Raw genomic sequence first — 114,801 nt, 5'->3', positions numbered from 1 at the left:
TGCGTCGGCCTCCAGCGTCATCCCGCGCCAGCCGTAATACATGAGCTCGAGCGCCGCATCCAGATCGTGCAGCTTCGTGAGTGAGGCGCGGTGAAGTCCCGCGGCTTGAGGCGCCTTTGCCATGGCAGGAAGCTAGCCTCTCGCCCGCAGCTCGCGCCGCAGCACCTTGCCCGTCGCCGTCATCGGCAGCGTCTCGGCAAACTCGACGAAGCGCGGATATTCGTGGGCGGCGAGCTGCACCTTGACGAACTCCTGGATCTCGCGCGCGAGCGTGTCGCTGCCAGTAAAGCCCGGACGCAGCACGATCCAGGCCTTGATGGATTCGGTCCGGATCGGATCCGGAATGCCGACCACCGCCGCCATCGCCACCGACGGATGCTTCATCAGCGTGTGCTCGATCTCGGACGGGCCGACGCGATAGCCGGCGGTGGTTATCACGTCGTCCTCACGGCTGACGTACCAGAAATAGCCGTCCTCGTCCTGCACGCCGAGATCGCCGGTCAGCAGGAACTCGCCGGCATATTTCTTCGCCGTCGCCTCCGGATTGCGCCAATATTCGAGCATGGTGACGGGGCACGGCTGGCGCACGCCGATGGTGCCGCGCTGCCCGCGCGGCAATTCCTCGCCCTTGTCGTCGACGATGCGGACATCGAAGCCCGGCGTCGCCTTGCCCATCGAACCGGGGCGGATCGGAAACAGGTTCGAGTTGCTGCCGATCACGAGATTGCACTCGGTCTGGCCGAACACTTCATGCGCGTCGATGCCGAACGTCTCGCGCACCCAGCCGAGCAATTCGCCGCCCAGCGACTCGCCGCCCGTAAAGATGCTACGCAGCTTGACGCCGGAGTGCTTCACGCCGGCCTGCCGCATCAGCTTCAGCGCGGTCGGCGGCAGGAAGACGTTGCGCACGGAAAGATCGGCCATCATCTGCATCGCCGCCTGCGGCTCGAATTTGCGTGCGCGGTGACCGACGAGGGGGATGCCGTGGTACCAGAACGCGAACAGGCCGTTGATGAGCCCGCCGATCCAGGCCCAGTCCGCCGGCGTCCACATGAGATCGCCGGGGTGCGGCAGGAAGTTGTGACACATCTCCACGTTCGGCAGATGACCGAGCAGGACGCGGTGCGCATGCAGCGCCCCCTTCGGATTGCCCGTCGTGCCCGAGGTGTAGATGATCAGCGCGGGATCATCGCACGAGGTGTCGACCCGCGCGAAGTCGGCCGATGCGGCCTTCACCGCATCCCAGAACGACGTCGTTCCCACCGGCGCGCGCCCGCCGACCACATAGATCGTCTTCAGGTCGGGCAGACGATCGCGAATTTTTGCGAGCTTCTCCCAGCCACCCTCGTCGGTGACGATGGCTTTCGCCTCCGAATTCGACAGGCGGAATTCCAGCGCGTCCTCGCCGAACAGCGCGAACAGCGGGATCGAGATCATGCCGGAGCGGAACGCCGCCATATGCGCGATCGGCAACTCCCGGGACTGCGACAGAAACACCGCGACGCGGTCGCCACCGGAAAGCCCGTCCGCCTTCAGCACATTGGCGAAGCGGCGCGACATCTCGGCGATCTCGTCGAAGGAGGTGCGGCTGGTGGCGCCGTTCTCGTCGACATAGATCAGCGCAAGCCGCCCCGTGCCGTCAGCATGGCGATCGCAGCACGCTTCCGCAATGTTGAAGCGCGCGGGGATGTCCCAGCGAAAATTGCGATAGAGCTCGTCGTAGGTTGCGGCTTCGGTGAGCATGGGCTTGAATCGTTTCCCGGTATCTTGTTGTTCTCGTCAGTCTAGGGCTGCGAACGCACGGGACAAGCCCCGCGACGTCATTCCGGAGCGCCCGCAGGGCGAGCCCGGAATGACAGCGAGAGAGCTATCGCACCGTCGCGAAGAACTTCCTGACATCGCGTACGAACAGCTCCGGCTGCTCGAAGGCGGCGAAATGGCCGCCCTTCTCCATCTCGCTCCAGTGGGTGATGTCCGGGAAGTTCGGCTCCATCCAGCGCCGCACCGGCGTGATGATCTCCCTGGGAAACACGGCGACGCCCGTCGGCACCTGCACCACGGGCGTGGTGCGGCGCTTGCCAAAACTCTCCCAGTAGAGCCGCGCCGAGGAGGTCGCCGTCTGCGTTGCCCAATACAGCATGACGTTGTCGAGCAGCTCGTCCTTGCTGAAGATGTTCTCAGGATGCCCGTTGCAGTCGGTCCAGGCCCAGAATTTTTCCAGGATCCAGGCCGCCTGCCCGCTCGGTGAATCCGTGAGGCCATAGCCGAGCGTCTGCGGGCGCGTCGACTGCTGCTTGGAATAGCCGGAATCGAGATCGACATAATGCTTGAGGCCGGCGAGAGCGCGCTTCTCCTCCGCCGTCGGCTCGCCCTCGACCTTGGGCGCCGCATTGAAGGCGAGCGTGATGTGGATGCCGGCGCAATGCCCGGCGTCCTGTGCGCCGAGCGAGGTCGTCACCGCCGAACCCCAATCGCCGCCTTGCGCGCCGTAGCGCGCATAGCCGAGCCGATCCATCAGCTTTGCCCAGGCCGCCGCGATGCGGTCGACGCCCCAGCCGGTGGTCTTCGGCTTGGCGGAGAAGCCGAAGCCCGGCAGCGAAGGACAGATCACGTGGAAGGCATCGGCAGGATTGCCGCCATGCGCGGCGGGATCGGTGAGCGGCGCGATCACCTTCTGGAACTCGACGATCGAGCCCGGCCAGCCATGGGTGATGATCAGCGGCAGCGCGGACCGCTCCTTCGAGCGCGCATGGATGAAGTGGATGTCGAGCCCGTCGATCTCGGTGGTGAACTGCTCGAAGCGATTGAGTTTTGCCTCGCGAGCCCGCCAGTCGTAATCGTCGGCCCAGTAGGCGCAGATCTCCTGGATCCACTTCAGCGGAGCGCCCTGACTCCAGTCGTCGACGAGTTCAGCATCCGGCCAGCGCGTGCGGACGAGGCGTGACTTGAGATCGGAGAGGATGTCGTCGCTGATGTCGATGCGAAACGGCTTGATGGCGTTCATCGGTGCCTCCCTTGTTCTTCTTGTCATTCCGGGGCGCGCGTAGCGCGAGCCCGGAATCCATTAAGCAACGGACTCAGCAGCGCGATGGATTCCGGGCTCGCGCTACGCGTGCCCGGAATGACGACTTAGCCCGACAGCGCCGCCTTCACCAAGCCGCTGGCCTTGCCGAAATCCATCTGGCCGGCGTATTTCGCGCGCAGCGCGGCGATCACCTTGCCCATGTCCTTCATGCCGGCGGCGCCGGTCTCGGCGATCGCGTCCGCGATCGCCTTCTTCACGTCATCCTCTGACATCTGCTTCGGCAGGTAGGCCGAGATCACCGCGATCTCCTCGCGCTCCTGCGCGGCAAGCTCGGCGCGGCCGCCCTTGTCGTAGAGCTCGACCGCCTCCTGGCGCTGCTTGATCATCTTCTGCAGCACGGCGAGGATGTCGGCGTCCGACAGCGGCGGCTTGCCGTTGCCGCGGGCATCGATGTCGGCATTCTTGATGGTCGAGTTGACCATGCGTAGCGTGGACAGCTTGCGCTCGTCCTTGGCCTTCATGGCCTCCTTGACCGCATTGTTGATATCGTCGCGCAGCATGATCGTGACCCCTTCAAATATCCGACGCCTGATCTAGGCCGTTCGTGGCCTTCAGACAACCTCGGTTCCGAGCCATTCGGCGAGCGCCCGCACTGTCGCTTGCGGCTGTTCGGCTTGCGGCAGGTGCCCGCAGCGATCGAGGATCACGAGCCTGGCGCCGGCGATGCCCTCGGCCATCTCCTTGGAGAGCGCATTCGGGATGGTGTTGTCGGTATCGCCCGTCAGCACCAGAGTCGGACACTTGATGGCTGAAAGCGTCGGGCGCGAATCCACCCGTGCGATGATCGCGGTCTGCTGCCGCAGATAGCCTTCGACGCCGACGTCCTCGTCCTGCGCATGCACGAGCGCGAGAATATCGGCATCATCGCGCCGCGACGGATGCACGAGCTCCGGAAAACTCTCCTCGCGGACGGCGCGGAGCTCGCCGCGCCTGGCGCGCTCCATCTGGGCGTGCCGGCGCGCGGTCGCCTCCGGCGTGTCGGGCCGCGCCTGCGTGTTGATCAGCGCGAGCCTGGTCACGCGCTCACCCGCCTGGCGCATGATCTCGAAGGCGATGTAGCCGCCCATGGAATGGCCGGCGAGGACGAAGCGCGGCGGCGCCTCGGCGAGGATGCGGCGGGCGATCGCCGCGATGCTGTCGTCGCGGATGTGGTTGGCAATCATCACGGGGCCAAACCGCCATAGCGCCGGGATCACCGGGGCGTAGATCCGGGCCGAGGAGGCCAGCCCCGGAACCAGCAGAATCGGGGTGGTCTGGTCCATTATTGCCTCGCAAGCCCAGGAAAGTGCCGGAAATTGTGCCGCCGAGCTTAAGTGCCCGAGACGGGCTGTCAAATATGCAAAAACGCATGTGAATCGGCGGTTCTCCGCTTTGACGGCGGCGCCTGCGGGGACTATGAAGCGGGCTCATGACACAACATGACAACGATACCGCTTGGCCGGACCATAAACCGACCGCGCTCCTCGTGCTTGCCGACGGCACGGTGCTCGAGGGCTTCGGTCTCGGCGCCGAAGGCCACGCCGTCGGTGAAGTCTGCTTCAACACCGCGATGACCGGCTATGAAGAGATCCTCACCGATCCTTCCTATGCCGGACAGCTTATCACCTTCACCTTCCCGCATATCGGCAATGTCGGCACCAACGAGGACGACATCGAGACGGTGAACATGGCGGCGACGCCGGGCGCGCGCGGCGTGATCCTGCGCACCGCGATCACCGATCCCTCGAACTATCGCGCCACCAAGCATCTCGACGGCTGGCTGAAGGCGCGCGGCATCATCGGTCTCTCCGGCATCGACACCCGCGCGCTGACCGCGTTGATCCGCTCCAAGGGCATGCCCAACGCCGTGATCGCGCATTCCAGGACCGGCGAGTTCGACCTGCACGGCCTGAAGGAAGAAGCGCGCGAATGGCCGGGCCTCGAGGGCATGGACCTCGTGCCGCTGGTCACCTCCGGCCAGCGCTTCAGCTGGGACGAGACGCCGTGGCTGTGGGACAAAGGCTTCGGCCGGCAGGAGAAGCCGGAATTCAACGTCGTCGCCATCGACTACGGCATCAAGCGCAACATCTTGCGCCTGCTCGCCGGGGTCGGCTGCAAGGTGACGGTGGTGCCGGCGACGACCTCAGCCGAGGACATTCTGGCGATGAAGCCGGACGGCGTGTTCCTGTCCAACGGCCCTGGCGATCCGGCTGCGACCGGCAAATATGCCGTGCCCGTGATCCGGGACGTGATCAAGTCGGGCACGCCGACCTTCGGGATTTGCCTTGGCCACCAGATGCTGGGCCTCGCCGTCGGCGCCAAGACGAAGAAGATGCACCAGGGCCATCACGGCGCCAATCATCCCGTCAAGGACGAGACCACCGGGAAGGTCGAGATCACCTCGATGAACCACGGCTTTGCCGTCGACGAGACGACGCTGCCGAAGGGCGCGACGCAGACCCACATCTCGCTGTTCGACGGCTCCAATTGCGGCATCCAGCTCGACGGCAAGCCGGTGTTCTCGGTGCAGTACCACCCCGAGGCCTCGCCGGGCCCGCGCGACTCGCACTATCTGTTCAAGCGCTTTGCCGACCTGATGCGGCAGAGAAAGAGCGCGTAAGGCAACAAGACCGCCCGGCGGATCAGTCCGCCGAGGCCCGGCTCCGTCACGGACGCATGAACATGAAGTCCGTGTCGGGATCGCAGTTCTCGGCGATGAAGCGCAGTTCCGCCTGGATGTCGGCGACCGACCTCGTCTCCAGATATTTCGAAATCACCAAACCGAGCAACGCCCGGCAGACGGCTTCGTGCCCGAGGCCGGCCGTCTCCGCCTCGTTGACGGCCGCCGAAAAATGACGTTGCGCAACGTCGGATGCGTACATGGCGTTCCCCCTCCTTCGCTTCGATCTGCGTGCCCGCCATTGGCCGCCAGCGCCTTGATCTCGGTCAAGCCGGCGTATGGAGTGTCGTGAGGAACAAGAGGGCCTGCACCCTCTTGATTCCGGTCCGTTGCCAGTGGGAGCCCCCATGTCCGTCGTCCGCGACAATGCCGAGCCGCTCGCCATCGTGTTCGAAGACGATGGCCTCGTGCCGAACAACATCCTTCCGTTCCTGGTCTACCAGGGCGCGGTGAAGCTTGATCCGAAGCATCCGGAAGAGACCATCGAAGACCTGTTCGAGCGCAATGGCTGGGGCGGGACGTGGCGGAACGGCGTCTACGACTATCTGCATTATCACGCGACGGTGCACGAAGTGCTCGGCGTCGCGCGCGGCAGTGCAAGCGTCCGCTTCGGCGGCGATCATGGCAGGAGCTTCAAATCAAGGCCGGCGACGTCGCGATCCTGCCGGCCGGCACCGGGCATCAGTGCATCCAGGCGAGCGATGATTTCTGCGTGATCGGCGCTTACCCGCCGGGATCGAAGATGGAGATCACGCGGGCGACGCCCGAGAACCACGCCAGGGCGCTGAAGACGATTCCAAACGTGGCACTGCCGCCCGCCGATCCCGTGACAGGCAGGGACGGGGCGCTGATACGGCTGTGGCGGTAGCTGCGGGCGCGGTGCCGTAGGAAAGCGTAGTCCACCACTTCCATTCCGCCGAGACAGACGTGGTGGGTTACGCCGTCGGCTAACCCACCCTTGCAGCCTGTGGGAGCTATGGCGGAATCTGGGTGATGACGGTGTGAGGAAGGCGGCGTATCGAAGCGGGTGACGAGCCTGCCAGAACCTCTCGAGGAGAGCGATACGCCATGACCGAGACTACCAATGTTCTTGCTTTCCGTCAGCCGTCCGCGGTTGATGATCCACTGACCGATATCGTTCGTGCCGGCGCGCGGGACCTGCTTGCCAGGGCGATCGAGATCGAGGTTGGCGCGTTTCTGGCCAGCACGGCCAATCTGACGCTGCCCGACGGTCGAGCGCGCCTGGTCCGACATGGGCACGGTCCGGTGCGCGAGATTGCGACCGGCATCGGTCCGGTGGAGGTCGCTCGTCCCAAGGTCCGCGACCGCGGAGCGAGCGGGCCAGGCGACCGCCTCCGCTTCAGTTCGGCAATCCTGCCGCTATGGGCGCGGCGGACGAAGAGCCTGGATGCCTTGATCCCGGTCCTCTATTTGCGCGGCATCTCGACCGGCGACTTCCAGGAGGCGCTCTCGGCGCTGCTCGGCAAGGATGCGCCGAACCTGTCGCCTTCGGTGATCGCCGGCCTGAAGGCCGATTGGCAGGTCGAGTACGAACGCTGGCAGAGACGCGATCTGTCGGCGCGTCGCTATGTCTACATCTGGGCCGATGGCGTGTACCTGCAGGCCCGCATGGAAGATCACAGCGAATGCATGCTGGTGCTGATTGGCACCACGCCGGAAGGCAAGAAGGAGCTGATCGGCTTCCAGGTCGGCGTGCGCGAGAGCGCGCAGAGCTGGCGCGAACTCCTGATCGACCTGCGGCAACGCGGGTTACGGATTGCCCCGCAACTCGCCATCGGCGACGGCGCCCTCGGCTTCTGGAAGGCACTGGACGAGGCCTTTCCCGGCACGCGGCACCAACGATGCTGGTGCCATAAAGTGAGCAACGTACTCGACAAGGTCGCCAAATCCGTGCAGGGCCCCATGAAGAACGACCTGCGGAACATCTATCTGGCCCCACACCGGGCCGAAGCTGAAACCGCGATCGACGTCTTCGTCGAGAAATACCACGTCAAATACGGACGTGCGGTGGAGTGCCTGATCAAGGATCGCCATGCGCTGCTCGCCTTCTTCGACTTCCCTGCTGAGCACTGGATCCACCTACGCAGCTCGAACCCGATCGAGAGCGTCTTCGCCACGGTGCGCCACCGAACGGTGCGGACCAAGGGATCGCTGTCGCAACAAACTGCGAAGCTGATGGTGTTCAAGCTCATCGACGCCGCATCGAAGACCTGGCGGCGATTGAAGAGCACGAACCAGTTGCCGAAAGTCATCGCCGGTGTAAAGTTCATCGACGGAATCGAAGTCATTCCGAACACTGAAAGCCACGCCGCCTGATCAGGCCGCGTCACCCAAAATCAGCCATAGCTCAGCCTGTGGCCTTACGCTTCGTTCGCACCTTCCTGCCGGGTCGCCTCGAACAGGAACCAGGTGCGGCGCTCGGTCTCGTCGATGAAGTTTTCGAGGATGCTGGCGCTGGCGACGTCACCGGCCTCGTCGCAGACCTCGTGCGCCTTGCGCATCGCGGCGGCGACGTGCTTGTTGTCCTGCATCAGCTCGCGGAGCATCTCGCGCGGCGGGACGTAGTCCTCGTTGTTGTCCTTGATGGTCTGGAGCTTTGCGACCTGGCCGATCGACTTCAGCGTGGTACCGCCGATCTTGCGGACGCGTTCGGCGAGTTGGTCGGTGGTGGCGAAGATCTGGTCGGACTGTTCGTCGAGCAGCAGATGGTAGTCGCGGAAATGCCGGCCGCTGATGTGCCAGTGGAAATTCTTGGTTTTGAGGTAAAGCGCGAACGCGTCGGCCAAAAGCACGTTGAGCGCCTCCGAGACCTTCTTGACTCCGTCGGACGACAGATCAGTGGGGGTATCGAGATCGGGCGAGACCTTGCTGGTTTTGCTCACGGGAGACCTTCCTGTTAGGACGCGGACATTGACGGCGCGCCGTCGCACCCCTAACGCAAGGTGGGCAGCGCCGGTTCCTCCATCGGAACCGTTTGGCCGGGACCTTTGAATAGCATGGACGATTGGATCGATTATTACGACTCGACGCATACGATCTATGTCAGCAAGCTGCATCGCGACCTGCACTTCCAGATCATTGCGCGGGACATCATCGGCTACATCCCCTCGCCCGATGCGACGGTGCTGGACTATGCCTGTGGGGAAGCACTGTCGGCGAACGAGGTGGCGGCCGCCTGCGGCAAGCTGATCCTGGCCGAGCCCGCGCCGGGCGTGCGTGGGCGGCTGATCGCGCGGTTTGCCCCGAAAACCAAGATCCGCGTCCGCTCGCTCGACGATATCCGCAAGATGCAGGACCAGTCGATCGACCTCGTCGTGATGAACTCGGTCGCGCAATACATGACGCCGGAGGAGCTCGATGCCGCCCTCCTCAACATCCGCCGTATCCTGAAGCCCTCCGGCAAGCTGGTGCTCGGCGACATTCTCCAGCCCAATGTCGGCATGGGCAGGGACGTGATGGCGCTGCTCGGCTTCGGCCTGCGCCATGGCTTCCTGAAAGACGCGCTGATCGGGCTGATCAGCACCGCGCTGTCGGATTATCGCCAGCTGCGCTCGCGCATCGGGCTCCAGCGCTACAGCGAAGACGAGATCACCGCCAAGCTGAAGGCGGCCGGATTCGCGGTCCAGCGCGCCCACGGCAATATCGGCCACAATCGCTGGCGCATGACCTTCGTCGCGCGGCCGCCTCTGGTCCGTTAAGCATAAAAACCAGCCGTGGTAGCTTGGCGCACGCCGATCGGGAATAATCCGGATGGCCCGGTGGCGGAAGTGTCTACGCGGGGGCGGTGCATCGCTCTTCATCCTGGTTCAAATCCAGGCCGGGTCTCCACGCTTCGCCCTGCGGGGCTACGCGTGGCGCAGCCGCGCAAGACCTGCAGGGGCGAAGCGTGTCCGGCGCAGCTGGAGCGAAGCGGAAGCGTAGACGGACTGTATCCGCAGCTCAATCTTCCTCAATTCCTTCGCTCCCAGACAACAGCTGAAGCCGGTCCGCATCCCTGGCTGCGGAGCTGATCACCGCATCAAGCAGGCCCGGAAACCGCGCGTCCAGATCCTCGCGGCGCAGGCGCATGAACCGGTTGGTTCCGGCCAGGCGCGTCTGCATCAGCCCGCATTCGCGCAGCTTGGCGAAGTGATAGGCGAGGTTGGACTTCCCACCCAGCCCGCTGAAATCGCCGCAACAGAGCTCGTTGCTGACACGTTCTTGCTGGGCGAGCTGGTAGACGATGGCGAGCCGGATCGGATCGCTCAGACAATCCAGTACCATCGGCAGCTCGATCTGCTCGCGGGTCGGGTGAATTGGCGTGCGGCTCATGTTCAGATCATAGCGAAGCGGCCATTATGTTCAATAGTTCTTGAACCAATTGACTCCCGAGCCGGAGCATCGAATAGTTCAATAGACATTGAACAAGGGACTTTTCCGATGAGCGTGTTCTGGCTGGCCGTTGCGGCCTTTGCGATCGGCACTGAAGGCTTTGTCATCGCAGGACTTTTGCCGGCAATCGCCAGCGACCTTTCGATTTCGGTCTCGGCCGCGGGCCAATTGGTCACCGCCTACGCCCTCACCTATGCCGTGGGCTCGCCGATCCTCGCGGTGGCGCTGAACAACATCGACCGCCGCACCGTGTTGGCCCTGGCGCTGGCGACGTTCATCGCCGGCAACCTCGCGGCGATGGTCGCATCCAACTACGTCCTGCTGCTGGCCTCGCGGATGCTGATGGCATTGGGCTCGGGGCTTTGCATGCCGACGGCAATGGCTGTGTCCGTGGCGGTCGCCGCGCCCGAGCGCCGCGGCCGCGCGGTGGCGCTGGTCACCTCGGGGATGACGGTCGCGACCGTGATCGGCGTTCCCCTCGGCAATCTCGTCGGCAGCCTGCTCGGCTGGCGCGCGACCTTTGCCATGGTCGCCCTGATCGGCGCGGTCGCGCTCGCCGGCCTGCTGCTCGGCCTGCCCAAGGGCTTGCCCCGCAATACGGCCTCGCTCAGCGAACGGCTGGCGGTGGCGCGCCACAGCCACGTTCTGGTTGCGCTCCTGATCACCCTGTTGTGGGCGCTGGGTGGCTTCACTGTCTTCACCTATTTCGCGGTCCCGCTGCGCGGGCTCGGCTTCGATGCCTCGCAAGTCAGCCTCGCTCTGCTGGTGTTCGGCAGCGCGGCGGCGATCGGGAACATGCTTGGCGGCGTCCTGGCCGACCGGCTCGGCACGCTCGCCACCGCAGGCCTCGGGCTCGCCGGCATGGCGGGTGCCCTGATCCTGCATTCGCTGATCCTGAAGCTGATGCCGGGACAGGCGCATTACGCGGTGCTGGGCGCGATCTTCCTCTGGGGCCTCTCGGGTTGGGCGTTCTATCCGGCCCAGCTCGCGAGCATCATCCGGATCGAGCCACAGGCTCCGATGATTGCGCTCTCGCTCAACGCCTCGTCGATGTATCTCGGCTTCGCCATCGGCGGAGCGCTGGGCGGCGCGGTGCTGGCGACCCTCGCATCGACCGACCTCGGCTGGATCGGCGGAACGAGCGTTGCGGCCGCGCTCCTGGTGCACCTCGCCCGTGGCTGGCAGGCCCGGCCCAAACCCGTCAAAATTGCCGGTTGATGGGCATTTTTCGGGGTTTCGCCGCCTCTAAAACTGGTCTAAGACCCACCCGCGCGCGAGGGAGACCACCGCGCTCTCGGCCAAAGGGACGCGCAGCAGCGCGCCCTTTTTTTGTGCCAAAATTCCACTTCGGCGAGAGTTGATGCCCAAACGTACAGACATCACCACCATCCTGATCATCGGCGCCGGTCCCATCGTGATCGGCCAGGCCTGCGAGTTCGACTATTCGGGCACCCAGGCGGTGAAGACGCTGAAGGAAGAGGGCTACCGCATCGTCCTCGTCAATTCCAACCCGGCCACCATCATGACCGATCCGGAATTGGCCGATGCGACCTATATCGAGCCGATCACGCCCGAGATCGTCGCCAAGATCATCGAGAAGGAACGTCACGTCATTCCCGGCGGCTTCGCGCTGCTGCCGACCATGGGCGGACAGACCGCCCTGAACTGCGCGCTGTCGCTGCGCCGCCAGGGCACACTGGAGAAGTTCGACGTCGAGATGATCGGCGCCACCGCCGACGCGATCGACAAGGCCGAAGACCGCCAGCTGTTCCGCAATGCCATGGAGAAGATCGGGCTGCAGACGCCGAAGTCGCGGCTCGCCAACGCGTCCGAGCTGAAGAAGTCGTTCCGCGACAAATACCACGCCGAACGCGAGAAGCTGTCGGGCGCGGCGCTCGAAGAGCTCGACCGGCAATGGACTCTCGGCGAAGGCGACCGGCGCAAGCGCTATCAGGAATATGCGCTCGGACAGGCGATGATGGCACTGTCCGAGATCGGCCTGCCCGCGATCATCCGCCCCTCCTTCACCATGGGCGGCACCGGCGGCGGCATCGCCTACAACAAGGAAGAGTTCCTCGACATCATCGAACGCGGCCTCGATGCGTCTCCCACCAACGAAGTGCTGATCGAAGAATCCGTGCTCGGCTGGAAAGAGTACGAGATGGAGGTCGTGCGCGACAAGAACGACAATTGCATCATCGTCTGCTCGATCGAGAACCTCGATCCGATGGGCGTGCACACCGGCGATTCCATCACGGTGGCGCCTGCGCTGACGCTGACCGACAAGGAATACCAGATCATGCGCGACGCCTCGCTGGCGGTGCTGCGCGAGATCGGCGTCGAGACCGGCGGCTCCAACGTGCAGTTCGGCGTCAACCCCGAAGACGGCCGCATGGTCGTCATCGAGATGAATCCGCGCGTGTCGCGCTCCTCCGCGCTGGCCTCGAAGGCCACCGGTTTTCCGATCGCCAAGGTCGCCGCCAAGCTCGCCGTCGGCTACACCCTGGACGAGATCGCCAACGACATCACCGGCGGCGCCACGCCGGCCTCGTTCGAGCCGACCATCGACTACGTCGTCACCAAGGTGCCGCGCTTCGCCTTCGAGAAATTCCCGGGCGCCTCGACCACGCTGACCACGTCGATGAAGTCGGTCGGCGAAGTCATGGCGATCGGGCGCACCTTCCAGGAAAGCCTGCAAAAGGCGCTGCGCGGGCTCGAGACCGGATTGACCGGCCTCGACGAGATCGAGATCGAGGGCCTCGGCCGCGACGACGACAAGAACGCGATCCGCGCCGCGCTCGGCACGCCGACGCCGAACCGGCTGCTCCAGGTCGCCCAGGCCATGCGGCTCGGCTGGTCGAACGAGGACATCTTCAAGTCCTGCAAGATCGATCCGTGGTTCCTCGGCGAGATGCGCGGCATCGTCGACATGGAAGAGAGGGTCCGCAAGAACGGCCTGCCGGGCAACGCCTTCGGCATGCGCACGCTCAAGGCCATGGGCTTCTCCGATGCACGCCTCGCCGTGCTCGCCGAGACGACGGAAGCGGAGGTGACGGCAAAGCGGCACGCACTCGGCGTTCGCCCCGTCTACAAGCGCATCGACACCTGCGCGGCCGAGTTCGCCTCGCCGACCGCCTACATGTATTCGACCTATGAGGCGCCGTTTGCGGGCGCCCCGGCCGACGAGAGCACGCCGTCCGACAAGAAGAAGGTCATCATTCTCGGCGGCGGTCCCAACCGCATCGGCCAGGGCATCGAATTCGACTATTGCTGCTGTCATGCCTGCTTCGCCCTGCACGATGCCGGCTACGAATCCATCATGGTCAACTGCAATCCGGAGACGGTGTCGACCGATTACGACACCGCCGACCGGCTCTATTTCGAGCCGCTCACCGCCGAGGACGTGCTGGAGATCATCGCGAAGGAGCGCAGCAAGGGCACGCTGCACGGCGTGATCGTGCAGTTCGGCGGCCAGACGCCGCTGAAGCTGGCGCGTGCGCTGGAGGCCGCCGAAGTGCCGATCCTCGGCACCTCGCCGGACGCCATCGACCTCGCGGAGGACCGCGACCGCTTCAAGCGCGTGCTCGACAAGCTTCGTCTCAAGCAGCCGAAGAACGGCATCGCCTATTCGGTCGAACAGGCGAGGCTCGTCTCCGCCGACCTCGGCCTGCCGCTGGTGGTCCGCCCGTCCTACGTGCTCGGCGGCCGCGCCATGCAGATCATCCGCGAGGAGAACCAGCTCAACGACTATCTGCTCGGCACGCTGCCGGAGCTGGTGCCGGCCGACGTCAAGGCGCGCTATCCGAACGACAAGACCGGGCAGATCAACACGGTGCTCGGCAAGAACCCGCTGCTGTTCGACCGCTATCTGTCGGACGCGACCGAGATCGACGTCGACTGCCTCTCCGACGGCAAGGACACGTTCATCGTCGGTATCATGGAGCACATCGAGGAAGCCGGCATCCATTCCGGCGACAGCGCCTGCTCGCTGCCGCCGCACTCGCTCGAGCCTGAGATGATCGAGGAGCTGGAGCGCCAGACCCGCGAGCTCGCGCTCGGCCTCGACGTCATCGGCCTGATGAACGTGCAATATGCCATCAAGGACGGCGAGATCTACGTGCTCGAGGTCAATCCGCGCGCTTCACGCACGGTGCCGTTCGTCGCCAAGGTGGTCGGCACGCCGGTCGCCAAGATCGCCGCGCGCATCATGGCGGGCGAGAAGCTCGCCGATTTCAAGCTGAAGAAGGCCAGGCTCAAGCACGTCGGCGTCAAGGAATCGGTCTTCCCGTTCGCGCGCTTCCCCGGCGTCGACACCGTCCTCGGTCCCGAGATGCGCTCGACCGGCGAGGTCATGGGCATCGACCGTTCGTTTGCAGTGGCCTTCGCCAAGAGCCAGCTCGGCGGCGGCACGCGGGTGCCGCGCAAGGGCACGGTGTTCGTGTCGGTGCGCGAAAGCGACAAGACGCGCATCGCCGAGGCCGTTCGCGAATTGCACTCGCTCGGCTTCAAGGTGCTGGCGACCTCGGGCACCCAGCGCTTCCTGACCGACCAGGGCATCCCGACCGAAAAGGTGAACAAGGTGCTGGAGGGGCGGCCGCACATCGTCGACGCCATCACCAACGGGGACGTCCAGCTCGTCTTCAACACCACCGAAGGCCCGCAGGCCCTGGCCGACAGCCGTTCGCTGCGGCGCGCGGCCCTCTTGCATAAAGTGCCGTATTACACCACTCTTTCCGGGGCCGTGGCGGCCGCGCAGGGCATCCGCGCCTATTTGGGCGGGGACCTTGAGGTTCGTACCCTGCAGAGCTACTTTTCGGAAACCTGATCGCTAGCTCCGGCGAAGCCGCTGCTAAGTGATTGGCGATGAAGCCACAATGGCCGGAGGAACTGTCCGGCCAGGTGGTGGTCCGGCCAGGTGGTGGTTCTGTTCCGGCGCTAAAAGCCCATATCTGTCAACGTCCGGCAGTCCCTGCGTTGGGCTCCGGAAACACTGACGAATCAAGGTTGCGGCGCCCATCCGCGTTTGGGGCGCACGATCGAAGGACGAGAGAGACGATGGAAAAGGTTCCGATGACCCAGGCCGGCTTTGTCGCGCTCGGGGAAGAATTGAAGCAGCGCCAGTCCGTGGATCGTCCGCGGATCATCGAGCATATCGCGGAGGCGCGCTCGCACGGAGACCTGTCGGAAAACGCGGAATATCATGCCGCGAAGGAAGAGCAGTCCCACAATGAAGGCCGCATCGCCGAGCTCGAGGACAAGCTCGCGCGCGCCGACATCATCGACATTTCCAAGCTCTCCGGCGACACCATCAAGTTCGGCGCCACCGTGACGCTGGTCGACGAGGACACCGAGAAGAAGACGGTGTGGCAGATCGTCGGCGAGGTCGAGGCCGACGCCAAGAAGGGCCGCATCTCCATCACCTCGCCGCTCGCGCGCGCGTTGATCGGCAAGAAGAAGGGCGCCTCGGTCGAGGTCAACACGCCCGGCGGCGCCAAGGCCTATGAGATCACCAAGGTGGAGTGGCGGTAAGGATTTGCCGCCTGCGTGCGACGATGTCTTCAAAAGGCCGCGCGACGCGCGGCCTTTTTCGCGTCTGCGTGTCGCTCCCTATGACGGAGCGTGGAGCAGCAGCATCTCTCGTGTCCCGAAGCGCTGCGTCCGGGGCACGAGAACGGAATAACTACCTTCTTCCCTTCACATCCAGCGGCACGGCCGCCTCGTACTTCGAATTGTGCAGCACCAGCGAGGTCCGCACGTTGCGGACATGTGGCGCGGCAGTCAGGTGCGTGACGAAATCCTGGAAAGTCGCCATGTCGGGCGCGACGCATTTGAGGATGAAATCGACCTCGCCCGACAGCATCCAGCATTCCCGCACCAGGGGCTCGGCGCGGACGAAATCCTCGAAAGCGCGCAAATCCGCCTCGGCCTGGCTGGACAGGTGTACGGCCGCGAACACGGTGACGTCGAAGCCGAGTTTGCGGGCGTCGAGCAGGCCCCGATAGCCGTGGATGTAGCCCTCTTCCTCCAGCGCCCGGACACGGCGCAGGCAGGGGGGCGGCGAGATGCCGACGCGCTTGGCCAGCTCGACATTCGTGATTCGACCGTCGGCCTGAATCTCGGTGAGAATCTTCAGGTCGATCTCGTCTAGGTTCCGCGACACGTGATTGGAACTCCTGCCCTTTGCAGCGGTATTGGATGGTTTGTCGAAATCCTCATAGCCCAGCGGCACGAGCAGCGCAATTTTATTGCGCGTGCGACGCAATCGACTTTTGTTCCCTGTTGGAAAAATCCGCCGAGAGGGAATGCAATTCTTGCATAGCTCACCAGAAGGCTTAGATTAGCTCTGATATTTCAGCGCCTCCGCGAGGCCTCCCGGCACCTTCCGCGCCCGCGCTGCAAATCCCCCGTGAAAGGCGTCCATCGAAATGTCCGCTCCTGTTCATGCAAAGGTCGTCATTATCGGCTCCGGCCCTGCTGGCTACACGGCGGCGATCTATGCCGCGCGGGCGATGCTCGAGCCGATCCTGATCCAGGGCATCCAGCCCGGCGGGCAGCTCACCATCACCACCGACGTCGAGAATTATCCGGGCTTCGCCGACGTGATCCAGGGCCCCTGGCTGATGGAGCAGATGGAGAAGCAGGCGGTCCATGTCGGCACCAGGATCGTCACCGACCTGGTCACCAAGCTGGAGACGGCGCAGCGGCCGTTCCGCCTCATCTGCGACAGCGGCGACGTCTATCTCGCCGACACCGTGATCCTCGCCACAGGCGCGCAAGCGCGCTGGCTCGGGCTGCCGTCCGAAGCCAAGTTCCAGGGCGGCGGCGTATCGGCCTGCGCCACCTGCGACGGCTTCTTCTACCGGGGCAAGGACGTGATCGTGGTCGGCGGCGGCAACACCGCGGTCGAGGAAGCCCTGTACCTCACCAACCACGCCTCGCAGGTCACCATCGTGCATCGTCGCGATCACTTCCGCGCCGAGCGCATCCTGCAGGAACGCCTGTTCAACCACCCGAAGATCAAAGTGATCTGGGACTCGGCCGTGGACGAGATCTGCGGCACAGAGAACCCGAACAAGGTCACCCATGTCCGGCTCAAGAACGTCAAGACCGGCGCGCTCACGGACGTGAAGGCGGACGGCGTCTTCATCGCCATCGGCCACGCGCCGGCGACGGAGCTCGTCAAGGATCAGGTCAAGCTGAAACCGTCGGGCTATGTCGAGGTCGCCCCGAACTCGACCGCCACCTCGGTGCCCGGCCTGTTCGCCGCCGGCGACGTCGCCGACGAGACCTATCGCCAGGCCGTGACGGCCGCAGGCCTCGGCTGCATGGCCGCACTCGAAGCCGAACGTTTCTTGGCCCTTCGCGCCAGCGAGCGCGCGGCAGCGGAATAACATCATGCCTCGAACACGCGACGGATTTACGGATATGGATTGGGACAAGCTGAAGGTGTTTCACGCGGCGGCGGAAGCGGGCAGCTTCACGCATGCGGGCGAGCAGCTCGGCCTGTCGCAATCGGCGGTCTCGCGCCAGGTCTCGGCGCTGGAGCAGGAGCTCTCGGTCTCGCTGTTCCACCGCCACGCCCGCGGCCTGATCCTCACCGAGCAGGGCGACCTGCTCTTCCGCACCGCGCATGACGTGTTCATGCAGCTGCAGGCGGCGCGCGCCAAGCTGACCGACAGCCGCGAGCGGCCGAGCGGCGACCTCAAGATCACCACCACGCCCGGCGTCGGCATCAACTGGCTGATCCCGCGGCTCGGCGAGTTCACCGCGCTCTATCCGGAGATCCGCATCTCGCTGATCGTCACCGACGAGGAGCTCGATCTGTCGATGCGCGAGGCCGACGTCGCGATCCGCACCCGCAAGCCGACGCAGCCCGACCTGATCCAGCGCAAGCTGTTCGCGATGGGCTTCCACGCCTATTGCTCGCCGGAATACATCAAGCGCTTCGGCACGCCGCGCACGCTGGAGGAGCTCGACTCCCACCGCATCATCACGCTCAGCGATGGCAGCTTCGCGCCGCATCTTCAGAATCGCAATTGGCTGATCGAAGCCGGGCGCAACGGCTCCGGCCCGCGCGAAGCCTATTTCAAGGTCAACAACATCCTCGGTCTCGTGCGCGCCTGTCAGCAGGGCCTCGGCATCGCCGCGCTGCCGGACTATCTCGTCGAGGAACAGAACAAACTCGTGCAGCTGTTCGGCGAGTCGGATTCGATCCAGCTCGACACTTACTTCGTCTATCCCGAGGAGTTGAAGACGGTCGCGCGCGTGCAGGTGTTCCGCGACTTCGTGGTGAGCAAGGCGCAGCGCTGGCCGTCCTGATTTCCGCATGACTGACATGCGGCCTCGGCTGTTGCTGCATGACACTGGGCGAGCCCATAATGTTTGCACGCTGAGCCTTCGCGTTGCGCATTTGTCCCCCTCCTCCAGTGGCGCGGGAGTTCAGTAATCCCTCTTGGAAGGTGATTGTGTCGGCCTCACGTGGCCAATACCTAAGCCGGGCCTTCGGGTCCGGCTTTTTTTCGTCTGCATGAGCTTTCGCCCTCCGCGTGTATTGACAGTTCCAGGCACACCCCGCATCATTTGCAAATGATCACGAAGTCGTGCGCAGCCAATTCGAAAAAAGGCCCCCATTCGGGGACCTCGGATTTTTGCGCGCACTAGCTGACTTCGTCATCGCTGCAAATCCCGAAAACCCCGCCGCCTGGACGGGGTTTTTTCATGTGCCCTCCGTCTCAGGCTTTTCCCTGGAAGGAGATGGAACATGACCGGACTTGAAGATCACTTGCGCGGGCTGTGGCTGCCGCTGGTGACGCCGTTTCACGGCGGCGCGCTCGACGAGAGATCGCTGCGGCGGCTGACGCGGCACTACGGCGCGGGAGCCGTCGATGGCTTCATCCTGGGGGCGACCTCCGGTGAAGGCATGACGCTGCGCGAGGCCGAGCTCGAACGTCTCGTCGCCGTGGCGCGCGACGAGATGGCAGCCAGTGGCCACACCATGCCGATCTGCCTCGGGCTCTCGGGTGCCGACACCGCGCGGCTGAAGGAGCGCCTCGACGAAACCGCGGACTGGCCGATCGACGGTTACCTGATCGCGAGTCCCTATTACGTGCGGCCGTCGCAGCGCGGCTTGCTGGCGCATTTCGAAGCGCTCGCCGATCACGCGGCATGGCCGATTGTGCTCTACAACATCCCCTATCGCACCGCCGCGAACATCACCAACCAGACGCTGCTGCGGCTCGCCGAGCACAGGAACATCGTCGGGTTGAAGGATTGCGGCGCGAGCCGCGAGCAGTCGATCGCGCTGCTGCGCGACCGTCCGAAGGCATTCCGCGTGCTCACCGGCGAGGATGCCAATTATTTCGAGGCGCTCAGCGACGGCGCCGACGGCGGCATCGTGCTGTCGGCCCATGTCGAGACCGCGACGTTCGCGGCCGTCCATGCCGAGCTGAAGCGCGGCAATCATGATGCTGCGCTGGCGCGCTGGAACGAAGTCGCCGAGCTGACGCGGCTATCGTTCGCCGAGCCGAGCCCCGCGCCGGCGAAGTACTGGCTGTGGCGCAGCGGCCTGATCGACAGCCCCGAAGTGCGCCTGCCGATGGTTGAAGTGAGCAGCGAGCTCGCAGCGGCGATCGATCGCGAGATCGAGCGACGGACGAAGGTCGCGGCGTAGCGGCTTCGCTTACCCTCCCCCTCCAGGGGAGGGTAAGAGCACCGCCCCGTGGTTAACCGCTCCTCAATCGCCTTCGCTGCTGCCGCATGGCGCATCCACGGCTCGTTTACGCAATCGCGCCTATCCTCCGGGACCTACAGAGGGGGAATGACCATGGGACATCGCATCCGGCCGACGGCCGCGCGGCAATTCGCGCCCGCCGATCTCCTGCAGGGAATTCTGGTGGTGTCGTCGTTCGGGTTCTGGGCGGTGATGCTCGGCCTGATGCCGGTGCTGCTGTTTCGCCTCTGGCTGGTCGGCTGACGGACGCGCGGGATGGTTAACCCGCGGTAGCACCTGTGTTCAAAATGCCGGGGCAGCTGCGATCCGGATCTTAAAACATCCCCGCTAACACTGACGCCCATAAGCGAAGAAATCGCGGAGGCGTTTGTGAATAGTCAGAATGAAATGGCGTCGCATTACGACGCCGGACAGCAGGGCTTTACCACCGAGGACATTCTCTGGGCCGCAGGCATCTGGTCGGTGATCCTGACCCTGTCGCCGGTCATCGTGTTCTACATGCTGATGGTGGCGTAACTCGTCTTCACCGGTGCAGAAACGCAAAACGCGCGGCTTGTCCGCGCGTTTGTCGTCCGGGGAATGAACAATGAAAATTAAGCCGCCTGCTTGTGCATTGCGCCGGAAGCCGACGCCGTGCCGCGAATAGCCTTGACCGAACGCTCGATCGCCGCCCACAGCCTTGCAATCTCCTGGGCCGCACGGCTCTCGGCCTGATACTCGCGCGCACCTTCGCCGTGGCTCAGCGCCATCAGCAGGTCCGAACGATTGGTGATCTGGCCGCCCCACACCGGAGCACGGAATTTGGCCAGCGCTTCGCGGGCGATGGTGACGATCGGGCTCTCGGCATCGTCGCGGCGCGCCGGCGCACCGTTGAGCACGACCGCGTAGGGCTTGCGCGCGGCGCGGCACATCTGGATGGTCTCCTGCACTGCGTTGACGTCGAACACGCCGGGACGCGCCGGAATGATCACCATCGTCGCGTTGCGGATCGCGTCGTCGACGACGGCCGACAGGTTCGGCGGCGTGTCGATCAACACCCATTCATAGCCGTCGCGCTTGGCAGCGGAGACGATGCCGCTGACGGAGTTCACGGCAGACTTGATCGGCGGCTCGTTGGTGCCACGCAGCTTGTGCCACAGCGTGAGCGAGCCCTGCGGATCCGCATCCACGAGCATGACCTGCTTGCTCGCCTTGATCTGCGCGGCGAGATGTGCAGCCAGGGTACTCTTGCCCGAGCCGCCCTTACGCGATGCAAAAACAATAACGTTCATACCTTCGGCCTCCAGATTGACAGAGCTGGCCCCGCAAATTCGGACAGTAGCTTGAGTGGATTTTCTGCCTGACAGCGGCGAGGATTCTTGCTGCGAATCAGGAGCGAAGATGACGAAGAAGAGCCGCCGGACGCATTCTCCGGCATTCAAGGCGAAGGTTGCTTTGGCTGCGGTCAAAGGCGACAAGACACTGGCGGAGCTGGCGCAACTGTTTGATGTTCATCCGAACCAGATCACGATCTGGAAAAACCAGCTCCTGGAAGGCGCCGCCGGCGTGTTTGGGCATGACAAGACATCGGCCGAGACGCCGGTCGATTTGAAGGCGTTACATGCCAAGATCGGCGAGCTGGCGTTGGAAAACGATTTTTTGTCCGGCGCGCTCACCAAGGCGGGCCTGCTGAGCGCAAAGCGATGATCGACCGCGATCATGATCTTTCTATCGTGCGCCAGGCGAAGGTCCTGAAGCTGGCTCGCAGCACGGTCTACTATGAACCTCGGCCAGTTTCGGCCGAGGACCTTGCCTTGATGCGTCGGCTCGATGAGCTGCATCTCGATTATCCCTTCGCGGGAGCGCGTATGCTGCGATCGTTGCTGCGGCGGGAGGGCGTATACGCCGGTCGCCGCCACATCGCGACGCTGATGAAGCGCATGGGGATCGAGGCGGTCTATCGTCGCCCGAACACGAGCAAGCCGGCTCCGGGTCACAAGATCTACCCGTACCTGTTGCGCGGATTGAAGATCGAGCGGCCCGACCATGCGTGGGCAATGGACATCACCTACATTCCGATGCGGCGTGGCTTCGTCTATCTCGCGGCGGTCGTCGATGTGTTCAGCCGACGGGTCCTGGCCCATCGCGTCTCGATCACAATGGAGGCGGCCTTCTGCGTCGAAGCGGTCCAGGAGGCGTTGGCGAAGCACGGCAGGCCCGAGATTTTCAACACGGATCAGGGCAGCCAGTTCACCAGCCTCGAGTTCACCGATGTGCTGCTGGACGCGAAGATCGCCATCAGCATGGACGGCAAGGGCGCCTGGCGCGACAACGTGTTTGTCGAGCGGCTCTGGCGCACGGTCAAATACGAAGAAGTATATCTCCGCGCCTACGACAGCGTGTCCGAGGCGCGAGCGTCAATTGCCAAGTATCTGGCCTTCTACAATCAGGGACGCCCTCACTCGAGCCTTGACGGGCGCACGCCCGACGAGGCTTACTTCGGCACGCAAGCTATGGTGATGGCCGCATGACCGTCGCCGACGGTTTTGTCGTCGCTCTGGTCGGGCTACGCCCTCCCGACGCAACGACAAAACCGTAAAGCCCCGCGTTCAGCATAACCCGGCAGGAATCCACTTAAATCCAGCGGGGCGCTGTCCAAACAACCGGGGCCAGCTCTTTTATTGCTTCATTTGGCGCGGCCTCAATTACAATTTCCTGGTCTTCAGGAGGCGGCTTATCGAAATCCAGATCGAGCGTAATCATGCTCAGCAGGCTGTCCGTCCTATGCACCTCTTGGCTTAATTCTCTGTGGCTGGAAGGCGGACAATCATCGACGACAAGGACTACGCGGCGCCGGTTCTGAATGAAATCCCGAACCTGATGAATTAAGCTCGGTGAATACTTTCGCGCATAAGCCACGATGGGCGTTAGGCTACAATCGGTATCACCCGACCGAAGGGCCTCGAATGCAAGCCTCGACTTCCCAAGTCCAGCATGGCCGAGGAGGCGAACAACTTCGCGAGGTTTGAGCAAGGACTGCTGTATCGCATCCAATTGTCCAGTGAACGAAGGCCATGACACGAGTGAGTTCGAAAGGTCGCGGTAGTTCGACCAGTCGTCCATAGTTTGGAACGCGAAGTCGGCTGAGGCGAGACCGAGCAACTGCTTCATCCAGACAGCGACCATAGGATGCGTATTCACCCAACCGGCTATTTTGACGGGGCCGTAAACGTCGAGGTGAGCGTGGTCCACCCGCTCGTCGATTTTTCTGATGGCCGTGCGCAGCAAGTGCCGCACTTGCGTTAAGCGCGAGACCTTTGAACCTGGCTTGGGCGTCGTGAGATTGGTCTTGGAGGTTACGATGATGTACACGCCCTTTCGAGCCAAGACTTCGGCGACGGCAGGCTTCAATCGCTTCCCACTGGCTTCGACCGGCTCGCTGCGCAGTTTGGCGTCGCTGAGCTTTTCGGCCTTCATCTGGAAGACTGTGAAGTAATGGTGGGTGATGCGAGCTATGGCGGAATCTGGGTGATGACGGTGTGAGGAAGGCGGCGTATCAAGGCGGGTGACGAGCCTGCCAGAACCTCTCGAGGAGAGCGATACGCCATGACCGAGACTACCAATGTTCTTGCTTTCCGTCAGCCGTCCGCGGTTGATGATCCACTGACCGATATCGTTCGAGCCGGCGCGCGGGACCTGCTTGCCAGGGCGATCGAGATCGAGGTTGGCGCGTTTCTGGCCAGCACGGCCAATCTGACGCTGCCCGACGGTCGAGCGCGCCTGGTCCGACATGGGCACGGTCCGGTGCGCGAGATTGCGACCGGCATCGGTCCGGTGGAGGTCGCTCGTCCCAAGGTCCGCGACCGCGGAGCGAGCGGGCCAGGCGACCGCCTCCGCTTCAGTTCGGCAATCCTGCCGCTATGGGCGCGGCGGACGAAGAGCCTGGATGCCTTGATCCCGGTCCTCTATTTGCGCGGCATCTCGACCGGCGACTTCCAGGAGGCGCTCTCGGCGCTGCTCGGCAAGGATGCGCCGAACCTGTCGCCTTCGGTGATCGCCGGCCTGAAGGCCGATTGGCAGGTCGAGTACGAACGCTGGCAGAGACGCGATCTGTCGGCGCGTCGCTATGTCTACATCTGGGCCGATGGCGTGTACCTGCAGGCCCGCATGGAAGATCACAGCGAATGCATGCTGGTGCTGATTGGCACCACGCCGGAAGGCAAGAAGGAGCTGATCGGCTTCCAGGTCGGCGTGCGCGAGAGCGCGCAGAGCTGGCGCGAACTCCTGATCGACCTGCGGCAACGCGGGTTACGGATTGCCCCGCAACTCGCCATCGGCGACGGCGCCCTCGGCTTCTGGAAGGCACTGGACGAGGCCTTTCCCGGCACGCGGCACCAACGATGCTGGTGCCATAAAGTGAGCAACGTACTCGACAAGGTCGCCAAATCCGTGCAGGGCCCCATGAAGAACGACCTGCGGAACATCTATCTGGCCCCACACCGGGCCGAAGCTGAAACCGCGATCGACGTCTTCGTCGAGAAATACCACGTCAAATACGGACGTGCGGTGGAGTGCCTGATCAAGGATCGCCATGCGCTGCTCGCCTTCTTCGACTTCCCTGCTGAGCACTGGATCCACCTACGCAGCTCGAACCCGATCGAGAGCGTCTTCGCCACGGTGCGCCACCGAACGGTGCGGACCAAGGGATCGCTGTCGCAACAAACTGCGAAGCTGATGGTGTTCAAGCTCATCGACGCCGCATCGAAGACCTGGCGGCGATTGAAGAGCACGAACCAGTTGCCGAAAGTCATCGCCGGTGTAAAGTTCATCGACGGAATCGAAGTCATTCCGAACACTGAAAGCCACGCCGCCTGAGCAGGCCGCGTCACCCAAAATCAGCCATAGCTCCTGTCAGGCAGAAAATCCACTCAAGCTACTGTCCGAATTTGCGGGGCCAGCTCTCTTCCTCGAGACCTTCTCCCTTATCCTGCAGGATGAACTGGACCGTCGTCAGTCCCGTCTTATCGAGCGGCGATACCAGCAATCCGGGCTCGACGAAAAGCTGACGCTCGCCGAGTTCGACTGGTCCTTCAATCCCAAACTGCCACGTCAGACCTGCTTCCAGCTCCACACCCTGGCGTTCATTGCCGCTGGCGAGAACGCTCTGCTTGTTGGCAAACCTGGCACCGGGAAGTCGCACATCGCCAAGGCGATTGCCTATCAGGCGATCCTGCAAAGCCACAAGGTCCAGTATCTTGAGACCGACGACTTCTTCCACCGCTACGCCCTGAACTCTCCGGCACAACGCGAGGTCCGGCTGCGAACCATCATCGACTGCGATCTCCTCGTGCTGGACGATCTATTCCTCGCACGCGCCATCCCCGACGACGCCGGCACTTTGCTGCAGACCCTGATCCATCAGCGTTACAAACTGCGCCGCAGCGTCATCGTCACCTCCAATCGCGTCGTGCAGGATTGGGGGGCATACCTTGGGGACAACACTATGAGCACGACGATCCTCGATCGCCTTATGCATCATTGCCATCTGCTTGAGTTCGACGGACGCAGCTATCGGCTCAAAGAAGCCGCTGAAGCTCTTGCCCGGGAAACAAACTCAAACTAACAGTCCCTTGTCCTGCCTCGCGGGTGGAGGAATTTGACTGACCACACCCGGAGGAATTTGAAGTGACCCGCGGGGTGCGTTTTCGACTGTACGAGTACGCCACGGTTGATCTGGACGAATCAAGCCGGCCACACGCGCAATGGCGATGCTGTCGCGAAAACTAGGTGGTGTGGACACCTATCTCATCCATAAGACGATGAGATAGGTGTCCACACCACCTAGTGCTGGTAGGTGACATCCGGTACGTCTCGACGATAAAAGTTGGTGGCACATTGAGAGTTTGAGTCTCTCGCGAGCCAAGGTAGCCAACCCCAGTCTTTGAGGATGGGCTGGCTCCCGTCGCTTGCGATGCCACTGCACGGGGGGGCCTAAAGGCCAAGGAATGCACATACTCGAGCCGCATGTCGCATCGCTGCGGTCGCAAGCTCTTGTTGTGCTTGCAACCAATCAGGCTCGCGCGGCCGATCAGTCTCTAAGCTTAGTAGACCGCCAAGTCGCCACCCTTTATGCCGAGGAGGCTCAGGCAGTGTTAGGCATACTCGATAACTTGAAGCCCAACCTCGGCGCGGAGGAGGCACGGAAGATCACTGCGCGCATACGCGCGCTTCTAGAGTGGGAGTGAGCGGCAAGCCGGTTTGGGTAGGTGCCTGAGACGCCAACTATTCCTGGTAGTTGTGCGACTGATTGCCGAGACCGATATATAGACAGCCAGCTTCTTCCGCCGATAAGGCTGGCTGCGGTGAGGTTAGCGGCGCGTGGTAGGGACAGTGCTCGCCTGCAATCAGAGCTGGCCCCGCAAATTCGGACAGTAGCTTGAGTGGATTTTCTGCCTGACAGCGGCGAGGATTCTTGCTGCGAATCAGGAGCGAAGATGACGAAGAAGAGCCGCCGGACGCATTCTCCGGCATTCAAGGCGAAGGTTGCTTTGGCTGCGGTCAAAGGCGACAAGACACTGGCGGAGCTGGCGCAACTGTTTGATGTTCATCCGAACCAGATCACGATCTGGAAAAACCAGCTCCTGGAAGGCGCCGCCGGCGTGTTTGGGCATGACAAGACATCGGCCGAGACGCCGGTCGATTTGAAGGCGTTACATGCCAAGATCGGCGAGCTGGCGTTGGAAAACGATTTTTTGTCCGGCGCGCTCACCAAGGCGGGCCTGCTGAGCGCAAAGCGATGATCGACCGCGATCATGATCTTTCTATCGTGCGCCAGGCGAAGGTCCTGAAGCTGGCTCGCAGCACGGTCTACTATGAACCTCGGCCAGTTTCGGCCGAGGACCTTGCCTTGATGCGTCGGCTCGATGAGCTGCATCTCGATTATCCCTTCGCGGGAGCGCGTATGCTGCGATCGTTGCTGCGGCGGGAGGGCGTATACGCCGGTCGCCGCCACATCGCGACGCTGATGAAGCGCATGGGGATCGAGGCGGTCTATCGTCGCCCGAACACGAGCAAGCCGGCTCCGGGTCACAAGATCTACCCGTACCTGTTGCGCGGATTGAAGATCGAGCGGCCCGACCATGCGTGGGCAATGGACATCACCTACATTCCGATGCGGCGTGGCTTCGTCTATCTCGCGGCGGTCGTCGATGTGTTCAGCCGACGGGTCCTGGCCCATCGCGTCTCGATCACAATGGAGGCGGCCTTCTGCGTCGAAGCGGTCCAGGAGGCGTTGGCGAAGCACGGCAGGCCCGAGATTTTCAACACGGATCAGGGCAGCCAGTTCACCAGCCTCGAGTTCACCGATGTGCTGCTGGACGCGAAGATCGCCATCAGCATGGACGGCAAGGGCGCCTGGCGCGACAACGTGTTTGTCGAGCGGCTCTGGCGCACGGTCAAATACGAAGAAGTATATCTCCGCGCCTACGACAGCGTGTCCGAGGCGCGAGCGTCAATTGCCAAGTATCTGGCCTTCTACAATCAGGGACGCCCTCACTCGAGCCTTGACGGGCGCACGCCCGACGAGGCTTACTTCGGCACGCAAGCTATGGTGATGGCCGCATGACCGTCGCCGACGGTTTTGTCGTCGCTCTGGTCGGGCTACGCCCTCCCGACGCAACGACAAAACCGTAAAGCCCCGCGTTCAGCATAACCCGGCAGGAATCCACTTAAATCCAGCGGGGCGCTGTCCAAACAACCGGGGCCAGCTCTTTGCTGCGATCTGGCTCAACCTGCATATTCATTGTCACCATCATCAGTTGCGATAGCTCTCACGACCATCGACGCCTTTTGCTGTTTCGATCAGAAACTCAATTGCAAGCTTGGCGAAGCGGGCGGCTTTTGTTGCATCCAACTTGGAGACCACGTCCTCCGAAGTGTGAATGTATGGATTGGCCCCTTCGAGCGGAGCCTCGAACGGCCAGGCTGCGCGGATGCCATTTCTCATCCACGAGGCATGATCAGAGCATGCGTAGCAGCCCTTAGTTTCACCGTGCGTGATCGCATGAGCACCAGAATGGTTGTATTCCTTTAGGAGCTTAGTGAGAAAACCATTTAGTTCGGGGCTGGTGTAATCGTCCACCAGGTAGATGTCCCGGGGGCCCCGGTCGGCATTGAAGCCGATCATGTCAAACTGCAAGACCGCAATTACCTCTTGCCCTTCTTTGCTTTCGGCTGCGTATCTGGCCGCAATTTCTGCGGAACCTCGGAGCCCTACCTCTTCTGCCGAGTAGGCCATAAACGTAATGGTCCGCTGCGGTTTGAATCCCATTTCCATCAGCACACGAAGCGCCTCTGTGACGACCGCGACTCCGGATGCGTCGTCGTCAGCGCCAGGCGCGTTCTCTTTGGGGTTCTCTTTATTCTTCCGATTAATAGAGTCGATATGCGCGCCAATCACCACTACTTCCTCCGGCCGGGACGCGCCTCGGATTGTTCCGATAACCGAGTTCTGAACCCAGCCGTGCGAAAATAGCGCGACCGTGAAGTCTGGACGCTCCTGTCCCATGCTCTGCCATTCTCTACGAACAAACTCGGCCGCTTCTTGCCCTTTGGACGTTTCGAAGTGTCGCGTCCCGAAACCTTGGAGCATTGTGATCGTGCTGAGGATCTTATCGCCCTTAACCCGATCGAGGGCGCGGCTCACGGTACTCTGCTGATCAAGCGTCTCCGGAAGGGGAGCTAAGTAGCGAAATCCGGGCTTGTAAGCTGGGTTGTCCACCTCCTTGAGGGCTGCCTCGCGCGACGCGTGGACAGTGAAGCCGCCGCAGCGCGGGCATGCGCTGCGCATCCAATTAGAAAACCTGTCTAAGTCTTTCTCAGCGATGTCAGCAACGGACATGCCGTTGATCACTTGAAACGTGGGAGCAACGAGATCGTCCGCAACTGATTGGCGGCTCGCAAGAGACTGCTGCACGGCAGCTGCTACATTGTCGCCAGTGACAACCCAAAGCCTTGAGGATTGTGCATAAGTACAGGGACTGCCCACCAGCAACGTGGCTAAAGCAGTTAGAATTGTCTTTGAGAAACTCATTCTTTTCATGCCTACTCCTTTTCGCCGACGTGATGCAACCGCGCTACGCATGGTTACGGCAGCTGCCGGACAACCAGTCGTTCAGCGATGACCGCGGCCGGTCCGCTTGAAGTTGATGTCTCTTGCGAGAATTGCTGTGGTCGTGCGAACAGAGCAAGCGGCGTGCCAAATCGGAATTCCAACATTGCGCGTTCTCTTCGTAGCATCTGGGTGCGTCGTAGCTCGATATTGGGCTAACCTGACAATCGGCACGGCTAGTGACCGACATTCGTTGCAGCGTTAGCGACGAAATCGCGACTATTCAGAAACTGTGCAACCGGTGCCGCTGAGCGTACCGAATTGCAGGACCGGGAGCCGGTGGGGATCCGGCGTCATCCCCGCGGGTCACTTCAAATTCCTCCGGGTGTGGTCAGTCAAATTCCTCCACCCGCGAGGCAGGACAAGGGACTGTTAGTTTGAGTTTGTTTCCCGGGCAAGAGCTTCAGCGGCTTCTTTGAGCCGATAGCTGCGTCCGTCGAACTCAAGCAGATGGCAATGATGCATAAGGCGATCGAGGATCGTCGTGCTCATAGTGTTGTCCCCAAGGTATGCCCCCCAATCCTGCACGACGCGATTGGAGGTGACGATGACGCTGCGGCGCAGTTTGTAACGCTGATGGATCAGGGTCTGCAGCAAAGTGCCGGCGTCGTCGGGGATGGCGCGTGCGAGGAATAGATCGTCCAGCACGAGGAGATCGCAGTCGATGATGGTTCGCAGCCGGACCTCGCGTTGTGCCGGAGAGTTCAGGGCGTAGCGGTGGAAGAAGTCGTCGGTCTCAAGATACTGGACCTTGTGGCTTTGCAGGATCGCCTGATAGGCAATCGCCTTGGCGATGTGCGACTTCCCGGTGCCAGGTTTGCCAACAAGCAGAGCGTTCTCGCCAGCGGCAATGAACGCCAGGGTGTGGAGCTGGAAGCAGGTCTGACGTGGCAGTTTGGGATTGAAGGACCAGTCGAACTCGGCGAGCGTCAGCTTTTCGTCGAGCCCGGATTGCTGGTATCGCCGCTCGATAAGACGGGACTGACGACGGTCCAGTTCATCCTGCAGGATAAGGGAGAAGGTCTCGAGGAAGGGCTGGTTGGCGCCCTGCGCCTGGAGCACGCGCGTCTGCAGCGTGTCGCGGACACCCGACAGGCGCAGCTGTCGTAGGCAACGCTCAATTTCCGGCATGGTCATCATGTGGCTAGGTCTCCAGTTTAAGGTGAGAAGGTGCAGCGGGAGCGCTCGTGGCGCCGGAGTTGGCCGGGGTTGCGCAGGCGACACGAGCGCGGATTGCCGTGGCGTGATCGTCGTGAGCCTCGGCCTGCCGACCATTGTCGTCGGCGTCGCGCCGCACAGCGCGGCTGAAGAGGTCGCCGTATTCCGCGGGGGTACGGATCAGCGGATGATCCTGGGTGAGCGGCGATGCCGGCTGTGGCGTCACTCCAACCTGCTCGATCGCCTGTTCGAACAACCGCTCGACGGTCGCACGCACGTGCTTGTAGCGGTAGATGCGGTTGTCGATGGCGTGCGCGCAGGCCTGCTCGACCAGCCGCGCCGGATACTTCCGGCCCAGCCCGACAATGCCCCACATCGCGCGCTGTCCGGGGCGCCCTTCGGTGTCGAACACCTGCTGGCACAAGGCCCTGGTCTGCGGTCCGATGCGCTCGGCGCTCGCCAGCAGCACGGCGGTTTGCCGCGACGGGTTGAACGGCCGTTCGCTGGTCGGCAGGACGACAGAACCGGGGTGCGCCATCCGGGAATGAACACGCAGCAGCGCACGGGTGTGGCGATCACGGATCTCGATCGTGGTGGTGTAGATGCGCACGACGACCTGGCTGCCGATCGGCGCGGGCCGCGCGGCGTAATAGCTGTTGTCGACGCGTACGGTGGTGTCGTCGCAGACAGTCCGGACGACTTCGGTGAAGATGCGGAAGGGAGCGACAGGCAGCGGCCGCAGGTGCGGCTTCTCTTCCTGGAACATCGCCTCGACCTGACGGCGCGTGCTGCCGTGGATGCGTTTGGAAGCCCAGTTCTCCTCCCAGTGCCTCAAGAACTCGTTTTGCGCCTCCAGCGTCTCGAAGCGCCGTCCGGCCAGCGCAGTGCCCTGGGTATGTTGAATCGCATTCTCGACGCATCCTTTCCGATTTGGATCGGCCACGCGCGCGGGATCGGCGACCACGGCGTAATGAGCCAGCATCGCGCTGTAAATCGGGTTGAGCTGGGGCTCGTACAAATCCGGCTTGAGGACGCCTTCCTTCAGGTTGTCGAGCACGACATAGCTGGGGACCCCGCCAAAATACCGGAACGCCTCTTCGTGGAGCTGCGCCCAGACTTGTTGGCTGGACTTCCAGACTACCCGCCGGAAGCTGCGCCGCGAGTAGCGTAGCGTCATCACGAACAGGCGGGGACGACGGTACCGCCCGCTCTTCGGATCAACCGTCGGCGCGCCCTCGCCATAGTCGACCTGAGCTTCCTCGCCGGGGAGGAACTCAAGACGATCAAACTGCTCAGGATCAGCGTGCCGCAACCGGCGCACAAACCGCTTGACACTCTGGTAGCTGGACGGAAAGCCAAATTGATCAACCAGGTCCTGGTAAATCGCCTGCGCGTTCCGCTTCAGCCGGACCTGTTCTTCGATCCACGTCCGATGCGCTTCGCAAGCCGAACGGGCCAGGCTGCTGGTGACCGTCGCTTCCGATGTCCCAAAAGCCGGTGGTCGGGGTGGAGGAATTTGGCCGTCCGCGCTCACCGAGCCGGTGGTCACTTCCCCGGGGGAATTTGCCTCCGCACCGGCCCGCAGCGCCTGATAACGCCGGATCGTCTTGCGATCGACACCCGTCAGCCGGTGAATCTCGCGCTGGCTGGTGTTGCGATCAAGTAATGTAAGTACGGTGCTTTGCAGATGTCGCTTCAAGACGTTCAACTCCCCGGCCCCTTGCTGGCTAAAGGGGTCGAACATAAACGTCCTGCCTGACCGGCTACTGCTGTTCAGCGGCGCTGACGGCGATCATCAGGTGGGGGAGTTTCAAGTGACCATACCCGGGGGATTTTGACCGACCCACGGGGTCATCAAGTTCTGTCGAAATGGAGAACCAAGCTAGCCTTGGCGCCATTCTCAAGGTCCCGCAAGTAGGCAGCTTTGTGCTCGTGTTGGATCGTTCAGAACGAGCCGCGCTCACGGCGGGTTGCGCCAGCAGCAACTGAACGCCGGCGAGCGCTTTGTAATGGCCGGGCCGGCAGTTGTGGGAGGCCTTGTCCTGCTCAGCCGCACCGAATTGCTGCTACTAATTCAAACAGGACCGCTCGCATGAGAGCAGGCCTGATCAACAAATTACTCGAACTCGGACGGCCGATAGCGGTACGACGACCCCACCTCGTTTAGGTGGACGGGATGAGCGAGACTCGCGCGTGGATTTGACAACGCGAGGGACGCTCGTTCCATGCATCAAGACAGACATCAAGACGGGCATGATGCCGCCTCCTATCAGCGGATCGAGGTGATCACAGGGGAGAGGCGACGGCGCAGTTGGAGCGATGCGGAGAAGGCGCGGATCGTGGCCGAGAGTGCCGATCCGGAGACGAGCATTTCCGAGGTGGCTCGACGCAACGGGGTGAACCGGGGACTGCTCAGTGTGTGGCGGCGCCAGGCGCGGCTCGCGTCGAGCGAAGCGCCGCAGTTCGTGCAAGTCAGGCTCCAGGCCGCCGTCGAGGCGCAGCCGAACGCGATCGATAAGGCGCATGTTCTGACGGATCCGGCCGAGCGGATCGAGGTGATGATCGCGGGCGCGACGGTGCGCGTGCCCGTCGGCGTCGACGCCGCGACGCTGGAGCGCGTGCTGGCGGCGGTGAGCGGCGGAGATCGACGCGATGATCTCTTTCGGTCCAATGGTCCGTGTGTTCGTCGCGACGCAGCCGATTGACTTTCGTAAAGGCGTTCATGGCCTTGTCGCGCTGGTAGCGGAGGGATTAGGCGGCAAGCCCTACAGCGGTGACGTTTATGTCTTCCGATCGAAGCGATCGGATCGTTTGAAGCTACTGGTTTTTGACGGCTCGGGAATGGTTCTAGCGACGAAGTGGCTGGAGAATGGGGGCTTTGCCTGGCCACCTGTTCGCGAGGGTACGATGCCGGTGACGGGGGCGCAACTGGCGATGCTGATTGAAGGTCTTGCGGAGTGGTCGCGTGTGGTCCCGAAGGTGACGAAGCGGCCGACGAAGGTTGCCTGAAGCGTCTTGTTTTGCTGGCGATTGCGAGTGCGTTCGTGTAGCTCTGCGATATGGCGCTTCGCCCCGAAGATCTCCCCTCTGACCCTGCGGCTCTTGCCGAGATGGTGCTGGCTTTCGAAGGCGAGAACGATGATCTGCGCGCAGAGATCGCCACGTTGAAGAGCCTGATCTTCGGCGCACGATCGGAGCGCGCGGCGATCGTCTGCGCCGAACAGATCGCGTTTGATCTGGAACGGACCGCCGGCTCACAGCTCCCGGCCAATGACGACAAACCGGACGCGCCGCGGCCGGAGCGGCGCAAAGCGAAGCGCAACATCGGCGCGCTGCCGGCGCATCTGCCTCGGGTCGAGCGGGTGATCGAGCCGGCGTCCACGCTGTGCCCGTGCTGCACGGGTCAGATGCATCGGATCGGCGAGGAGAGCAGCGAAGCGCTCGATCGGGTTCCCGCGTGGCTGCGCGTGCTCCGCACGATCCGTCCAAAATACGCCTGCCGCTCCTGTGAGGGCCCGATTGTCCAGGCCCCGGCACCGGCGCGGCTCGTCGAGGGCGGCATGGCAACGACGGCGCTGATCGCGCATATCGCCGCGGCCAAATATGCCTGGCAATCGACGCTCTATCGCCAGACGCAGATCCTGGCGGGTCAGGGTGTCGTCGTCGACCGTCAGACGCTGGCGCGCTGGATGGGGAGCGCGGCGTGGCTGGTCAGGGGCCTCTACGATCTGCAACTGAAGACTATGCACGGCTTCGAGCGGCTGTTCTGCGACGAGACGCCGATGCCAGTGCTCGATCCGGGACGCGGCCGCACGAGGATCTGCCAGTTCTGGGCGCACGCGACGGACGATCGGGCGTGGAAGGGGCCGGCGCCGCCGGCGGTCGCCTACGTGTTCGCAGGTGGTCGCGGCAAAAAGGAGATCGTGGCGCAGTTAGCCGGCTTCGAAGGCGTGCTGCAAGTCGACGGCTATGCCGCCTACGCCTCGCGCGCTTGCTGATCCATTGCCCGAGCCGTTCGAACGACATGGCATAGTCCGCCATCGTCGTCTTGCGTGCTTTTCGCGTTCCCCGCCCTTGCTTCGGCTTCGTCATGCCACGGCCCGCTTTTCGGCTTCGCGTGCGGCCTTCCAGTTCCAGGCCAGAAGTTCGTGAAGCTGGTTGGTCTTCGTGGCGCCGCTCACCATGCGATCGAGAACGTCGACGAGATACGCCTCGGGGTCGAGGCCATTCAATTTCGCTGTGTTAAGAAGCGAAGCGAGTATCGCCCAGGTCTCGCCCCCGCCTTCGTCACCACTGAACAACGAGTTCTTTTTTCCGATCGCAATTGGCCTGATCGATCGTTCGACCGTGTTGGTGTCCGGCTCGAGCCGCCCGTCATCCAGGAACGTCGTCAGGCCCTGCCAGCGTTCGAGCATGTAGTCGATCGCCTTGATGAGCGTCGAGCGGCGGGAGATCCCGTCCTTCACCGCGATCAGACGGGCCCTCAACGCCTCCATCAGCGGCTTCGTCTCGGCCTGTCGCGTCGCGCGGCGTTCCCCAGCATCGAGACCGCGGATCCTCTCCTCGATCGCGTAGACGGCCGCAATGCGCTCGATGACCTCCGCGGCGAAGGGTGAGTTCGTCGTCTTGTGCACCCTCACGAAGTTGCGGCGCGCGTGAACGAGACAATACGCCAGCTGGATCTGGCCCGACATCATCGCATCGCCCGCCAGCGAGGCGTAGGCGGCATAGCCGTCGACTTGCAGCACGCCTTCGAAGCCGGCTAACTGCGCCACGATCTCCTTTTTGCCGCGACCACCTGCGAACACGTAGGCGACCGCCGGCGGCGCCGGCCCCTTCCACGCCCGATCGTCCGTCGCGTGCGCCCAGAACTGGCAGATCCTCGTGCGGCCGCGTCCCGGATCGAGCACTGGCATCGGCGTCTCGTCGCAGAACAGCCGCTCGAAGCCGTGCATAGTCTTCAGTTGCAGATCGTAGAGGAGAGCTGGCCCCGCAAATTCGGACAGTAGCTTGAGTGGATTTTCTGCCTGACAGCGGCGAGGATTCTTGCTGCGAATCAGGAGCGAAGATGACGAAGAAGAGCCGCCGGACGCATTCTCCGGCATTCAAGGCGAAGGTTGCTTTGGCTGCGGTCAAAGGCGACAAGACACTGGCGGAGCTGGCGCAACTGTTTGATGTTCATCCGAACCAGATCACGATCTGGAAAAACCAGCTCCTGGAAGGCGCCGCCGGCGTGTTTGGGCATGACAAGACATCGGCCGAGACGCCGGTCGATTTGAAGGCGTTACATGCCAAGATCGGCGAGCTGGCGTTGGAAAACGATTTTGTGTCCGGCGCGCTCACCAAGGCGGGCCTGCTGAGCGCAAAGCGATGATCGACCGCGATCATGATCTTTCTATCGTGCGCCAGGCGAAGGTCCTGAAGCTGGCTCGCAGCACGGTCTACTATGAACCTCGGCCAGTTTCGGCCGAGGACCTTGCCTTGATGCGTCGGCTCGATGAGCTGCATCTCGATTATCCCTTCGCGGGAGCGCGTATGCTGCGATCGTTGCTGCGGCGGGAGGGCGTATACGCCGGTCGCCGCCACATCGCGACGCTGATGAAGCGCATGGGGATCGAGGCGGTCTATCGTCGCCCGAACACGAGCAAGCCGGCTCCGGGTCACAAGATCTACCCGTACCTGTTGCGCGGATTGAAGATCGAGCGGCCCGACCATGCGTGGGCAATGGACATCACCTACATTCCGATGCGGCGTGGCTTCGTCTATCTCGCGGCGGTCGTCGATGTGTTCAGCCGACGGGTCCTGGCCCATCGCGTCTCGATCACAATGGAGGCGGCCTTCTGCGTCGAAGCGGTCCAGGAGGCGTTGGCGAAGCACGGCAGGCCCGAGATTTTCAACACGGATCAGGGCAGCCAGTTCACCAGCCTCGAGTTCACCGATGTGCTGCTGGACGCGAAGATCGCCATCAGCATGGACGGCAAGGGCGCCTGGCGCGACAACGTGTTTGTCGAGCGGCTCTGGCGCACGGTCAAATACGAAGAAGTATATCTCCGCGCCTACGACAGCGTGTCCGAGGCGCGAGCGTCAATTGCCAAGTATCTGGCCTTCTACAATCAGGGACGCCCTCACTCGAGCCTTGACGGGCGCACGCCCGACGAGGCTTACTTCGGCACGCAAGCTATGGTGATGGCCGCATGACCGTCGCCGACGGTTTTGTCGTCGCTCTGGTCGGGCTACGCCCTCCCGACGCAACGACAAAACCGTAAAGCCCCGCGTTCAGCATAACCCGGCAGGAATCCACTTAAATCCAGCGGGGCGCTGTCCAAACAACCGGGGCCAGCTCTGAGGCCCCTGACCAGCCACGCCGCGCTCCCCATCCAGCGCGCCAGCGTCTGACGGTCGACGACGACACCCTGACCCGCCAGGATCTGCGTCTGGCGATAGAGCGTCGATTGCCAGGCATATTTGGCCGCGGCGATATGCGCGATCAGCGCCGTCGTTGCCATGCCGCCCTCGACGAGCCGCGCCGGTGCCGGGGCCTGGACAATCGGGCCCTCACAGGAGCGGCAGGCGTATTTTGGACGGATCGTGCGGAGCACGCGCAGCCACGCGGGAACCCGATCGAGCGCTTCGCTGCTCTCCTCGCCGATCCGATGCATCTGACCCGTGCAGCACGGGCACAGCGTGGACGCCGGCTCGATCACCCGCTCGACCCGAGGCAGATGCGCCGGCAGCGCGCCGATGTTGCGCTTCGCTTTGCGCCGCTCCGGCCGCGGCGCGTCCGGTTTGTCGTCATTGGCCGGGAGCTGTGAGCCGGCGGTCCGTTCCAGATCAAACGCGATCTGTTCGGCGCAGACGATCGCCGCGCGCTCCGATCGTGCGCCGAAGATCAGGCTCTTCAACGTGGCGATCTCTGCGCGCAGATCATCGTTCTCGCCTTCGAAAGCCAGCACCATCTCGGCAAGAGCCGCAGGGTCAGAGGGGAGATCTTCGGGGCGAAGCGCCATATCGCAGAGCTACACGAACGCACTCGCAATCGCCAGCAAAACAAGACGCTTCAGGCAACCTTCGTCGGCCGCTTCGTCACCTTCGGGACCACACGCGACCACTCCGCAAGACCTTCAATCAGCATCGCCAGTTGCGCCCCCGTCACCGGCATCGTACCCTCGCGAACAGGTGGCCAGGCAAAGCCCCCATTCTCCAGCCACTTCGTCGCTAGAACCATTCCCGAGCCGTCAAAAACCAGTAGCTTCAAACGATCCGATCGCTTCGATCGGAAGACATAAACGTCACCGCTGTAGGGCTTGCCGCCTAATCCCTCCGCTACCAGCGCGACAAGGCCATGAACGCCTTTACGAAAGTCAATCGGCTGCGTCGCGACGAACACACGGACCATTGGACCGAAAGAGATCATCGCGTCGATCTCACCGCCGCCAGCACGCGCTCCAGCGTCGCGGCGTCGACGCCGACGGGCACGCGCACCGTCGCGCCCGCGATCATCACCTCGATCCGCTCGGCCGGATCCGTCAGAACATGCGCCTTATCGATCGCGTTCGGCTGCGCCTCGACGGCGGCCTGGAGCCTGACTTGCACGAACTGCGGCGCTTCGCTCGACGCGAGCCGCGCCTGGCGCCGCCACACACTGAGCAGTCCCCGGTTCACCCCGTTGCGTCGAGCCACCTCGGAAATGCTCGTCTCCGGATCGGCACTCTCGGCCACGATCCGCGCCTTCTCCGCATCGCTCCAACTGCGCCGTCGCCTCTCCCCTGTGATCACCTCGATCCGCTGATAGGAGGCGGCATCATGCCCGTCTTGATGTCTGTCTTGATGCATGGAACGAGCGTCCCTCGCGTTGTCAAATCCACGCGCGAGTCTCGCTCATCCCGTCCACCTAAACGAGGTGGGGTCGTCGTACCGCTATCGGACGGCCGCCAGCGTTGCCTTAGCGACGCGGATCATATTCTCACTGCGCCATATTCTGCGTGTGGCAGGGGCATCCACTCGAGACCTGGCGCCAGGGCCTCATTGTAAATGCGCGTACGTTCAATAGATGGTCCCCGCAGATCGGGCTGCCAGCGCTACATTCTCCAGACGCGCCGCTTGCGGGGAGGAGGATGAAAATTGCAATGCGGCGCTCCGAGGGCCTGGATCGCCGTTGTTGTCGAGGGGGACTCAATCAAGACGAAACTATTCCTTTCGGCCGCGGCCCCCGGGCCTGCAGAGCGATCGAGTGAATGTGTCGCTGATGTCGAATCCTCGTCGGGACTGCCCTTGTTCGGCCAAACCCGGGAGGCCGACCTGCGGTTAGCTGGCTTGTGTTGTGACGAAACCGCCACTCGCCCCCCGAGGCGAATGACGATCCAAAGAAGCTCGAAAAGGCGCGCCATGAGCGGGGATGAATGCGGGATGATTCCTTCGCTTGGGTTGCTGCTCGCAACGGCGCTACGCATTCCTACGCCGCTGCTGTGCGGGCGGTACCGTCACCCAGCCTGTGACCGTAAGGGTGCAAGCAGCGTCCCGCCTCAGTCATTGCATGCCGGTTGCGGCCCGGCTAAGCTCGTAGCGTGCCTATGTGCGTCGCAATTACATTCTCATGGCGTTCACCTTTAGGTTCTGCCGAACCGTGCGCGGGTGGCAACGCGCGCCGTCTGGCCACGCCGGCGCTCGGAAGCTGGATCGCCGCGGTGATCTTGGTGGCCCTCCCCCGCTCGCATTGTGAGCCGCCACTCCATGTCGTCCTCATGCCGCAGCCTTCATGACAGACTTGACTAACACGATTTGCTACACGCTGCTGCTGTTCGCGTGTGGCTGGCTGATCTGGACCGATCTCCGCCATGGCATCATCCCTGATTGGATCAACGGCTTGATCGCAGCGCTGGGACTTGCGAGGACGTTTGCGATGGAGGGGGCGATTGGTCCAGTGATCGCGGGCAGCCAAGGCTTGATAATCGCTGCCCTGCTCCTGCTGTTGAGAGAACTCTACTTCCGTTGGCGCAGCATACAAGGGCTCGGCCTTGGTGACGTCAAGTTCCTGGCCGCCGCTACGCTTTGGACTGGACTATTCGACTTCCCGATTCTGTTGCTTGTCGCAAGCGTCGCGGCGCTGTTCGTCGTGCTCTGCCTCCATGTTGTCGGGCAAGGCGCCACCGCACGAACGTCGATCCCGTTCGGACCATTTCTGGTCGTTGGCCTACTCGTCGTGCTTGCTGTGCAGACAAGCGCTGCAAGTATGTCTTTCCAGACCATCAATTTACTGGAGGGTTTGTGGGCGCCAGCCAGAATACTGCCGGACATTCACGGCGCCACAATAACGCGCCGTGCTGCCTCGCCTATGCAACCGCTCTGACGCAAGAGAGTTCACATAATGACGAAAATTGATGTCAACGGCGATTGCGGCATTCATTCGGATATGAAGGTGTTTTAGGGATCCGGAGCAACAACATGCTCACGACTAGCTCTTGGACCTTCACGAATTAGCGCGTTTACCAAAAATCCGATCGAGAACCTCATCACGCGCACAGGCGAGTCGAACTCGCTGGGCGCTCCGGCATTGAATCCATGCAGCGGAGAAGCGTGCAAAGGCAACGCGCAATTCATTGCGCGACTTCGTAGATTGATAGTAAGACGGAACACAGGCGTTGTCTGGAGGACCGGATGTTGGATCGGACCACTACTGCAGTTGTCGAGGTCCCAGCTCCTGTTCGGCGGTCGTCGAGTTCAAGGGTGATAGATGGCCTCTCCCTCACTTCCTTTTCCAGGCTGGGGCATAGACATGATCGCCTTCTTGGAGGGGTTTTCCAACATTACCTCGCGAGCTCGCACCTGGCGTAGCACCCAGCCATCATGCTGTTCGCCGACCCTCATCCGAACCGACAGCTTGCTGGACTGATCGATGAATATCCCGAAGCTCTCGAGGCCTCCCACAACGGTTCCAACCAGCGCGAGCGCCGGCTTCTCCGGTCTCTTGGAAGACAGCGGAGGCTCGGGCACAGCGGCAATGGGCGTCGACACGGGAACCAGCGCCCGTCGTGAGGGCGAGAAGATGGGACGATCGCGGGTAGCGGCTAGCCGGGTCAACGGAATCCCCCACAGGGGATTGGCACTGGATGCGGGCTCTTTCGGCGCCGACACCGAGTTGACGGTCAATGACGAGGGCTCAGGCTTGTCGATTCGCGCCCCACCCTCCCGCTGCCCTATCGAACGAGTGTCCGTCACTTCCTCGCTTTTCACAGCCGCTATGGCCGCGCAGACCGACAGGTTTGTTATGGCTAGTACGACGGCGGCCAAACGGATCATTGCGATAGGACGCATCATTTGCGTTCCTGCCATTGGCCCGACACCGTCAGCGAAACGCGCAGCTTTCCTGGCGGAGTGGTCGTGTCGGTCAAGAACGCCTCGACCAAGAGCTGCTCCACAAAGAGGAATGGAAGACCGGCTTCCAGATCATAGAGCAGTTGCTGTAAGGCTGGTTGTTCGATCTCGCAACTCGTCACTACACTAATGAAGCCTGCTTTCGAATGGTTACCCTGCAGTTCGACCTCGGTCGACAGAACGTCGCCCCCAGCTTTTGTGACGGCGCCGACCACCCTTTGCACCAGTGCAGCGCCTGCAATGGTCACAGTCTTTCCTTCGATAAAGGCCAAGCCTCCAGGCGCGGTCAGATTAGGCCCGCCGCGGCGATCAGGCCGAACCGCTCCTCCCTCGAACTGAGGCAATAGCTCTCCAGCCTCCTGGAGCTGGTCATATCGCGCAAGTAGATCGGTGATGGCGCTTGCGATTACCCAGAGGAAAGCGAGAACTACGATAGCATAGCCTGACGCGGCTGCGGCAGGTGATGACCGAAATGCCACCCGAAAAAGAGCGGATCCCATCAGGTGCTTCCCCTGAAATAGGCATTCACATGAACCTCTATGTGAAATCGCTCGCCGGGCTCGTTCGATGATCTGGTGGTCGGTGCGAAAAATGCGGCTCGGCTGAACTGCGGTGACTGCTCGATCAGCTGGATCAGCGTCGGCGCATCCTCAGTCAGACCAACCAGTTGCAGCCGATCGCCCTCGACACGTAGCTTGGTGACATAGGTACCATCGGGCAGGATGCTCGAAAGACGATCCAGAACCAATACCGTCGCTGGCGTAGTCTGCTTGCGCCGAGCGAGCAGCGCGTCGGCAGTTGATGCAGCGGAGTTCGGATCGCCCTCGACTGCTGCCTGCTGACGCGCGATCGTGCTGCGCAGTTCTTGCAATGCTCCGTCTGCTTTGGTGCTGAGCACCATGGTTGCTATGAGCACCAATGCAGTCGCAGTCCCAGCGCCGAGCAGAAAAAACTTCAGGAGTTTCGCGAGGTCTCGGCGACCGGAGATTGCCGAACGAAGACCTGCGCTGAAAAGCGTAATCGGATGCAGGGACAACTCGCTGTGTGTATGGATCGCGACTTTGGCAGCTCCGACATGATCCGCGAACTGGACCAGCGGCTCTACCCTGGCACGCGACACCGCCGCTAAAATAAGGCCGATGCGCTCCTTGGGTGCCGACTGAGGCTCACTAAAACCAAAAAGCGCCTTTTCGGCACTCCAGGGCGTTAGTCGATCGATCTGTGAACGGATCATTCCGTTTAGAAATGGTTCTGCCTGCTTTGGAAAGTCGAGCTGCCGAACAAGAACTTGGTTTGGGGCGAGGTAAATGTCCATTACGCACCCGCGCAGTACCCCAATCCAGTTGCTTGGCAGGGTATGGTCGCCGGCCAGCCGAACTTGGGCATACTCTGGCTGCAGCTTGCGTGTGGAGCGCTGCAGTAGCTGTAGCGTCAGCCCGTCCCCTCCGTCGTGGCAAGCGCTTACCCGCCGGCGCCGGTGGACACGGTTCGCGATCGCTTCAAGAGCGCTAGCCACCGCGGCACACCACGCGGTAAGCGCCATTTCGATGTCACTTGCCATCTTCATGCCCCACCCCGCGCGTTGTGTGTTTGCGCGCCCTCGTCCTCGTGCGACAGAACTCGATAAGGCAATTTCCCTTCGCCTAATTCAATTACAACCACCGACGACCGCCGCCGACCATCGGCTGGATGTAATGACACGCGCAACCTCCACGCGTTGCTCTTGCCAGCGATGACCCTGGCACTTGCGGGTACCTGCGCAATAGCAGCCGGGCCGGCGGATAACGCGTCTCGTGAGGCGAGGAAATCCTTCAGGATCAGCGGCGTCATTCCCGGAACTGAAGCGACCACCTCCGCCGGGGCGGCCAAGATGTCTATCCCAGGCGAGCCGCTGAAAACGGTGACAAACGGCATCACTCGGTCAAGCAGCCAGGACGGCGGCCCCAGCACTAGAGGTAGCTCGTCGACATGGACGAAGGGGGCCAGCCTCGGACCATATTTACGTCCCGCCGCTGCATAAAGCGCCTCTTCCGATCGCGCAGCCGCCTTATCCACCGGTTTGGTACGCCACGATACCACCCTATCGGCATGATCCTGCGCCGCTTCGGCGTCTGCGCCAAGGATATTGAAGAGATTGGCGATCATCTCCTTCGGCGCGGCATTGAGATCGACTCGGGCGGCCTCGGTTAGGAACGAGACCGCCACAACGTCACCGCCGATCCGGATGCTGAATCCACCGCGCCTGGGCCGCTCCTCATTTTTCGCCATGAGCAACTGATAAGCCGCTAGCTCAACGCCGGCAGCGACCAACGCTTCTGCTTGCAGGGCGTCATCATCAATCCGCAAGACTCGCGCCGAGTTCGAAAGGTAGTGTGAGAATACCACGATGAGCGCAGCCAAGGCTGCTAGAAACCACAGCACCGCCACCAGGATGAAGCCATCCCGAGGGCCAGCCTTGCGTGACGATTGTCCTTTCGATTGCAACATTAATCGCTCCGCGCGCCACCGAAAGCGGCCTTCGGGCCCTGCTGCGGCTCGTCCAGCCTCGAGCTAACGCAGTCCCTCTCGCCTTCAATACATCCCGCACCCGGAGCATCGACATGAATCCGGGCCACCCTCGACATTATGGCTAATCCGCCCCGACTACGATCGAGAATAGTCAAGCGAACGGCAGTAGGAAGCCGACCCGCCTCATGCCAGTCCGGCCACCAAGCGAGGCTCGCATCCGCATAGGCAAAGGACAGTCGGAAGGGAGGAGTAAGCAGCACCACTCGATCGACGAAATCCAGAGTTTCGGAAAGTGAAACTCCGACGGGCAGAGGTGTGAAAGGGGTTCGCGAGCGCACGAGCGCAACATCGGGTCCGTTGGCAGTTTCGCCAATCTGGACGATGTCAAGGCCAGGCCCGACATTCGGTCCAATCGCCTTGCGAACAAACGTCACCCCCAGCTCTCCCCCTTCAAACAGCGGCTGCGTCTCGTCGCGATTGGACGGGACAAACTCCGCTGCAGAAAGATCGTTGGCTATTCGGCGCAGCGCCAAACTGAGCATCTCCGCACGTTGAACACGACTGACCCCGCGATTCCACGCCGGAAACCATTGCGACGTCATCGTCGCGAGCACCGACATCACGAGCCCCGCGACAGCAAGCGCAGCCAGGGCCTCGATCAGGGTGAAACCGGCTCGCTCCTCACGATGTTCTGATGCCGCACACATCAGCCTGCAGTCCGCGCCAGTCGCACTGTGCGCACATCGACGACGGCGCCCGATGCCGAACGGACACGCAGCTCCACCATGCGAGGAATCCAGCCCGCCTGACCGGCGGCGACGTCCCAACCCGTCCCGATCGGCGCAACCAGAACAGTCCACTCGCCGGAGGCGGACGCACCGCGCAATGTACCGGGTAGCAACCGATCACGGCCTGGAATCGCGGTGACAAGAGCCGCGCTCGCCTCTTGGATGACTGCGACCCTCTCCTCGATCTTACGAACGGCACGCATATTGGTTGATACGACCGTGCCAATTAACCCAAGTGACAGGCTGAGCACCCCGAGCGCGACTAGCATCTCTATTAGAGTGAAGCCAGCGTCACTCTCTTCAGCCATTGATGAGGGAACGAGAGACAACCTCAATCCTCCCAGTCAGCCAGTCGATCCTGATCTCGAGACGCAGGTCAGCCCGCCAGAGTGCAATCGCACCACCGCAGGACAGGCCATCGGGAAAGAAACTGATCGTCGATAAGACCGGACGTTGGTTGCAGCTGCGTGGCAATATCGCCTCGAATTCGACGTCGTCCGGCACCTGGACAGCAGCGGAGCTGGCCCCCGAACGAATCGCCCGGCCTGGCGGATCAACCAGAGTATCCACCCTGACGCCACCGCCGACCGACATCGCCCGGTCAGCTTTCAGGATCGAGGCGGCCGCAAGAGCATAGGCCTGCAGCCCTGCCTTGGAGGTCTGCCGCGGCACGAACGGCAATAGCACGGCCGCGATCATTCCGGTGATTGCGAGCGTGCAAACCACCTCCAGCAATGTGAAGCCGCGTTGACCATCACTCATTGCGTGCACTCGTCTGCGCACCGAGCACAATGTCGGCAGCCGTACCGCTGCCTCCCTCCTGACCGTTGGCGCCATAGGATATGATCTCGTATGGGCCACGCTCGCCGGGGGTGCGATAAACATAAGGCGTATTCCAGGGATCGGCGGGGATCGCGCCGCCTCTCAGGTACGGGCCGTTCCAGGCCGGAATGCCGGCGGGCCGGCTCGCCAAGGCTCGTAACCCTTCTGATGCCGTGGGATAACGACCCGCGTCCAGATAAAAGAGGTCCAGTGCGCTCGCGAAGCTCTGCAACTGGATCTTGGCTGCCTTGACCTTGGACTCCACGAGATAATTGAGGACCCTTGGCCCGATCAGCCCCATGATCAGGCCTATGATGGTGATCACAACCAGCATCTCGGCCAATGTAAATCCGCGCTCGCCTTCGGGGGCCTCCACTGGAATACGCCATATAAGTCCCGATTGGTATGCACGACGTTCCGCGACCGGCTGGCATTCTGTTGTCATGCTGATCTCCTCTGCGCTTCGTCAGTCGACGAGCTGCGTGACGGAAAGCAGCGCCGTCATGACCGAAACGATCAGGCCTCCGACGACAATACTGATTGTCAGTATTGCGGCTGGCCCGACCATTCCCAAGACACGATCAAGGCTGCGCTGGAGTTTCGCTTCATAAAATTCCGCGATGCGGCCGGCCAGCACCGGCAATTCGCCGGTCTCCTCGCCCAGCCGTAGCATGCGAACCGCCATGGGCGGGAGCACGTTGGACTCTGCCAGCGCTTGCGACAGCTTGCCGCCGTACCGAACGCGATCAGCCGCTTCGATCCACGGGGCAGGAGACGAGGTCACGGACATCACGTCGACGAGAATGCGCTGCGTTGCGGTGAGATTAACGCCACACCCCAACAACAGTCCCAAGTTCCGACAGAACAGGCTCGTGCGGTGGAAGACGAAGATTCTGCCAATTCCAGGCAGCGTTGCAAGCGCAGCGACGATCGAAGCACGCACCTTGGTCTGCCGCATGAGCCACCAGCCCCCGGCCAGGACGAACGCGCCTGAGATCAGCAGCAAAGCGCGGTTAGCTCGCATCAGATCAGAGGCTTCCATGAAAAAGCCAAGTGCCGGGTCAGCGCGGCCGCCGAAATCGCGCAGCACTGAGGAAAATTGCGGCAACACAGCCAGAATGAAGAACAGCATAACGCAGCCCGCTGCAAGCAAAACGAAGATCGGATAATGCATGGCATCACTGAGCTTCCGCCGAGTTGCCTCGGTCCGATCACGCTCCGCGGCCAGAACCTCAAGGACTTGGCTGAGCGTACCAGAGGCTTCACCAACCTTCATGAGTGCGCCATACATTGACGGAAACAGATCAGGTTGCGCGGAAACTGCATCGGTAAAGCTTTCGCCGCCAAGCACGGCCAACCTCAATCGTCTAATCACCGGCCGCAGCCGGCCAACATCGCGATCGCCTGACAGCAGATCAAGAGCGTCATCAAGGCGCGCTCCTGCCTTCAGAAGCAGCGCAAGGTCGCGCGTGAAACTCGTGACCTCCGCGTATGAAGGGCGGTTAGGCCAGAATCCGCGGCGAAATACCGACGCGGAACGGGCCTCCTCCACGGCTTCAATCGGTAGCAGATGCAGAGATGAAATCCGGCGCTCGGCCTCTGCTTGCGTCGATGCGACCAACGAGCCGGCAACGATCTCTCCGAACTGGGTCAACGCTCGATAGCGGAAACTTGGCATAATCCTGATTCAGCGTTCAGCAACAACACGAAGAATTTCAGCCGGCGCTGTGATTGCAGCTCGGCATTTAGCAATCCCATCGTCCAGCATCGTCGTCATCCCCCCGCCGATCGCCGCGTGGTCGATTGCCAGCCCATCGGCATTATCGGCGATCAGCTCACGCAAACTGCTGCTGAGTTCGAGGAGTTCAAATACTCCGATCCGACCGCGATAACCGCTGTGGCTGCAGCGTGCGCAGCCCCGCGGCTGCCACATGATTTCCCCTGCAGATAGTCCGAGGCGGCTCACTCCGGTGTCCTGGCTCTGTTCATCCTCGCCGAACGGTGTCGGCGCCTTGCAGTGCTCGCAGAGTTGTCGCACCAGCCGCTGTGCGATGACGCCACGCAAAGTCGATCGCAAAAGATAGCCTTCCACACCGAGATCAAGGAGTCGCGGCACGGCCGCCACGGCCGTTTCGGCGTGCAGCGTCGTGAGCACAAGATGTCCCGTGAGCGCGGCATGGACGGCAACATTCGCCGTTTCCGGATCCCGGACTTCACCGACCATGATCACGTCGGGATCCTGACGAAGGAAGGAGCGGAGTGCACTCGCGAAAGTAAGCCCGATGGCAGGCTTGATTTGCGACTGATTGATTCCGGGGATGTCGTATTCCACGGGGTCCTCGACCGTCAGGATTTTCCGTTCTGGCACATTGAGCATGGACATTATGGTTGCGAGAGTTGTCGTTTTGCCGCTGCCAGTCGGCCCTGTGACCACAATCATGCCGTGCGGAGCCGTGATCAGCCTGCGCAGAACAGCCTCATCGCGCTCGGAAAGGCCGAGACGGTCTACTGCAAGCTGGGAGCGGTCCTTCGGCAGAAGGCGCAGAACCGCGGACTCGCCATACTGCGTCGGCATGATAGCAACACGCACGTCGATCTCGCGACCGACCCGAATTCGCGCAGCTCCATCTTGCGGCAGACGTCGCTCCGCGATGTTCAATCCAGCAATGATCTTGATGCGAGAGATGACTGCCTGGGGCAGCACACCCGCTGGCGGCTGAATGGCACGAAGCAGCCCATCGATTCGCAGCCGAACCGTAAGGCCCGTTGAGAACGGCTCGACATGAATGTCACTAGCGCGCATTTCGAGGGCTTTTTCGATCAGATCATTGACCGCGCGCACGACGGGCGCGCCGCTTGCTAGGTCGCGCAGACTTTCGATGTCGTCATCGCGTAGCTGCTGAACGGCGGACTGCCCCCTCTCTTCCGCAGCCCCGAGCTTCTGATCGAGAAGGATAGTAATGTCCTCTATCGAAGCTACCTTAAATGAGGTCGGCACCCCGAACACCAGCTCCGCGGCTCTACGCGAGGGCTGGTCGGTGGGATCCGCCATGGCAAAGACGGGTGTGCCGTCCGAAAGGCGGTGAGGAAACGCGACCACTTCGCGAAGAAAGGCTGGCGAAAACTGGTCGATTGCAGGAGCGGCCGCCATCATTTCCCGCAGCGCAATACGCTCGAGACCAGAAAAGCGGGCGGCTTCGTCGGCAAATGACTCTGCCGACAAGTCAAACATCTCCCAAGTTCTCGTCGGCCGATCACCGGGTTGCGCGTCGCCCTCCAGGTGTGCCGGACACATCCGCCGGAGATGCTCGATGAATTGCGTTGACGATGTGCCGCACATAACATGATCCGCTCGCGCCCAGGGGTCGGCATCGGACCCGACTCGACTCGTCAAACACCTCTGGCAAGTCACATGCCAAATTGTGAGAGACGCCGACATCGGCTCGCAGTGTTGTTTAGGCAGATCGTCCGCCGGGGAGCCGCGCGCTTCGTCGGCTCGAATGCGCTAGTGTTCGACTCCGAACAAGGAGGGGAACGAAGCCTACAATCCGCCAGCTCCGTCGCGAACGCGACATATCAGATAGGCGCCATGTCGCCCCTGCAGATTGGTACAGTCCTTGCTGAAGACTTAAAGCTGGAGCGGCCCTGAGACGCTGACCGGTTGGCCAATTTGACTTAGGCCGCTCCGCCGAAAGCTACAGAGGGGAGAATGACCCAGAGCACGAGACGAAAGATTGATGCGGCACTGAATACGAACATCGCGCTGATGGGGCTGCAGAGGCATGCGACAGAGGGCAATCTGACGCAGCGCTATCAGCTGCACCCGGGGTAACGAAAGCAGCAACTTCTGGAGCCGGTGGCCCGCACATTCGACAGCGGCAGCGCCAAGTACGGCGCAGCAATCATGGAAAGCCGCCCGTCGCAGGCACTGCCAGTTGCTCCGTCTTGTCCGCTCAAGCGCCTATGGGCGGCCACCCGCCGCTAACCAGGCGAGGATCCGGCGCTGATGCGGCGGATCGATGAACGTTCACGAGTTGCCACGATTACTCCTGCACGACGTCCGTGGCGCTGGCGCTGAGCCTTGAACGATCCCGGTGACCGCGGCCGGCGAGTGAGGCGCGTGGTCAAACCAGCCCAAACATGAAACGCTATCCGCACGAGGCCCGTCGTTTGAAGAGACGTTGAGCTTCACCAACCCGCCGGTGGCGAGCGCCAACGACACTCTTCCTATAGCGGCACCTGGATACGTGGGCCTATGACGCTTGGCCACTCAAACGGTACGAGATAATGACTGCGACGAACTACACCGCAAACTGGGCACTCGCCGCAACGTTGAGCTCTTCTTGCCATTGCGCCTCTTCAGGGTCGCGATCCGGCTCTTCAGTAGCGTCGATGTGGGCGGAGCGACTTCAAGCGCATCAAATACTGCAACGGGCAAACAAGTCATCCATTCCACCGCACTTCGAAGAAGATGTGGGCGGGCAACCGATAACAGGATGAGTCGGCTGGACATAAGCGATCGAACTCGTGCTTCGGCAAGATAAACTTGGTGGCCAGATCACCGTCCTCCGCGGAATGGGCTTCAACTTCAAACGATTGGCTATCGACATGGAAGTGGTTAATCGCGGCGGATCGGCGCACCCTCGTTGCTGGCTTTCGTGCGCGGGACGGTAAATCTGCCGCGGAGCTCCAAGCCACATCCATCACTAGCCTAAGTGGATCGCAATCCAGTGAGTCTTCCAGTAAGTCGAAGTCAGTGCGGTGGAGTCGCGCGCAACATGCTGCTTGTCGCGGCAATGCTTCTGTTCGCCTCATGTAGCATCGTCACGAACGGCACACCTACGACAGCACCCGCTGATTTGGACGTCCTCGACAAGGTCCGATCGCTCGACATCCTTCCGCGCGGCGAACAGCCGATCGCGTCTTTCCAAGCGTCGCCTAACTCACAAGGTGTAGCAAGCAGCACCTATTCGGGTTCTGAGGTCTTCGAAGCCACGGAGGCGCGGCCGCAGCAGACCCCAAATGGTCCCGGCTACGATCTGAACTTCGAGAACGCACCTGTCGCCACCGTGCTAAAGGTGATGCTCGGGGACACTCTCGGTCTCGGCTATACCATCGATCCACGCGAGCAGGCCACAGTCAGCCTGGTGTCCGCGCGACCGGTGCCCAGATCTGACATCGTTTTCGTGCTCGAGAGCGCGCTGCGACTTTCCGGCCTTGCGCTGGTACGCGATACGGGCGGATACAAAGTCACTCCCCTCGGCAATGCCACTGGAGCCGGCCACGTCGATGCCGGTGCTGGTCATTCCGAAGCCGGCTATGGTGTGTCAGTGGTACCGCTGCAATATGTTGCAGCGAAAACCATCCTCAAGTTGATGGACAGCTTTGCAACCCGCACTGGTAGCGTACGTGCGGACCCCACGCGAAACCTTCTTCTGATCCAGGGGACCGGACCCGAGCGGCGAACGGCCGTCGAAACCGCCCTGAGCTTTGATGTCGACTGGATGAAAGGCCAATCGGTAGGCATTTATCCCATTCACAATTCCGCGCCAGAGCCTCTGATCGCAGAGCTCGAGAGTATCCTGGATTCCGGCGACAACGGGCTCAGTCATGACCTTGTGAAGCTTCAAGTCGTCTCCAGGTTGAACGCCATCATGGTCGTAACGCGCAAGCCGCCGTTGCTCCAGACCGTAGCGACTTGGATCCATCGGCTCGATCGGGCAGACTCGGCTCAAACCGGCGTTCGTGTCTATCGTGTCCGCTATAGTGACGCCCGCCACTTGGCCAAGGTGCTGAACCAGATGTTCGTCGGCAGCGCCTCGACGTCGATCGACATCGGCGATAAGGAGGTCGCTCGCCCGAATTCGGCTGCCGAACGGCTGTCTGCGAATACGTCCGCGCCGTCCCCCAGCCTGTCCCCCCCCGCGTCGGGCGGCAACGGCGTAAGTAACCCCTTCCCATCAGGCTTGAATTCGTCGAACGGAACGGATGCCAGCGGTGGACTTGACACACTAAGCGGTGGTGGACCGCCGGTCATGCCCAACGTACGGATCACCCCTGATATCGTGAGTAACTCTGTCTTAATCTATGCCAGTCGCGAAAACTATCGGATCATCAGTTCCACCTTAAAGCAGCTCGATCAACCCGTGCTGCCAGGTCGGCATCGAGGCGACGATCGCGGAGGTAAAGCTCACCAACGAGCTGAGTTACGGTGTCCAGAGCTATCTGACCAGCAAGCAGCTTGGATTGAAGACCGACCAGGGTTCTATTCTTACCGCAGCGAACGCGCTGCTGAATCGCGCAATTCCGGGATTCAACTTCCTGATCGGATCGGAGTCACAGCCGGCCATTATCCTCGATGCGCTACACGGGGTGACCAGCGTCAATGTGTTGTCCAATCCTTCACTCGTTGTCACCAACAACCAGGCCGCAACCCTTCAGGTCGGCGATGTCGTTCCGGTCCAGACTAGCAAAACGAGTTATCCATCGCAAAACGGCACTGTGGTTAATACTATCGACTACCGCAACACCGGCATTATTCTTCGCGTTGTGCCGCGTATCACCACAAGTGGACACGTCAGTCTCGAGATCGAACAGGAGATCAGCCAGGTATCCTCGGCCGGCTCATCCGAGCTTACGCCGACCGTGTCCCAGCGCAGGGTGAAGAGCGCGGTCTCTGTGACAAACGGCCAAACCGTGGTGCTGGCCGGACTGATCAGTGAAGACCACAAGGGAGGCCGCAGCGGCATTCTGCTACTTGACGAGATTCCCGGTCTTGGCGATGTGTTTTCACACCAGAGCAAAAAGGGGCAGCGGACGGAGTTGATCATCTTCATTCGACCCCAGATCATCCAGACCGGCAGCGATGCGCACCAGCTGGCAGAGGAGCTACGTTCGAAGCTTCGCGGTGCAGTCGGCGCGAGCATTACAGATGACTTGCGTGTTCGCAATGTCCGCTGATCATTGTCATATCCCGCTGCTGGCTCGACGCGACATCATCTGGTTCGTGCTGGCGCAAATGATGGCTCTGCTTGTCGCGTTGGCGCCAGCACGCGCAGACGCCATCGCATCGGCAAGGAGCGCCTATGCACATGGGGACTATCAGAAAGCAGTCCGCCAGCTCACCCCACTTGCCTTACGCGGCGACGCGCAAGCACAGGCGATGCTTGGTTTCATGTACGAAAACGGCTTCGGCGCACCAAAAGTCTACGATGCTGCAGTCGACCTATATATTCAGGCCGCAAATGCCGGAATTCCATTTGCCCAGGCGATGCTCGGCCTGATGTATGACAAAGGTCATGGCGTTCCGCAGGATGTCGTTCTCGCCTACAAATGGATGAATATTGCGGCAGCTCAGGCCCGCAGCTCTCAAAGGGATTATTGCCTCCGCTTGCGCAACGCGATTGCTTCCAAAATGTCGATGAATCAGATCGCGCAGGGGCAAGCATACGCGCGATCGTGGACGCTGGCCCATGTTCAGGCCGGACGCGCAGCTCCCCGTTGCAGTTCTCGCAGGGCGAAGCGGCGCGCCGGGCTATTCGATCAAGAGGCGCTCGCGGTGGGGGGTGGCCGGCGATGATAGCCTTGGGGTCATTCGGACCTTTAATTGCGGTTTGTTGTCAAGCTTTCCTTTTGATCTCGCCAATGGCACAACGGTAGCGCTCGTGCCGTCGGAGCCGGTCAGGGTTGCGGAGACGGCGCGAGCGCGGCTGAGGTATGATGGTTAGAGCTGGCCCCGGTTGTTTGGACAGCGCCCCGCTGGATTTAAGTGGATTCCTGCCGGGTTATGCTGAACGCGGGGCTTTACGGTTTTGTCGTTGCGTCGGGAGGGCGTAGCCCGACCAGAGCGACGACAAAACCGTCGGCGACGGTCATGGAGCTATGCGGGAAACTGGGTGATGACGGAATGAGATAGGCGGCGTATCGAGGCGGGTGTCGAGCCTGCCAGAACCTCAAGGAGAGCGATACGCCATGAACGAGCATAGCAACATTGTCCCACTGCGTCAGCCCGATGAGATCGACGATCCACTGACGAATATTTTGCGATCTGGAGCTCGGCAGCTGCTTGCGCAGGCTGTCGAGATGGAAGCCGAGGCGTTTCTCGCCGCGATGAAGGGCTTGAAGCTTCCCGATGGCCGCGACCGCCTCGTGCGACACGGCCATGGTCCAGTGCGGACGATCCAGACGGGGATCGGCGCCGTCGAAGTCGCCCGGGTAAAGATTCGCGATCGCGCGGTGACCAGCGATGGCGAGCGGATCCGCTTCACCTCGGCGATCCTGCCGTTGTGGGCACGGCGCACGAAGAGCTTGGATGCACTTTTGCCGGTTCTGTACCTGCGAGGCATCTCGACGGGCGACTTCCAGGAGGCGCTGGCGGCGCTCTTGGGCAAGGATGCGCCGAATCTTTCTCCGGCGGTGGTTTCCAGACTGACGACGGAGTGGCAGCTCGAGTACGAGCGTTGGCAGAAGCGCGATCTGTCGGCGCGCCGGTACGTATACGTGTGGGCGGACGGCGTCTTCCTGCAGGCTCGCATGGAAGACCACAGCGAATGCATGCTGGTGCTGATCGGCGCGACGCCGGAAGGCAAGAAGGAACTCATCGGCTTCCAGGTCGGCGTGCGCGAGAGCACGCAGAGCTGGCACGAACTGCTCGTCGAGGCGAAAACCCGAGGGCTGAAGATCGCCCCGGAAATCGCCGTCGGTGACGGCGCGCTCGGCTTCTGGAAGGCGCTCGACGAGGTCTTTCCCGCCACGCGACATCAGCGGTGCTGGGTGCACAAAACCGCGAATATCTTGAACAAAGTCGCAGTGTCGGTACAGGCCAGCATGAAGAAGGATCTGCGCGAGGTCTATTTGGCGTCCAACCGAGCTTCGGCCGAAGTGGCGATCGATGTCTTTGCCGAGAAATACGGAGCGAAGTACGACAAGGCGGTCGAGTGCCTGACGAAAGATCGCGACGCAATGCTTGCGTTCTACGAATTCCCCGCCGAGCATTGGGACCACTTGCGGACGACGAATCCCATCGAAAGCGTGTTCGCGACGGTCCGGCACAGAACGGTGCGCACGAAAGGTTCGTTATCGTCAACGACTGCCAAGTTGATGGTGTTCAAGCTGCTCTGCGCCGCATCAAAGACCTGGCGGCGGCTGAAAGGCACAAATCAGTTGCCGAAGGTCAGCGCAGGTGTCAGATTCGAAAACGGCATCGAGGTCATCCAAGTGCCGGAAAACCACGCCGCCTGATCGCCTCGTCACCCAAAATCCCGCATAGCTCCGGTCATGCGGCCATCACCATAGCTTGCGTGCCGAAGTAAGCCTCGTCGGGCGTGCGCCCGTCAAGGCTCGAGTGAGGGCGTCCCTGATTGTAGAAGGCCAGATACTTGGCAATTGACGCTCGCGCCTCGGACACGCTGTCGTAGGCGCGGAGATATACTTCTTCGTATTTGACCGTGCGCCAGAGCCGCTCGACAAACACGTTGTCGCGCCAGGCGCCCTTGCCGTCCATGCTGATGGCGATCTTCGCGTCCAGCAGCACATCGGTGAACTCGAGGCTGGTGAACTGGCTGCCCTGATCCGTGTTGAAAATCTCGGGCCTGCCGTGCTTCGCCAACGCCTCCTGGACCGCTTCGACGCAGAAGGCCGCCTCCATTGTGATCGAGACGCGATGGGCCAGGACCCGTCGGCTGAACACATCGACGACCGCCGCGAGATAGACGAAGCCACGCCGCATCGGAATGTAGGTGATGTCCATTGCCCACGCATGGTCGGGCCGCTCGATCTTCAATCCGCGCAACAGGTACGGGTAGATCTTGTGACCCGGAGCCGGCTTGCTCGTGTTCGGGCGACGATAGACCGCCTCGATCCCCATGCGCTTCATCAGCGTCGCGATGTGGCGGCGACCGGCGTATACGCCCTCCCGCCGCAGCAACGATCGCAGCATACGCGCTCCCGCGAAGGGATAATCGAGATGCAGCTCATCGAGCCGACGCATCAAGGCAAGGTCCTCGGCCGAAACTGGCCGAGGTTCATAGTAGACCGTGCTGCGAGCCAGCTTCAGGACCTTCGCCTGGCGCACGATAGAAAGATCATGATCGCGGTCGATCATCGCTTTGCGCTCAGCAGGCTGTGGATTCCAACGAAGCCGGCCATGCATTCCAATTCGAAGCCGGCCGGGTATTCCGATCTGAAGCCGGCCACCCGTGGCGTCGTTCGCATGGGTCAATTTCATGATGTCGTCGAGGGCTGGGAAGGTCAAGAGACCGGTTGATCTTGAGCGGGTTGCTTCTGCTTCCTGAGGCTCTCTCCTTTGAGTTCGATGCGGTAGGCATTGTGGACGAGGCGATCGAGGATCGCGTCGGCGATGGTGGGGTTTCCGATGATTTCGTACCAGCGATCGACGGGCAGCTGGCTGGTGACGATGATCGAACGGGCTTCGTATCGATCCTCGACGATTTCGAGCAAATCACGGCGCTGGTCGGCGTCGAGAGGTTCTGGTCCCCAGTCGTCCAGGATCAGCAGATCAAGTCGTGCGATCGCCCGCAGCATCCTGGTATAGCGTCCGTCGGCGCGTCCCAGTGCGAGAGCGGCGAACAGACGCGGGACGCGATGGTAGGCAACGGCGAAGTCGTCCCGGCAGGCCTTGTGGCCGAGGGCGCAAGCAAGCCAACTCTTGCCGACGCCGCATGGCCCAGTGACGAGGAGATTATGCCTCGCTCGGATCCAGTCGCCGGCGGCGAGTTTTAGAAAGAGCGTGCGGTCGAGCCCGCGGATGGCACGGTAGTCGACATCCTCGACGCAAGCGGCATGACGTAGCTTGGCGGCGCGAGCTCTGCTCTCAAACCGCTTTTGCTGTCGCTGCGTTTTCTCCTGTTCCAGGAGCAGGGCCAGCCATTCGGCATGTTCGAGGCTGCGTGCTTCGGGCTGGGCATCAAGCTCCTTGAAGCCTTTGGCCATGCCGTGGAGACCGAGATTTTGCAGCAGGTCGAGCGTGGGATGGGTCAGCATGCTGGATTTTCCTTTCAATGGAAGTAGCCGGGGCCGCGCAGATTGGGATGGTCGACGACGACGTCATCGGTGGGGCGAGCGCTGCGGTCGAGCTTGTTGGCGATGATCGAGGCGATGCTCTTGTAGGTCAGCGCGCGGACCGCAACCGCGCGGGCCGCGATCAACTCGGCGCGTTCCGGATCGAGATCCTTGAACAGCCGAAGCACACCCAGACAGGTCCGGAATCCTTGTTCGGGATGAGGCCGATTGGCCAGAATGGCGAGGACGAGACCCTCAGTGTTTAGCCCGATCGATCGTCCCCAGCGACGGAACCGCTCGGGAGTCCACTCGGCGTAACGCCGATGCGCGCTGGGCATGTGGTCGGGATCGGTGCCGTGCCGGCGGCCGCCGTAGCGGCGCTGGTGAGCCGCAACACGCGAACCCCGATGGAACAGCTCGATGGTCCGGGTGGTGGCGCGGACGTCGACCTGCTCCCGGATCAGGCCGTGTGGAACTGAGTAGAAGAAGCCGTCCCCGCGGGTCACTTCAAATTCCTCCGGGTGTGGTCAGTCAAATTCCTCCACCCGCGAGGCAGGACAAGGGACTGTTAGTTTGAGTTTGTTTCCCGGGCAAGAGCTTCAGCGGCTTCTTTGAGCCGATAGCTGCGTCCGTCGAACTCAAGCAGATGGCAATGATGCATAAGGCGATCGAGGATCGTCGTGCTCATAGTGTTGTCCCCAAGGTATGCCCCCCAATCCTGCACGACGCGATTGGAGGTGACGATGACGCTGCGGCGCAGTTTGTAACGCTGATGGATCAGGGTCTGCAGCAAAGTGCCGGCGTCGTCGGGGATGGCGCGTGCGAGGAATAGATCGTCCAGCACGAGGAGATCGCAGTCGATGATGGTTCGCAGCCGGACCTCGCGTTGTGCCGGAGAGTTCAGGGCGTAGCGGTGGAAGAAGTCGTCGGTCTCAAGATACTGGACCTTGTGGCTTTGCAGGATCGCCTGATAGGCAATCGCCTTGGCGATGTGCGACTTCCCGGTGCCAGGTTTGCCAACAAGCAGAGCGTTCTCGCCAGCGGCAATGAACGCCAGGGTGTGGAGCTGGAAGCAGGTCTGACGTGGCAGTTTGGGATTGAAGGACCAGTCGAACTCGGCGAGCGTCAGCTTTTCGTCGAGCCCGGATTGCTGGTATCGCCGCTCGATAAGACGGGACTGACGACGGTCCAGTTCATCCTGCAGGATAAGGGAGAAGGTCTCGAGGAAGGGCTGGTTGGCGCCCTGCGCCTGGAGCACGCGCGTCTGCAGCGTGTCGCGGACACCCGACAGGCGCAGCTGTCGTAGGCAACGCTCAATTTCCGGCATGGTCATCATGTGGCTAGGTCTCCAGTTTAAGGTGAGAAGGTGCAGCGGGAGCGCTCGTGGCGCCGGAGTTGGCCGGGGTTGCGCAGGCGACACGAGCGCGGATTGCCGTGGCGTGATCGTCGTGAGCCTCGGCCTGCCGACCATTGTCGTCGGCGTCGCGCCGCACAGCGCGGCTGAAGAGGTCGCCGTATTCCGCGGGGGTACGGATCAGCGGATGATCCTGGGTGAGCGGCGATGCCGGCTGTGGCGTCACTCCAACCTGCTCGATCGCCTGTTCGAACAACCGCTCGACGGTCGCACGCACGTGCTTGTAGCGGTAGATGCGGTTGTCGATGGCGTGCGCGCAGGCCTGCTCGACCAGCCGCGCCGGATACTTCCGGCCCAGCCCGACAATGCCCCACATCGCGCGCTGTCCGGGGCGCCCTTCGGTGTCGAACACCTGCTGGCACAAGGCCCTGGTCTGCGGTCCGATGCGCTCGGCGCTCGCCAGCAGCACGGCGGTTTGCCGCGACGGGTTGAACGGCCGTTCGCTGGTCGGCAGGACGACAGAACCGGGGTGCGCCATCCGGGAATGAACACGCAGCAGCGCACGGGTGTGGCGATCACGGATCTCGATCGTGGTGGTGTAGATGCGCACGACGACCTGGCTGCCGATCGGCGCGGGCCGCGCGGCGTAATAGCTGTTGTCGACGCGTACGGTGGTGTCGTCGCAGACAGTCCGGACGACTTCGGTGAAGATGCGGAAGGGAGCGACAGGCAGCGGCCGCAGGTGCGGCTTCTCTTCCTGGAACATCGCCTCGACCTGACGGCGCGTGCTGCCGTGGATGCGTTTGGAAGCCCAGTTCTCCTCCCAGTGCCTCAAGAACTCGTTTTGCGCCTCCAGCGTCTCGAAGCGCCGTCCGGCCAGCGCAGTGCCCTGGGTATGTTGAATCGCATTCTCGACGCATCCTTTCCGATTTGGATCGGCCACGCGCGCGGGATCGGCGACCACGGCGTAATGAGCCAGCATCGCGCTGTAAATCGGGTTGAGCTGGGGCTCGTACAAATCCGGCTTGAGGACGCCTTCCTTCAGGTTGTCGAGCACGACATAGCTGGGGACCCCGCCAAAATACCGGAACGCCTCTTCGTGGAGCTGCGCCCAGACTTGTTGGCTGGACTTCCAGACTACCCGCCGGAAGCTGCGCCGCGAGTAGCGTAGCGTCATCACGAACAGGCGGGGACGACGGTACCGCCCGCTCTTCGGATCAACCGTCGGCGCGCCCTCGCCATAGTCGACCTGAGCTTCCTCGCCGGGGAGGAACTCAAGACGATCAAACTGCTCAGGATCAGCGTGCCGCAACCGGCGCACAAACCGCTTGACACTCTGGTAGCTGGACGGAAAGCCAAATTGATCAACCAGGTCCTGGTAAATCGCCTGCGCGTTCCGCTTCAGCCGGACCTGTTCTTCGATCCACGTCCGATGCGCTTCGCAAGCCGAACGGGCCAGGCTGCTGGTGACCGTCGCTTCCGATGTCCCAAAAGCCGGTGGTCGGGGTGGAGGAATTTGGCCGTCCGCGCTCACCGAGCCGGTGGTCACTTCCCCGGGGGAATTTGCCTCCGCACCGGCCCGCAGCGCCTGATAACGCCGGATCGTCTTGCGATCGACACCCGTCAGCCGGTGAATCTCGCGCTGGCTGGTGTTGCGATCAAGTAATGTAAGTACGGTGCTTTGCAGATGTCGCTTCAAGACGTTCAACTCCCCGGCCCCTTGCTGGCTAAAGGGGTCGAACATAAACGTCCTGCCTGACCGGCTACTGCTGTTCAGCGGCGCTGACGGCGATCATCAGGTGGGGGAGTTTCAAGTGACCATACCCGGGGGATTTTGACCGACCCACGGGGGCCGTCGATCTCGACATGATAATCGAGCGAGACGCGGGCCACGCGCCATTCCGCAAACTGATAATCGGCGTCCGGCAACGACGCCAGGACCGACATCTCGACCGTCTCGAACAATTGACGGCGACTGACACCGAGCCGGCGCATGATGTGCGCGTTGATCCGCTCCAGCGCAGCGGCAATGGCTGCGTTCGCCTCGGCCAACGAGAAGAAGGTCTGGCGACGAAGCCGCCCGAGGATATAGGTCTGGGCAAACCGAACCCCGGCCTCCACTTTTGCCTTATCCCGCGGCTTTCTTGGCCGTGCCGGAAGGACGCCAACGCCGTAATGGGACGCCATCATCCCGTAGCTGCGATTGATTTCAGGGTCGTAGAACGAAGCCCGGTGCACGCCGGACTTCAGATTGTCAGGGACGACGAGGCGCGGCACCCCGCCAAAGAACCGGAACATCCGGACATGGGCCTCGATCCAGTCCGGAAGTGTCTGCGTCCAGGTCGCCTCGGCGTAGGTGTAATTCGAGGCGCCAAGCACGGCGACGAAGATCTCCGCATCGCGTACAACCCCGGTTTCGCGATCAACGATCATGATCTTCTTGCCGGAGTAATCGACAAAGACCTTGTCGCCGGCCGGATGGTCCTGCCGCATCGTCGGAGACAGCCGCCGGTCGAATTCTCGGAATAAATCGCAGAACCGGCTGTAGCCATAACCTTCCGGGTGGACCGCCCGGTACTCCTCCCACAGCACCATCAGATTGACGCCAGGCCGCTTCAGCTCACAGGCCAGCGAGGCCCAATCCGGCTCCCGGCGCCGGCGAAAGCCGCGCCTGACGCCGGCATGGGCAAACAGACGTTGTTCAAGAACGGCGTCGGTCAGATCGCCCGCCAAAGGCCACGCCAGCCCGGCAGTCGAGGCACGCTTGAGGTTGTCCTGGATGGTGCTGCGCGCCACGCCGAGCGTGCGCCCAATCTCCCGGGCGCTCACCCCATCACGGGCAAGCCGCAGCATCTGTCGTATCTGTCGCATGGTCAGTTCTCTCTTGGCCGGCATCCGCTTCCCCACGTTGATCAACGCGGGACTTGATGCCTGAGGGACTGATCCAAACGAAAACGCCGACTTCCAAAAACCCGGCCGACTTCAAATCGGAATGCCGGCCGGTTTCATTTCGGAATCGTGGCCGGCTTCAAATCGGAACGATGGCCGGCTTCAAGTCGGAATACCCGGCCGGAATAAATCGGAATCCGCAGCAGGCCCGCCTTGGTGAGCGCGCCGGACAAAAAATCGTTTTCCAACGCCAGCTCGCCGATCTTGGCATGTAACGCCTTCAAATCGACCGGCGTCTCGGCCGATGTCTTGTCATGCCCAAACACGCCGGCGGCGCCTTCCAGGAGCTGGTTTTTCCAGATCGTGATCTGGTTCGGATGAACATCAAACAGTTGCGCCAGCTCCGCCAGTGTCTTGTCGCCTTTGACCGCAGCCAAAGCAACCTTCGCCTTGAATGCCGGAGAATGCGTCCGGCGGCTCTTCTTCGTCATCTTCGCTCCTGATTCGCAGCAAGAATCCTCGCCGCTGTCAGGCAGAAAATCCACTCAAGCTACTGTCCGAATTTGCGGGGCCAGCTCTGTTAGTCAGGCCTTGGACCCGTCATAGTTGAACCTTTGCGGCCAGCTCGGGTCATGGTCCTTTCCGACGTCGCGTAGCGCCTCATGATGATGTCCGGATCGGGCGCTTCAATGTATGCAGCGGCGTGCGGACGAGCCCGCCACCAGCCGATTGACCGAGGTCGCCACAACCACCGTCCCAGCGGGACATCGCCGGCCGGTGCGCGCACGCCGCCGCCTCCCGCGCGTTCAGGCCGGCGCACGCTGGCCTCCCCCCGCAGCGTCGCTGCGGTAGCGGCCGGGCGAGGTCTGGTAGTACTGCGTGCGAATGGCAGCCATGGCCTCGATCAATGGTCCCCACGGCGCGGGAAAGCGTTCTTCCGCCATCACCCGGTGCAGCATGCGCGTATGGCCGGCCAGCTCGTCGTTGAGGAACTCCACCACAGGCATAGCCGGATAGCGCTGCAGCAACAAGATCACCGCGTTGTCGGCCTCGCCGGCCGACCTGTCCTTGCCGCATCCATGCAGATCGTTCTGCAGACGCCCTATCGCGGAGATGAGCCGCAGGACCTGGCGAAACGCCGGACGCGCGCGCAAGGTCGCCATATCCAGCCCCCACAGCAAGGACAGGCAACAGAACACGTTCGTGTAGGCGATCGAATCGATGCCGTTGTGCAGGTACTCAGCGTAGGACCAGCGTTCCGCCGCTACCGCCTGCGCGTGTCCGGCGCGCAGCGCCGCGCAGTAGCACCGGGTATCGTCGAGAAGCTGAGCATAGTCGCGACGATCGTAAGCGAGCGTGGCCAGCGAAGCGCGCAGCACAGCGCAACCCTCGAATCCGGGGAGAGCGCACGGCACGCCCTGCCCCAGCGCTTGCTCCACCGCGGCGAGCTGCTCCGGCGCGATCAGGCCAAGGTCGTTGCAATCGTCGAGCCAGAACAGCAGCGCCAGTTCGCGATAGAACGCCACGATCAGCGTTTCGTCCTGCCGATCGCGACCGGTGCGGGCGCTGGTGCCGCGCAGGCTCGGGTGGATGCGCTGCAGGATGTACTGGCCGCCCCTAACCGCTTCCACGGCATGCTCGTGGGCGAACCCGGTCAGGGAACGTCCCCACTCCAGCACCTGCTGGAGCGCGCGTTCAGTCTGGATCATGGCGCCGCTCCTGCCCCCTCGGCCAGGACGCGCCGCCCCCAACGAAGCGCCAGCCACAACCCGGCGAGTTCGGCCACGCGCACGACCCGAGTGGGGCAATACAGTTCCTTGCCGATCCACAGCGGCGTCTGCGGCAATCCATGCGCCGCATGGCGGGCGAGCATCCACTCCAGCGCACGCGCCACCACCTGCGCGATGCGCCGGCGCCCTGTCGCCTCTTCGCTCCCATCCATCACGTGCAACGCAAACAGCGCATAGGCGGTTTCCTCGAACGTGGACCCGCGACCCGCGCCCCAGCCGCCGTCGTCGCGCTGCGCCTGCAGCAGCGCCGCCAGCGCGCGCTCATCGCGCCACTGGGGCTTGCCTTGCGCCAGCGCAGCGACCGCATGCGCGGTGGGATACAGCCACGAAACGTGCCATTTTTCGTTGTTCCACAGACCATGCGGGTTGCGATTGGCCTCGACATAGGCGCGGGTGCCGGCGGCGGGCTTTCCCGACAGTCGCAAGGCATGCAGGGCATGGATGTTGGTCGACACCGAGGCATTGCGCTCACCGGGGAAGGTGACGAACAGCTCGCCGATTTCGAAATGGCGCAACGCATCGACCGCCGGGTCGCGGCCTGCAAGGCGCAGGACGCACAACGCAACTGCGGTGTCGTCCGCATCGGCCGCGAAGTGCAAGGCCGGGCCCAGACCGCGCACGCCCAAGCGGGAGTCGAGCTGCGCGACGATCACGCGCACCGCCTCGGCGAGCGCGGGATGCGCGAACAGCCCAGCCAGATGCAGGGTGTACAGCGACCAGCATGGCTCGAACACATTGATCGGCCAGACGTTGGGAACGACACCTTCGATGCCGCTGCGCGTCGCCCGCGATGCCGCCTGCAGATACGCGTCGGCGCGCCCGACCTGCGGCATGCTCCCCTGTGTCACGGCGCGCGCACGCCAGGCGGCGGTCGCCGCCGGACTGATGCCGATGCTGCCGTCGTCATCCGGGCATACGGCGGTGGGAGACGTCCCCCAGGCTTCCCAGGAGTGCAGCAACGGATGGCCGCTCGGCAACGTCGCCGCCGCCCCCAGCTTGACCAGGCACGCTTGCCGCAACGGCAACAGCGCCGGGTGGCGCGGAAACGCCACGCCGCCCAGCAAGGATGCGGCGTCGCCGCAAAACCGCGGCAGGATCAGCTCCGCGCCGATCGGCGCGTCGTCCGGCACCGCATGCGCGTAGGGATCGGGCTGGCGTTGGAGGAAGCGGATTGCAGCCTGGACTGCATCAGCAGCGCCGGGAAGAGGATCGGCACGCTGCAATGCCAGGAACGCCGCCCATGTGGGCGCATGGCGGAACAGCGGGAAGTCCGCGCTTCCCCATCCGCCATCGGCCTGTTGCTGCGCGATAAGCCACCCGTATGCGTCCTGCCGACCGTCGACGTTGCCGTGAAACTGGAGAGCTCGCGCCGTGTCGTAGACGGACGGACCGACGCTGCCGCCATCGCTCATCTCGCTCAGCAGGTGGCGCAATTCGGAAAGGATCTGTTCGGACAGCGCGTTCACGCGGGATGTTCCTTCTGCAGACGGTTTGACGAGAACCAGGATCAGGCAGACGCCGCGCACGTGGCCGCACGCCCGTCGCGGACAGCGCATGGGCAGCGCCGGACGGCCGCCCTGCTCCGGCGCGGCGAGGTGCCCCCGATGCAGGCGCCGGCCGTCGCACAGGCTTGCGCGCCAGCACGCCGCGTGCGCCGCGGTAATGCCGGGCAACGGCTGCGATCATCGCCGCGGACTCTGACGCAGAGCAGCATGCACCGCTGCCGCCCGCCGATCGCAACGGCTCAGGGGCGACTCCATGCGGACGGGCTCGCTCATGCGCATGGCGTGTGCTCGAACAGACACGCGTTGGCCCGTTCCAGGATCTGCGCCAACCGTTCCGCACGCGGCCCCAGCGGGGCGATGGCCTCCCCGGCGTCGCGCAAAAGATCCGCCGCGAACTGGCGCGCTGCCGGCAGCCCCATGATCAACGCGCAGGTCGGCTTCTGCGCTGCTGCGTCCTTGCCGGGGGTCTTGCCCAGCGTCGCGGTATCCGCTGTCCCGTCGAGAATGTCGTCGATCACCTGCAACGCAAGGCCAAAACTGGCGCTGTAGCCATCCAGCGCACAGTACAGCGCAGCGTGCGCGGCATCCTCCGCGATGGCGCATAGCGCGCCCATGCGAACGGACGCGCGCACTAGCGCTCCGCACTTCATCCGGTGCATCGCCACGATCCTGTCCAGCTCGACGTGCTTTCCAACCAGCGACAGATCCATGGCCTGCCCGCCTGCGGCACCCTCGGCGGACACCGCCTGCGCCAGTTCGCGCACGAGCGCGATACGGTTGTCGCCCGGCGCATTCAGGCTCGCCAGGATCAGGAAGGCGTGCGCCTGCAGGGCATCGCCGACCAGGATCGCAGTGGCTTCGCCGAACTTGACGTGCACGGTCGGAAGGCCGCGGCGAAGCACGTCGTCGTCCATCGCGGGCAGGTCGTCGTGGACCAGGGTACAGGCGTGCATCATCTCGATGGCGGCGCCGACGTCGTCGAGCATGTGCGCCGGCGTGTCGACGAGTGCGCCGGCGGCCAGACAGAGCAAGGCGCGCGTGCGCTTCCCGCCATGCAAGGTGGCGTAGCGCATCGCCGCCATCAGCTCGGTCTCACCGTCGTTTTCGGCGCAGAGATGACGCGCCAGAACCTGTTCGACCCGCTTTGCGCCGTCCTGCATCCAGGTCTCCGGTAGTAGCTTGCTGGATGCGCCACGCGCCTGCGCGCCCAATCCGCTAAGCGGGGACACGCCAGTTCGGTCGTCGTGTGGCGTGGAACCGGTTTGCATGTTGTTCATGTCCTTGTTACCTGACAGGAGACGGCCACGGCGAGCGGCGAGCCGCCGCAGTGTTGCCGGCGTCGCACCGAGCGCGCGCGCCGAGTGCAGCAATGCCGCGCCTCGCCGGCGCCGCTGCTTCGCCACACGGGCATGCGATGCCAGCTCATGAGAATCCGATGCGGATTGTCATGGACGGATGTGCGGTCGGGTAATACCGCTGGCCTTTTTCGACGCCGCCCAGCAACCGCGGCCGCGCCCCGGCCTTGTGCATGGTCAGCGCCAAGGCGATGCCGAACTGCACCAGTTCCAGCCATACCAGATGGTAGCCGATGCAGACGTGTGGGCCCGTACCGAACTGCAGCATGTCCACCGGCAGGATCGGCTCCGTGCGTTGCAGCCACCGCGCCAGGCGGAACTGATCAGGCGCCTCGTGCAGCAGAGCTGAGGTCGAGAAATGCAGCAGCGGGATGCACAGATCGGTGCCCGCGGGAATGCGCCGTTGACCGAGTTGCAATTCCTGCAGCGCGCGACGCGGCAGGACCGTGGTCGGAGGATGCAAGCGCAGCGTCTCGCGGAACAGCGCCTCGGCGACCGGACACTGCGCCAGCTCCGCGTGCCGAGTCGGCACCGCGCCCACGCGTTGCGCCTCCTCGACCAGGGCTTCCCACAGGACAGGCTGCCGCGCCAGCTCGATTACCATCCATGCCATCGTCGAGGCAGTGGTGTCGTGGCCGCCAAGCAGCAGCAAGCGGATATTAGCGATCAGGACGTCATCGGAGGGCGCATCGTGGCTGCTATCGAAGGCGCTCACCATGTCGTTGATCAACCCGGTGCGCGCGGCATGCGCACGCGCGTCGCGGACGAACTGGCGCAACTGCGCGTCGATCCAGTCGCGGGCGGCGCGGCCGCGCCGCAAGGGCAATCCTGGCAGGTCGACCGGGGGCGCGACGATCAGCTGCAGCAATTGCCGGTACTTGCGATGCCATTCCGGCAGGTCGTGCGCGGGGATTCCCATGAGGCTGAAGATGAGCTTGAGCATCAGATCGCCGGTTTCGCGCAGGATGGTTACGTCGCCGCGGTCGCGCCACGCCTGCACGCGCGCCCGGATGATGGGCGCGAACAGATCGCCGATGCCGGCCTGGGTCAGCGCCTTGGGCAGGAACGCCGCCTTGATCGCATCGCGCGCCTGCCGGTGCGCCCCGCCGTCCTGTGCGACCAACGTTCCGCCGAACAATTCGGGCGCGATCTCTTCGATCAGCGCCGAGGACACGTCCTTGTGCCGGAGCAGTGCGAACGCATCCAGATCCATGCAGGTCATCAGGTGACCGGCAGGGCCAAAATCCAGCCAGAAGTAGCTACCCAGCGTCCGTTCCGCGCGGCGCAGCAGGTGCGGCAGGCCTCTGGCGATGGCGGGAAGATGCCCGACCAGCGGGAAAGCGCCGGGCACGACCGGGATGTCGTGCCGCATTCGGTGTCGACGGTCTAGCGGGTTGAGCAGCATGTCCGTCAGCCGCATGGCGCTGCGGCCGCTTCGGCGGTGTCGCCGGCCGGCCGCGCGGCGCGGCTGTTGCCACCGTCGGCGTATGTCGGCACATGCGCCAGCATGCCGCCGTCGATGCACACGACCTGGCCGGTGATGAACGCAGCATCGTCGGAGAGCAGGAACGCCACCAGCGCGGCCACGTCCTCGGGGCGGCCGACGCGCGGCAGGAGCTGGTGGCGGCGCAGATGCCGTTGCATGCATTCGTCCAGCTTGGCGAGGAGACGCTCGGTCATGATGAGACCCGGCGCAACCGCGTTGCAGCGGATCTGCGCATGACCATACTGGGTGGCGAGTGAGGCCGACAGCATGTTCATCGCCGCCTTCGACGCGGCGTAGGACGTCAGTGCGGTGTCACCACTGAGCCCCTGGCACGACGACACGGTGACGATCGCGCCACCGCCGCGGGCGATCATCCGCGGGACGGCCTGCCGGCAGCAGAGCAGCGTGCCACGCAGATTGACCGCCATGGTCTGATCCCAGACCGCCAGGTCCAGGTCAAGGATCGCGCTGTCGCGCGGCGTCAAATGCATGGCGCTCGCGTTGTTCACCAGCAGGTCGACCCCACCAAAGTGCCGCTCCGCCGTCTCGAACAGCGCCGCCACCGCCTGTGCATCGGCAATGTCCGTGGCCAGGGCCAGCGCACGGCCCGCTTCGGTCGCGATCTGCGCGGTGCAGGCGATGGCCGCCGAGCCGTCAATGTCGGCCACCACTACCCTGCCGCCCTCGCGCGCGATGGCGAGGGCGCATGCCTTGCCGATGCCGGCGCCGGCGCCGGTCACCACGGCCACCTTGCCTTCGAACCGTCCATCGTGTCGTCCTGGATTGCGTTGGTCTTTCGCGGCATGCCGCTCGGCCTCCGCCGGAGAAGGCGCAGGGTCGGCGCTGGCGCGCTCGTCATCGCCAGCATCGCTTTCAATGACCCGAATGGCGGCGACCGGGCACTGGCTGGCCGCGAGCCGCACGGCGGCGTGCAGCGCCTGGGGGACCGTCGCCACGCCCACTTCGGCCACGCCGTCCGGTTCGCGCTGGCGAAAGGTGCCCGGCAGTGTCAGCACGCACTGCCCGGTGGTCCCGCACAGATCCTGGTCGACCACGATGCGCATCTCAGCCCCCCTGCGCGTGCAGCCGTACCGGCAGCGCGCGGAACGTCCTAAGGAAGGCGGAGGGTTCCCGGGTCGGCTGCTCGGCCAATGCCAGCGTGGGGAAGCGCGCCTGGATCCGCGGCAGGCTCTCGGCCAACTGCACCCGGGCCAGTTGCGCACCGAGGCAGAAGTGGATGCCGTGGCCGAAGCTCAGCATGATCTTGCCGTCGGTCGACATGCCAGGACTGGTGCCGTAGAACCGCGCGGGATTGAAGCGGTCGGGATTGGCGAAGGCGTCCGGGTCGCGATTGCCGGCCGCAATCAGCACGCGCACGTCCGCGTCCTTCGGGATCACCACGCCGCCCAGTTCGATGTCGCGCTGGGCGATACGCGGGATGGAGCTGAACATGGCGGGCGCGTCGCAGCGCAGGACTTCTTCGACGAATGCCCTCAGCCCCGCGGCGTCTGCCTGCAGCCAGTGCCGCTGTTCGGGATACGCCAGCATCGCCAGGACGGCATGGTCGATGCTCGCAGCAGTGGTGACGAAGCCGCCCAGCAGCATGCCCCACAGCATGCTGATCAACTCCGCATCCGACAGCGTGTCGGCATCGTCGTCATGTGCGCCGACCAGCATCGACACGATGTCGCGGCGGGGATCGGTGCGCTTGCGCTGTATGAGGTCGCCGAAGTAGGCCTGCACCTTGGCGCTGGCCCGGTCCGCCGCGGCGAGCTGGGGATCGCTGGCGTGCGGGCCCAGGCCTTCCAGAATGGCGCCGATGCCGGCAGCGAGCCCGAACATGTCGTCTTGGGGCATGCCGAACAGTTCGGCGAAAACCAGCATGGGCAAGGCCAGCGCGAATTCCCGATGCAGGTCCACCGCCTCCCCGCGCTCCAGCGCGGGCGTTATGCCGTCCAGGCGCGCTGCGACGATGCGCGCGATGCTCGGCCGCAGGTTGTCGATCTGGCCCATGGTGAAATCGCGCGAGATCAGCCGGCGCAGACGCGTATGCGTCGGTGGGTCCTTCATCGCTAGCGTGGACGCCAGCAGATTGAGCGACGGGCTGGTCGCCGCACGCGAGAAATAGCGCGCCAGTTCGCCGGGCGCCGGCCCCCGAAACGCATCGCCCGTGGCCTTGAACGCCCAGTAGATGTCGGCGTGGCGGCTCAACAGAAAGAGGCCCGACGCCGCGCGATGCACCGGATCGTGCTCGCGCAACCATCGCATGAACGGATACGGGTCGTGGATGCACGCTGGCGACGCCAGTTCGGCGAAGGCGTCCCGGCATGCTGCAGTGGTTTCTTGCACGTCGATGGTTACCTGTTGGTTGGCTGGCTGATCTGACGGGCGCGCGCCAGGCGCGCCGGCAGTTGCGGAGAAGATCGCGATCCGCGGCGCATCACCAGCGCACCGGGAACTCCTCGAACCCACCAGTGATGATCTCCTTGCGCAACTTCAATTCTTCGGGCGACACGGCCAGGCGCAGCGCGGGAAAGCGCTGGAAGATCGAACCGAACACCACCTTGAGTTCCAGCCTGGCCAGCGCCGCGCCGATGCAGCAGTGCGGCCCGGAAGAGAACGCCAAGTGCGGCTCTCCGTCGCGTCCGATGTCGAAGATTTCCGGGTCGACAATGGCGCGTATCGAACGACGTCGCCGGCAGGCCGACCAGCACCTTGCTCTCCGCGGAAATATGCACGCCCGCGATGGTCACGTCGGTCCTCGGATAGCGCATGATGCCATCCCAGCCCGCGCCCGGCGGGTACATGCGCAGGATTTCCTCTACCGCCTTGTCGATCAGGGACGGGTCGCCGACCAGGCGTTCGCGCTGTTGCGGATGGCGGAACATGGCCAGAAGGCCGAATTCGATCTGTGCGACGGTGCTCTCGTGCCCCGCCACCAGCATGCCCGCCGCCAGGCCAACCGCCTCTTCCTCGCTCGCCTTGCCCTGGTCGACCGCAGCGAGCAGATCCGTCAGCAGGTTGTCGTCCGGATCCTGGCGCTTGTCGCGCATCTTGCCGCGAATGTAGGCGCGCAGTTCTTCCCAGGCCAGGCGGGACGCGCTGCGCGGGCCGCTTTCATGCTGGTGCGTCATCACCTCATCGGACAGCCCGGCGAAAAAGGCGTGATCCTCGTAGAGCACGCCCATCAGCGCGCTGATGACCATGGCCGGAAGCGGAAAGGAGAGGTGGCGCCGCAGGTCGGCGGGCTGGGGCTGGGCCGCCAGCGTCTCGAACAAGTGCGCGGCGATCGCTTCGACCTGCGGCACGAGCAGCTTCACCCTGCGGTTACTGAAGGCCGGCGCCACGATCGCGCGTAGCCGGGCATGCTCGCGCCCCTCGTGCGAGACCAGCCACCCCGGCGAACCGAGAATCACCGAATCCGGGGTGAATGCCGCCGGCGGCATTCCCGCGGGCCGGAACGCCGCGTCGGACAGCACCGCCTTGGCCTCGTCATAGCCTGTCACCCACCAGCCTTCGTGCCCGGAGGGGAAGCGCACGCGGTGGATCGGACCGCTGGCGCGTAGCGCCAACATCTCGGGCGAGGACTCGATGTGATCGACGCGCCACATCGGCAGCGTCGGCAAGGGTTGTTGTTCGGACATGGTGGCACTTCACTCTCTAAGCGATGGAAGGGCGGAAGGTGACCGGCAGGCGCTGCGGGCAGCGAATGACGTAAGACGGCATGTAGACGACGTCCTCCGCGGCGATGGTCAGCGCCAGATGCTCCAGCCGCACGAACAGCGCGGGGAAGGCGCAGCCCAATTCCAGACGCGCCAGCGCTGCGCCCAGGCAGAAATGCGGCCCCTGGCCGAACGACAGGTGCGGGTTGCGCCGCCGGGTGACATCGAACCTGTCGGCATCGCCATAGATCGACTGACCGTACGGATTGGTGAAGGAGGTTCGACCGTGCCCCCGATGTGTCCGCCAATATAGCCTCCGGACATAGCCTCCGGACCAGTCCCACACCGTGAACAGAGCAAATCGCGTGCCGAAGTGAATTCGCAGGCTCAGCAGGCACTACATAGCTGCGCGTAGTGTCAGGTTTCTGGCATTCAGTCTCAATGCCGACAACGGGCGCAGCAAGTGCCCGACAAAGGCCTGCTCTCGCGCTGAATGTGCGGGGCAGCCCTTGCGCGAAATTTCAAGCATCTGGATTGGCTGCAGCAGGTGTGGTTCGCCGGAAACCACTCCGATGCCGCCGGGGTCATCGAACGCGATCGCGTCAGCCTGTCCGGAGGGCAAGACCTCGCCGCCTTCGTGGCTCTGGTTACCTAGATGCGGAAGCTCGGGGACGGGGCGCGGTCGCAGCGTCACGATGCCGGGAGTGGACTGAGCGCGAGCTAGCCCGTCTTATTCGCGAGAGGGCGCCTGAGAGGCTGGCGAGCGTGGTGTAAAGCGCTGATGCGGCGTAGGATTCGGTTGCGAAGCCACCCCATCACCTTCAACCGCGAACGCCACGCCCGCCATGACCGATGATACGATTTCAGACCACTATCGAGAAGCAAGAATTCAACACAAATAAAACCTCTGCCTCGCGCTCGATCTCTTCATGCTTGATAGTCTCGTTTCGGAGGCTGAGCACCTACCGCGTCTAATAGGCCGCTCGCGCCGGTTTCTTTGGACGCGGCACGACCGCGACTCCACGTTTCGGCACAGAAATGATCGGGAGTCACTCAATCTTTCTTCAACTTAACCCGTCTTATTCGTAAGAGTGCGCCTGAGGGGTAAAGCGCTGATGCGGCGTAGGATTCGGTTGCGAAGCCAACCCCATCACCTCCAACCGCGAACGCCACGCCCGCCATGACCGACGATACGATTCCGCCCTTCTCGTTTCCAGCCGTTCACGCCAAGAAAGTCACAGCTGCCTTCGATGGTGGGCGCCTAACCTCGAACGGGGGCGTGATGCTTCTGGCGATGGCCGAGCGGCGTCTCGGTTTGGCCAACAATCTGGCCCGGGTGTTCCCGGATCGGCGCGATCCGACGCGGGTCGTGCACAGCCTGGTCGATATGTTCCGCGCTCGCATGTTCGCGATCTGCTGCGGCTACGAGGACGCCGACGACCTCGATCATCTGAGGTCCGATCCGGCATTCAAACTGGCCTGCGGTCGCCTACCGGACACGGGCCGGGATTTGTGTTCCCAGCCGACGCTGTCGCGGCTGGAGAATGCTCCGCGCCTGCGCGACGTGATCCGGCTGACCTACACTTTGGTCGACGCATGGATGGATAGCTACCCGCGCGAGCCGGCATCCGTCACGCTCGACATCGATGATACCTGCGACGTCGTCCACGGCCATCAGCAGCTCTCGCTGTTCAACGCTCATTATGACGAACGCTGCTTCCTGCCGATCCACGTCTACGACACGGAGAAGAGCCGGCCCGTGGCCGTCGTGCTGCGGCCCGGCAAGACGCCGGGCGGCGTCGAGGTGCGTGCCCATCTGCGCCGCCTGGTACGGCATATCCGGACGCGATGGCACAACACGCAAATTACGTTCCGTGGCGACGGGCACTATGCCCGGCCGGAGGCAATGGCGTGGTGCGAGACCAACGGCATCGACTACATCTTCGGTCTGTCCGGCACCAAGCCTCTCGCCAGAAAAGTCGACGAGGTCGCCGACGACATCCGCACGCGACGCGCCATCGAGAACCTGCCGGTTCTGCGTGGCTATACCGAGACGCGCCACAAGGCAAAGTCCTGGGATCGCGAACGGCGCACTGTCGCCCGTATTGAGGCGACGATGCTCGGCCTCGACATCCGCTTCGTCGTCACCAGCCTCGATGTCGGCTCGGCCGAGTGGATCTACGACAGCCTGTATTGCGCGCGCGGCCAAGCCGAGAATCTGATCAAGCTGCATAAGACGCAGCTCGCCTCCGATCGCACCAGCTGCCGTTCGGCGCTCGCCAACCAGGTCCGTCTCGTGCTCCATACGGCCGCTTATTGGCTGATGCTGACCGTGCGCGACGCCATTCCCAAAGCCCGGGAATTGGCCGCTGCCGAGTTCGCGACGCTGCGTCTTCGGCTCTTGAAAATCGCCGCCCGTGTCGTCGAGACCACGAGCCGCATTCGCCTTGCGTTTGCCGCGGCATGTCCCGAAGCCGACCTGATCTGCGGCTTGCCCGGCGCGCTGCTGCCGCTCGGTCCTTGACCGGCGGGGCGTCCGCCCCCGTTCGCCCAACCCATCCCTCAAGCGCGTTGCAAAGTACCGGTCGTCAGGCGGCGAAAAGCCGAAGGCAATCCTGTGCGCCTCGTCAGACAAGATGTGCGGCCGCATCAATCGGGCCCAAAAGCCGCACTCTCACGAATAGGACGGGCTAGATAAGGCGATTCAAGCTATCCTTGAGGGGGTGCCGGCAGCGAAGTTGAAGGACAAGATCGGCACTCTGGAAGCACGCAAGCATGAGCGTCTGCTCGAGGCCGTGCAGCAGCGCCTTGATGCAAACACAGAGGCGATGCGCCAGCATCGCGAGACAGTCGAGCATCCGTTCGGCACGATAAGGCTCGCATGGGAGCGACGCAATTCCTGAACCAAACGCTTCCAAAAGTAGCTACGGAGATGCCTCTCGGTTCTGGCCTTTAGCGTAGGGCGCATTAGATTAGCGACCAGCGCCGGGGTGCATTCTGTGGCGCCGCCCGCAGCGGCGCAATCGCTGGAGTCGCGCCCCTCAGGTCCTGCAGGGAGCACCCTGGCAATTTGGAAAACTCCGACGCTTTCACCGTTCGAAGATAAGGTGCCTTGTCAATCAAGACTTTGGCTTTTCAGGATGAAGCTGCTTGTAAGAGTCACAGCTGGACCAATATCGATGCGCCGGCTTTGCGTGCTTCAAACGAAAGTTGATGTCGTGGAAAGTCATATTCTGCGCACAGTCGGTCTGGATCAAGCGCGTGGTTCGATAGCGGACGGCATGGATTGTCGCCGCAGCAATTGTTTCTTGGCGACGTCAGTTGAGCAAACCGCAGGCGGCCATTGCGAAACAGAATTGCAATTTGTGCCGACCGTCATGGATAGCGGGGTGCCGCCCCCCCGCTTTCGATGCCGGCACAATCGCAAGCCGGCACGCAGCCGCCTATCCGCTGCAGATTTGCCCCCGCCGCGACCGAACGCAAGCGCCGGCCGACGCATCCGCGCCTTCACAGAAGGCGTCAATCACCGCGGCCTGAAGGCCCAACTCACTGCATCCTTTGCGTCGTGATTGTCGACAAATGCTGCCCGTTGGGATTCCTGTAACGATTGGCGAGGCTTTGTAACAATGAAGCCATCTGGTCAGGATCTGATCGAACAGTAAATTCTCCATAGTTAGGGTCGAAAAGCGTGGTCGTTCCATTCGAGGCCGACGTCGCCACTGTGTGGGCGCCGCCTTCAGCGAAATACAAGCTGAGTAAATGGTTCGATCCGTCTTCGTTGATTTCGTTCACCATGGACTTGACGTTCGAAGACTTGCCGAATGCGAATCTCTTCTCTTCTCCAGCCGGTTCCAAGCCTGCTTCCTCCAAAATGGTATTTTGTGCCTGAAGGTCGGCCTGAGAAGATCCTGCTCCCCTGCTTCGTAACTGATCCTTAAGACCTTGATATTGCTGCTGCCGTTCAGCCGCTGAGGCGTGCGTTTGCGATCCGGGTGTAAGCGCACTCATTCGGGTTGATGGGCTGTTGCTAAGATTGCGGAACCACTCCGCAGTCAGCCCGACGCAGATGCCGTCCACATTCGCATCACGCAGGTCGGCCGTTCTGTATTCGAACAAGGAGGTGGCCGGACTCTCTGGAGAGGATGTACTGGGTTCGGAGGCGCTAGAGGTTTGAACGTTTGCATCCAAGGTATGTGGCTTGCTGCAGCAGGCCCCCATCTTGTCAGGCAACTCCCCCGATCGTGAGCTCCACTGGGGCGCGAGATCTGCAAGTGTTTCTGTAAAGCTGCCGCTATCCACCGACTGGCTCGGTTCGTCAGTTTGGCTAGTGCGTGTAGATGAGCCACCGATTCGATCATACATGACGATTCACCTCTCTGTGCTACCCTAGTCTCTTCGCATCAATTCGGGCTGCTCAGGCCCTGCGGCGAGGATACCCGGACAAGCTGATGGCGAGCTGACGGACAGCAGTTGTACAGCTAAGAAAGCGTTCCTTTGTCGGACTTCTGACAACGTCGGATACGCCTCGGCGTAGTGCTGTGTCAGATCCTCAGATTCCGGAACGCCACCGACAGGCTATCGCTGCGATGCTCGCGCGGCATCGAGCGCCCACGAACCCGAAATCGAGAGCAATGACAGGATGCTCGCGGATTGTCTCGAGCGGTTCGGTGTTGCTGCGTAAGCGGTGTGTCTCCCACACCTTGTTGAGCTATGCGGGATTTTGGGTGACGAGGCGATCAGGCGGCGTGGTTTTCCGGCACTTGGATGACCTCGATGCCGTTTTCGAATCTGACACCTGCGCTGACCTTCGGCAACTGATTTGTGCCTTTCAGCCGCCGCCAGGTCTTTGATGCGGCGCAGAGCAGCTTGAACACCATCAACTTGGCAGTCGTTGACGATAACGAACCTTTCGTGCGCACCGTTCTGTGCCGGACCGTCGCGAACACGCTTTCGATGGGATTCGTCGTCCGCAAGTGGTCCCAATGCTCGGCGGGGAATTCGTAGAACGCAAGCATTGCGTCGCGATCTTTCGTCAGGCACTCGACCGCCTTGTCGTACTTCGCTCCGTATTTCTCGGCAAAGACATCGATCGCCACTTCGGCCGAAGCTCGGTTGGACGCCAAATAGACCTCGCGCAGATCCTTCTTCATGCTGGCCTGTACCGACACTGCGACTTTGTTCAAGATATTCGCGGTTTTGTGCACCCAGCACCGCTGATGTCGCGTGGCGGGAAAGACCTCGTCGAGCGCCTTCCAGAAGCCGAGCGCGCCGTCACCGACGGCGATTTCCGGGGCGATCTTCAGCCCTCGGGTTTTCGCCTCGACGAGCAGTTCGTGCCAGCTCTGCGTGCTCTCGCGCACGCCGACCTGGAAGCCGATGAGTTCCTTCTTGCCTTCCGGCGTCGCGCCGATCAGCACCAGCATGCATTCGCTGTGGTCTTCCATGCGAGCCTGCAGGAAGACGCCGTCCGCCCACACGTATACGTACCGGCGCGCCGACAGATCGCGCTTCTGCCAACGCTCGTACTCGAGCTGCCACTCCGTCGTCAGTCTGGAAACCACCGCCGGAGAAAGATTCGGCGCATCCTTGCCCAAGAGCGCCGCCAGCGCCTCCTGGAAGTCGCCCGTCGAGATGCCTCGCAGGTACAGAACCGGCAAAAGTGCATCCAAGCTCTTCGTGCGCCGTGCCCACAACGGCAGGATCGCCGAGGTGAAGCGGATCCGCTCGCCATCGCTGGTCACCGCGCGATCGCGAATCTTTACCCGGGCGACTTCGACGGCGCCGATCCCCGTCTGGATCGTCCGCACTGGACCATGGCCGTGTCGCACGAGGCGGTCGCGGCCATCGGGAAGCTTCAAGCCCTTCATCGCGGCGAGAAACGCCTCGGCTTCCATCTCGACAGCCTGCGCAAGCAGCTGCCGAGCTCCAGATCGCAAAATATTCGTCAGTGGATCGTCGATCTCATCGGGCTGACGCAGTGGGACAATGTTGCTATGCTCGTTCATGGCGTATCGCTCTCCTTGAGGTTCTGGCAGGCTCGACACCCGCCTCGATACGCCGCCTATCTCATTCCGTCATCACCCAGTTTCCCGCATAGCTCACCTTGTTTGGCGTGAGCTGATCGGCAACATGCGAGCCGTCATATACAGTAAGGTTCGCATATATGGTTGACCATATAGTTGACGCTTCAGAGCCACGGGGCCGGGTGGATATCCAGGTCGGAGCGGGGCGTCGGCGGCGGTGGAGCGCCGTGGTCAAGGGGCGGATCGTGGCGGAGTCATATGCGCCGGGCACAGTTGTGTCCGAGGTGGCGCGCCGGCACGACCTCTCACCGCAACACCTGTTTGCTTGGCGCAAGGCCGCGCGTGCCGGTCTGCTGAGCTTGCCGGCGGAGGATGCACCGCTCTTCGTTCCGGTGGTGTCGGAGCTTCGCCCCGCTGGGATGTGCGTGGAAGCGGCAACGCGGAACGGGATAACGATCAGCATCGAGATTGGCGATGCGGTAGTTCGCGCAGCGGCGGGGGTCGATCCGGCCTGGCTGCGCGATGTGCTGCGGGCCGTGAGGGCGACGACATGATCGCGGCTTCGGCGGGCGTGAAGATCATGGTCGCGACGCGGCCGGTCGACTTTCGTAATTATGCGGAGCCCACGATTATGCGGAGTGTGCGGCCGTTCAATCCGAGACCCGCTTCGTTATCAACAGTTTAGTTCCTGCTGCCCTCTTTCTCACTCAGCATAATCTGAGGCCTTTCTTCCTGCCTTGATGGCAACGAAAGGGAGACAAGGAATGGCCAAGTCGAGTGAGGATCACTGCCACGGGCTGCGCTGCATGGACGCAGGCGATCTCGACCCGCTGGTGACGGAGTTCACACGACACCTGACGGTGTTGGGGCATAAGAGCTTGACGGTGAGCGGCTATGACGCTGCAGCCCGTCACCTCGCGCAATGGCTGACGCTGGCCAAGATCGCAGTCGCTGATATCGATGATGGCGTCGCCGATCGGTTCGCTCGGCATCGCTGTCGATGCCACGGCATCCGTCGCGAGAGGAGCGTGTCCGCGAAGTACGTGAGGCGGGTACGCCGGTTCATCGAGTTTCTCGGCGAGCGCGGAATCGTCCAGCGCAAGCCGAAGCCCGCATTACCGACGCCCCACCGCCGGGTGGTCGAGTTCCAGGACTGGCTGCGACAGCATCGCGGCGTCACAGAGCTGACAATAGATCGGCACGGTCGCATGGTCATGCGGCTGCTCCCGGCGCTTGGCATCAGGCCGCGAAGTTGGAATGCTCAGCTCATTCGCGACGTGATCATTGCAGAGACGAAGCGGGTCTCGCTGGCCTATGTGAAGACGATGACGATGGCGCTGAGAGGATATTTGCGGTTCCTCAGCGCACGGGGGTTGTGCCGAGCTGGACTCGATCAGGCTGTGCCAATCATTCCGCAGTGGCGACTGTCGTCGCTGCCGCGATACATCCGCTCGTCGGATGTCGAGACGTTGATTGCAACGTGCGATCAGACCACGGCGACTGGCGTGCGTGATCGGGCGATCCTGCTGCTGTTGGCACGACTGGGCTTGCGGGCCGGCGACATTCTCTCTCTTCGTCTCACCGATGTTGATTGGCAACAGGCGACACTGTCGGTTCGTGGCAAGGGGCGGCGGGAGACGAGATTACCATTGCCGCAAGACGCCGGGGATGCCTTGCTCGCTTATCTGGATCAGGCCCGGCCGCACGTCGCCGATGTTCGAATCTTCTTCATGTCGAATGCACCAATCCGGCCGCTGACAGGTTCGAGCGCAGTCTCTGATGTTGTGCGTAGTGCAATACGAAAGGCCGGTATCCCCGTTCCGTCGAATGGGGCCAACCTGCTTCGGCATTCGGCCGCGACGGCCATGCTCCGGGGCGGCGCGACGCTCGACACGGTTGGCGCCGTACTGCGCCACCGCTCACCGGACATGACCGCACACTACGCCAAAGTCGACGTGACGATGCTGCTGCAGATCGCGCAGCCCTGGCCGGGAGATGCGTGATGCTGAGTCGATATCTTGCCAAATATGTGGACCAGCAGCAGTCGCTGGGGTTCAAGTTCCGTGTCCAGCAAATCCTGCTGAGGGGCTACGTCAGCTTCGCCGAGGAGTGCGGCGACCGGCACATCAGAAGTGCCCGGGTCCTGGCATGGGCCGCACGTGAGAGCTGGCCCCGCAAATTCGGACAGTAGCTTGAGTGGATTTTCTGCCTGACAGCGGCGAGGATTCTTGCTGCGAATCAGGAGCGAAGATGACGAAGAAGAGCCGCCGGACGCATTCTCCGGCATTCAAGGCGAAGGTTGCTTTGGCTGCGGTCAAAGGCGACAAGACACTGGCGGAGCTGGCGCAACTGTTTGATGTTCATCCGAACCAGATCACGATCTGGAAAAACCAGCTCCTGGAAGGCGCCGCCGGCGTGTTTGGGCATGACAAGACATCGGCCGAGACGCCGGTCGATTTGAAGGCGTTACATGCCAAGATCGGCGAGCTGGCGTTGGAAAACGATTTTTTGTCCGGCGCGCTCACCAAGGCGGGCCTGCTGAGCGCAAAGCGATGATCGACCGCGATCATGATCTTTCTATCGTGCGCCAGGCGAAGGTCCTGAAGCTGGCTCGCAGCACGGTCTACTATGAACCTCGGCCAGTTTCGGCCGAGGACCTTGCCTTGATGCGTCGGCTCGATGAGCTGCATCTCGATTATCCCTTCGCGGGAGCGCGTATGCTGCGATCGTTGCTGCGGCGGGAGGGCGTATACGCCGGTCGCCGCCACATCGCGACGCTGATGAAGCGCATGGGGATCGAGGCGGTCTATCGTCGCCCGAACACGAGCAAGCCGGCTCCGGGTCACAAGATCTACCCGTACCTGTTGCGCGGATTGAAGATCGAGCGGCCCGACCATGCGTGGGCAATGGACATCACCTACATTCCGATGCGGCGTGGCTTCGTCTATCTCGCGGCGGTCGTCGATGTGTTCAGCCGACGGGTCCTGGCCCATCGCGTCTCGATCACAATGGAGGCGGCCTTCTGCGTCGAAGCGGTCCAGGAGGCGTTGGCGAAGCACGGCAGGCCCGAGATTTTCAACACGGATCAGGGCAGCCAGTTCACCAGCCTCGAGTTCACCGATGTGCTGCTGGACGCGAAGATCGCCATCAGCATGGACGGCAAGGGCGCCTGGCGCGACAACGTGTTTGTCGAGCGGCTCTGGCGCACGGTCAAATACGAAGAAGTATATCTCCGCGCCTACGACAGCGTGTCCGAGGCGCGAGCGTCAATTGCCAAGTATCTGGCCTTCTACAATCAGGGACGCCCTCACTCGAGCCTTGACGGGCGCACGCCCGACGAGGCTTACTTCGGCACGCAAGCTATGGTGATGGCCGCATGACCGTCGCCGACGGTTTTGTCGTCGCTCTGGTCGGGCTACGCCCTCCCGACGCAACGACAAAACCGTAAAGCCCCGCGTTCAGCATAACCCGGCAGGAATCCACTTAAATCCAGCGGGGCGCTGTCCAAACAACCGGGGCCAGCTCTCCTTCCTCACACCGTCATCACCCAGATTCCGCCATAGCTCATGTTGATGCCCCAACGGGCTAGGCGACGGTGGATTCAAGTTCGCGGTCTGACGACTTGATCCGTTGGCGAATTACGCCGGCAAGACTTTCGGCAACTCGTTGTGGCCATCGACCGACTCGGCCAATTTTCTAGCTGCCTTACCGAGCAAGAAGATTTTGCGAGCGGAGCCTTGTTCGACAGACATCCCTTGGCGCGCAGAGCTCCTTGGCGCACCGTCGCGGGAGCGCTTTCGATGAGGTATCTCCTCGAGGCGGACTTCATTGCATCTCTAGAGCTTACCCAACGCCGGATCTCCGCGGATGTGCCCGTTCTCGCACTGACTTTTGAGTCTTGATCCTCGATATTTCCTGAGATGGCCCGGGCACCGATCCTGATATTACCTTTAGGATAGGCCGATTGTGCCGCTTGAGAGCTATGGCGGAATCTGGGTGATGACGGTGTGAGGAAGGCGGCGTATCGAGGCGGGTGACGAGCCTGCCAGAACCTCTCGAGGAGAGCGATACGCCATGACCGAGACTACCAATGTTCTTGCTTTCCGTCAGCCGTCCGCGGTTGATGATCCACTGACCGATATCGTTCGTGCCGGCGCGCGGGACCTGCTTGCCAGGGCGATCGAGATCGAGGTTGGCGCGTTTCTGGCCAGCACGGCCAATCTGACGCTGCCCGACGGTCGAGCGCGCCTGGTCCGACATGGGCACGGTCCGGTGCGCGAGATTGCGACCGGCATCGGTCCGGTGGAGGTCGCTCGTCCCAAGGTCCGCGACCGCGGAGCGAGCGGGCCAGGCGACCGCCTCCGCTTCAGTTCGGCAATCCTGCCGCTATGGGCGCGGCGGACGAAGAGCCTGGATGCCTTGATCCCGGTCCTCTATTTGCGCGGCATCTCGACCGGCGACTTCCAGGAGGCGCTCTCGGCGCTGCTCGGCAAGGATGCGCCGAACCTGTCGCCTTCGGTGATCGCCGGCCTGAAGGCCGATTGGCAGGTCGAGTACGAACGCTGGCAGAGACGCGATCTGTCGGCGCGTCGCTATGTCTACATCTGGGCCGATGGCGTGTACCTGCAGGCCCGCATGGAAGATCACAGCGAATGCATGCTGGTGCTGATTGGCACCACGCCGGAAGGCAAGAAGGAGCTGATCGGCTTCCAGGTCGGCGTGCGCGAGAGCGCGCAGAGCTGGCGCGAACTCCTGATCGACCTGCGGCAACGCGGGTTACGGATTGCCCCGCAACTCGCCATCGGCGACGGCGCCCTCGGCTTCTGGAAGGCACTGGACGAGGCCTTTCCCGGCACGCGGCACCAACGATGCTGGTGCCATAAAGTGAGCAACGTACTCGACAAGGTCGCCAAATCCGTGCAGGGCCCCATGAAGAACGACCTGCGGAACATCTATCTGGCCCCACACCGGGCCGAAGCTGAAACCGCGATCGACGTCTTCGTCGAGAAATACCACGTCAAATACGGACGTGCGGTGGAGTGCCTGATCAAGGATCGCCATGCGCTGCTCGCCTTCTTCGACTTCCCTGCTGAGCACTGGATCCACCTACGCAGCTCGAACCCGATCGAGAGCGTCTTCGCCACGGTGCGCCACCGAACGGTGCGGACCAAGGGATCGCTGTCGCAACAAACTGCGAAGCTGATGGTGTTCAACCTCATCGACGCCGCATCGAAGACCTGGCGGCGATTGAAGAGCACGAACCAGTTGCCGAAAGTCATCGCCGGTGTAAAGTTCATCGACGGAATCGAAGTCATTCCGAACACTGAAAGCCACGCCGCCTGATCAGGCCGCGTCACCCAAAATCAGCCATAGCTCCATCAACATTCATGGATGGTTCTTCATTCCACGATACGTCACACCGTGGATCGAAAAATAAGTAATTGCAGGTCAGTTCTTCACCGGGTTGTACGTCACGGGCTGTGAAAACTCGGCGGTCGTCTTGGTATGTGTTTGGGCGGCTGCTGTGGTTCATGAAGCGGGCATTGTCAGCATTGTACTCGATAACACCATCGTAAGCCTTGTAGTCTCTTGGATAGGCATGCTTATCAAGTAGCGCTTGGAATGTTGGAGCTAGCCCGTCTTATTCGTAAGAGTGCGCCTGAGGGCTGGCGAGCGTGGTGTAAAGCGCTGATGCGGCGTAGGATTCGGTTGCGAAGCCACCCCATCACCTTCAACCGCGAACGCCACGCCCGCCATGACCGACGATACGATTCCGCCCTTCTCGTTTCCAGCCGTTCACGCCAAGAAAGTCACAGCTGCCTTCGATGGCGGTCGCCTGACCTCGAACGGGGGCGTGATGCTTCTGGCGATGGCCGAGCGGCGTCTCGGCTTGGCCGACAATCTGGCCCGGGTGTTCCCGGATCGGCGCGATCCGACGCGGGTCGTGCACAGCCTTGTCGATATGTTCCGCGCGCGCATGTTCGCGATCTGCTGCGGCTACGAGGACGCCGACGACCTCGATCATCTGCGGTCCGATCCCGCATTCAAGCTGGCCTGCGGACGGCTGCCGGACACGGGCCGCGATCTGTGTTCCCAACCGACGCTGTCGCGGCTGGAGAATGCTCCGCGCCTGCGCGACGTGATCCGACTGACCTACATTTTGGTCGACGCATGGATGGATAGCTACCCGCGCGAGCCGGCATCCGTCACGCTCGACATCGATGATACCTGCGATGTCGTCCACGGCCATCAGCAGCTCTCGCTGTTCAACGCTCATTATGACGAACGCTGCTTCCTGCCGATCCACGTCTACGACACGGAGAAGAGCCGTCCCGTGGCGGTCGTGCTGAGGCCCGGCAAGACGCCGGGCGGCGTCGAGGTGCGTGCCCTTCTGCGCCGCCTGGTACGGCATATCCGCACGCGGTGGCACAACACGCGAATTACGTTCCGTGGCGACGGACACTATGCCCGGCCGGAGGCCATGGCGTGGTGCGAGACCAACGGCATCGACTACATCTTCGGTCTGTCCGGCACCAAGCCTCTCGCCAGAAAAGTCGACGAGGTCGCCGACGACATCCGCACCCGACGCGCCATCGAGAACCTGCCGGTTCTGCGTGGCTATACCGAGACGCGCCACAAGGCAAAGTCCTGGGATCGCGAACGGCGCACCGTCGCCCGTATTGAGGCGACGATGCTCGGCCTCGACATCCGTTTCGTCGTCACCAGCCTCGATGTCGGCTCGGCCGAGTGGATCTACGACAGCCTGTATTGCGCGCGCGGCCAAGCCGAGAATCTGATCAAGCTGCATAAGACGCAGCTCGCCTCCGACCGCACCAGCTGCCGTTCGGCGCTCGCCAACCAGGTCCGTCTCGTGCTCCATACGGCCGCTTATTGGCTGATGCTGACCGTGCGCGACGCCATTCCCAAAGTCCGGGAATTGGCCGCTGCCGAGTTCGCGACGCTGCGTCTTCGGCTCTTGAAAATCGCCGCCCGTGTCGTCGAGACCACGAGCCGCATTCGCCTTGCGTTTGCCGCGGCATGTCCCGAAGCCGACCTGATCTGCGGCTTGCCCGGCGCGCTGCTGCCGCTCGGTCCTTGACCGGCGGGGCGTCCGCCCCCGTTCGCCCAACCCATCCCTCAAGCGCGTTGCAAAGTACCGGTCGTCAGGCGGCGAAAAGCCGAAGGCAATCCTGTGCGCCTCGTCAGACAAGATGTGCGGCCGCATCAATCGGGCCCAAAAGCCGCACTCTCACGAATAGGACGGGCTAGGGCTTCGTATTGTTCAGGCGTCACCGTGATGTCAACGATTGGGTTGTGAATCCAGATCAACGAACCTTTGGGCAAACGAGTCGCGGAGAAAAGTCCAATACCGCCAAACCTGTCTGGCTTCAAAATTGTGTCGACGATCAGCATTGAAGAAGTCTCCCGGAGTCACTACCCAGCAAACTAACTGACGTGAGCTGCGAAATCTGCTGCACGAATTGGTAGGCTCGTTTATCCGCGCCTCCATCACAATTTATGTCTTCTCCAGGCGTATTGGGCCGCCTGCTGCGGATCGCCTCCAGCGACAAGGCCGTGAGCTGGGAGGGCTGCAAGTCAGTCGCATTCCGAGCAAAGATCCGTGTCGATTATAGCGGCGAGCTCGTGTCGCACGATCATGACCTGTTACCAGCGCGACGGCGCGCTCGATGCTCTCGCGGCCCGGCAAGCCGCCGACAAGCCCTTCATCGCAGCTTCAAGAGCCGCCCGCGGGTGAATGCGTCAGTGCGTGCCCAGGCAACTGTGGATGTGGAGCAGATATTGCAGGCAAAGTGCGCGGGAGGCCGGCACTCGACTGCCGATTTCGCTGCACAACCGCCTCGAGGCAATCAACGTGATCACGCTGTAGTTAGCAAGAAAACGGAGGTAGAAGTTCGGCCCAACGAGGAGTTGCTAAGCGATGATGCTGGCAAGTCATCGACGCGAGCAGCGGACATCTGTGCTGCCCAGAACCGCGCCAAGCTCGCAGGAGCAGCCGGAGCAAGCTATGGTCCAATAACAAGTCCAATTCCGGAACTATCTGGACGGGCTCCATGCGTTTGAGATGTCCCTCGGCGTCTACATTCGTGGGTGATGGATGAGCCGAAGGTCATCGGAGCCTCCCGGTCCGAAAAGGGCGGTGTAGCGCTCACCATGAATGTCGTATTGTTTTGTCGGATGCGCTTCGTCCGGCAGAAGGCCCCACTGGCCGAGTTTCGCCCGCATCGTGTCCGGCGCGGGTTGGGTGCCGTGCAAAAAAGTCTCGGGAACGGAGAATGATGCAGCGTAAATCTCGCGGGCCGCGGGGTACGTCCTCTGAGCCCTGGAGGACGCCGGAGCGGCTTGCTCAATCGACCGTCCAAAAAGCGATCGGGCGGTTCGATCCGTTGGCTGCAGGCTGGGCGGCAGAACGTTTTCCGGTCGAGATCCGAATTGAATGGTTGAGCCTGGCGGATTGAGTGGGGTGCTTCGCCTCATCGCCGCCGCAGGCACGAACAGCGCCGTGTAACGGTCATTGTGAACGATAAAACTGGTAGGTCGGCTGTCCTGGCTCGGCGGGACGTTGCTGCGCTCGTGCGCAGCGGACGCGTGCTGGTCGCCGTGCTGCGCGTTGAACGGACCAACGGCCGCTTCTGAGTCCAGGGCTTGGTGATGACCCTCGTTTGGTTCGAGAGATGACGATGGGCGAGCGTTATCCACCATGGCCCACAGCAGATCCTGATCGTAGACTTCCTCAGGAAGGACGAACCGGCTGCTGGCCAGAAGCGGTGCGCCGGCGTCTTCAATTAACTCGCGACCGGTTGAATTGCCGGGCTCGGTGCGCTGGCGCGCAGTGGCATTTTCTTCCGCCAGGCTTAGTGTCCTCTGCCTCTTCGTAGGTTGGCCGGTGTAATCCTCATCCACAACGACTTCGTGACCTGAGCTGGAAGCGACCGAGGCTAGCTCGTTTGCAGCCGGCCGGTAGGCGCCGCTCCAGCTGAAGTAACGAACGGCTTCTTCGGGATCCGGTGCCAGACCACCCGGGGCTGGCCGGTTGAGAGACGATGCTAGGATCGCTTCGCGTATCGGCTCTTGCCACGGATCCTGATCGTGACCTTGCGCAGTCAGTTCCTCCGGCCCACTTAAAGCGTCCTGCGGCGCGCGATGCTGCGCAGCGGCGTCCTCGCGTCTGGTGACTGCGTGTTCGGGATGAGGACGGTCCGTGCTCTGGTGCTCAAGTCCCAATGCCTGGGCCAGTCTAAGGCCTTCTTCAGACAGATGAGGGTAGTAGGGATCATGAAAAACGGGATTCTCTGCGATTGTCGAGGTATCAAGCTGGGGCACTTCATCCAAGTAAGGCTCAAACTCCGCTTGCTGCTGTTGCGGTGCCGCGGCGTGGTCACGGTCGAGTGGGTTGATGCGGTTAAAAGGGTCCATGTCGACTCTCCGGTGGTTTGAGTCGGCTCGCAATGCCGATCCAATCGTGTCACTGTCTCACTCTATTAGGATCAGCTGTCGACAAGCTGACGTGCTTAGAGACTAACCGGAGTGCGATCTCAGCTCAGTCATTTCGCCGCAACCGCGACTGGTGACGAAGCCGAGCAGGCGGCATCGTTTTTGCCTGTTTGGGACGGGCTCAAATACTGTCGGCACTCTGACGCCGCGATGATCTCGGCAACTGATTGTGGCTCTTCGGTCATCCCAACGTCTCACGCCTTGCTCAGCTTGCACAATCTAATACGGTTGGTGGCCGACAACGGTTCCTGGCTCGCATGTTCGTGTGCCGTACCGCGGCGGATGCTCTCGCTCGGATTGTGGTTCTCTGCTGGTGCTCGGCCGGCAAGACACAGAAAGCCAATAGGCTTTATATCGGCGATCCTTGTCCGGTAATCGCGGCCACGCACATATTTGGTGCGCTCGCAGTAAAGATGTCGAGTGCATGCTCCGCGACCGCGCCGGCTGGGCGCCGTTGAGACCCTCCATGGCCTTCTTCTTGCCGCTCAGAACCAGCTCGGGCTCTCTTTGATCGCCGGCGGACTTGTGCTGCGGCGCACGTATTTGCCCCGCGATCGATTGTTCAGGCCCCAAAAATCGCCAATAGCAAAAGATTCGCCGCATCCTTTCCAGCAGGGCCGATCGTGCCTCCTGAAATCGCGAGTCAACATACGGCCCGGCTAAGCAGGGGATCAAAGCTCCTGGTCGCCGCGCTCGGCTGGCAAAATCAAGTACGTGAAGCGGATCCAACCGGCGAGAGTCGCGCGCCCGGTCCTCACCTTGGGCCCGGCCGCCTCGATTGCGCCGATAGCTTTTGCGGTGTTGCGCGGCCATCCTTGGCCGCTTCATCTCGCCGGCGTCTCTGGAACGATTCCGTCGCGGCACCGGGCGAGCAGAACACGCGCTCTGTTGCGCAGAATTTGTAGCACGCAAGATCAACCGCAGGCGGCTGAGCGAAGGGCAGGATGTTGATAGTCTCATTCTGGCCATATCGCCTCGTCGAGAAGTTCTCGCAAATTCACCATCCGCGTTGCTCCGCTGCTTCCCTAAGCGCGTCATCAGCCAGATTCCTGCATAGCTCCCGCTTTGTTCGTATTCACCCGGTCCCGTTCAAGACCTCGATGTGCAGAGCCCGACAGCACATTGCAATTGAATCGATCTGAGATCGCAAAGAAGAGCTGGCCCCGGTTGTTTGGACAGCGCCCCGCTGGATTTAAGTGGATTCCTGCCGGGTTATGCTGAACGCGGGGCTTTACGGTTTTGTCGTTGCGTCGGGAGGGCGTAGCCCGACCAGAGCGACGACAAAACCGTCGGCGACGGTCATGCGGCCATCACCATAGCTTGCGTGCCGAAGTAAGCCTCGTCGGGCGTGCGCCCGTCAAGGCTCGAGTGAGGGCGTCCCTGATTGTAGAAGGCCAGATACTTGGCAATTGACGCTCGCGCCTCGGACACGCTGTCGTAGGCGCGGAGATATACTTCTTCGTATTTGACCGTGCGCCAGAGCCGCTCGACAAACACGTTGTCGCGCCAGGCGCCCTTGCCGTCCATGCTGATGGCGATCTTCGCGTCCAGCAGCACATCGGTGAACTCGAGGCTGGTGAACTGGCTGCCCTGATCCGTGTTGAAAATCTCGGGCCTGCCGTGCTTCGCCAACGCCTCCTGGACCGCTTCGACGCAGAAGGCCGCCTCCATTGTGATCGAGACGCGATGGGCCAGGACCCGTCGGCTGAACACATCGACGACCGCCGCGAGATAGACGAAGCCACGCCGCATCGGAATGTAGGTGATGTCCATTGCCCACGCATGGTCGGGCCGCTCGATCTTCAATCCGCGCAACAGGTACGGGTAGATCTTGTGACCCGGAGCCGGCTTGCTCGTGTTCGGGCGACGATAGACCGCCTCGATCCCCATGCGCTTCATCAGCGTCGCGATGTGGCGGCGACCGGCGTATACGCCCTCCCGCCGCAGCAACGATCGCAGCATACGCGCTCCCGCGAAGGGATAATCGAGATGCAGCTCATCGAGCCGACGCATCAAGGCAAGGTCCTCGGCCGAAACTGGCCGAGGTTCATAGTAGACCGTGCTGCGAGCCAGCTTCAGGACCTTCGCCTGGCGCACGATAGAAAGATCATGATCGCGGTCGATCATCGCTTTGCGCTCAGCAGGCCCGCCTTGGTGAGCGCGCCGGACAAAAAATCGTTTTCCAACGCCAGCTCGCCGATCTTGGCATGTAACGCCTTCAAATCGACCGGCGTCTCGGCCGATGTCTTGTCATGCCCAAACACGCCGGCGGCGCCTTCCAGGAGCTGGTTTTTCCAGATCGTGATCTGGTTCGGATGAACATCAAACAGTTGCGCCAGCTCCGCCAGTGTCTTGTCGCCTTTGACCGCAGCCAAAGCAACCTTCGCCTTGAATGCCGGAGAATGCGTCCGGCGGCTCTTCTTCGTCATCTTCGCTCCTGATTCGCAGCAAGAATCCTCGCCGCTGTCAGGCAGAAAATCCACTCAAGCTACTGTCCGAATTTGCGGGGCCAGCTCTAAGAGATGATTGTCTGAACCAAGCGCGCGAGGAGCTATGGCGGAATCTGGGTGATGACGGTGTGAGGAAGGCGGCGTATCGAGGCGGGTGACGAGCCTGCCAGAACCTCTCGAGGAGAGCGATACGCCATGACCGAGACTACCAATGTTCTTGCTTTCCGTCAGCCGTCCGCGGTTGATGATCCACTGACCGATATCGTTCGAGCCGGCGCGCGGGACCTGCTTGCCAGGGCGATCGAGATCGAGGTTGGCGCGTTTCTGGCCAGCACGGCCAATCTGACGCTGCCCGACGGTCGAGCGCGCCTGGTCCGACATGGGCACGGTCCGGTGCGCGAGATTGCGACCGGCATCGGTCCGGTGGAGGTCGCTCGTCCCAAGGTCCGCGACCGCGGAGCGAGCGGGCCAGGCGACCGCCTCCGCTTCAGTTCGGCAATCCTGCCGCTATGGGCGCGGCGGACGAAGAGCCTGGATGCCTTGATCCCGGTCCTCTATTTGCGCGGCATCTCGACCGGCGACTTCCAGGAGGCGCTCTCGGCGCTGCTCGGCAAGGATGCGCCGAACCTGTCGCCTTCGGTGATCGCCGGCCTGAAGGCCGATTGGCAGGTCGAGTACGAACGCTGGCAGAGACGCGATCTGTCGGCGCGTCGCTATGTCTACATCTGGGCCGATGGCGTGTACCTGCAGGCCCGCATGGAAGATCACAGCGAATGCATGCTGGTGCTGATTGGCACCACGCCGGAAGGCAAGAAGGAGCTGATCGGCTTCCAGGTCGGCGTGCGCGAGAGCGCGCAGAGCTGGCGCGAACTCCTGATCGACCTGCGGCAACGCGGGTTACGGATTGCCCCGCAACTCGCCATCGGCGACGGCGCCCTCGGCTTCTGGAAGGCACTGGACGAGGCCTTTCCCGGCACGCGGCACCAACGATGCTGGTGCCATAAAGTGAGCAACGTACTCGACAAGGTCGCCAAATCCGTGCAGGGCCTCATGAAGAACGACCTGCGGAACATCTATCTGGCCCCACACCGGGCCGAAGCTGAAACCCGCGATCGACGTCTTCGTCGAGAAATACCACGTCAAATACGGACGTGCGGTGGAGTGCCTGATCAAGGATCGCCATGCGCTGCTCGCCTTCTTCGACTTCCCTGCTGAGCACTGGATCCACCTACGCAGCTCGAACCCGATCGAGAGCGTCTTCGCCACGGTGCGCCACCGAACGGTGCGGACCAAGGGATCGCTGTCGCAACAAACTGCGAAGCTGATGGTGTTCAAGCTCATCGACGCCGCATCGAAGACCTGGCGGCGATTGAAGAGCACGAACCAGTTGCCGAAAGTCATCGCCGGTGTAAAGTTCATCGACGGAATCGAAGTCATTCCGAACACTGAAAGCCACGCCGCCTGATCAGGCCGCGTCACCCAAAATCAGCCATAGCTCGCGCGCGAGTCCTGGCATGTCGATTGCTGGGAAGTGCTTGCTACACCATGCACTGAACTAGACGCAAAGGCCGAGTCAGATCCAACTTGCCGTCGAAACCAATTCTCTAGCTTAGAAGCGGCGCTGCTAACTGCCGCTCCGCCCAACGGAGCCAAGTCATGCTGAGCGACACATCCAAATTCTTCGCCTCCATTCGCATCAACAAGCAGGAAGCGCAGGAGGAGCGCCGGACCGCGGTGCGATGCGAATGGCCTGATTGCCAGAACAAGGCAACCCATCCCGCGCCAAAGGGCCGCCACAATGCGCGCGAATATTGGCACTTCTGCATCGAGCATGCTCGCGAATACAATCAGTCCTACAATTTCTTCTCCGGGATGGACGCCGAAGCGATCGCGCGCTACCAGAATGACGCGCTGACGGGCCATCGTCCAACTTGGAAAATCGGCGAGCCCATCAGCGCCCGCAAGATGACCGGCAGCCCGGCCCATTCCGAGGACGACTGCGATGCTTTTTGCATGCTCGCTGAGCTGAAGGGACGCGCCCGCGCGGAGGCCAGGCCTGAGACGCGCAAGCTTTTCAATGCCAAGCGGAAAGCGTTGCAGGTGATGGGCCTGAATGTCGATGCGACGCTCGGAGATATCAAGGCGAGGTACAGGGCGATGGTCAAGAGGCACCACCCCGATGCCAATGGCGGCGACCGCTCTACGGAGCAGCGCCTGGGCGAGATCATCAAGGCCTACCATTACCTGAAGACCGTGGTGCGGGAGAGCTAACCCGGACACGACTTGAACGGCTTCACCTCACCCGCCATTCCATAGCCCTTCATCGTGTGAAGGCTGCACCCGAGCTGGCGTGTAACCCGCTTCAGACCCTAGGCCCGAGAGGCGCAACATTTCCGCCACGCCACAAGGAGTTCTATCAACCTGCTCCCGGACCGATCAACAACGAGCCTTTGTTTCTTTCCTCGTTCATTCGCTCTCTCCTCGGGTTTGCAAGGAGGGGGCAAGTCTTCACGACGCCGATGGGCAGTTCGCAAAGGCGAGCCACAGCGAAAGTTCGAAAGTGCCGTCCTCGACTGCTCGAAAAGCAGAGCCACACTAAACTGCTGCTCCGCTGCCCGCAGGAAGGTTGGTACTGGACTTGCCTCGCGCGTTAAGATGGCACTCAGGGAGTGCCATTCGCGCCCCGTCAATGCAGGTGAGACGGCAGGCCTTTAATCACGCTCTTGATCTATATCAAATTCTGTGTCGCGCATGAGACGTTGTCGCATGTTCGACGTATGTCACATCCGCTCAACCAGAGGAGACCATCTTTCTGCGAGTGCCCCTATTATGGGGGCAAGTTCTCCGATCGGCGAGTGGTGCGAGAATTGCTGTGCGCATCGGTGGTTCTTGGAAAGTCCTGAGGATCGCATGCACGCTGTCGTCCTCGTCAAGCAGCCATTTGTTGATGTCCGCGGGTGGTGGCCCAAAATGCGCAAGCACCTGAGGGCGCTGGACCCGTCCGGGTGTGGTGTGCCGAGCTGCGAACAGTTCCATGCCGACCTCGCTCCTTTGCGGTGGCGCTCGAGATGCCGGCATGTTCTTACGAGAAGTGCTGACCGTGTCCGCCGCAATCGTTGCATGATTTGCCAGCCGTTCTTTCGAGAGACTGGGGCACTGGCACCTCGGAGAGCAGCCCGACCGGTCAGCAGCGAACAAAGTCAGCTTCGCTTTGGCTCGACCTGCCAGCGTGCGTCAAGTCGCTCCGATTATCTTCTCGGAGCGTGCTGGGACCGTGTGAAACAGTTCTGGGCCGGCGCTTTCCTTTCGCGCGCGAGCTTTCAGCTGCAAGAAGCAAAGCCAACATCTGTGTAAGCAAACGGAAATAGAAAATGGATGACCAGTCGCACGGCAAAATGCCACTCGCTTCAAGCAGACGGGAAAGCCGCGGGCCCGACCTATTCAGCTTCATCGAGTGCGCTATACAGACAAGATCAATCGCAGCGCTGTTCGATCTTCTTGTGAATTTCGCGAGCAATGAAGGCTTTGATAAAGTCGCCTACGGAGCACTCTCCTGCTCCAATGAGCGTCGTTTGCCAGAGTATCTACCGCCCCCGCCAACTATAAACTTCCCGTCTGATTGGTGCCAACGCTATGCTGAACAAGAATATCAAGCGATCGACCCGGTGGTCCGGCGGACAGCAATGCTGCCAAGGCCCTTTCTTTGGGATGAACTAACCAGTCGATATGAACTGCAGCCCCGTGAGCTGCGCGTCTTACGCGAGGCCAAAGAAGCAGGCCTTAAGCATGGCATGAGCGTGCCATTGTTTGGATCGCAAGGCCGATCGGCTTTCGTATCGTTTGCATCTCCTTTCGATGATGCCGATCCACAGGATCGCATGGCTCATCTCACGACATTGGCGTCGGCGTTTCACAACGCTGTCGCGCAGATTACACCGCCGCTTGATGAGAGTTGCGAGACAGACATTCCGCTAACACCGCGAGAAACAGAGTGCCTATACTGGGTCGCAGAGGGGAAGTCAGCCTGGGTAATCGGGCAACTTGTTAACGTCACTGATAATACCGTCAATTTCCACATGAAGAACGTCATCAGAAAGCTAGGGGCGGCAAACCGGACAAATGCTGTAGCCAAAGCAACCCGGCGCGGCATCATTTAGCTCCGTACGCCTTCAAAGGAACGATCAAGGACCCTGCGTCGGCGGGCTCTTCCTTTGCGATTCATCTGCTGCGGTCGGGATAGCCGATCTCTAGTGGATTCAACGATGTACTTCAACGGAATTGGCTCAAACCAGATGACGGGGCAAGCGCATCCGGCGCGCGTGTCCGGTGTTTATCAGTGGCTGGCGTGGACCTAGGGGCGTCGGCGCTTCATGCAAGTCTCGCTGCGTCAGACTCGCCTGAGGCTGGATTTCCTAGCCCGTCTTATTCGCGAGAGGGCGCCTGAGAGGCTGGCGAGCGTGGTGTAAAGCGCTGATGCGGCGTAGGATTCGGTTGCGAAGCCACCCCATCACCTTCAACCGCGAACGCCACGCCCGCCATGACCGATGATACGATTTCAGACCACTATCGAGAAGCAAGAATTCAACACAAATAAAACCTCTGCCTCGCGCTCGATCTCTTCATGCTTGATAGTCTCGTTTCGGAGGCTGAGCACCTACCGCGTCTAATAGGCCGCTCGCGCCGGTTTCTTTGGACGCGGCACGACCGCGACTCCACGTTTCGGCACAGAAATGATCGGGAGTCACTCAATCTTTCTTCAACTTAACCCGTCTTATTCGTAAGAGTGCGCCTGAGGGGTAAAGCGCTGATGCGGCGTAGGATTCGGTTGCGAAGCCAACCCCATCACCTCCAACCGCGAACGCCACGCCCGCCATGACCGACGATACGATTCCGCCCTTCTCGTTTCCAGCCGTTCACGCCAAGAAAGTCACAGCTGCCTTCGATGGTGGGCGCCTAACCTCGAACGGGGGCGTGATGCTTCTGGCGATGGCCGAGCGGCGTCTCGGTTTGGCCAACAATCTGGCCCGGGTGTTCCCGGATCGGCGCGATCCGACGCGGGTCGTGCACAGCCTGGTCGATATGTTCCGCGCTCGCATGTTCGCGATCTGCTGCGGCTACGAGGACGCCGACGACCTCGATCATCTGAGGTCCGATCCGGCATTCAAACTGGCCTGCGGTCGCCTACCGGACACGGGCCGGGATTTGTGTTCCCAGCCGACGCTGTCGCGGCTGGAGAATGCTCCGCGCCTGCGCGACGTGATCCGGCTGACCTACACTTTGGTCGACGCATGGATGGATAGCTACCCGCGCGAGCCGGCATCCGTCACGCTCGACATCGATGATACCTGCGACGTCGTCCACGGCCATCAGCAGCTCTCGCTGTTCAACGCTCATTATGACGAACGCTGCTTCCTGCCGATCCACGTCTACGACACGGAGAAGAGCCGGCCCGTGGCCGTCGTGCTGCGGCCCGGCAAGACGCCGGGCGGCGTCGAGGTGCGTGCCCATCTGCGCCGCCTGGTACGGCATATCCGCACGCGATGGCACAACACGCAAATTACGTTCCGTGGCGACGGGCACTATGCCCGGCCGGAGGCAATGGCGTGGTGCGAGACCAACGGCATCGACTACATCTTCGGTCTGTCCGGCACCAAGCCTCTCGCCAGAAAAGTCGACGAGGTCGCCGACGACATCCGCACGCGACGCGCCATCGAGAACCTGCCGGTTCTGCGTGGCTATACCGAGACGCGCCACAAGGCAAAGTCCTGGGATCGCGAACGGCGCACTGTCGCCCGTATTGAGGCGACGATGCTCGGCCTCGACATCCGCTTCGTCGTCACCAGCCTCGATGTCGGCTCGGCCGAGTGGATCTACGACAGCCTGTATTGCGCGCGCGGCCAAGCCGAGAATCTGATCAAGCTGCATAAGACGCAGCTCGCCTCCGATCGCACCAGCTGCCGTTCGGCGCTCGCCAACCAGGTCCGTCTCGTGCTCCATACGGCCGCTTATTGGCTGATGCTGACCGTGCGCGACGCCATTCCCAAAGCCCGGGAATTGGCCGCTGCCGAGTTCGCGACGCTGCGTCTTCGGCTCTTGAAAATCGCCGCCCGTGTCGTCGAGACCACGAGCCGCATTCGCCTTGCGTTTGCCGCGGCATGTCCCGAAGCCGACCTGATCTGCGGCTTGCCCGGCGCGCTGCTGCCGCTCGGTCCTTGACCGGCGGGGCGTCCGCCCCCGTTCGCCCAACCCATCCCTCAAGCGCGTTGCAAAGTACCGGTCGTCAGGCGGCGAAAAGCCGAAGGCAATCCTGTGCGCCTCGTCAGACAAGATGTGCGGCCGCATCAATCGGGCCCAAAAGCCGCACTCTCACGAATAGGACGGGCTAGTTCGGACAATGCAGGTCCTAGGCGGTAAATCGCATGCTTTGTCATACCGACCACGCGATCCCGGCGCTATTGATATGAAGTTCCATCCGTTTCAGATCGAGGATGTCGATCTGTTTGCCAGGAATCGCGCTGTTATAGGTTTTTGCAAGTAAGTGTTGCTAAACAGGCTGCTCAACGCAATGAACGGGTTGAAGCAACAATGACAACATCTTCATTCTCGCCACCAACCGTCTCGAGGCTCTCGAGGCTGCGCCAGCCGGCCGTCCCGGCCATATCAATCAGGCAACTGAGGTGCCGCTGCTCGATGCGACCGCCCGCGAAAGCTGGTTCGTCCCTATGGCAGGGGCTTGCCGCTGGACGAAGCCGTGATCGCTGAAGCCAGGCCCTTCACCTGAGCGGCAGCGCGGCCCTTATCGAGAAGTTGATGCTTCGCGTTGTGCAATCGAGGCTTGCCAGCTGCGGCAATGTCGGCGCGATTTCCACTAACATGAAGCTACCTGCCCGTGCGCAGCGAGTTCAATCGCGATGCGCATTGCATTGTGGCTATGGTGCGCGCCCCACAACTAGGCGCGTCCCAAGTTACCTATCGAAGGATTTGTGGTGAGGGGTCTCCAGCCGTCGACCTTGCGCATGTTGATCTGGCCGGGGGTGAGCAGGCCAGGACGGCATTGCCGCGGCGGCCGCTGATGGCAAACGGTCTTGATCTTGATCCGTCGCTCGAACTCCTCACGCGGCTGCTCAATTGCGTCGGTAGCCGGAATAAGATGTCGCGGCGCCAACTTCCGCTGCGGTGTTCTACAGCGCGGTGTATGGTGCTACCATCGGCGCAGAGGCAGCGGGAGCGCGAATGGCAGGTACGACGACGCGGGCGATGAGCCGGGGTTCGGCTCGGGAGCTTGCCTCTGCGACCCGGTGAGTTGTACCAAGAGCGCGAATTCTTCTTGTCGTTTCGCCGCAGCTCAGATGCCACTGAGGCGAGTGATTGGGGTCGGCATCCCACCGAAGCTTCGGAGAGGTGTTGTTTGGGGAGGCGGCAGGCTTCACCGGCAGCACCGATATGGCGAGGAGTGGGCCAACGCGCTGGCAAGACCCCGCTGGCCAGCGATGAAATGTTGCTCGAGGTCGTAGGAACATCATGGCGGTCTCGCGCGTGCGGACGCCTCTCGCGGAGCGAGTATGTCGGCCGGCCGCTGCAAGCAAGGCGACTGGCGCAGGGCTCTCGACCAAACCGACAAGATCGTCCCGCTCAGCGGCCAAGCGGAGGAAACTAACTGTCCCAGATTTGATGCGTCAGAGGCCCCAGATTCGTCATCCCGAATACGTTGGAACTTTCGGCAGGATAAGCCGAAGAGCAGGCCAATATATGCCCGCTATTCGAACTTCTGCCGATTTGCGTCAGCAACCCGGACAAGAGACTCTTCTCGACGCACATGGGGCAGACGCTAGCGGCCAACAAGCGGCAGGCGTTGGGCAGCTGAATGGTGATCGCCTCGCAATCGCGTTTGACGCAATAGCGATCTTGCGGCCGGTTCAACCCGCTACCTCAACTATTTTCGACTGCCAGCCCTAGTGCCAATTCGTTTGGGCAACTTCCTTCCACGATCGGCTTCGAAGTTCGCGCTAATTCGAGCGTGCAGCAAGGCTCGACAGCGAGGGACTGTCTGAGTGGCGGCAGGCACTGATCCTGAGCCCCGCGCAGCTGTTGCCGGCGCTCCTGCGGGAGGGGTGGAGGATCGCGGCTACGCGCAGAACTCACCGAAACTGCCGGGGACTGCAAGTCCTTGATAGGAGTATCGCCACGGGAAGCTGTCCCGTTTGTTGATGCCCTCGCGTCACAGTGCCGCATCCGAATTCCTAGTCCTCTCATCTCGCGCACAATGGGGATTGACGAGGGAGCTCCGACTGAGTGTCGGATTCCGTTGTTCGCTGCCTTCATCTCACCTCGCATCCGCTTTTGCGCGACATCAAAGCGCTTAGATCAGCTCCTGACTAGATGAGCAAAACGCAGACCAACTTCAGTAACGGTTCTTGCTTCATGGCGCTCACGCAAAGATTAGAGTTCCGGCAATCCCAGTCGCTGGTCATGTCGCCGCAGCTGATGCAGGCGATAAAGCTGCTGCAATTATCTAATCTCGACCTCATGACCTTCGTGGAGGAAGAGCTGGAGTGTAATCCGCTGCTCGAGCGTGCCAGTGACGATGCAGCTGGGGCCGAAGCCCCGACTGAGGTCGATCAGGTCAGCGGCGATCAGCTGGCCGAGGCCCAAGTGCGCGACGCCCGGGATGGCGCCATGACCACCTATACCGAATGGGGTGGCGGCGGCTCGGGTGACGAAGACTACAATCTCGAAGCGTTTGTCGCGTCCGAGACAACATTGTCCGACCACCTGGCCGAACAACTGTCGGTCGCATTCACCGCGCCGGCGCAGCGCATGATCGGGCAGTATCTGATCGATATCGTCGACGAAGCCGGCTATCTGCCGCCGGATCTCGGCCAGGCCGCCGAGCGGCTCGGCGCAACGCAGGAGGATGTCGAGCACGTTCTTGCCGTCCTGCAGGAGTTCGATCCGCCCGGCGTCTGTGCGCGTAACTTGCGCGAGTGCCTGGCGATCCAGCTCCGCGAGCTCGATAGATACGATCCGGCGATGCAGGCCCTCGTCGAGCATCTCGATCTCCTCGCCAAGCGCGACATCGCGAGCTTGCGCAAGCTCTGCGGCGTCGACGACGAGGACATCGCCGACATGATCGACGAGCTCCGCCGGCTCAGTCCCAAGCCGGGCATGAAGTTCGGGTCGGCGCGGCTGCAGACGATGGTACCCGACGTCTATGTCCGTCCGGCTCCTGATGGCGGCTGGCATGTCGAGCTCAACAGCGACACCTTGCCGCGCGTGCTGGTCAACCAGACCTATTATTCCAAGCTGTCGAAGAAGATCGGCAAGGACGTCGATAAGTCCTACTTCAACGACGCGCTGCAGAACGCGACCTGGCTGGTGCGCGCGCTCGACCAGCGCGCCCGCACCATCCTGAAAGTTGCGACCGAGATCGTGCGTCAGCAGGACGGCTTCTTTACCCTTGGTGTTGCGCATTTGCGGCCGCTGAATCTAAAGGCCGTTGCCGAGGCCATCCAGATGCATGAATCCACGGTGTCGCGCGTCACCGCCAACAAATACATGGCAACAAATCGCGGCACATTCGAGTTGAAATATTTCTTCACGGCATCGATCCCTTCGGCGGATGGCGGTGAGGCGCATTCCGCTGAAGCGGTGCGTCACCGCATCAAGCAGCTGATCGAATCCGAAGAGCCGTCAGCGGTTCTGTCCGATGACGCGATCGTTGAGCGCCTGCGAGTCTCGGGCATTGATATTGCCCGCCGCACGGTCGCGAAGTACCGCGAAGCCATGCGCATTCGGTCCTCGGTGCAGCGCCGCCGCGACAATATGTGGTCAACGATGAACAGTAGAGCATCGGGCGGAACTGGCCTCGATAAATAAACCCCCAGCTGTCGATTTAATCCGGAAGCGTAGCTTTGGAGGTCTCTGAAAGCGGGCCTTTGGAGCGAGATTGTTGATGGTGATGGAAGGAAGCTTCTGGCGCGGCATTTGAGGAGAGGTAGTATAGGCCGACTGCCGTCTAAGAGGGGCGAGCGTTTTCAGAGGCTCCGTCGGCGCCAAGCTCTTATTCCTCCCAAGTCCTCGCCTTGGCTTATTGTCGGCCGATATACGGCCCCGATCGGTAGCAGCCGGCTGATCTCGCACGCCAATGATCGCCACCACCTCTTCCGCGATAACTTTCCGGTTCGTTGCTACGCTGCACAACAAGGTTGTAGGGCGAATTATTGGCTTAACCATAATAGCTCGGCGCTAAATGTTGTAAAAACTACACTTGGAGCGCCCAGATTTTGGAAAATGAACAGGTTTTCGAGTGCGCAACTGTAGCCGCGCCCAGCATCGCCAAGTGCGGTTGGGCGGGATCGTCAGGATTGCGCCAAGTCGGGGCTGCTTAGGACCGGCGAGCTCATGGCGGCTTCAAGACAATCGACGACGTCCCGGCAGGAGGGACACATGACCTGGCTGAGCAGGGACAATCTGCCGAATGGCACGTGTTCTGACGAGGCGCATTCGAACTCGGCGGAAGCTAGCGACGCCGGCACACAAGTCGGCGTCGAACGCCATCGCTCATAGAGTCTTGAGATATTCGACAAGCGCTCGCCGTTCGGCGTCGGTCAACTCTGGTCCGATGATGCCGGGCGGCAGTTTCCTTAAGTCGGTTTCCTTACCCTCGAAAGAATGTCCGCGATTGCTGTTCCCAAGCAGCGACACATCGAAGTTCGTCAGACCGGCCGCACAGCTTTCGGACGACTGTGCTTTCGTCGCGAGCCCGACGTTGACCGGGTCGAACGCACGGCTGCCTACGCAAAACGACATCGGCCGCTTGGCGTGCGGCACCAGCATGTCTCTCAGGGTCGGAACAGACCCGTTGTGCAGATAAGGAGCTGTTGCCCAAACACCGTCCAATGGTCGCGCCCGGTACTGAGGCTGAAGGGCGAGAACAACTTCGTCCTTGCCGTTGCGGCTCGCACGCGCTTGAGCTATGGCGGAATCTGGGTGATGACGGTGTGAGGAAGGCGGCGTATCGAGGCGGGTGACGAGCCTGCCAGAACCTCTCGAGGAGAGCGATACGCCATGACCGAGACTACCAATGTTCTTGCTTTCCGTCAGCCGTCCGCGGTTGATGATCCACTGACCGATATCGTTCGTGCCGGCGCGCGGGACCTGCTTGCCAGGGCGATCGAGATCGAGGTTGGCGCGTTTCTGGCCAGCACGGCCAATCTGACGCTGCCCGACGGTCGAGCGCGCCTGGTCCGACATGGGCACGGTCCGGTGCGCGAGATTGCGACCGGCATCGGTCCGGTGGAGGTCGCTCGTCCCAAGGTCCGCGACCGCGGAGCGAGCGGGCCAGGCGACCGCCTCCGCTTCAGTTCGGCAATCCTGCCGCTATGGGCGCGGCGGACGAAGAGCCTGGATGCCTTGATCCCGGTCCTCTATTTGCGCGGCATCTCGACCGGCGACTTCCAGGAGGCGCTCTCGGCGCTGCTCGGCAAGGATGCGCCGAACCTGTCGCCTTCGGTGATCGCCGGCCTGAAGGCCGATTGGCAGGTCGAGTACGAACGCTGGCAGAGACGCGATCTGTCGGCGCGTCGCTATGTCTACATCTGGGCCGATGGCGTGTACCTGCAGGCCCGCATGGAAGATCACAGCGAATGCATGCTGGTGCTGATTGGCACCACGCCGGAAGGCAAGAAGGAGCTGATCGGCTTCCAGGTCGGCGTGCGCGAGAGCGCGCAGAGCTGGCGCGAACTCCTGATCGACCTGCGGCAACGCGGGTTACGGATTGCCCCGCAACTCGCCATCGGCGACGGCGCCCTCGGCTTCTGGAAGGCACTGGACGAGGCCTTTCCCGGCACGCGGCACCAACGATGCTGGTGCCATAAAGTGAGCAACGTACTCGACAAGGTCGCCAAATCCGTGCAGGGCCCCATGAAGAACGACCTGCGGAACATCTATCTGGCCCCACACCGGGCCGAAGCTGAAACCGCGATCGACGTCTTCGTCGAGAAATACCACGTCAAATACGGACGTGCGGTGGAGTGCCTGATCAAGGATCGCCATGCGCTGCTCGCCTTCTTCGACTTCCCTGCTGAGCACTGGATCCACCTACGCAGCTCGAACCCGATCGAGAGCGTCTTCGCCACGGTGCGCCACCGAACGGTGCGGACCAAGGGATCGCTGTCGCAACAAACTGCGAAGCTGATGGTGTTCAAGCTCATCGACGCCGCATCGAAGACCTGGCGGCGATTGAAGAGCACGAACCAGTTGCCGAAAGTCATCGCCGGTGTAAAGTTCATCGACGGAATCGAAGTCATTCCGAACACTGAAAGCCACGCCGCCTGATCAGGCCGCGTCACCCAAAATCAGCCATAGCTCCACGCGCTTCGACATAGACGCGCTGGTTTTGGCAGTTCTTTCCCGGCCCCCACATCTGTCGCCTTGCTTTTCAGGAGTTCTGTTTGCAATGGTCCATTAGAGCTGGCCCCGCAAATTCGGACAGTAGCTTGAGTGGATTTTCTGCCTGACAGCGGCGAGGATTCTTGCTGCGAATCAGGAGCGAAGATGACGAAGAAGAGCCGCCGGACGCATTCTCCGGCATTCAAGGCGAAGGTTGCTTTGGCTGCGGTCAAAGGCGACAAGACACTGGCGGAGCTGGCGCAACTGTTTGATGTTCATCCGAACCAGATCACGATCTGGAAAAACCAGCTCCTGGAAGGCGCCGCCGGCGTGTTTGGGCATGACAAGACATCGGCCGAGACGCCGGTCGATTTGAAGGCGTTACATGCCAAGATCGGCGAGCTGGCGTTGGAAAACGATTTTTTGTCCGGCGCGCTCACCAAGGCGGGCCTGCTGAGCGCAAAGCGATGATCGACCGCGATCATGATCTTTCTATCGTGCGCCAGGCGAAGGTCCTGAAGCTGGCTCGCAGCACGGTCTACTATGAACCTCGGCCAGTTTCGGCCGAGGACCTTGCCTTGATGCGTCGGCTCGATGAGCTGCATCTCGATTATCCCTTCGCGGGAGCGCGTATGCTGCGATCGTTGCTGCGGCGGGAGGGCGTATACGCCGGTCGCCGCCACATCGCGACGCTGATGAAGCGCATGGGGATCGAGGCGGTCTATCGTCGCCCGAACACGAGCAAGCCGGCTCCGGGTCACAAGATCTACCCGTACCTGTTGCGCGGATTGAAGATCGAGCGGCCCGACCATGCGTGGGCAATGGACATCACCTACATTCCGATGCGGCGTGGCTTCGTCTATCTCGCGGCGGTCGTCGATGTGTTCAGCCGACGGGTCCTGGCCCATCGCGTCTCGATCACAATGGAGGCGGCCTTCTGCGTCGAAGCGGTCCAGGAGGCGTTGGCGAAGCACGGCAGGCCCGAGATTTTCAACACGGATCAGGGCAGCCAGTTCACCAGCCTCGAGTTCACCGATGTGCTGCTGGACGCGAAGATCGCCATCAGCATGGACGGCAAGGGCGCCTGGCGCGACAACGTGTTTGTCGAGCGGCTCTGGCGCACGGTCAAATACGAAGAAGTATATCTCCGCGCCTACGACAGCGTGTCCGAGGCGCGAGCGTCAATTGCCAAGTATCTGGCCTTCTACAATCAGGGACGCCCTCACTCGAGCCTTGACGGGCGCACGCCCGACGAGGCTTACTTCGGCACGCAAGCTATGGTGATGGCCGCATGACCGTCGCCGACGGTTTTGTCGTCGCTCTGGTCGGGCTACGCCCTCCCGACGCAACGACAAAACCGTAAAGCCCCGCGTTCAGCATAACCCGGCAGGAATCCACTTAAATCCAGCGGGGCGCTGTCCAAACAACCGGGGCCAGCTCTGATCAGCGCCGCCGTGGCCGCGATCGTCGCGCAGGACAGCCCACAGATAGCCGGTCTTCGTTCGGCCCCGGCCCGGATCGAGCACAGGCGCCCTGGTCTCGTCTATGAACAAGCGGCCCGATTGCTTCATCACGACGCTCATGCGCTCGACCAGCGGCGCGAGGTGGAAGGCGACCGTTCCCATCCAGTCTGCCAGAACGGCGCGATCGATGAAGATGCCATGCCGAGCCAGAACCTGCGACTGACGATAGAGTGGCATGTGCTCGCTGAACTTGGCGACCGCCACCTGCGCCAGCAGCGCCTCGGTGGGGATGCCACCCTCCACGAGATGGGCGGGCGCCGGCGCCTGAGCAACACCGGTGCAGCCCGTTGCGCAGGCGTAGCGCGGTCGCACCGTCTCGATCACACGATACTGGGCGGCCATGACATCGAGACGGCGGGAGCGATCCTCGCCGATCTGGACCATCCGGCCGCAGCCGCAGGGACACTCGAGGTTCTCGGGTTCGATCACCTGCTCGATGCGCGGCAGGTGCGCGGGAAAGGCACGGGCAGCGCGCCTGGTCCGGCGGCTGGACGGCGCCGTGCCGGCGCGGCGCGCACGATCGTCCTGGCGTTCCTGGACTTCGGCGATGGCAATCTCGATGTCCTCGAGAACCAGTTGCATCTGATCGGGATTGAACTTCTCCGAGCGTTTACCGAAACGTGCGCGCTCGTACTCCTTCACGAGCAGTTCGAGGCGTTCGACGCTCTCTTTGGACGCAGCCAGTTCACTCTCGACATGAAGGCGCGCCGAGCATTCATCGTCTGCGCGACGACGCTCGGCTTCAATCATCGCTTCCTGCGCGCGGAAGAGCGCGCGCAAATCGGCGGGCAGCGCTGCAAGACGGGCGGGATCAAAGGGGGACGGCGGCACATCCGCAAGCTATCATCCCAAAGCCCCGCGCGAAACAGGTTGTCGGGTCTGAGTCAGTTCGCCGCAGCTGGCGTCGCGACAATCCGTTCGCCCACTCGCTTCCAGTTCAGCCCTTCAAACGAGGGGATTGGAGCTATGGCTGATTTTGGGTGACGCGGCCTGATCAGGCGGCGTGGCTTTCAGTGTTCGGAATGACTTCGATTCCGTCGATGAACTTTACACCGGCGATGACTTTCGGCAACTGGTTCGTGCTCTTCAATCGCCGCCAGGTCTTCGATGCGGCGTCGATGAGCTTGAACACCATCAGCTTCGCAGTTTGTTGCGACAGCGATCCCTTGGTCCGCACCGTTCGGTGGCGCACCGTGGCGAAGACGCTCTCGATCGGGTTCGAGCTGCGTAGGTGGATCCAGTGCTCAGCAGGGAAGTCGAAGAAGGCGAGCAGCGCATGGCGATCCTTGATCAGGCACTCCACCGCACGTCCGTATTTGACGTGGTATTTCTCGACGAAGACGTCGATCGCGGTTTCAGCTTCGGCCCGGTGTGGGGCCAGATAGATGTTCCGCAGGTCGTTCTTCATGGGGCCCTGCACGGATTTGGCGACCTTGTCGAGTACGTTGCTCACTTTATGGCACCAGCATCGTTGGTGCCGCGTGCCGGGAAAGGCCTCGTCCAGTGCCTTCCAGAAGCCGAGGGCGCCGTCGCCGATGGCGAGTTGCGGGGCAATCCGTAACCCGCGTTGCCGCAGGTCGATCAGGAGTTCGCGCCAGCTCTGCGCGCTCTCGCGCACGCCGACCTGGAAGCCGATCAGCTCCTTCTTGCCTTCCGGCGTGGTGCCAATCAGCACCAGCATGCATTCGCTGTGATCTTCCATGCGGGCCTGCAGGTACACGCCATCGGCCCAGATGTAGACATAGCGACGCGCCGACAGATCGCGTCTCTGCCAGCGTTCGTACTCGACCTGCCAATCGGCCTTCAGGCCGGCGATCACCGAAGGCGACAGGTTCGGCGCATCCTTGCCGAGCAGCGCCGAGAGCGCCTCCTGGAAGTCGCCGGTCGAGATGCCGCGCAAATAGAGGACCGGGATCAAGGCATCCAGGCTCTTCGTCCGCCGCGCCCATAGCGGCAGGATTGCCGAACTGAAGCGGAGGCGGTCGCCTGGCCCGCTCGCTCCGCGGTCGCGGACCTTGGGACGAGCGACCTCCACCGGACCGATGCCGGTCGCAATCTCGCGCACCGGACCGTGCCCATGTCGGACCAGGCGCGCTCGACCGTCGGGCAGCGTCAGATTGGCCGTGCTGGCCAGAAACGCGCCAACCTCGATCTCGATCGCCCTGGCAAGCAGGTCCCGCGCGCCGGCTCGAACGATATCGGTCAGTGGATCATCAACCGCGGACGGCTGACGGAAAGCAAGAACATTGGTAGTCTCGGTCATGGCGTATCGCTCTCCTCGAGAGGTTCTGGCAGGCTCGTCACCCGCCTCGATACGCCGCCTTCCTCACACCGTCATCACCCAGATTCCGCCATAGCTCAGGGGATTGAGGAATGTCCCTGATAGTGAGTCTGACGAATCATTTCCGGAGGTGGTCGAGGTTCGGGACCCCCACCATCCTTTGTGGGGGCGCTCATATCGAGTGATTAGGAAGATCGGTCAGCGAGGCCGAGGCATTCCCGCTTCGTATGAAGTTGAGTATCGCGCAGGAAGCAGTCTTCTGATTCAAGCAACCGCAATCGAATATTATGAGCAAGAGGCAAATCAGATTAAGCTGAGTATGGAGGCTCTACTCGAGCTTTTATCGACAGCGGATTGTCCCGACGCACATGAGCATGGATCCAGCCGATCTTTGGTCGACGCTGACGCCCGCGCTCCGACGCCAGATCGTCGAAGACGTCGCCGCAATTTTGGCGGAGATCCCTCATGAAGTCCGAGCTGGTCACACCAAGCCACTTGGCGCGCAAAGCCGTAGTCTACATCCGGCAGTCGACGCCCCATCAGGTCGTAAGCAATCAGGAGAGCCTGCGCCTTCAATACGCGCTTCGCCAGCGCGCCCGCGAACTCGGATGGCGTGAGGCGGCCATCGACGTGATTGATGCCGATCTCGGGTTGAGCGGCGCGTCTATAGCACAGCGTAACGGCTTCAAGGAACTCGTTGGCCGTGTTGGCCTGAGTGAAGTGGGACTCATCCTGTCGATCGACGTGACCCGCTTGGCGCGTAATTGTACCGACTGGTATCCGCTCCTGGATATCTGTGGTCTACGTGGCTGCCTGATCGCCGACGCGATGGTGTCTATGATCCGGGCACTCCCAACGGACGGTTGCTTCTCGGGCTGAAGGGTTCGATCTCCGAGCTTGAGCTACATACGATCCGCAGCCGGCTGACCGCCGGCCTGCTGGCCAAAGCCGAACGCGGCGAACTTGCGGTTATGCTGCCAATCGGGCTGATGCGGGACCCGAGCGGTGTGGTCGTTAAGGATCCCGACATGGCCGTGCAAGGGCGGCTCGGTCTCGTCTTCCAGTTATTCCTGCAGCTGCGCAGCGTTGCCAAGGTCATGCGAGCGTTGAACGAGCGTGACCTGGAACTGCCGCGTCGTGATCGATATGGCGATTTGTGCTGGACGCGCGCGACGCTGGCTGCCGTCGCGGCGATCTTGAAGAACCCCGCATACGCGGGCGCCTTTGTCTATGGACGAACCCGCTTCCGGCCGCCGAAGCGGGAGGGGGCCCTGCCACAAAAGGCTCCGCGGCCGATGGAGGAGTGGCGGATCGTCGTTAAAGATCGATATCCAGCCTATATCGACTGGCCAATTTATGAAAAAATCCGATCCGTCATCAGAGATAACCGAGCCGAATACATGCGCATCAAAACCCGCGGCGCGCCTCGCAATGGCGAGCTCCTGCTCCACGGCATTGCCTGGTGCGCACGATGTGGCCATAAGATGTACGTCCGCTACAAGGGCGGCGGCGAATATGTATGCAATCACCTGCGTACCCAGGAAGGTCAGCCAACCTGCCAACACATCCGCGCCGCCCATATCGATGCAGCCGTTGGCGACGCATTCCTAACCGCACTAGCGCCGGCCGAACTCGATGCCTTGTCGCGCTCCCGCCGGGTGCAGCAGCAGACGAACAATGCGCTACGCTCCAGTGCAGAACGAGAGCTCGAGCGCAAGCGATACACGGCGGCGCTCGCCGAACGGCAGTTCAACCGAGCTGATCCAGATAATCGGTTGGTCGCCTCGGAACTCGAGCGTCGATGGGAAGCGGCGCTAAACGACGTGCGCGCCGCCGAAGAGGCGCTTGCCCGACAGACGCCGCCCAAAGCCATCACACAAGTGGCCATAAGCAAGGAGCTCAACGACAAGGTCATCAGCCTCACCGGCCGCCTCCCGCAGATATGGGGTGACGAGACTATCTCGGATGCGCATCGCAAGGCGTTGTTGCGATGTCTCATCGAAAAGGTCGTTCTCGACCGCGGTGAGCGCGACTTGGCCCTGGCTAGGATCGTCTGGCGGGGAGGCGCCGTGACGGAGCTCGAAGTGAAGATGAGCGTCAACTCCGTCACCAGATTGACGCGAGGCACAGAGATGCGGGAACGCCTTCTGACGCTCGCTCGCGACGGCGTCCCAGACGACAAGATCGCCACAATCCTTACTCGGGAAGGTCACCGCTCTCCCCGTTGCGCCGATAAGGTGCTGCCTATCACCGTTGGGCGGCTCCGTCGTGCCGCCGCCATCAAGGTAACTGCCCAGCGCAGCCGATGGGAGCATGACGACTCATACCTCAGCCCGCCCGAACTGGCCCGAAGGCTCGAGATTCCAGTAAACTGGCTCTATGTTCAGATCCGAACCAAGCGTTTGCTAATTGATCGCCAGCCCAGCGGCGCCTATCTCTTCCCGAATACACCATCCGTTCTTCACGCCATCGGAGACCTTCGAAACCACGTCATCGCGCAACTTGATCTAAGAATCTGTCAGCCTAACAAGGAGGGGCATCAACATGGGTGATCGAACAGCGCTTCGAACTGCACGCGCGTCAGATGCATGACGCCGTCGCTGATCTGCGGCCACTCGAAACGACCATCGCGGCCAAGGCGCTTGTAGACCAAAACGAGGCCCGTGCCGTCCCATAGCAAACTCTTCAGCCGGTCGGCGCGCTTCGAACGAAAAACCACGATCAGGCCCGAATGCGGATCGAGCCCAAGCGTGTTTTGCACAAGACCGGCCAGCGCGTCGTGCCCGCACCGGAAGTCAACAGGACGCACAGCAAGCACAATCCGCAGTCCCTGCGCCGGAATGATCATGCGCCGCGCTCGATCGCAGTCACGATCTCCGCGATCCGCACCGCCGACACGTCCGCATCCAGGCGGACCGAAACCTTGCCAATCGTAATCTCGACGGGCCCCTCGCTCTTGCCTGACGCCACTGGATCGCTCAGCTCGATCGACACGAAATCCGCCGCGTCGTCCGTGACCAATGCGAGCCGGCCAGCACGCGCCAATCTGCGCCACGTCGTCAACTGCTGGGCCTTCACACCATAACGCCGTGCGACATCACATACCCGGGCGTCGGGCTTCATGCTCTCGAAAACAGCGCGCCCCTTGATCTCCGCAGACCATAACCGGCCTCCAGAACGCGTCCGGCGCGTAAGCTTCCCCACAAAGCCATCAGCTTCGGCTTCCTCCCCCGATTGTTCCATCGCCTTCAGTCTCCTCTCGGCTCTCTGACAAGCCAAGGATCGCAGAGCGAAAGCCGAAGCGAAACCAGTCAATCAAATGGGAGAAAAGCTCCGCTTACCTCTTACCGGCCAGGCCCGGGATCAGAGCTATGCGGGAAACTGGGTGATGACGGAATGAGATAGGCGGCGTATCGAGGCGGGTGTCGAGCCTGCCAGAACCTCAAGGAGAGCGATACGCCATGAACGAGCATAGCAACATTGTCCCACTGCGTCAGCCCGATGAGATCGACGATCCACTGACGAATATTTTGCGATCTGGAGCTCGGCAGCTGCTTGCGCAGGCTGTCGAGATGGAAGCCGAGGCGTTTCTCGCCGCGATGAAGGGCTTGAAGCTTCCCGATGGCCGCGACCGCCTCGTGCGACACGGCCATGGTCCAGTGCGGACGATCCAGACGGGGATCGGCGCCGTCGAAGTCGCCCGGGTAAAGATTCGCGATCGCGCGGTGACCAGCGATGGCGAGCGGATCCGCTTCACCTCGGCGATCCTGCCGTTGTGGGCACGGCGCACGAAGAGCTTGGATGCACTTTTGCCGGTTCTGTACCTGCGAGGCATCTCGACGGGCGACTTCCAGGAGGCGCTGGCGGCGCTCTTGGGCAAGGATGCGCCGAATCTTTCTCCGGCGGTGGTTTCCAGACTGACGACGGAGTGGCAGCTCGAGTACGAGCGTTGGCAGAAGCGCGATCTGTCGGCGCGCCGGTACGTATACGTGTGGGCGGACGGCGTCTTCCTGCAGGCTCGCATGGAAGACCACAGCGAATGCATGCTGGTGCTGATCGGCGCGACGCCGGAAGGCAAGAAGGAACTCATCGGCTTCCAGGTCGGCGTGCGCGAGAGCACGCAGAGCTGGCACGAACTGCTCGTCGAGGCGAAAACCCGAGGGCTGAAGATCGCCCCGGAAATCGCCGTCGGTGACGGCGCGCTCGGCTTCTGGAAGGCGCTCGACGAGGTCTTTCCCGCCACGCGACATCAGCGGTGCTGGGTGCACAAAACCGCGAATATCTTGAACAAAGTCGCAGTGTCGGTACAGGCCAGCATGAAGAAGGATCTGCGCGAGGTCTATTTGGCGTCCAACCGAGCTTCGGCCGAAGTGGCGATCGATGTCTTTGCCGAGAAATACGGAGCGAAGTACGACAAGGCGGTCGAGTGCCTGACGAAAGATCGCGACGCAATGCTTGCGTTCTACGAATTCCCCGCCGAGCATTGGGACCACTTGCGGACGACGAATCCCATCGAAAGCGTGTTCGCGACGGTCCGGCACAGAACGGTGCGCACGAAAGGTTCGTTATCGTCAACGACTGCCAAGTTGATGGTGTTCAAGCTGCTCTGCGCCGCATCAAAGACCTGGCGGCGGCTGAAAGGCACAAATCAGTTGCCGAAGGTCAGCGCAGGTGTCAGATTCGAAAACGGCATCGAGGTCATCCAAGTGCCGGAAAACCACGCCGCCTGATCGCCTCGTCACCCAAAATCCCGCATAGCTCCCGGGATCAGACCAGAAGTCAAATCGGCCCAGAAAGGCAGGCATTCTTATTGCAGACGTTACCGTGAGGTTTGTAGCGACGCGCTTCAGGCTACATGTGGACAGGCGCAATGGCCGTGAAGGACGAGTTCGGGCAAGCGGACTGCAACTTTGCGCGACCGGTGTCTGGTGGAAATGTTCGGGCCAGGGTTCGCGCTCCAGATCAGGTTGAGGATGGCGAGGCAATTAACTCGAGAGAGGCTGGAGCCGGTCCCCAGTCCGGCAGACGAAGGCTTAACGCGCCGGGCGGTGTTGGGCGCCACCATCGGCAATATGCTCGAATTCTACGACTTCGGCACCTATAGCTTTTTCGCAATACAGATCGGTCAGGCGTTCTTCCCGGCAACCGACCAGTTCGCCAGCCTCATGCTGTCACTCGGAACCTTCGGCGCGGGTTTTGTGACCAGGCCAATCGGGTCCATCGTGCTCGGCTCCTATTCGGATCGGGTTGGCCGCCGGCCTGCCATGACCGCCAGCTTTGCTATGATGAGCGTCGCGGTCCTATTATTGGCCATTACGCCATCGTACGAGACAATAGGATTTGCCGCTCCGTTGCTAGCCATCTTCGCACGCTTGCTGCAGGGCTTTGCTCTCGGAGGCGAAGTCGGTCCAACGACAGCCTACTTGATGGAAGCGGCACCAGCCAAAGCCCGCGGTCTTGCTGTCTCCTTTCAGCCCGCGAGCCAACAGGTCGCTGCGACGGCTGGAGCGTTGGTTGGAGAAATACTCTCGCTCACCATGACAAGTGAGGCGCTCAATGCATACGGATGGCGGATCGCGCTGTTGCTCGGCGCCGTTACTTTGCCGTTCGGACTTTGGCTGCGGAGCGTCCTACCCGAAACGTTTCTCCGCCCGGAGGCGCCGGTTCTGGTCACCCGGCCTGTAAGGCGATCGCCCGCCGCTCGCCGCATCATGAGCTTGGGATTCGTCATCTTGGCCAGCTGCACGATCACTACTTACGTTACGGGATATATGACCACCTACGCCTTGAACACCCTCCACGTATCCGCGCCTCTCGCCTTCGGCGCCACGCTCATCAGCAATATGGCAGGCATTGCTGCGGCGCTGTTGGGCGGCCTGCTCGCCGACCGCGCAGGCCGCCGGCGCATCATGATATGGCCGCAGGCAGCTGCGTTGCTGATGATCTATCCGGTATTCTTGTGGATTGCAGAGAGCCGCAGCGCCTTCGCACTTTTAGGAGGCCTCGGCACGCTCACCCTTATCGGAACGGTTCCGTATAGCGCCTTCTACGTAAGCATGGCCGAGAGTTTGCCCAGGAACATTCGTGGTGGCGCCTTCGGGACGACTTACGCTTTTGCCATAGGCATTTTCGGAGGCACAGCTCAACTGGTCGTCACATGGCTGATCTACTTGACCGGGAGCGCACTCGCGCCCGCCTGGTACATGCTTTTCGCGAGCGCGGCCGGGCTCTTTGCCATGGTGATGATGCCGGAGACGGCGCCACTCAATTTCGAGCGAAACCATAGACGAACATCTGTAACGGCACGATCGCCGCCCTAGTAGCTTAGCCGAACAGGTAAGGATGACATCTGTGACGTCCGAAATGCGAACATCGAGCAGGAGCACGGTATGGGGCTAGCCCGAACAGCAATCTATCCTGAAAACTGGCGCAGCTTGACATCGTGAAGGAGTTCCGGCCGTAACGGCAGCGTCGCGGTCTGAAACGGCTTTCTCCGTTTACCCAACGTTCGCCGATGCTGCAGTTGAGCGATCGGGCTGCCGTCACCCGCCGGCTGGAGTGAGCAATGACTCTGATCATCTTTAGAGCGTGATGTTTTTGACTGGAATCGGGGTTCCCAGAGCGGGCGATTTCTGATTCAAGCTCCATGCTGGAGTGCGGAGGCCAGCATGGATGACGCGCCCCTATTCGGAAGACATCCGTGAACGCGCCTTGGCTCGCGCTGACGCGGGCGAGACGGTTCGTTCGATCGCAGAGGCGCTACAGATCAGCCCCTCGTGCGTGACGAAGTGGAAGAACCTAAGGCGTGATACCGGAGGCCTGGCGCCCGGCCAGATCGGCGGCCACAAGAAGCGGGTTCTGTCGGATGCCAACGCCGACTGGCTGCGCAAACGCATTCGCTCGGGGCCATTCACCTTGCGCAAGCTGACGCAGGAGCTGGCTGCACGGGGGATCAAGACAGACGTGCGGGCGGTGTGGACTTTTGTTCACGCCGAGGGGCTCAGCTTCAAAAAAAACGCTTCTACCAGCCGAGCAGGATCGCCCAGACGTCGCCCGTAAGCGGACCCGATGGAAAGCGCATCAAGGCAGGATTGACGTCACGCGGTTGGTTTTCATCGACGAGACGTGGATCAAGACCAATATGGCGCCGCTACGCGGCTGGGGGCCTTGTGGGCAGCGCCTCCAAGCATCTGCACCTTTCGGCCATTGGAAGACCATGACCTTCATCGCGGCGCTGCGTCATGATCGGATCAGTGCGCCTTGGGTGATTGATGGTCCCATCAATGGTGAACTCTTCACGCTGTACGTCGAGAAGGTGTTGGCACCCACCCTCGCACCGGGCGAGATCGTCGTTCTCGACAATCTTGGCAGCCACAAGGGCAAAGCGGCTCGCCAAGCTATCCGCGCCAGAGGAGCCCACTTTATCTTCTTGCCGCCCTACAGCCCTGACCTCAACCCGATCGAGCAGGTCTTCGCCAAACTCAAACACCTCATGCGATCCGCAGAACCTCGTGACGTGGAGGCAACCTGGCGGAAGGTTGGTGAACTCCTCGATCTCTTCTCCCAGGAGGAGTGCACCAACTACTTCAAAAACTCAGGCTATGGTTCCGTGTAAATACATCATGCTCTAGAGAACAAGAAGGCGCGGCTCGCACCATCCGCCAGCGTAAACGAACGGCATAAGGATGCGGCCGCTGACGGAGCAGCGGCCGCACGAGGCTCGATCCTCATTCTCTGCTTGATTGTTTTCCGTCGTCAGTGCAGCACGCACGCGGGATCGGTCAAGCAAAAAAACAGATCGCAGATACCATTCAATGGGTCATCGGCGCACTGAGGATACGATGTATCGGCTACCTGCACGCTGGAGGTGAGCGGTTGCGCGGCAACTTCTGCAGCAAATGGAGGTACCGCCGCGGTCGCAAGTGCGAGGGCGCTCGCCGTCACCAAAACTGACTTCTTCATTGGGAGATCGCTTCCCTAGGTTAGCCCCAGCCGTGGTGACGGTCTATATGACGACGCTACAATCGGTAAAATTGATTTTCTTGATTAGATCTATCGACCGAATGGATAAGTTCGGCCATCACCGCATCGCTCCGTCTACCCGCTCGGAACCTGTAGACCTACTTATGATCGGATGCTCGTCGCACCTCCGTCGATGCATTTCTCGGAGCACCCGACTAGGGTCTGTTTGGATTCAGGATTGAACTTCCCAGCCGGAACGATTCAAACTCAATCCGCTGCAGAAATGCCGGGGCCAAACACCTAGTTTTCCGTTAATTTCTCGGCGTCAGCTTACGGACAGCTAACCCGTCCTATTCGTGAGAGTGCGGCTTTTGGGCCCGATTGATGCGGCCGCACATCTTGTCTGACGAGGCGCACAGGATTGCCTTCGGCTTTTCGCCGCCTGACGACCGGTACTTTGCAACGCGCTTGAGGGATGGGTTGGGCGAACGGGGGCGGACGCCCCGCCGGTCAAGGACCGAGCGGCAGCAGCGCGCCGGGCAAGCCGCAGATCAGGTCGGCTTCGGGACATGCCGCGGCAAACGCAAGGCGAATGCGGCTCGTGGTCTCGACGACACGGGCGGCGATTTTCAAGAGCCGAAGACGCAGCGTCGCGAACTCGGCAGCGGCCAATTCCCGGGCTTTGGGAATGGCGTCGCGCACGGTCAGCATCAGCCAATAAGCGGCCGTATGGAGCACGAGACGGACCTGGTTGGCGAGCGCCGAACGGCAGCTGGTGCGATCGGAGGCGAGCTGCGTCTTATGCAGCTTGATCAGATTCTCGGCTTGGCCGCGCGCGCAATACAGGCTGTCGTAGATCCACTCGGCCGAGCCGACATCGAGGCTGGTGACGACGAAGCGGATGTCGAGGCCGAGCATCGTCGCCTCAATACGGGCGACAGTGCGCCGTTCGCGATCCCAGGACTTTGCCTTGTGGCGCGTCTCGGTATAGCCACGCAGAACCGGCAGGTTCTCGATGGCGCGTCGCGTGCGGATGTCGTCGGCGACCTCGTCGACTTTTCTGGCGAGAGGCTTGGTGCCGGACAGACCGAAGATGTAGTCGATGCCGTTGGTCTCGCACCACGCCATTGCCTCCGGCCGGGCATAGTGCCCGTCGCCACGGAACGTAATTTGCGTGTTGTGCCATCGCGTCCGGATATGCCGTACCAGGCGGCGCAGATGGGCACGCACCTCGACGCCGCCCGGCGTCTTGCCGGGCCGCAGCACGACGGCCACGGGCCGGCTCTTCTCCGTGTCGTAGACGTGGATCGGCAGGAAGCAGCGTTCGTCATAATGAGCGTTGAACAGCGAGAGCTGCTGATGGCCGTGGACGACGTCGCAGGTATCATCGATGTCGAGCGTGACGGATGCCGGCTCGCGCGGGTAGCTATCCATCCATGCGTCGACCAAAGTGTAGGTCAGCCGGATCACGTCGCGCAGGCGCGGAGCATTCTCCAGCCGCGACAGCGTCGGCTGGGAACACAAATCCCGGCCCGTGTCCGGTAGGCGACCGCAGGCCAGTTTGAATGCCGGATCGGACCTCAGATGATCGAGGTCGTCGGCGTCCTCGTAGCCGCAGCAGATCGCGAACATGCGAGCGCGGAACATATCGACCAGGCTGTGCACGACCCGCGTCGGATCGCGCCGATCCGGGAACACCCGGGCCAGATTGTTGGCCAAACCGAGACGCCGCTCGGCCATCGCCAGAAGCATCACGCCCCCGTTCGAGGTTAGGCGCCCACCATCGAAGGCAGCTGTGACTTTCTTGGCGTGAACGGCTGGAAACGAGAAGGGCGGAATCGTATCGTCGGTCATGGCGGGCGTGGCGTTCGCGGTTGGAGGTGATGGGGTTGGCTTCGCAACCGAATCCTACGCCGCATCAGCGCTTTACCCCTCAGGCGCACTCTTACGAATAAGACGGGTTAAGTTGAAGAAAGATTGAGTGACTCCCGATCATTTCTGTGCCGAAACGTGGAGTCGCGGTCGTGCCGCGTCCAAAGAAACCGGCGCGAGCGGCCTATTAGACGCGGTAGGTGCTCAGCCTCCGAAACGAGACTATCAAGCATGAAGAGATCGAGCGCGAGGCAGAGGTTTTATTTGTGTTGAATTCTTGCTTCTCGATAGTGGTCTGAAATCGTATCATCGGTCATGGCGGGCGTGGCGTTCGCGGTTGAAGGTGATGGGGTGGCTTCGCAACCGAATCCTACGCCGCATCAGCGCTTTACACCACGCTCGCCAGCCTCTCAGGCGCCCTCTCGCGAATAAGACGGGCTAAGCTGCTTATCTGCGGAGTCAGGTCTAACGACCTGAAACACAATGCAACCGGCATAGGAGTGTGGTCGTCATGGACGATCGAGTTAACAATATGTCGCATGTTCCATCCTACGATGAGTATCATTACGCTAGCCCGTCTTATTCGTAAAGGACCGGCTCATGCGTCGGCTTTGTCAGCTTTCTGTCAGCTCGTCCAAATAGTAGCTCGTTGTGATGAGAACCAATTACAACAACTGGCCCTCCGACGGGCAAAGTGTGGACCAGCAGCGCGATGCGCTGGCCGGCACTTCTGGCGCAGATGGTGCTGCTTTTACGGCCGCTTTAGCTGCTGGACCAGCGTCTTCCGCTTTTGACAAGAGGACAGGTGTGTCAGTCCGCCTACACAGAGTAAGTAGCAATATTGGCAACGCCCAAAGTGTTTCTTTGTTTACTGATGCCAATGAACGCAATAAGGTGGGAGCGATGACCGTGGCGCCGGGGCGCAACAGTTTGCGAATTCTCAGCATAGAAAATCTCGGCCGGTCGAGGTACAAAGGGGTCGGGACGGCTATGATTGAAGTCGCCGATCATACTAGGCAGTCCGCGGGCCTTTCCAAGCTATCCCTTCTCTCTCAAGATGAAGGAG

The 114,801-nt window shown here is 62.0% G+C and carries 94 protein-coding genes and 10 pseudogenes (2 of these 104 only partly in view); 47 read left to right on the top strand and 57 right to left on the bottom strand.

The genetic code is table 11. The features are described 5' to 3' along the window. The 5 genes from ABIF91_RS23080 to ABIF91_RS23060 form a co-directional block, all read right to left on the bottom strand. Positions 1-123: the 5' portion of a MarR family winged helix-turn-helix transcriptional regulator gene (locus ABIF91_RS23080; RefSeq protein WP_035674245.1), read on the bottom strand. It extends 345 nt beyond the left edge of the window; the window shows 123 of its 468 coding nt (coding positions 1-123); its start codon is at positions 121-123; the stop codon falls past the left edge of the window. Between the two features lie 9 nt (positions 124-132). Further along, positions 133-1,743 (bottom strand): AMP-binding protein, encoded by a 1,611-nt coding sequence (locus ABIF91_RS23075; protein ID WP_424579415.1) that lies wholly within the window; start codon positions 1,741-1,743, stop codon positions 133-135. A 124-nt stretch (positions 1,744-1,867) separates the two neighbouring features. Then, positions 1,868-3,004, bottom strand: a complete 1,137-nt coding sequence (locus ABIF91_RS23070; protein ID WP_028178731.1) for an epoxide hydrolase family protein — start codon at positions 3,002-3,004, stop codon at positions 1,868-1,870. 125 nt (positions 3,005-3,129) lie between these two features. Continuing rightward, entirely contained in the window at positions 3,130-3,585 is a 456-nt protein-coding gene (locus tag ABIF91_RS23065; protein ID WP_025032166.1) for a GatB/YqeY domain-containing protein, read from the bottom strand. A gap of 51 nt (positions 3,586-3,636) precedes the next feature. Then, a complete protein-coding gene (locus ABIF91_RS23060) occupies positions 3,637-4,347 on the bottom strand; it encodes an alpha/beta fold hydrolase (RefSeq protein ID WP_028178732.1) in 711 nt (236 codons plus the stop codon). 146 nt (positions 4,348-4,493) lie between these two features. Between ABIF91_RS23060 and carA the strand changes: the two genes are divergently transcribed. Next, on the top strand, positions 4,494-5,684 hold the full coding sequence (carA, locus tag ABIF91_RS23055) for a glutamine-hydrolyzing carbamoyl-phosphate synthase small subunit (protein ID WP_028178733.1): 1,191 nt from the start codon (positions 4,494-4,496) through the stop codon (positions 5,682-5,684). Positions 5,685-5,730: 46 nt separating this feature from the next. On the opposite strand, the gene ABIF91_RS23050 is transcribed toward carA, so the two are convergent. Next, positions 5,731-5,946: a hypothetical protein gene (locus tag ABIF91_RS23050; RefSeq protein ID WP_028178734.1), complete on the bottom strand. Its 216-nt coding sequence runs from the start codon at positions 5,944-5,946 to the stop codon at positions 5,731-5,733. A gap of 145 nt (positions 5,947-6,091) precedes the next feature. Between ABIF91_RS23050 and ABIF91_RS23045 the strand changes: the two are divergent. Next, positions 6,092-6,612: pseudogene (locus ABIF91_RS23045) on the top strand (hypothetical protein). A 200-nt stretch (positions 6,613-6,812) separates the two neighbouring features. Then, complete coding sequence (locus tag ABIF91_RS23040; RefSeq protein WP_038952271.1) at positions 6,813-8,081, top strand: IS256 family transposase; 1,269 nt, start codon at positions 6,813-6,815, stop codon at positions 8,079-8,081. A gap of 44 nt (positions 8,082-8,125) precedes the next feature. Here ABIF91_RS23040 and ABIF91_RS23035 read toward each other — a convergent pair whose 3' ends face one another. Beyond that, positions 8,126-8,647, bottom strand: a complete 522-nt coding sequence (locus ABIF91_RS23035) for a Dps family protein (RefSeq protein WP_028178735.1) — start codon at positions 8,645-8,647, stop codon at positions 8,126-8,128. A 114-nt stretch (positions 8,648-8,761) separates the two neighbouring features. Between ABIF91_RS23035 and ABIF91_RS23030 the strand changes: the two genes are divergently transcribed. After that, positions 8,762-9,463, top strand: a complete 702-nt coding sequence (locus ABIF91_RS23030; RefSeq protein ID WP_028178736.1) for a class I SAM-dependent methyltransferase — start codon at positions 8,762-8,764, stop codon at positions 9,461-9,463. Between the two features lie 241 nt (positions 9,464-9,704). On the opposite strand, the gene ABIF91_RS23025 is transcribed toward ABIF91_RS23030, so the two are convergent. Next, positions 9,705-10,076: an ArsR/SmtB family transcription factor gene (locus ABIF91_RS23025; RefSeq protein WP_028178737.1), complete on the bottom strand. Its 372-nt coding sequence runs from the start codon at positions 10,074-10,076 to the stop codon at positions 9,705-9,707. Between the two features lie 108 nt (positions 10,077-10,184). On the opposite strand from ABIF91_RS23025, the gene ABIF91_RS23020 reads away from it, so the two are divergent. From ABIF91_RS23020 to greA, 3 genes are all read left to right on the top strand, one after another. After that, positions 10,185-11,354 carry an MFS transporter gene (locus ABIF91_RS23020; protein ID WP_028178738.1) on the top strand — a complete coding sequence of 390 codons (1,170 nt, stop codon included), beginning with the start codon at positions 10,185-10,187 and terminating at the stop codon, positions 11,352-11,354. Positions 11,355-11,496: 142 nt separating this feature from the next. Next, the gene (gene carB, locus ABIF91_RS23015; RefSeq protein ID WP_284281678.1) at positions 11,497-14,961 is read left to right on the top strand and encodes a carbamoyl-phosphate synthase large subunit; all 3,465 of its coding nucleotides are present in this window, start codon (positions 11,497-11,499) and stop codon (positions 14,959-14,961) included. Positions 14,962-15,191: 230 nt separating this feature from the next. Continuing rightward, on the top strand, positions 15,192-15,665 hold the full coding sequence (gene greA / locus ABIF91_RS23010) for a transcription elongation factor GreA (protein ID WP_027563740.1): 474 nt from the start codon (positions 15,192-15,194) through the stop codon (positions 15,663-15,665). A 151-nt stretch (positions 15,666-15,816) separates the two neighbouring features. On the opposite strand, the gene ABIF91_RS23005 is transcribed toward greA, so the two are convergent. Next, on the bottom strand, positions 15,817-16,296 hold the full coding sequence (locus tag ABIF91_RS23005; RefSeq protein ID WP_028178740.1) for an Lrp/AsnC family transcriptional regulator: 480 nt from the start codon (positions 16,294-16,296) through the stop codon (positions 15,817-15,819). Between the two features lie 265 nt (positions 16,297-16,561). Between ABIF91_RS23005 and trxB the strand changes: the two genes are divergently transcribed. From trxB to ABIF91_RS22980, 5 genes are all read left to right on the top strand, one after another. Continuing rightward, positions 16,562-17,527, top strand: a complete 966-nt coding sequence (trxB, locus tag ABIF91_RS23000; RefSeq protein ID WP_028178741.1) for a thioredoxin-disulfide reductase — start codon at positions 16,562-16,564, stop codon at positions 17,525-17,527. 4 nt (positions 17,528-17,531) lie between these two features. After that, positions 17,532-18,455: a LysR family transcriptional regulator gene (locus ABIF91_RS22995; RefSeq protein ID WP_028178742.1), complete on the top strand. Its 924-nt coding sequence runs from the start codon at positions 17,532-17,534 to the stop codon at positions 18,453-18,455. Positions 18,456-18,897: 442 nt separating this feature from the next. Next, positions 18,898-19,806, top strand: coding sequence for a 4-hydroxy-tetrahydrodipicolinate synthase family protein (locus tag ABIF91_RS22990; protein WP_028178743.1), 909 nt, complete (start codon positions 18,898-18,900; stop codon positions 19,804-19,806). 153 nt (positions 19,807-19,959) lie between these two features. Further along, on the top strand, positions 19,960-20,109 hold the full coding sequence (locus ABIF91_RS22985) for a hypothetical protein (protein WP_165935876.1): 150 nt from the start codon (positions 19,960-19,962) through the stop codon (positions 20,107-20,109). 126 nt (positions 20,110-20,235) lie between these two features. Further along, entirely contained in the window at positions 20,236-20,382 is a 147-nt protein-coding gene (locus ABIF91_RS22980) for a hypothetical protein (protein WP_162131096.1), read from the top strand. Between the two features lie 77 nt (positions 20,383-20,459). On the opposite strand, the gene ABIF91_RS22975 is transcribed toward ABIF91_RS22980, so the two are convergent. Beyond that, positions 20,460-21,137 (bottom strand): ParA family protein, encoded by a 678-nt coding sequence (locus ABIF91_RS22975; protein WP_035681190.1) that lies wholly within the window; start codon positions 21,135-21,137, stop codon positions 20,460-20,462. A 109-nt stretch (positions 21,138-21,246) separates the two neighbouring features. On the opposite strand from ABIF91_RS22975, the gene ABIF91_RS22970 reads away from it, so the two are divergent. Further along, a protein-coding gene (locus ABIF91_RS22970; RefSeq protein WP_129557670.1) for an IS3-like element ISRj2 family transposase occupies positions 21,247-22,376 on the top strand; the annotation gives its coding sequence in 2 pieces (ribosomal slippage) (positions 21,247-21,499 and positions 21,499-22,376; 1,131 coding nt in all). Positions 22,377-22,479: 103 nt separating this feature from the next. Here the strand turns inward: ABIF91_RS22970 and ABIF91_RS22965 are convergent. Further along, positions 22,480-23,322 carry a hypothetical protein gene (locus ABIF91_RS22965; RefSeq protein ID WP_424579413.1) on the bottom strand — a complete coding sequence of 281 codons (843 nt, stop codon included), beginning with the start codon at positions 23,320-23,322 and terminating at the stop codon, positions 22,480-22,482. Between the two features lie 129 nt (positions 23,323-23,451). Between ABIF91_RS22965 and ABIF91_RS22960 the strand changes: the two genes are divergently transcribed. The 3 genes and pseudogenes from ABIF91_RS22960 to ABIF91_RS22950 all read left to right on the top strand — a co-directional run bounded on the left by ABIF91_RS22960 (position 23,452) and on the right by ABIF91_RS22950 (position 27,469). Then, positions 23,452-24,720: an IS256 family transposase gene (locus tag ABIF91_RS22960; protein ID WP_038952271.1), complete on the top strand. Its 1,269-nt coding sequence runs from the start codon at positions 23,452-23,454 to the stop codon at positions 24,718-24,720. A 91-nt stretch (positions 24,721-24,811) separates the two neighbouring features. Further along, positions 24,812-25,468, top strand: a pseudogene (gene istB, locus ABIF91_RS22955) (IS21-like element IS1631 family helper ATPase IstB); the annotation flags it as partial. Between the two features lie 871 nt (positions 25,469-26,339). Beyond that, positions 26,340-27,469 (top strand): IS3-like element ISRj2 family transposase gene (locus ABIF91_RS22950; protein WP_129557670.1). Its coding sequence is split into 2 segments (ribosomal slippage): positions 26,340-26,592 and positions 26,592-27,469, totalling 1,131 coding nucleotides; the frame shifts between segments, so codons are not numbered across the junction. A 189-nt stretch (positions 27,470-27,658) separates the two neighbouring features. Here the strand turns inward: ABIF91_RS22950 and ABIF91_RS22945 are convergent. The 3 genes from ABIF91_RS22945 to istA (ABIF91_RS22935) all read right to left on the bottom strand — a co-directional run bounded on the left by ABIF91_RS22945 (position 27,659) and on the right by istA (ABIF91_RS22935) (position 31,916). Beyond that, positions 27,659-28,936, bottom strand: coding sequence for a M20/M25/M40 family metallo-hydrolase (locus ABIF91_RS22945; RefSeq protein ID WP_424579412.1), 1,278 nt, complete (start codon positions 28,934-28,936; stop codon positions 27,659-27,661). 450 nt (positions 28,937-29,386) lie between these two features. Beyond that, on the bottom strand, positions 29,387-30,154 hold the full coding sequence (gene istB, locus ABIF91_RS22940; protein WP_038952109.1) for an IS21-like element IS1631 family helper ATPase IstB: 768 nt from the start codon (positions 30,152-30,154) through the stop codon (positions 29,387-29,389). 4 nt (positions 30,155-30,158) lie between these two features. Continuing rightward, positions 30,159-31,916 (bottom strand): IS21-like element IS1631 family transposase, encoded by a 1,758-nt coding sequence (gene istA / locus ABIF91_RS22935; protein ID WP_100214066.1) that lies wholly within the window; start codon positions 31,914-31,916, stop codon positions 30,159-30,161. Positions 31,917-32,397: 481 nt separating this feature from the next. Here istA (ABIF91_RS22935) and tnpA (ABIF91_RS22930) point away from each other — a divergent pair, with 481 nt between their 5' ends. From tnpA (ABIF91_RS22930) to tnpC (ABIF91_RS22920), 3 genes are read left to right on the top strand one after another with little or no spacing between them, the layout of a single operon-like run. Then, positions 32,398-32,877, top strand: coding sequence for an IS66-like element accessory protein TnpA (tnpA, locus tag ABIF91_RS22930; protein WP_424579411.1), 480 nt, complete (start codon positions 32,398-32,400; stop codon positions 32,875-32,877). Continuing rightward, positions 32,825-33,181, top strand: a complete 357-nt coding sequence (gene tnpB, locus ABIF91_RS22925) for an IS66 family insertion sequence element accessory protein TnpB (protein WP_018273742.1) — start codon at positions 32,825-32,827, stop codon at positions 33,179-33,181. The genes tnpA (ABIF91_RS22930) and tnpB (ABIF91_RS22925) overlap by 53 nt, the downstream gene beginning before the upstream one ends. Positions 33,182-33,231: 50 nt before the next feature. After that, positions 33,232-34,170, top strand: a complete 939-nt coding sequence (tnpC, locus tag ABIF91_RS22920) for an IS66 family transposase (RefSeq protein ID WP_424579410.1) — start codon at positions 33,232-33,234, stop codon at positions 34,168-34,170. A 90-nt stretch (positions 34,171-34,260) separates the two neighbouring features. On the opposite strand, the gene tnpC (ABIF91_RS22915) is transcribed toward tnpC (ABIF91_RS22920), so the two are convergent. After that, positions 34,261-35,277: an IS66 family transposase gene (tnpC, locus tag ABIF91_RS22915; protein ID WP_424579409.1), complete on the bottom strand. Its 1,017-nt coding sequence runs from the start codon at positions 35,275-35,277 to the stop codon at positions 34,261-34,263. Between tnpC (ABIF91_RS22915) and ABIF91_RS22910 the strand changes: the two genes are divergently transcribed. After that, positions 35,241-36,370 (top strand): IS3-like element ISRj2 family transposase gene (locus tag ABIF91_RS22910; RefSeq protein ID WP_424578686.1). Its coding sequence is split into 2 segments (ribosomal slippage): positions 35,241-35,499 and positions 35,499-36,370, totalling 1,131 coding nucleotides; the frame shifts between segments, so codons are not numbered across the junction. The two genes, tnpC (ABIF91_RS22915) and ABIF91_RS22910, sit on opposite strands and share 37 nt — an antisense overlap. A 35-nt stretch (positions 36,371-36,405) precedes the next feature. On the opposite strand, the gene ABIF91_RS22905 is transcribed toward ABIF91_RS22910, so the two are convergent. Genes ABIF91_RS22905 through tnpA (ABIF91_RS22895) form a run of 3 tightly spaced genes read right to left on the bottom strand, consistent with a single transcriptional unit; the run spans position 36,406 to position 38,005 of the window. After that, positions 36,406-37,179 carry an IS66 family transposase zinc-finger binding domain-containing protein gene (locus tag ABIF91_RS22905; protein WP_424579408.1) on the bottom strand — a complete coding sequence of 258 codons (774 nt, stop codon included), beginning with the start codon at positions 37,177-37,179 and terminating at the stop codon, positions 36,406-36,408. 50 nt (positions 37,180-37,229) lie between these two features. Next, positions 37,230-37,586: an IS66 family insertion sequence element accessory protein TnpB gene (gene tnpB, locus ABIF91_RS22900; RefSeq protein ID WP_018273742.1), complete on the bottom strand. Its 357-nt coding sequence runs from the start codon at positions 37,584-37,586 to the stop codon at positions 37,230-37,232. After that, positions 37,583-38,005 (bottom strand): IS66-like element accessory protein TnpA, encoded by a 423-nt coding sequence (gene tnpA, locus ABIF91_RS22895; RefSeq protein WP_424578819.1) that lies wholly within the window; start codon positions 38,003-38,005, stop codon positions 37,583-37,585. The genes tnpB (ABIF91_RS22900) and tnpA (ABIF91_RS22895) overlap by 4 nt, the downstream gene beginning before the upstream one ends. Before the next feature lie 931 nt (positions 38,006-38,936). Here tnpA (ABIF91_RS22895) and ABIF91_RS22890 point away from each other — a divergent pair. Continuing rightward, entirely contained in the window at positions 38,937-39,518 is a 582-nt protein-coding gene (locus ABIF91_RS22890) for a prepilin peptidase (protein WP_424579407.1), read from the top strand. 371 nt (positions 39,519-39,889) lie between these two features. Here ABIF91_RS22890 and ABIF91_RS22885 read toward each other — a convergent pair whose 3' ends face one another. Genes ABIF91_RS22885 through ABIF91_RS22840 form a run of 10 tightly spaced genes read right to left on the bottom strand, consistent with a single transcriptional unit; the run spans position 39,890 to position 48,001 of the window. Then, on the bottom strand, positions 39,890-40,486 hold the full coding sequence (locus ABIF91_RS22885; RefSeq protein WP_050995268.1) for a hypothetical protein: 597 nt from the start codon (positions 40,484-40,486) through the stop codon (positions 39,890-39,892). Further along, entirely contained in the window at positions 40,483-41,043 is a 561-nt protein-coding gene (gene gspM / locus ABIF91_RS22880) for a type II secretion system protein GspM (protein WP_028180910.1), read from the bottom strand. Before gspM ends, ABIF91_RS22885 begins: the two co-directional genes overlap by 4 nt. Beyond that, positions 41,043-42,104, bottom strand: coding sequence for a PilN domain-containing protein (locus tag ABIF91_RS22875; protein ID WP_424579406.1), 1,062 nt, complete (start codon positions 42,102-42,104; stop codon positions 41,043-41,045). The genes gspM and ABIF91_RS22875 overlap by 1 nt, the downstream gene beginning before the upstream one ends. Positions 42,105-42,106: 2 nt before the next feature. Continuing rightward, positions 42,107-43,030: a general secretion pathway protein GspK gene (locus tag ABIF91_RS22870; RefSeq protein WP_028180912.1), complete on the bottom strand. Its 924-nt coding sequence runs from the start codon at positions 43,028-43,030 to the stop codon at positions 42,107-42,109. Continuing rightward, positions 43,030-43,758, bottom strand: a complete 729-nt coding sequence (locus ABIF91_RS22865) for a PulJ/GspJ family protein (protein ID WP_050995267.1) — start codon at positions 43,756-43,758, stop codon at positions 43,030-43,032. Before ABIF91_RS22865 ends, ABIF91_RS22870 begins: the two co-directional genes overlap by 1 nt. Then, positions 43,758-44,147, bottom strand: a complete 390-nt coding sequence (locus ABIF91_RS22860; protein ID WP_050995266.1) for a prepilin-type N-terminal cleavage/methylation domain-containing protein — start codon at positions 44,145-44,147, stop codon at positions 43,758-43,760. Before ABIF91_RS22860 ends, ABIF91_RS22865 begins: the two co-directional genes overlap by 1 nt. Continuing rightward, positions 44,140-44,601: a prepilin-type N-terminal cleavage/methylation domain-containing protein gene (locus ABIF91_RS22855; protein ID WP_028180914.1), complete on the bottom strand. Its 462-nt coding sequence runs from the start codon at positions 44,599-44,601 to the stop codon at positions 44,140-44,142. The genes ABIF91_RS22860 and ABIF91_RS22855 overlap by 8 nt, the downstream gene beginning before the upstream one ends. Next, the gene (gene gspG / locus ABIF91_RS22850) at positions 44,594-45,106 is read right to left on the bottom strand and encodes a type II secretion system major pseudopilin GspG (protein ID WP_080659998.1); all 513 of its coding nucleotides are present in this window, start codon (positions 45,104-45,106) and stop codon (positions 44,594-44,596) included. Before gspG ends, ABIF91_RS22855 begins: the two co-directional genes overlap by 8 nt. A gap of 21 nt (positions 45,107-45,127) precedes the next feature. Then, entirely contained in the window at positions 45,128-46,339 is a 1,212-nt protein-coding gene (locus tag ABIF91_RS22845; RefSeq protein ID WP_028180916.1) for a type II secretion system F family protein, read from the bottom strand. A gap of 9 nt (positions 46,340-46,348) precedes the next feature. After that, the gene (locus ABIF91_RS22840; RefSeq protein WP_028180917.1) at positions 46,349-48,001 is read right to left on the bottom strand and encodes a GspE/PulE family protein; all 1,653 of its coding nucleotides are present in this window, start codon (positions 47,999-48,001) and stop codon (positions 46,349-46,351) included. A 1,438-nt stretch (positions 48,002-49,439) separates the two neighbouring features. Between ABIF91_RS22840 and ABIF91_RS22835 the strand changes: the two genes are divergently transcribed. The 4 genes from ABIF91_RS22835 to ABIF91_RS22820 all read left to right on the top strand — a co-directional run bounded on the left by ABIF91_RS22835 (position 49,440) and on the right by ABIF91_RS22820 (position 53,901). Continuing rightward, positions 49,440-51,131 carry a secretin N-terminal domain-containing protein gene (locus ABIF91_RS22835; protein ID WP_424579405.1) on the top strand — a complete coding sequence of 564 codons (1,692 nt, stop codon included), beginning with the start codon at positions 49,440-49,442 and terminating at the stop codon, positions 51,129-51,131. Beyond that, entirely contained in the window at positions 51,034-51,621 is a 588-nt protein-coding gene (locus tag ABIF91_RS22830; protein ID WP_424579404.1) for a type II secretion system protein GspD, read from the top strand. Before ABIF91_RS22835 ends, ABIF91_RS22830 begins: the two co-directional genes overlap by 98 nt. Beyond that, positions 51,611-52,240, top strand: a complete 630-nt coding sequence (locus ABIF91_RS22825; RefSeq protein ID WP_349546598.1) for a tetratricopeptide repeat protein — start codon at positions 51,611-51,613, stop codon at positions 52,238-52,240. Before ABIF91_RS22830 ends, ABIF91_RS22825 begins: the two co-directional genes overlap by 11 nt. 392 nt (positions 52,241-52,632) lie before the next feature. Beyond that, positions 52,633-53,901, top strand: a complete 1,269-nt coding sequence (locus ABIF91_RS22820) for an IS256 family transposase (RefSeq protein ID WP_014497957.1) — start codon at positions 52,633-52,635, stop codon at positions 53,899-53,901. A gap of 34 nt (positions 53,902-53,935) precedes the next feature. Here ABIF91_RS22820 and ABIF91_RS22815 read toward each other — a convergent pair. Then, positions 53,936-54,781, bottom strand: a pseudogene (locus tag ABIF91_RS22815) (IS3-like element ISRj2 family transposase); the annotation flags it as partial. On the opposite strand from ABIF91_RS22815, the gene ABIF91_RS22810 reads away from it, so the two are divergent. Further along, positions 54,746-54,925, top strand: a complete 180-nt coding sequence (locus ABIF91_RS22810; RefSeq protein WP_424579864.1) for a hypothetical protein — start codon at positions 54,746-54,748, stop codon at positions 54,923-54,925. The pseudogene ABIF91_RS22815 and the gene ABIF91_RS22810 overlap by 36 nt on opposite strands. On the opposite strand, the gene istB (ABIF91_RS22805) is transcribed toward ABIF91_RS22810, so the two are convergent. The 15 genes and pseudogenes from istB (ABIF91_RS22805) to ABIF91_RS22735 all read right to left on the bottom strand — a co-directional run bounded on the left by istB (ABIF91_RS22805) (position 54,910) and on the right by ABIF91_RS22735 (position 70,067). Then, positions 54,910-55,662 carry an IS21-like element helper ATPase IstB gene (gene istB / locus ABIF91_RS22805; RefSeq protein WP_038943657.1) on the bottom strand — a complete coding sequence of 251 codons (753 nt, stop codon included), beginning with the start codon at positions 55,660-55,662 and terminating at the stop codon, positions 54,910-54,912. The genes ABIF91_RS22810 and istB (ABIF91_RS22805) overlap by 16 nt on opposite strands. Positions 55,663-55,676: 14 nt before the next feature. Further along, a complete protein-coding gene (locus ABIF91_RS22800) occupies positions 55,677-56,186 on the bottom strand; it encodes a Mu transposase domain-containing protein (protein WP_424579403.1) in 510 nt (169 codons plus the stop codon). A gap of 62 nt (positions 56,187-56,248) precedes the next feature. Then, entirely contained in the window at positions 56,249-57,016 is a 768-nt protein-coding gene (gene istB, locus ABIF91_RS22795; protein WP_038952109.1) for an IS21-like element IS1631 family helper ATPase IstB, read from the bottom strand. Positions 57,017-57,020: 4 nt separating this feature from the next. Next, positions 57,021-58,778 carry an IS21-like element IS1631 family transposase gene (gene istA, locus ABIF91_RS22790; RefSeq protein ID WP_100214066.1) on the bottom strand — a complete coding sequence of 586 codons (1,758 nt, stop codon included), beginning with the start codon at positions 58,776-58,778 and terminating at the stop codon, positions 57,021-57,023. 29 nt (positions 58,779-58,807) lie between these two features. Further along, positions 58,808-59,929, bottom strand: coding sequence for an IS21 family transposase (gene istA / locus ABIF91_RS22785; protein WP_424579402.1), 1,122 nt, complete (start codon positions 59,927-59,929; stop codon positions 58,808-58,810). A gap of 195 nt (positions 59,930-60,124) precedes the next feature. After that, positions 60,125-60,414 (bottom strand): annotated as a pseudogene (locus tag ABIF91_RS22780) (transposase); the annotation flags it as partial. Positions 60,415-60,729: 315 nt separating this feature from the next. After that, a complete protein-coding gene (locus tag ABIF91_RS22775) occupies positions 60,730-61,632 on the bottom strand; it encodes a terpene synthase family protein (protein ID WP_028181169.1) in 903 nt (300 codons plus the stop codon). Continuing rightward, positions 61,629-63,179, bottom strand: coding sequence for a hypothetical protein (locus ABIF91_RS22770; RefSeq protein WP_028181170.1), 1,551 nt, complete (start codon positions 63,177-63,179; stop codon positions 61,629-61,631). Before ABIF91_RS22770 ends, ABIF91_RS22775 begins: the two co-directional genes overlap by 4 nt. A 308-nt stretch (positions 63,180-63,487) precedes the next feature. Then, a complete protein-coding gene (locus tag ABIF91_RS22765) occupies positions 63,488-64,486 on the bottom strand; it encodes a polyprenyl synthetase family protein (protein ID WP_028181171.1) in 999 nt (332 codons plus the stop codon). 154 nt (positions 64,487-64,640) lie between these two features. Then, entirely contained in the window at positions 64,641-65,978 is a 1,338-nt protein-coding gene (locus tag ABIF91_RS22760; protein ID WP_028181172.1) for a cytochrome P450, read from the bottom strand. A gap of 5 nt (positions 65,979-65,983) precedes the next feature. Then, on the bottom strand, positions 65,984-66,808 hold the full coding sequence (locus tag ABIF91_RS22755; protein WP_028181173.1) for an SDR family oxidoreductase: 825 nt from the start codon (positions 66,806-66,808) through the stop codon (positions 65,984-65,986). A gap of 27 nt (positions 66,809-66,835) precedes the next feature. Beyond that, positions 66,836-67,123, bottom strand: a pseudogene (locus tag ABIF91_RS22750) (ferredoxin); the annotation flags it as partial. Position 67,124: 1 nt separating this feature from the next. Further along, positions 67,125-68,414 carry a cytochrome P450 gene (locus ABIF91_RS22745; protein WP_028181174.1) on the bottom strand — a complete coding sequence of 430 codons (1,290 nt, stop codon included), beginning with the start codon at positions 68,412-68,414 and terminating at the stop codon, positions 67,125-67,127. Between the two features lie 85 nt (positions 68,415-68,499). After that, positions 68,500-69,703, bottom strand: a pseudogene (locus ABIF91_RS22740) (cytochrome P450). A gap of 16 nt (positions 69,704-69,719) precedes the next feature. Beyond that, on the bottom strand, positions 69,720-70,067 hold the full coding sequence (locus ABIF91_RS22735; protein WP_283805419.1) for a cytochrome P450: 348 nt from the start codon (positions 70,065-70,067) through the stop codon (positions 69,720-69,722). 834 nt (positions 70,068-70,901) lie between these two features. Here ABIF91_RS22735 and ABIF91_RS22730 point away from each other — a divergent pair. Together ABIF91_RS22730 and ABIF91_RS22725 are read left to right on the top strand one after the other, a co-directional pair. Then, positions 70,902-72,245 (top strand): IS1380-like element ISBdi2 family transposase, encoded by a 1,344-nt coding sequence (locus tag ABIF91_RS22730; protein ID WP_208086440.1) that lies wholly within the window; start codon positions 70,902-70,904, stop codon positions 72,243-72,245. A 247-nt stretch (positions 72,246-72,492) separates the two neighbouring features. Further along, positions 72,493-72,662, top strand: a pseudogene (locus ABIF91_RS22725) (IS5/IS1182 family transposase); the annotation flags it as partial. A 605-nt stretch (positions 72,663-73,267) separates the two neighbouring features. On the opposite strand, the gene ABIF91_RS22720 reads toward ABIF91_RS22725, so the two are convergent. Both ABIF91_RS22720 and ABIF91_RS22715 read right to left on the bottom strand, forming a co-directional pair. Continuing rightward, the gene (locus ABIF91_RS22720) at positions 73,268-73,837 is read right to left on the bottom strand and encodes a YopT-type cysteine protease domain-containing protein (protein ID WP_304567195.1); all 570 of its coding nucleotides are present in this window, start codon (positions 73,835-73,837) and stop codon (positions 73,268-73,270) included. Positions 73,838-74,457: 620 nt separating this feature from the next. Further along, positions 74,458-75,726 (bottom strand): IS256 family transposase, encoded by a 1,269-nt coding sequence (locus ABIF91_RS22715; RefSeq protein WP_014497957.1) that lies wholly within the window; start codon positions 75,724-75,726, stop codon positions 74,458-74,460. A gap of 200 nt (positions 75,727-75,926) precedes the next feature. Here ABIF91_RS22715 and tnpA (ABIF91_RS22710) point away from each other — a divergent pair, with 200 nt between their 5' ends. From tnpA (ABIF91_RS22710) to ABIF91_RS22690, 5 genes are all read left to right on the top strand, one after another. Next, positions 75,927-76,298, top strand: a complete 372-nt coding sequence (gene tnpA / locus ABIF91_RS22710; RefSeq protein ID WP_157158178.1) for an IS66-like element accessory protein TnpA — start codon at positions 75,927-75,929, stop codon at positions 76,296-76,298. Between the two features lie 210 nt (positions 76,299-76,508). Continuing rightward, a complete protein-coding gene (locus ABIF91_RS22705; protein WP_166354471.1) occupies positions 76,509-77,747 on the top strand; it encodes a tyrosine-type recombinase/integrase in 1,239 nt (412 codons plus the stop codon). After that, positions 77,747-77,935: a hypothetical protein gene (locus tag ABIF91_RS22700; protein ID WP_424579401.1), complete on the top strand. Its 189-nt coding sequence runs from the start codon at positions 77,747-77,749 to the stop codon at positions 77,933-77,935. Before ABIF91_RS22705 ends, ABIF91_RS22700 begins: the two co-directional genes overlap by 1 nt. Before the next feature lie 59 nt (positions 77,936-77,994). Then, positions 77,995-79,124, top strand: a protein-coding gene (locus tag ABIF91_RS22695; RefSeq protein ID WP_129557670.1) for an IS3-like element ISRj2 family transposase whose coding sequence is annotated in 2 segments (ribosomal slippage) — positions 77,995-78,247 and positions 78,247-79,124 — 1,131 coding nt in all. Because the reading frame shifts where the segments join, the coding sequence is not laid out codon by codon here. A 694-nt stretch (positions 79,125-79,818) separates the two neighbouring features. Beyond that, positions 79,819-81,087 (top strand): IS256 family transposase, encoded by a 1,269-nt coding sequence (locus ABIF91_RS22690; RefSeq protein WP_424579400.1) that lies wholly within the window; start codon positions 79,819-79,821, stop codon positions 81,085-81,087. A 10-nt stretch (positions 81,088-81,097) separates the two neighbouring features. Here ABIF91_RS22690 and ABIF91_RS22685 read toward each other — a convergent pair. Further along, positions 81,098-81,310: pseudogene (locus ABIF91_RS22685) on the bottom strand (SET domain-containing protein-lysine N-methyltransferase); the annotation flags it as partial. A gap of 189 nt (positions 81,311-81,499) precedes the next feature. On the opposite strand from ABIF91_RS22685, the gene ABIF91_RS22680 reads away from it, so the two are divergent. Further along, a complete protein-coding gene (locus ABIF91_RS22680) occupies positions 81,500-82,843 on the top strand; it encodes an IS1380-like element ISBdi2 family transposase (protein ID WP_424578699.1) in 1,344 nt (447 codons plus the stop codon). 125 nt (positions 82,844-82,968) lie between these two features. Here the strand turns inward: ABIF91_RS22680 and ABIF91_RS22675 are convergent, their stop codons facing one another. The 3 genes from ABIF91_RS22675 to ABIF91_RS22665 form a co-directional block, all read right to left on the bottom strand. Further along, complete coding sequence (locus tag ABIF91_RS22675) at positions 82,969-83,157, bottom strand: hypothetical protein (protein WP_245285593.1); 189 nt, start codon at positions 83,155-83,157, stop codon at positions 82,969-82,971. Between the two features lie 684 nt (positions 83,158-83,841). Then, on the bottom strand, positions 83,842-85,179 hold the full coding sequence (locus ABIF91_RS22670; RefSeq protein ID WP_028182271.1) for a hypothetical protein: 1,338 nt from the start codon (positions 85,177-85,179) through the stop codon (positions 83,842-83,844). 1,377 nt (positions 85,180-86,556) lie between these two features. Then, positions 86,557-87,686, bottom strand: a protein-coding gene (locus tag ABIF91_RS22665) for an IS3-like element ISRj2 family transposase (protein ID WP_129557670.1) whose coding sequence is annotated in 2 segments (ribosomal slippage) — positions 86,557-87,434 and positions 87,434-87,686 — 1,131 coding nt in all. Because the reading frame shifts where the segments join, the coding sequence is not laid out codon by codon here. Positions 87,687-87,902: 216 nt separating this feature from the next. On the opposite strand from ABIF91_RS22665, the pseudogene ABIF91_RS22660 reads away from it, so the two are divergent. The 5 genes and pseudogenes from ABIF91_RS22660 to rpoN all read left to right on the top strand — a co-directional run bounded on the left by ABIF91_RS22660 (position 87,903) and on the right by rpoN (position 97,583). Beyond that, positions 87,903-89,172: pseudogene (locus ABIF91_RS22660) on the top strand (IS256 family transposase). Between the two features lie 191 nt (positions 89,173-89,363). Then, positions 89,364-89,978, top strand: coding sequence for a J domain-containing protein (locus tag ABIF91_RS22655; RefSeq protein ID WP_028182306.1), 615 nt, complete (start codon positions 89,364-89,366; stop codon positions 89,976-89,978). Positions 89,979-91,078: 1,100 nt separating this feature from the next. Beyond that, positions 91,079-91,864 (top strand): helix-turn-helix transcriptional regulator, encoded by a 786-nt coding sequence (locus ABIF91_RS22650; protein ID WP_018645272.1) that lies wholly within the window; start codon positions 91,079-91,081, stop codon positions 91,862-91,864. A gap of 715 nt (positions 91,865-92,579) precedes the next feature. Further along, positions 92,580-93,923 carry an IS1380-like element ISBdi2 family transposase gene (locus tag ABIF91_RS22645; RefSeq protein WP_208086440.1) on the top strand — a complete coding sequence of 448 codons (1,344 nt, stop codon included), beginning with the start codon at positions 92,580-92,582 and terminating at the stop codon, positions 93,921-93,923. A gap of 2,205 nt (positions 93,924-96,128) precedes the next feature. Continuing rightward, positions 96,129-97,583, top strand: a complete 1,455-nt coding sequence (gene rpoN, locus ABIF91_RS22640) for an RNA polymerase factor sigma-54 (RefSeq protein WP_028182138.1) — start codon at positions 96,129-96,131, stop codon at positions 97,581-97,583. 684 nt (positions 97,584-98,267) lie between these two features. On the opposite strand, the gene ABIF91_RS22635 is transcribed toward rpoN, so the two are convergent. Beyond that, positions 98,268-98,684: a di-heme-cytochrome C peroxidase gene (locus tag ABIF91_RS22635; RefSeq protein WP_424579812.1), complete on the bottom strand. Its 417-nt coding sequence runs from the start codon at positions 98,682-98,684 to the stop codon at positions 98,268-98,270. 90 nt (positions 98,685-98,774) lie between these two features. Between ABIF91_RS22635 and ABIF91_RS22630 the strand changes: the two genes are divergently transcribed. Beyond that, positions 98,775-100,043 (top strand): IS256 family transposase, encoded by a 1,269-nt coding sequence (locus ABIF91_RS22630; RefSeq protein WP_038952271.1) that lies wholly within the window; start codon positions 98,775-98,777, stop codon positions 100,041-100,043. A 219-nt stretch (positions 100,044-100,262) separates the two neighbouring features. Next, a protein-coding gene (locus ABIF91_RS22625) for an IS3-like element ISRj2 family transposase (protein WP_129557670.1) occupies positions 100,263-101,392 on the top strand; the annotation gives its coding sequence in 2 pieces (ribosomal slippage) (positions 100,263-100,515 and positions 100,515-101,392; 1,131 coding nt in all). 147 nt (positions 101,393-101,539) lie between these two features. Here ABIF91_RS22625 and tnpC (ABIF91_RS22620) read toward each other — a convergent pair. Then, a pseudogene (gene tnpC / locus ABIF91_RS22620) lies at positions 101,540-102,400 on the bottom strand (IS66 family transposase); the annotation flags it as partial. A 214-nt stretch (positions 102,401-102,614) separates the two neighbouring features. Further along, a complete protein-coding gene (locus ABIF91_RS22615; RefSeq protein WP_038952271.1) occupies positions 102,615-103,883 on the bottom strand; it encodes an IS256 family transposase in 1,269 nt (422 codons plus the stop codon). Between the two features lie 483 nt (positions 103,884-104,366). Here ABIF91_RS22615 and ABIF91_RS22610 point away from each other — a divergent pair, with 483 nt between their 5' ends. Both ABIF91_RS22610 and ABIF91_RS22605 read left to right on the top strand, forming a co-directional pair. Continuing rightward, positions 104,367-104,780, top strand: coding sequence for a recombinase family protein (locus ABIF91_RS22610; protein WP_424578660.1), 414 nt, complete (start codon positions 104,367-104,369; stop codon positions 104,778-104,780). After that, complete coding sequence (locus ABIF91_RS22605; protein ID WP_424578661.1) at positions 104,765-106,453, top strand: recombinase family protein; 1,689 nt, start codon at positions 104,765-104,767, stop codon at positions 106,451-106,453. The genes ABIF91_RS22610 and ABIF91_RS22605 overlap by 16 nt, the downstream gene beginning before the upstream one ends. Here the strand turns inward: ABIF91_RS22605 and tnpB (ABIF91_RS22600) are convergent. Together tnpB (ABIF91_RS22600) and ABIF91_RS22595 are read right to left on the bottom strand one after the other, a co-directional pair. After that, complete coding sequence (gene tnpB, locus ABIF91_RS22600) at positions 106,441-106,749, bottom strand: IS66 family insertion sequence element accessory protein TnpB (protein ID WP_424579399.1); 309 nt, start codon at positions 106,747-106,749, stop codon at positions 106,441-106,443. The two genes, ABIF91_RS22605 and tnpB (ABIF91_RS22600), sit on opposite strands and share 13 nt — an antisense overlap. Continuing rightward, entirely contained in the window at positions 106,746-107,144 is a 399-nt protein-coding gene (locus ABIF91_RS22595) for a transposase (RefSeq protein WP_026192391.1), read from the bottom strand. The genes tnpB (ABIF91_RS22600) and ABIF91_RS22595 overlap by 4 nt, the downstream gene beginning before the upstream one ends. A gap of 218 nt (positions 107,145-107,362) precedes the next feature. Here ABIF91_RS22595 and ABIF91_RS22590 point away from each other — a divergent pair, with 218 nt between their 5' ends. The 3 genes from ABIF91_RS22590 (at position 107,363) to ABIF91_RS22580 (ending at position 111,516) form a co-directional block, all read left to right on the top strand. After that, positions 107,363-108,631, top strand: coding sequence for an IS256 family transposase (locus ABIF91_RS22590; RefSeq protein WP_014497957.1), 1,269 nt, complete (start codon positions 107,363-107,365; stop codon positions 108,629-108,631). A gap of 243 nt (positions 108,632-108,874) precedes the next feature. Beyond that, positions 108,875-110,221 (top strand): citrate-proton symporter, encoded by a 1,347-nt coding sequence (locus ABIF91_RS22585; protein ID WP_174719444.1) that lies wholly within the window; start codon positions 108,875-108,877, stop codon positions 110,219-110,221. A gap of 352 nt (positions 110,222-110,573) precedes the next feature. After that, positions 110,574-111,516 (top strand): IS630 family transposase gene (locus ABIF91_RS22580; protein ID WP_424579341.1). Its coding sequence is split into 2 segments (ribosomal slippage): positions 110,574-110,909 and positions 110,911-111,516, totalling 942 coding nucleotides; the frame shifts between segments, so codons are not numbered across the junction. Between the two features lie 140 nt (positions 111,517-111,656). On the opposite strand, the gene ABIF91_RS22575 is transcribed toward ABIF91_RS22580, so the two are convergent. After that, a complete protein-coding gene (locus tag ABIF91_RS22575) occupies positions 111,657-111,863 on the bottom strand; it encodes a hypothetical protein (protein WP_011084669.1) in 207 nt (68 codons plus the stop codon). 510 nt (positions 111,864-112,373) lie between these two features. After that, a complete protein-coding gene (locus ABIF91_RS22570; RefSeq protein ID WP_208086440.1) occupies positions 112,374-113,717 on the bottom strand; it encodes an IS1380-like element ISBdi2 family transposase in 1,344 nt (447 codons plus the stop codon). Between the two features lie 672 nt (positions 113,718-114,389). Between ABIF91_RS22570 and ABIF91_RS22565 the strand changes: the two genes are divergently transcribed. Beyond that, positions 114,390-114,801 carry the 5' portion of a GNAT family N-acetyltransferase gene (locus tag ABIF91_RS22565; RefSeq protein WP_014498653.1) on the top strand. It continues 128 nt past the right edge of the window, so only the first 412 of its 540 coding nucleotides appear in the window; its start codon is at positions 114,390-114,392; its stop codon lies off the right edge, out of view.

It is taken from the genome of Bradyrhizobium sp. USDA 241 (assembly GCF_049739505.1).
GTDB lineage: Bacteria > Pseudomonadota > Alphaproteobacteria > Rhizobiales > Xanthobacteraceae > Bradyrhizobium > Bradyrhizobium liaoningense.
The sequence above is the reverse complement of the archived record's forward strand: the minus strand, read 5'-3'. Positions and strand labels throughout refer to the sequence as shown.

What these genes read in the sequence shown, in the direction of transcription:
- istA (WP_100214066.1), bottom strand. Translation starts at nt 58,778, where the DNA reads ATGTTCGACCCCTTTAGCCAGCAAGGGGCCGGGGAGTTGAACGTCTTG.
- ABIF91_RS22865 (WP_050995267.1), bottom strand. Translation starts at nt 43,758, where the DNA reads ATGTGTGCGGCATCAGAACATCGTGAGGAGCGAGCCGGTTTCACCCTG.
- ABIF91_RS22810 (WP_424579864.1), top strand. Translation starts at nt 54,746, where the DNA reads ATGATCGCGGTCGATCATCGCTTTGCGCTCAGCAGGCTGTGGATTCCA.
- tnpB (WP_424579399.1), bottom strand. Translation starts at nt 106,749, where the DNA reads ATGATCATTCCGGCGCAGGGACTGCGGATTGTGCTTGCTGTGCGTCCT.
- ABIF91_RS22990 (WP_028178743.1), top strand. Translation starts at nt 18,898, where the DNA reads ATGACCGGACTTGAAGATCACTTGCGCGGGCTGTGGCTGCCGCTGGTG.
- tnpC (WP_424579409.1), bottom strand. Translation starts at nt 35,277, where the DNA reads ATGCCGGAGAATGCGTCCGGCGGCTCTTCTTCGTCATCTTCGCTCCTG.
- greA (WP_027563740.1), top strand. Translation starts at nt 15,192, where the DNA reads ATGGAAAAGGTTCCGATGACCCAGGCCGGCTTTGTCGCGCTCGGGGAA.
- ABIF91_RS22610 (WP_424578660.1), top strand. Translation starts at nt 104,367, where the DNA reads ATGAAGTCCGAGCTGGTCACACCAAGCCACTTGGCGCGCAAAGCCGTA.
- ABIF91_RS22765 (WP_028181171.1), bottom strand. Translation starts at nt 64,486, where the DNA reads ATGCAAACCGGTTCCACGCCACACGACGACCGAACTGGCGTGTCCCCG.
- istB (WP_038952109.1), bottom strand. Translation starts at nt 57,016, where the DNA reads ATGATGACCATGCCGGAAATTGAGCGTTGCCTACGACAGCTGCGCCTG.
- gspG (WP_080659998.1), bottom strand. Translation starts at nt 45,106, where the DNA reads ATGACAACAGAATGCCAGCCGGTCGCGGAACGTCGTGCATACCAATCG.
- ABIF91_RS22630 (WP_038952271.1), top strand. Translation starts at nt 98,775, where the DNA reads ATGACCGAGACTACCAATGTTCTTGCTTTCCGTCAGCCGTCCGCGGTT.
- ABIF91_RS22650 (WP_018645272.1), top strand. Translation starts at nt 91,079, where the DNA reads ATGGATGACCAGTCGCACGGCAAAATGCCACTCGCTTCAAGCAGACGG.
- ABIF91_RS23025 (WP_028178737.1), bottom strand. Translation starts at nt 10,076, where the DNA reads ATGAGCCGCACGCCAATTCACCCGACCCGCGAGCAGATCGAGCTGCCG.
- ABIF91_RS23050 (WP_028178734.1), bottom strand. Translation starts at nt 5,946, where the DNA reads ATGTACGCATCCGACGTTGCGCAACGTCATTTTTCGGCGGCCGTCAAC.
- ABIF91_RS22680 (WP_424578699.1), top strand. Translation starts at nt 81,500, where the DNA reads ATGACCGACGATACGATTCCGCCCTTCTCGTTTCCAGCCGTTCACGCC.
- ABIF91_RS22595 (WP_026192391.1), bottom strand. Translation starts at nt 107,144, where the DNA reads ATGGAACAATCGGGGGAGGAAGCCGAAGCTGATGGCTTTGTGGGGAAG.
- ABIF91_RS23030 (WP_028178736.1), top strand. Translation starts at nt 8,762, where the DNA reads ATGGACGATTGGATCGATTATTACGACTCGACGCATACGATCTATGTC.
- ABIF91_RS22570 (WP_208086440.1), bottom strand. Translation starts at nt 113,717, where the DNA reads ATGACCGACGATACGATTCCGCCCTTCTCGTTTCCAGCCGTTCACGCC.
- ABIF91_RS23040 (WP_038952271.1), top strand. Translation starts at nt 6,813, where the DNA reads ATGACCGAGACTACCAATGTTCTTGCTTTCCGTCAGCCGTCCGCGGTT.
- ABIF91_RS22705 (WP_166354471.1), top strand. Translation starts at nt 76,509, where the DNA reads ATGGCCAAGTCGAGTGAGGATCACTGCCACGGGCTGCGCTGCATGGAC.
- ABIF91_RS22985 (WP_165935876.1), top strand. Translation starts at nt 19,960, where the DNA reads ATGGGACATCGCATCCGGCCGACGGCCGCGCGGCAATTCGCGCCCGCC.
- ABIF91_RS22855 (WP_028180914.1), bottom strand. Translation starts at nt 44,601, where the DNA reads ATGAGTGATGGTCAACGCGGCTTCACATTGCTGGAGGTGGTTTGCACG.
- tnpB (WP_018273742.1), bottom strand. Translation starts at nt 37,586, where the DNA reads ATGATCTCTTTCGGTCCAATGGTCCGTGTGTTCGTCGCGACGCAGCCG.
- trxB (WP_028178741.1), top strand. Translation starts at nt 16,562, where the DNA reads ATGTCCGCTCCTGTTCATGCAAAGGTCGTCATTATCGGCTCCGGCCCT.
- rpoN (WP_028182138.1), top strand. Translation starts at nt 96,129, where the DNA reads ATGGCGCTCACGCAAAGATTAGAGTTCCGGCAATCCCAGTCGCTGGTC.
- ABIF91_RS22700 (WP_424579401.1), top strand. Translation starts at nt 77,747, where the DNA reads ATGCTGAGTCGATATCTTGCCAAATATGTGGACCAGCAGCAGTCGCTG.
- ABIF91_RS22825 (WP_349546598.1), top strand. Translation starts at nt 51,611, where the DNA reads ATGTCCGCTGATCATTGTCATATCCCGCTGCTGGCTCGACGCGACATC.
- ABIF91_RS22675 (WP_245285593.1), bottom strand. Translation starts at nt 83,157, where the DNA reads ATGCTGATCGTCGACACAATTTTGAAGCCAGACAGGTTTGGCGGTATT.
- ABIF91_RS22975 (WP_035681190.1), bottom strand. Translation starts at nt 21,137, where the DNA reads ATGAACGTTATTGTTTTTGCATCGCGTAAGGGCGGCTCGGGCAAGAGT.
- ABIF91_RS22655 (WP_028182306.1), top strand. Translation starts at nt 89,364, where the DNA reads ATGCTGAGCGACACATCCAAATTCTTCGCCTCCATTCGCATCAACAAG.
- ABIF91_RS22995 (WP_028178742.1), top strand. Translation starts at nt 17,532, where the DNA reads ATGCCTCGAACACGCGACGGATTTACGGATATGGATTGGGACAAGCTG.
- ABIF91_RS22905 (WP_424579408.1), bottom strand. Translation starts at nt 37,179, where the DNA reads ATGGCGCTTCGCCCCGAAGATCTCCCCTCTGACCCTGCGGCTCTTGCC.
- ABIF91_RS22715 (WP_014497957.1), bottom strand. Translation starts at nt 75,726, where the DNA reads ATGAACGAGCATAGCAACATTGTCCCACTGCGTCAGCCCGATGAGATC.
- ABIF91_RS22760 (WP_028181172.1), bottom strand. Translation starts at nt 65,978, where the DNA reads ATGCTGCTCAACCCGCTAGACCGTCGACACCGAATGCGGCACGACATC.
- carA (WP_028178733.1), top strand. Translation starts at nt 4,494, where the DNA reads ATGACACAACATGACAACGATACCGCTTGGCCGGACCATAAACCGACC.
- tnpC (WP_424579410.1), top strand. Translation starts at nt 33,232, where the DNA reads ATGGCGCTTCGCCCCGAAGATCTCCCCTCTGACCCTGCGGCTCTTGCC.
- ABIF91_RS22875 (WP_424579406.1), bottom strand. Translation starts at nt 42,104, where the DNA reads ATGGCAAGTGACATCGAAATGGCGCTTACCGCGTGGTGTGCCGCGGTG.
- ABIF91_RS22730 (WP_208086440.1), top strand. Translation starts at nt 70,902, where the DNA reads ATGACCGACGATACGATTCCGCCCTTCTCGTTTCCAGCCGTTCACGCC.
- istA (WP_424579402.1), bottom strand. Translation starts at nt 59,929, where the DNA reads ATGCCGGCCAAGAGAGAACTGACCATGCGACAGATACGACAGATGCTG.
- ABIF91_RS22860 (WP_050995266.1), bottom strand. Translation starts at nt 44,147, where the DNA reads ATGGCTGAAGAGAGTGACGCTGGCTTCACTCTAATAGAGATGCTAGTC.
- istA (WP_100214066.1), bottom strand. Translation starts at nt 31,916, where the DNA reads ATGTTCGACCCCTTTAGCCAGCAAGGGGCCGGGGAGTTGAACGTCTTG.
- ABIF91_RS22965 (WP_424579413.1), bottom strand. Translation starts at nt 23,322, where the DNA reads ATGAAGGCCGAAAAGCTCAGCGACGCCAAACTGCGCAGCGAGCCGGTC.
- gspM (WP_028180910.1), bottom strand. Translation starts at nt 41,043, where the DNA reads ATGGGATCCGCTCTTTTTCGGGTGGCATTTCGGTCATCACCTGCCGCA.
- istB (WP_038943657.1), bottom strand. Translation starts at nt 55,662, where the DNA reads ATGCTGACCCATCCCACGCTCGACCTGCTGCAAAATCTCGGTCTCCAC.
- ABIF91_RS22960 (WP_038952271.1), top strand. Translation starts at nt 23,452, where the DNA reads ATGACCGAGACTACCAATGTTCTTGCTTTCCGTCAGCCGTCCGCGGTT.
- ABIF91_RS23020 (WP_028178738.1), top strand. Translation starts at nt 10,185, where the DNA reads ATGAGCGTGTTCTGGCTGGCCGTTGCGGCCTTTGCGATCGGCACTGAA.
- ABIF91_RS22690 (WP_424579400.1), top strand. Translation starts at nt 79,819, where the DNA reads ATGACCGAGACTACCAATGTTCTTGCTTTCCGTCAGCCGTCCGCGGTT.
- ABIF91_RS22585 (WP_174719444.1), top strand. Translation starts at nt 108,875, where the DNA reads ATGGCGAGGCAATTAACTCGAGAGAGGCTGGAGCCGGTCCCCAGTCCG.
- tnpB (WP_018273742.1), top strand. Translation starts at nt 32,825, where the DNA reads ATGATCTCTTTCGGTCCAATGGTCCGTGTGTTCGTCGCGACGCAGCCG.
- ABIF91_RS22615 (WP_038952271.1), bottom strand. Translation starts at nt 103,883, where the DNA reads ATGACCGAGACTACCAATGTTCTTGCTTTCCGTCAGCCGTCCGCGGTT.
- ABIF91_RS23075 (WP_424579415.1), bottom strand. Translation starts at nt 1,743, where the DNA reads ATGCTCACCGAAGCCGCAACCTACGACGAGCTCTATCGCAATTTTCGC.
- ABIF91_RS22835 (WP_424579405.1), top strand. Translation starts at nt 49,440, where the DNA reads ATGCTGCTTGTCGCGGCAATGCTTCTGTTCGCCTCATGTAGCATCGTC.
- ABIF91_RS22670 (WP_028182271.1), bottom strand. Translation starts at nt 85,179, where the DNA reads ATGGACCCTTTTAACCGCATCAACCCACTCGACCGTGACCACGCCGCG.
- ABIF91_RS23060 (WP_028178732.1), bottom strand. Translation starts at nt 4,347, where the DNA reads ATGGACCAGACCACCCCGATTCTGCTGGTTCCGGGGCTGGCCTCCTCG.
- ABIF91_RS22885 (WP_050995268.1), bottom strand. Translation starts at nt 40,486, where the DNA reads ATGATGCGTCCTATCGCAATGATCCGTTTGGCCGCCGTCGTACTAGCC.
- ABIF91_RS23065 (WP_025032166.1), bottom strand. Translation starts at nt 3,585, where the DNA reads ATGCTGCGCGACGATATCAACAATGCGGTCAAGGAGGCCATGAAGGCC.
- ABIF91_RS22845 (WP_028180916.1), bottom strand. Translation starts at nt 46,339, where the DNA reads ATGCCAAGTTTCCGCTATCGAGCGTTGACCCAGTTCGGAGAGATCGTT.
- istB (WP_038952109.1), bottom strand. Translation starts at nt 30,154, where the DNA reads ATGATGACCATGCCGGAAATTGAGCGTTGCCTACGACAGCTGCGCCTG.
- ABIF91_RS22840 (WP_028180917.1), bottom strand. Translation starts at nt 48,001, where the DNA reads ATGTGCGGCACATCGTCAACGCAATTCATCGAGCATCTCCGGCGGATG.
- tnpA (WP_424579411.1), top strand. Translation starts at nt 32,398, where the DNA reads ATGCATCAAGACAGACATCAAGACGGGCATGATGCCGCCTCCTATCAG.
- ABIF91_RS22870 (WP_028180912.1), bottom strand. Translation starts at nt 43,030, where the DNA reads ATGTTGCAATCGAAAGGACAATCGTCACGCAAGGCTGGCCCTCGGGAT.
- carB (WP_284281678.1), top strand. Translation starts at nt 11,497, where the DNA reads ATGCCCAAACGTACAGACATCACCACCATCCTGATCATCGGCGCCGGT.
- ABIF91_RS22775 (WP_028181169.1), bottom strand. Translation starts at nt 61,632, where the DNA reads ATGATCCAGACTGAACGCGCGCTCCAGCAGGTGCTGGAGTGGGGACGT.
- ABIF91_RS22645 (WP_208086440.1), top strand. Translation starts at nt 92,580, where the DNA reads ATGACCGACGATACGATTCCGCCCTTCTCGTTTCCAGCCGTTCACGCC.
- ABIF91_RS22590 (WP_014497957.1), top strand. Translation starts at nt 107,363, where the DNA reads ATGAACGAGCATAGCAACATTGTCCCACTGCGTCAGCCCGATGAGATC.
- ABIF91_RS22945 (WP_424579412.1), bottom strand. Translation starts at nt 28,936, where the DNA reads ATGAGTTTCTCAAAGACAATTCTAACTGCTTTAGCCACGTTGCTGGTG.
- ABIF91_RS22820 (WP_014497957.1), top strand. Translation starts at nt 52,633, where the DNA reads ATGAACGAGCATAGCAACATTGTCCCACTGCGTCAGCCCGATGAGATC.
- ABIF91_RS22575 (WP_011084669.1), bottom strand. Translation starts at nt 111,863, where the DNA reads ATGAAGAAGTCAGTTTTGGTGACGGCGAGCGCCCTCGCACTTGCGACC.
- tnpA (WP_424578819.1), bottom strand. Translation starts at nt 38,005, where the DNA reads ATGCATCAAGACAGACATCAAGACGGGCATGATGCCGCCTCCTATCAG.
- ABIF91_RS23070 (WP_028178731.1), bottom strand. Translation starts at nt 3,004, where the DNA reads ATGAACGCCATCAAGCCGTTTCGCATCGACATCAGCGACGACATCCTC.